Raw genomic sequence first — 115,343 nt, 5'->3', positions numbered from 1 at the left:
AATGATCACTTGATATTGCCCCCCACTAAATTGACTGCCGATCACTCCTGCTAATTCATTGATCTCATTCTTTTCTACTTTCGAATCATCTATCAAATTAAATCGTAAACGGGTAATGCAATGCCAGCTTTGGGATATGTTACTTTTTCCACCAACTAAGGCAATGATTTTTTTCGCTAATTCTTTATTTTCCATTGTTGCTCCTCCTTTACTAAAGAAAAAGCCCAAGTGAAAAAAACTTCCACTTAGGCTTATGCTCTTTTCTAGATAACACACCTTATCTTTATTTAGTTGTAATTCGTTCAATATGAATGACTAAATATACCAATTCATCCTCAGAGATTTTCCAATGGTACTCTCTATCCAGCATATCTTTAATGAGCAGACCACAGGCATAACTTTTCATATATCGTTCCTGAATCAGTTCACGTATTTGCTCGTCCATCTTCAACGACGTTTTTTTGTTTTTTTGGCGCATAATGAAATAACGAATATGAGTAATAAATCGTGAATAATCTGCTGTTGTTTTATCTAAGACTGTTCCATAAAGGATTTGGACGATTTTAACAATTTTTTTGATCACTTCTGTTATTTGCAATGTATCTGCCATATTCGACTGATCAATCTGTCCATTCACAAAATGAAGCGCAATAAATGCTGCTTCCTCTGGCAATAATTGCACAGCTAACTCTTGTTGAATAAGTGCCAACGCTTGCTTACCGATTTGATATTCTTTGTAATATAGATGAGGAATCTCCCATTTGATGGGATTTTCATTTTCTACCGAATTGTTCAACGAAAAAGTTAAATGGTCTGCTAAAGAAAACAACAATCCGGTACCAAACTTTTGATTTAATTCTGCTTCCCCAAGATCAATAATTTTTGCTGCAATACTTAATACTTCCGGCGTATAATTCTCTATCTTATGGCTATGCTTCTCCTCTTCATTGGGAGTAAAAATTTTACTGATCAATGCTTCATCAACCATGTCTCCACGTTTCTTTTTAAACCCAATTCCTGTCCCAAATAAAACTTTCTCAGTCCCTTGATCATCTCGTACCAAAACAATATTGTTATTCAGTGTTTTTACTATAGTCATCATTTCCACCTCCTTAAAGACAAAAAAACACCAAACCTAAAACGAAGCTTCCTGCGCTGTTACGCGAAGAATAACTTTGCTTTTGGACTTGGTGGTGCCTGACTTGTTTATCAGTAACACTCCTGCATCTTTGACAACATCGTACTATCTACAAAAGAAAATGTCAACCCTTACATTTTCCTTAAAATCGATGACTATACAAATCGATAAGGGCACCAAGTCGCAGTATTAGTTATAAAAACCAACGATTTTTTATAGCTACTTTTTCGTAATGTTTACTCATTTATTTAGGATTGTTTTCCAGAAAATCTAATTTAATAAGGAGGTTTTTTAAATTTTCATAACCGAATAATTTGTTATTTCATTCTTGCTTCACCTGTTGTTTAAGAATTTCTGATCTTTTTCTCAAAGCAGACCACACTTACCTTCTGATCACTGACTGTTGTCACGGCTTTTCGTGTCTCTTTAAATCCTTGACTCTCCCAGAAAGATCTACCGGCTGTGTTTTCTTCAATAACAGCGAGAGAAACGAGAGAAATCCCTTTTAAGCGCCAGTCTTGTTCTACTTGCTGATAAATAGCTTGCCCGTGTCCCTTACGCCTTTCGCCAACCAGCAGCAAGCCAATATACGCAGTGCCCTCTTGCGGATAATCAACAAGATAATCCATGATAGCAATAGGTTTTTGATCATAATAAATAATAGAAAATACCTTTTGCTCTTGAGCCACAGATGGCGGTAGAACAGTCATGTCCCGCATGAGTTGTTCGATGGAAGGTGTCTCTTTCGTTAAAGCAAAATAGGCCTGGTTTTTCTGATAAATACTATAGGCAGCTTGTTGGTTTTCTGACGTGACGGAATGAAACGTATACACGTTCATGAATGCTCCTTTATTGTAGGTTTATTGAACCTTATTTCGACCAAAAGTGAAGCAAGTGGATTTGATGGCTTTTACTGCTAGTTTATCCTATTCAATTCCCCTTGTAAATTACTCTCTAAACCTCTTCCTGTTTACGTTTCATTCCTACGATGATAACCGAACTTGTCAAGGTATAAAAAAGACACCCTAGAGCCTTAAGTCAGAAGCCTGCACTTCTTCTCAAAAGCCCTTAAGATGTCTGATCATTGGCCATTTCTCTTGTCAAACAGCGAAAAAACTATTCTTCGACCGTAACTTTGTCCCACCAAGAAGTAGCGGTCTTTTGGATCACTTCATTCAAGTCTTCGATGTGCTGTTTTCCGGTACTTGCTAGCCATTCTTTGGCTGCTTCTGTTCCTTGTTTTACAAAGGGTTCAACGCCATCTTTCCACGTTGCCCGGCCGCACAAGACGCCATTGAAGGTGGAACCGGCTTCTTTGGCAAAAACCAGTGTTTCTTGGAATAAGCTGGCTGATACGCCTGCACTGAGAAAAATAAACGGCAGATGCGTTGCATCGCTTTGCGCTTTGAAATACGCGGCGGCTTCTTCCTTGGTATGCACGGCTTCTTCCTTGGCAAAATCTGCCACATAATTCATGTTGACTGGTACTTCCACCTTTAACACATCGACTTTGTACTGTGGTTTTGAAAATTCCTTCATCAATCCGATGACTTTTTCTGGTTTGCGTTGCGCATATGCTTTTGAGTCGACTTCAGGCAACTTAGCATCATAGGAAAGAACTTCTAAAAAGAAGGGCAGATCAGCGGCTTGGCATTCGCTGCCGAGTCGTTCCACAAAGACGTGTTTCAACTGATTGATCTGGGCATCTTCATCTACATCATAATAAAGCAAAAATTTGATGGCATCGGCGCCTGCTGCTTTTAATCGCTCAACTGACCATTCCCCTAATAAATCAGGCAAACGTCCCGGCGTAGTCGCATCATAGCCGGTTTTTTCATATGCCAGCAAAAGCCCCGCCTCTGGATCACGGCTTTGCGCAGCTGCTAACCCATATTCTGGATCTAATAAAATAGAAGATGCGTAAGGGGTCAATTCTTGTGAGACTAGCTTTTTAAACTGGCTGATTTTTTCTGCGTCAGCCTCCACGCCAAGTGCTGCCATCATTTTTTTCAAGGCACCACGTTGGTCGATCGCTAAAGCCGCGATTACTCCTTCTTTCGTTGACAGGCGATCCATCGCTGCTTTTTTGGCTTTCGTTACGGTTGCTTTCATTAAAATTCCTCCTTTTTTGTCCATGCCAAAGAATCAACCGCTTTCACTTTTTTCAGTGTTGGCGAAACGGTTGTCAGCATGTATAAAAATGTCTATTGATGAAGCCGTTCGACTGATTGACCACCGCACGTATCGACTTCGTACACGAAAAGATACGTGCTCGTGATGGTCTTTCTCAGTCATCGTTAGTTGTTATACGGATGAATCGTCACGCCTTTGACCACCCGATTGACGGTACGCGTTGGCGAAGGGGTATCCGGTGTATTCCCGACTTTGATCGATGCCAACAGTGCGATCGTTTGCGCAAAAACAATGTCTGCTAAGGCAAGATAGCCATCTGGCAGTGAAGTGTCATCTGGAAAGAAAAAGTTTGTTCCTGAAAAATTCACAGCTGCCGGCTGTCCGATGGCGGTCACTGCGACGGCGATGCCGTCACTCTTTAATTCTTCCAACATATCAAGATCATACTGCCGCGTGTAGGGCGTATTGCTGACAAAGACAAAGACGAGGGTTTGATCATCTACGAATGATTTTGGTCCATGACGGAAGCCCATCGAAGAATCGAACACGGTGGCGATTTTTCCCGCAGTCAGTTCCAATACTTTTAGCTGTGCTTCCCTGGTCAACCCCGACAACGTGCCTGAACCAAGGTAAACGATTCGCTTAAAGGAACGGTCCGTCAGTACTTGGAGTTCTGTTTCTCTGTCGATCACTTCTTGCCCCAACCGGCTAAGGGTTTCAACATAATGCCCTTTTTCCGCCAGAGGCGTCTGGTCAAAAATCAGCAGTGCCGAAAGGGCCATGCAAGAAAAGCTTCCCGTCATCGCAAATCCAGCATCATTTGACCTCTCAGGCATCAATAACAGATAACTCGCTTCATCAGCGGCAGCTTGTTGTGCCAAAGATCCGTCGGCTGCACAAGTGATCGTCAAATGATAGCTGTCGGCAACAAATTGATCGACGATTTTGACCGCTGCTAAACTTTCTGGTGAATTGCCGCTTCTAGCAAAAGAAACGAGCAGTGTTGGTTCATCCGCAAATAAAACTTGTTCTGGAGCTGCGACAATATCCGTCGTAGCAATACTTTCAAAAAGATAATCCGCAGTTGCGCCGGTCTTATTCAAGTAAGGAACGATCGTATCTCCAACATATTGCGACGTCCCCGCTCCCGTGAAGACCACTCGGATTCGTTTGTCCGTCTTTTGCTTGATGGTACGTAAGAAAGTCGCGATCGCCTCTTGCTTTTCTTGATAGATCGTCAAGGTTTCTTGCCAAAGTTCTGGCTGTTGTTTGATTTCTCTTGTTGTAATATCCGCACCTAATTCTGCTAATTCCTTTGTTGACAGTTGAAACATCTTTCTTCCTCCTAGCTACTGTTTTTCCAGTATGTATTCCCAGTGACGGTGCGAGGAGCGCTTGTCTTGGATGAATGCTTAGCGATCACCCAAAGGGCAAACTTCCTCGACCTCACTGGTTTTGAATACATGCCTTTTCTTTGCTCGAGTGGATCATTTCAGACTGTCTAGGAAATGCGCTACTCGTCGTTACGCAAGTGGCGGACTTTGTATCTAAATTGGTCTGCTCGAGCAACACTCAAGGTGTATTCGATCACTTCATTTTCAATATTGAACGTGCTGCGTACCAGGTTCAACACCGGCGCACCTTCGTGGATTTTTAGCAATGCCGCATCTTTCGCACTGGCAATGCTGGCAAAAAATTCTTCGTCCGCGAGGCGGATCACTTGATGAAAGTCTTCATGAAATATATCGTACAATGGTTTTTGCTCGATCATCTCACTCGTTAAATGCATGAAGCGTTTGACGGGCAGATAAGAACGCTCGATCATCATCGGTTGGCCATCAGCAAGACGCAATCGTTTTAACTTGTAGATCGGCTCGCCAATGGAAACTTGCAACTGAGTGGCAAAATATTTTGTCGCTTCCATTTTTTTGAATGCCAATACTCTAGTTTCTGGTTGTTTCCCTAGTGCTTTCATCTGTTCGGTAAAACTATACGAACCTGATAAATTGGTTGCCTGCTTGCGGATATCCGAGACAAAGGTGCCTTTGCCATGTTGGCGATAAATATAGCCTAATTTTTCTAACTCCTGTAGAGCCAAGCGAACGGTGGTCCGACTTAACCCGTAGCGCTTTGACAGTTCTCTTTCTGAGGGAAGCATCGTGTCTGCTTCCATTTCATTTTCGATTTTTTCAATCAGTAAATTTAACAATTGATCGTATAATGGTTGTCGATTTTTATTGATATTCATAAGCCCCTCCAAACTGGTTACTACCACATAACGAGTGTACTATTTCCCGATAGGCGTGTCAAACAATCGTCTACAGGGGCTCTGTTTCCTGAGCTTGCATCTCTTCACGTAGGAAAATGAACCAATTGCCAGCACGAGCTAAGCTAAAAAGTCAGCTTTTGCTTGCTTAGCAAAACTCCTCCTACGGTTTGCGCCGTTTCTTCTGCTAGCTTGCTTATTGCGGCCAAATGGATGGATACAGACCAAAGCCAGAACCGATCAAGCCGATCACTAGCAGCAAAGCGATACATTTCAATGGCGTCCAGCCGCGTTTTGATAAGAAGAAATACAGCATCAGTGTGATGGTCAATGGAATCACTTGCGGCAAGATCCCATCGAGGATTTTTTGAATATCGATCGTCACGGGCACTTCGTTGACTTTGTTAAACGTCAATTCATATTTGCCGTTAGCCAATTCGTTGACCGCCGCATTTTCTTGCAGTGTGTCGGTCAATTGTCCATTCTCATCCGTGGTATACAGCATGTCTTCGTAAGCGGCAATGGCTGCTTGATCATCCACGATCGTCGTCGCTTGTGTCACTTCATTGGTAGTACCGTTAGGGATCTGAATATCCAAAGACGTCGCCCCATACACGCAGGTCAAGGAACCGACAACAAAAATTCCTAAAATACTCGCTGCTCGAGTGAACTCTTTGGCATTTTCCGTTAAGATCCCAATCGCATCTGTCCCTAAACGATAGGACCAATGCATCAAGAAGAACCGTAAACCAAATTGGGCCGCATTGAATACCAGTAAGAAAATAAACGGTGCAGCGATGTTGCCGTTGATCGCCATATTGGCTGTGATACCAGCTGTTATCGGTACCAGAGTGAACCAGAATAACGCGTCACCGATCCCGCCTAGCGGTCCCATCGCGGCGACTCGCACTGCCCGAATCATGGGAATATCGGCTTTGTTTTGTTCCATCGATAGAATGATCCCCATCACAAAGTTCACGAGGAATGGATGAGTATTGAAAAACTCTAGGTTATGGCTCATTGAAGCAGCCAAGTCCTTTTCATTTTTGTGGATCTTTTTCAATCCCGGTAAAATACTGAATAACCAGCCTCCTGCTTGCATTCGCTCATAGTTGAAAGAGGCTTGTAGAAATAAGGAACGCCAGACCATATTGTTCAAGGTCTTTTTATCCAGTTGTTCTGCGGGCGCTTGTTCGCTATAAGAATCGGGAATATTATATGCCATCTTCATCGCCTCCGAAATCATAGGTATTGGCTGTTGCTACTTTAAATTTGGACTGGATTTGATAATCCCAAAAGGCTAATGCAAAACCGATAAAGGCTAGAATGATCAAGGCTGGTCCTTGCAAGGAAGGTGCCGCCATTACGATCGTGGCTAAACCAAACCCCATAAAGAAGAAGCCCCACATTTCTTTGGAAACCATCACTTTTAGTAAAATCGCAAAACCGACATACCGCATCATGCCCCCAGCTGCGCCGAGCCCACCCATCAACCATTGAGGGATCGCTGCGACCGCCTGATTCCCGAAGGCAGCACCGCCGATAAAGAATAAGACCACAATCAAGCCGAAGATCGTTCCAAGACCCACCATCGCTAAATAATTGATCCGGTCAATGCCCTTCGTATTGGCATCATGGGCGTAGCTGTCAGCTTTTGACATCACTGGCGACATTAGTGAGAAGATAATCGTCACCCCATATTGCCCCAGCAAAGAAAACGGAATCGCCGTAGCGACGGCCACTGTCGGTTCCAGCTGCAGCGTGATCGCTAAGATTGCTGCCATAATTCCGCCAATCACCGCATTTGGCGGTTGCGCGCCGCCCACCGGCATATTGCCGATCGTCATTAACTGATAGGTTCCGCCAACGATCAAGCCGGTTTGAAGATCTCCAAGAATAAGTCCGATAACCATCCCGGTAACAATGGGCTGGTACAATGATTCTAAAAAACTAAATTGATCGATTGCGGCAATGAATGTAACTATGAAGACTAAAATGATTTGAAAAATCGTGTAATCCATTTTCTTTCTCCTTCCTTATCTCTGCATCACTGAAATAATTTCTTTTCATCTTCAACAGGTGTCGTTGGAACCCGCTGAATCACTAATTGCACCCCCATTTCCTTCAGTTTTTTAAAGGCATCGACATCTGCTTCATCGACGGCAACTGTCGTAGCAACCTGTCTTTTCCCTTCTGACATATGCATATTCCCAATGTTGAGTTTCTTGATTGGCACCCCACCTTCAGCTAATTTCAACGCATCTTGAGGATTTTCAACCACCATGAAAATCTTTTGTTTTGGCGATGCTTTATGAATGATCTCGATGGTTTTTTGAATCGAGAAATACCTCGTTTGGACGCCAGCTGGCGCCGCCATATCCATCAACCCTTGTCTGACTTTGTCTTTGGCGACCTTATCATTTGCCACTAAAATTAGATTTGCTCCCAACGTACCGTTCCATTGGGTGGCAACTTGCCCATGAATCAATCGATTGTCGATTCGCGTCAATAAAATATTTGGTTCTCCCATAAATATGTCCTCCTTCTATTTACTGCATGATTTCTGCAACCGCACTACGTTCTACTTCGATCACCGTTCCCGATTTCACCCTTAGATCCACTGTCTCTTTCCCAAGTGCTTGAATCTCCCCAATAATGCCGCCGTACAATTTGATTTTCTGTCCCTTTTTCAAGGACTGCTGCAATTCAGCGAAATAGCCTTTTTGCTTTTTCAGATTTTTCCCATTCAAGAAAGAAGAGACCGCCAAAAAGAGAAAGAGAAAAACAAGCACCACGATTGAGGCTGCTAAGATCATTTCCCACATCGTTAAATCCCTTCTTCCTCATTGATTTCCTCATGGCCTTTGATCTTTCCGTGAAAAATACCGCTCTTGCCAATCTCTGCTAGTTCTTGACAAAAACGCTCTGGATCAGTTGCCGTATATCTAGTCAACGAACCTTCTACTAGCATCAGTAGATTGCTGCCACCGATGACTTCGACTTGCGGGTCGTCATTGGCAGCGGTCATCGCAACATTAAAAGGAGTCCCGCCCACAAGGTCTGCACAAATCACGACCCCATCACAGGTTTCCTTTAATTGATCGATTGCTCCTTGCAACTCTTTTTCAAAGTCAGCTAACGGATTTTCCTCTAAAAATGACACTGCTAGAAACTGTTCTTGCGGCCCTGCAATCATCGCAAGCGCATTTTCCATCCCTTGCGCAAATCCTCCATGACCTGTTAAAACCAAACCAAGCATCTTATGTCCTCCCCTTACTCTCAACTGGTAGTAACCACATATCCAATATAAACGCTTTCATTTTGTCTGTCAACAATTTTTTGTTTTTATATAAAAATGTCTTTGTTATCTTTAAATACGAAAAATGGCGCCAAAACAATGATTATCAATTAATAACCCAATTGATAAAGGTATTGAAATCCATCAAGGGAACGACCTTAATGTTATTTTTAACAAGTACGTTCACTGGTTTTTGAGTCTTGGTATCTAAAGAACCACAAGTCACTCCGCCATTCATCGATACAACAATCAACGTTGTTAAATAAAGGAACTTTCAACAAATCTGCTTCCATAATAAAAAAACCAGCTAGGTATAATCCCTAACTGGTTTTGATCATCACCAAACTCATTTTCCATTATGCGTTTTATTAAATTGTATCTCCAACATTGCCAATACCACTCAGATGCCATCCTGTTTTTAGTTCGGATAGATGATTTGCGTCAGTTCTCCAATCTTATCGTTATAAGCATCAGAAATAATGACAACGTCTTCTGTACTAAAAGCTTTTACCGCGGCGACTTGTCCATATTTCGAACTGTCACACAATAAATAGGCGGTTTTGGCATTATTTAGAATTTCACGCTTTTTGTTCGCCTCTACCAAGTTGGGCGTGCTTACACCTTTTTCAGCATCAATACCATTAGCACCTAAAAAAGCCGTTTGAAAGTTAAACGTTTGTAAATTTGCATCCGTCAATGGACCATTCAAGGATGAAATAACGGGATTGTATCGGCCACCAAGAAGTAAAATCTCGGCAGGAGTTTCTTGTTGAATTGTAAAGACACTCGTATTGGTAGTAATAATCGTGATTTTTTTATTAATGATTTTATGCAGTAACGCTGTACAAGTCGAACCAGAATCTAGGTAGATCACATCACCATCGTGAACCAACTCAGCAGCCAAAGTAGCGATCGCTTCTTTCTCTTGGGAATACAAAGCAGCCTTAGCTGCAATCGGCATTTCGGAAGCCGTTGAACAAATCTTCACTGCGCCACCAGCCAACAATTCAACTCTTCCTGATTTTTCTAATTCTTTTAAATCCCGCCTCAATGTTGAGATAGAAACAGTAGGCAAAATGCTTTGCAATTGCTCTATTTTTAACAGTTCATCTTGAGCCAAAGCTTCTAAAATTTTTTCTTGTCTTTCATATGGAATCATAGCAACCTCCATTAATTGGTCAACTTCACTTTTTTTCAAATTATACCATACTTTTTCTCTCGGTATGAGCAAGGACTTTCATTGTTCGTCAATTTGATCTCGATTATGGGATAAATTTCTCGTTAACAAAAAAAGACGAGGATTCGCTAATGCGAATCCTCTAACCTTTGATCATTCTACTTCTAACTGACCAATCATTGCTACCCGTTTTTGGTGACGACCACCTTCAAACTCAGCAGCCAGCCATTCCTTAGTAATCATTTTCGCTAGTTCGACGCCCACGACGCGCGAACCAAACGCCAATACGTTGGTATTGTTATGCTCTTTTGAGAGCTTAGCACTATAGGGTTCGCTGCACACCACGGCTCGGATGCCCTTGATTTTGTTGGCAGCAATTGAGATACCAACGCCTGTGCCACAAATCAAGATTCCCAAATCACACTTTTGGGTTACCACCGCTTCTGCAACAGTCGCCGCATAATTGGGATAGTCAACGCGTTTATCACTTTCTGTCCCAAAATCCTGTACCGTGTGCCCTAACGACTCCAAATAGGTGATGATATCAGTTTTTAATTCAAACCCAACATGATCACAACCGATTGCTAGTTTCATGCTTGATCCTCCTCTTTATATATTGAGATCAGTTCTTGATACGATTCTTCTTTTCCAAAAAGAGCGGAGGTCCCTAAAACAAACCCATCAACACCTAAGGCGCTTAAGCGAGTCATTACGGCAGGCGAAATCGCTCCATCTGCCATTAATTGGTAGAAATAACGTTCCTTAACTGCAGCAAGCTGCTTTATTTTTCCTTCCACATGTGTCAAATACGCTTGACCTGAAAAACCGGGATCAACAGTCATTACCATCACGTAATCGATCAATGGCAGCAGTTCTTCAATCATTGCAACACTTGTTCCAGGATTGATGACGATTCCGGCTTGTTTTCCCTTTTGCTTAATTTTGTTGATAGTTCTTGTAGGATGGCGATCTGCTTCCGGATGAAAATAAATGATATCTACACCTATATCCGCAAATTTCTCTACATACGCTCCCGGATCTTCAATCATCAAGTGGACATCAACTAAGGTTTCTGACCATTTGCAAATAGCTTCGATATCTTGAAGTCCCATACCAAAATTTGGAACAAATCGTCCGTCCATAACATCAAGATGAAAAATATCGATTTTCGCCGCTTGTAAAGCGGCAACCTCGTCCTTTAGCATTGAAAAATCAGCACACATCATAGATGGACACAAGATTTTTTTCTTCAAAACACTACCTCCTGTCAGCAAATGCTCTCACTCATTAATAACGCCAATCGCTTGTCCACAACGCCCTTGCTTCTCTGTAATCACTAAGGTTCGCTGTGCGGAATTAGTGAAAACAACGATTACATCCGTTTCTTTGCCCTGTGATGCCAGAAACGGAAAATCAACGTTTGCCAGCACACTCTCGGCAGTAACTTTGTCACCTTCAGAAACTCTGGTATCGAACCCTGCGCCATTTAGCTCCACAGTATCGATCCCAATATGGACTAGAACTTCTAAGCCATTTTTGGCTTTTAACGAAATCGCATGTTTTGTAGGAAACACAGAGACCACTGTTCCTTCAATCGGTGCTGTAACAAGATCATCTGTTGGTACCACAGCAAACCCATCGCCTAATAGTTTGGTTGAAAACATCTCGTCCTTCACTTGTTCAATACTTTTCACCACGCCATTAGCTGGTGCATAAATAATATTTTTCTTCTTAAATAACCCCATATTCCCCCTGCTTTCTACGCCAATGTCTCGTCTCGATTGGTAAATACAAATGCTAAGACTGCTGAAACCACCATTGAAATCAGTAAGCCGATCATCGCTTGTATGAAATTCGAGGAAGTTGAGCCTACAAAGGCGGGAAAAGTGGTGACACTACCAAAGACAAAGGCATTCGTTACAACTTGCATCAATCCTAAATAGGCACCACCCACAGCACCACCAATAATTTGCGCTAAGAAAAGTTTTTTATTTTTTACAAGTAAGCCGAACAAAGTAGCTTCGATAATCGCTGATAATGCGATCGTGACTAAGCCAGTTAAAGCAAAGCTTCGCAGTTTTTTATCTTTCGCTTTAAAGTAAACGCCAATCGTTGTACCTATCACGGCGAAGTTACATGCAAAAGTAAAAGGAACGATGTAATCAAAGCCATAGGTTGAAACGTTATTAATCATGATTGGATTGACTGCCCAGTGAATGCCCAAACTTACGAGAACACTCCAACCACCACCAACTAAGATTCCAGTTAGCACACTACTACGCTCGATCAACCAATTCACCACATTAGCGACTGCTTCGCCACTATAGACCCCGATTGGTCCAATAACGATCACTGTCAATGGAACCATAATCGCTAGTGAGACTAAAGGAACGACCACCAATTTTAAAGTCTCCGGTATGTGTTTGTCTAAGAATTTGTAGAGATATGAAAAAGCCCAAATCGAAAGGATGATTGGTACGACAGTCGAATTGTAGTTCATCAAAACGACTGGAATCCCAAAGAACTCCGTCGTTGCACCGTTGCCTGCTCCTCCCATCAATGCAATAAAATCAGGATTGATTAACGCAGCCCCGATCAATGCAGAGATATACGGACTGGCACCAAACCGCCGCGCTGAAGTAAACGCTAACAATACGGGCAAGAAATAAAATACACTCATAGAAGCAACAAATAAAATCGAATAAGTGCCGCTGTCTTCACTGATCAACCCGAGCTGAACAAACAAAATCAGTAGTCCTCTTAAAATACCTGAGCCCGCCAAAACTGGGAGTAGTGGCGCAAAAATAGCAGATACGGCAGAAAAAACATTGCTGATAATACTGCCAGAAGCTTGTTCTTCTGTGGTAGGGCTACCAGCACTTTCGTTACCTTTAACTAACGGCTCAAACTCATCGTAGAGCTTCCCGACTTCTGTCCCAATCAAAAGCTGGTATTGGCCCGCCTTATTAATGACATTGATCACTCCGTCGATATTCTCGACGGCTTGATCATCCGCTTTTGCGGTGTCATGTAACGTTAGACGCAACCGGGTGGCACAATGTGTCATATTGCGAACATTATCCGCTCCGCCTATTTTTTCTAAAATATTTTTTGCCATCACTTTGTAATCCATCTTCCCCACTCCTTTTATTTTGATTGATTTGTTGGTGACAAAAATTCAAGCAGCAACTGATTGGCTGCGACTGCATCGTTTTGATCGATCACAGCTTGAATCGCAGCCAAGCCTAAGTTATCGATCATTTGATCCATTTGTTTGATCATTTTCATGTTTTGTTCGCACTCTTTTGAGGCATGTTCAATTACAGGGAACGTATCAAAATAAATCACACCGTCATAGTTATGCTTTTTGACATAATACAAGAATTCTAATGTTTTGAAGGGTGTTGCTGAACCGATCATCAATCCATCGTCGTTTAACCCATACCCATCATTCAGATGCACCCCGTATAATAACCCTTTTCCAGCGAACAGTTCCGCAGCAAAAGCAGGGTTTTCGTGTTTCATTAGCATGTGGCAATAATCAAGGGTCACACCTACATTTTTGCGGTTGATCTCATTAAGCATCATTCCAGTGACACCCATACTATCAATGAACGCATAGGCTCTTGGTTGAAATGGTTTATACTCGATACTGATTTTCAAATCTGGTGCGTAGTCAGCAATTTCAATAAAGGCATCCCGAATCTGATTCCAAACCTTTTGGTAATTGATTTGAAAACTATAGTCAAAGCCATCAAAACCGAGCCAAATGGTTACGACTTCTCCACCTGCTGCACGACAATAATCAGCAGCTTCTTTGCATAATGTCAAGGCATGCTGCGCAACCTGTGGGTCAGCATTGCCTAATTCACCGTTGATAAACTCTTCTCTGAATCGCAATGCAACACCATTCAATTTCAAATCAGCTTGTCCCAATCTCTCTTTCATTTCAGAGGCAGTCGTCCCACCGACGTGCTCCGGATAATTTAAATCTACGTAATCAAGCCCCAATTCTTTGAATGCGCCAAATACATTGTCTAAATCATTTTCGTAAATCGATAAAAATGAATTGATTCTCGTTGCTAATTTCATCTTCATTCTCCTTAGCCATTTATTATAGACTCAGAATAGCACAAAATTTTTCCATTAACAACCACTTTATTTCATATTATTTCAAATTAATTCATAAAGAAGCATTGTTTCTATTAGAAGAAATACTTCAAAAAATTGATTTATAAGCATTTATTTTGTTAAAACTTCATTTTAGAACTACTTGAAATAAATTGATTTTTTATGGATCGTTTTAAAAAAGTTGTCTTGATTCACTGATTATGCTGATTTGACTCTATTTGTTTCAGAAAAAGGATCATTTGGCAAATCCTTAGTGGGCTGCTATTGAACTAGGCGTCCCTAGTGATATATCTCCTTTCACTCCTTCGAATTGTTTTCACGTGAAACAAAAAAACCTAACCAACCAGCAGGATCGCTGTTTGATTAGGAAATGGGTACTCCTTTATTGTTCGGTCAACCACGTGCGCGAGTGTTCAACTTCTTCATACGTTAACTGATGACTCGGGGTCCAAACGGTTGAAAGGACTGCACCCCGTGAGGTGAAGATCTCTTGGACGTAAGCACTGTCAGCTAGGGAAACGATCGGGTCGTTTCTGCCAAAACTCAGAAACACATGAGTGTCAGGCAAGGAATTCGTTGGTAAATTCTCGACTGGATACATGGCGTGGTAGAGGATCGCTTTTTTAAAGTGGTCACTATCATTTAGTAATAAGCGAATGGCAATGTTGGCGCCATTGGAATAACCCACCAGTACCACTTGCGCTAACGAAAAGTGGTGTTCTTTGGCGGCTTGCCGAATGAAATCGGCTAATTCGTCGCCGCGAAGTGCTAAGTCGGCTTCATCATACACTCCTTCAGCCAGGCGTTTGAAGTAACGGGGCATGCCGTTTTCTAAAACGTTCCCGCGAATACCTAATAGTGATGCTTGGGGATCAAGGGCTTTGCCTACTTCCAGCAACGACTGTTCGTCGCCACCAGTGCCGTGGAGCAGCACCAAAACTGGTGCGTCGGCTGCTCCTTGTTGGTAGATTGCTTTCATCGAAGTTCCTCCTTTAACTTGGTCGTTTGATATCGAAAATCTCCCCAATCGTTGCGTAAGAATTTCCCGCTAGCCGGCTGACTGCTTGTAAGGCACGGGGATCGATCTTGCCATCTTGATAGACATCCTCTGCAATCTGGTAGCCGACGACTTCCAACAATAAGAGATCGGCAGTGGTCTGCTGGTCTTTTTTGATGGGTACGTGTTGATGCAGAATCGTTTCTAAGCGTACATTGGCTTCTTTCAAGCCAGGAACGACAATTGTTTTCGATGTCGTTGTGGTAAATCCAGAAACCGTCAACTCGCTTTGGTCTGCGGGCAATAATGCCGCGGTTTTATTGGCCTCTTGGACATTTGTTTGATCCAAAATATGCACGACGGCTTCTTTTGTCGCCAACAGATTGCGGGCGGTGTCTTTCAGTTCCCCCTCTTTACGCTGGATAGCCAACGAGAGGATCACGGGTTCTGAGCTGACGATGTTAAAAAAACTGAATGGGGCGATGTTGACGATACCATCGGCTGATTGCGTACTGACCACTGCCACTGGCCGTGGAATGATGGAGCCGATCAGTAGTTTATAATTTTCTCGTTGGGTCAAATTCTTGGGATCTAAATAGTGCATACAGCGTCTCCTTTTTTCTAAACCGATAAGTCTGGCAAGCGATCCTCGATCTCTGCACGACGGCTTTCAAATTGGGCTGGCAACATCAACTGCTGTCCTAACGTTTCCAACGGTTCATCAACGAAAAAGCCCGGGGTTTCTGTTGCGATCTCAAAGACGATGTTGCCCCTTTCTTGGAAATAGACGGCTTTGAAATAGTTGCGGTCTTTGATTTCAGTGACTCCGTATCTTTGATCGTACAAGTATTCTTGCCACTCTTTTTGCACTGCTTCCGTTGGCACGGACCACGCGATGTGATGGACGGTGCCGACACCCCAGCGCCCTGCTGGCATTGCTGCATGGGGCACGACGATCTCATGAGCGAGGGTGCCTGCGGTATGAAGATGGGTGCTTTTCTCTGTTTTGTTAAAAATGTTCAGACCTAGATCATCTGCCAGCGTTTGAATGGTCGCTTCTGGTTGTGCCGAAAGCAAGACGGCCCCATGAAAGCCTACAATCGCTGGTGTTTCCGCCGATTCTTCGGCTTCGACTAACGCCAAAGACAGGTCATGCTGATCATGAAGTTCTAACGTTGGCCGATCAAACAATGTACTTTCTTGGACAGTTACTTGATGTTTCGCCAAATGTTCTTGCCAATAGGCACTGCTGCCTTTAGGAATACGAAAGGCGATCGTGCCGACTTGTCCGCTTCCTACTCGTCCAGGATGGGCATTTGCCCAAGGGAAGAAAGTGATGATGGTCCCATTTTCTAACGCTTGATTGCTGTAATAAAGATGATACGTGTAGGGATCATCAAAATTGACGGTTTGTTTGACGAGGCGCAACCCCAACACGTCGCGGTAAAAGGCAACGTTCGTTTGCGGATCGCCTACGATAGCTGAAATATGGTGGATCTGTTGAATGGGTTGCATACTATGTGCCTCCTTAGGCGCGTTTTGTATTGAAGGGTTTGATGACTCCTTCGATGTATTCACGGCGATTTTCTAAAAATGGTGCCAATGATAAGGACTCACCCAATGTTTCGTATGGCTCATCCCCCATGAACCCTGGTTCATCTGTTGCTAGTTCAAAAAGAATATGGCCGATGCGCACATACAAGGATTCAAAATAGTAGCGATCCACATAGCCGGAGTTGGCCAATCCCAAGTTATCAAAGATTTCTTGCCAAACTGCTAATGAGTCGTGGTGAGCTAAACGAAAAGCGACATGATGCACTTCGCCATCGCCTTGTTGTGCTTGCGGGCTCGTGGTATCTTCCACTAAAACGACTTGAGCGCCATTGCCGCCTTCACCGACTTCTAGCAAATAGCGATTGTCTACTTGATCAATGGTTTTGAAATCAAAAACGGATTCCAGCAGCCCTTTGAAATCTGCCAAGTAAGAAACAGACATTTCGACAGGACCTAAGCCATAAATCGCAAATTCAGTAGGAACCGGTCCTTTTTTCCAAGGGGTACCAGCTTTCACGCCAGTATTGTGTTCATCAGAGATCAATTGATAGGCTTGCGTATCAAAATCCCAAAAGCGCAACACTTTTTTCCCAAATTCGGTGGTGATTGCTTCGTGTTTTACCTCAAATTCATCAAAGCGTGCGGCATAATAATCAAGGGCAGCATCACTGGGTACTCGGAAACTGGTGCGGGTGATCGAGTTGGTTCCTTTGCTGCCGCGAGCGGTATTGGGAAAATCAAAGAACGTCATGGTCGTTCCCGGTGTCCCTAAATCATCCGCAAAGTAGGTATGGTACGTATAAATGTCATCTTGATTGACGGTTTTTTTCACTAAACGCATCCCTAACACATCCGTAAAGAAATGGTAATTCCGTTCCACATCACTTGTCATGGCCGTCACATGGTGTACCCCTAATAATTGATCTTGTTTTCTCATTTTCTTTTCCTCATTTCTGATCGTAAGTTATTTTTCGTAAAATTGTTTTTAATTGTTGCAATTCTTCACTGCTGAGTTCGGAAAAACTCGCCGCAATCTTTTGTGCATGACTGGGAAAAATTTTCTCCATCAACGCCCTGCCTGCTTCCGTAATACTGACGTAAGTTACCCGTTGATCTTCTTGGCTAGGTTCCCGGCGCACGCAGCCTTTTTTGACTAATTGATCGACTACATAGGTTGTCGAGCTGCTGGCGATCAAAATTTTTTCCTTGATGGCTTGCGTCGTATGGGTGCCTTTATGGTAAAGCAATTCCAGTACAGAAAACTCTGTAATATTTAAGCCATAACAACGAACATCTTTTTTTGCCACTTGTTCCAAACGACTCGCCGTACGCAGCAAACCGATGTACGCTTTGAGCGCTTCTTCTTGATGCGCCATTTTCCTCACCTCTTTATTTCGAATTCGAGATAATCATAACTTACTTTTTGTAAGTTGTAAAAAGATATGCTTTGGTTGTTTAAGAAAATCATTCAATGCTTATTTTTATAGAGGTTAAGAACGGTTAGACACTAACGAAGGTCCCACCTTTTCTCTATGCCCCCTTCAAATCTAATAAAAAAGCAGAACTCATGAAAGATTCCATAAGTTCCGCTAAATATATATTTTACTGAAGAGGATTCGATCCATTCCATGTACTGATCGATGAAGCGCTGATTCCTACGCATAGTTATCTCTTTTTCAAATCTTTACAGTCGGCTGGGCCTGCTTTTCCAAAGCCAGCAACCACTTTTTGCGTTCGACACCGCCGCCATAGCCGCCGATACTACCATCACTATTGATGACACGGTGACATGGAACGATCAACGCCAATTGATTTTTTCCGTTGGCGTTGGCAACATCTCGGGTGGCTTTTTCATTGCCGATTCGCTGTGCCAATTGTTTGTAGGAGTATGTTTCTCCAATCTTCATCGCCAACAGCTGCTGCCAGACGGCTTTCTGAAAATCGGAGCCGATCAATGCAATTGGAATCGTGAAAACAGTTCGATTTCCTGCAAAATATTCCGTCAGTTCTTGCTTGAGTTGCTGAATGATTGCCGTTTGCTGCGGAATAATCACTGCATTCAAGCGGCTTCTCAAAACAGCGATTTCCGTTTCTAGCCCTCTGCGATCCACGAATTCTAACAAGTAAAGCTGCTGCTGGTCGCTGATTGCCAGCATCGATCCCAGCTTGGTCTCAAGCCAAGCAGAAGAAAGAATCGTTTTTTCGCGGCTGTTGGAAGGCAATTCCCCCATAATCCGGGAAAACGCATCTCGAAAGCCGTTGCCAGAATCGAAGCCGGCTTCTAATTGTGCTTGGATCAGCGGTTCTCCTTCACGAATCTGCTTAAACGCTAACCCTAAACGACGTGCACGGGAATATTCGATAAAGGTCATGCCAAAATATTTTTTAAATTGTCGGCGTGCGGTATTGGGATGGATCGCTAGTGCTTCAAAATCTTTGTCGGTCCACTTTTTCTCTGGGTTACTCTCCACGGCTTCCACCAGGCTTTTCACGTCAGGGGATAAGTGGCTAGGTGAGCTGAGCGGGCGACATCGTTTACAGGGACGATACGCCGCCAGCAACGCTTCTTGTGCCGTCTGAAAAAACTCGCAATTTTTTTTGAGCGGTTTTTTCGCTGGGCAGGTGGGACGGCAAAAGACGCCGGTGGTTTTTACCCCAACGTAAAAAATCCCTTCATATTGGGAATTTTTTTCAATCAGCATGTCGTAATAGTGGTCCCGTTGTCGGCTATCTTCAATCATCTTGCGCATCCCTCCTTCTTTTCTACACTTACAAAAATACTTTGTACCTGTCCTAACACACGACCAACCAATGCAGCAGCCTGCAAAGGCAGGTCGAAAATTTGCCCATATCCTTCTGATGACATACGATCACCCTTTCCTCTGAATGACCTTAGTGTACAAAGAATGGTCTTGACGCATCCCATAAAAATTAACACCAATTTTTTAAAAAGGATCGAAGGCAGTTATCCTCCGATCCTTTTGATTTCCCGTTTGCCTATTTTTCGGCGAATCTTAAAAGCAACGCCTACATGAACCTAGACCGTCGCCTTCTGCTTGACTTGCAGGGCACTTTTTTTCCGCAAGACTCGCTCCAAACGGGGGCGATTATAGCGTTGGATCATGATGAATGGGCAGTTGGCCAATAACGCATAGGCGATCATCACCCAGCCCGCCCACGTAGGATTCCAGAGGAAAAAGAACGGTGCTGGAACAATCAGCAGCCAATGGGTCAGCTCTGCTCGGCGTGTTTCGATGACGAATTTTTCCAGATAGTCCTTTTGTTGCTGAGCCAAGCGAGATTTGTCAAAGCCTTTTTTGGCAATCACAGTGCCGTCGGGCAATTTGTCTTTCCACTGACGAATACGAAATACCTCCGCCCAGATCCTACCGCCTTTTTCAAAGGCAAAAGAATGGAACCAGTTGGTATGACGTTCAAAAAAAGCATCACTGACTTTGCGCAAGCCAAACGAGATGCCTAGATGAAACAGCAGCCAAGCCAAGCTGTCTGTAAAGAGCAAGAGCAGTGGAGATAAGGTGATCAGCGGCATGTGCATCGCCTCCTATAAATTGATTTTTCGTCCTTTCCAGGTCACGGATTTCAACAAATGGGTTTGGATCCATGACCAACCAAATAAGCCTAGGAAAAAAAGAAAGTAACATGGGAAAAAAAGCAGCAAGACTCGGTTGAAGTTGCCGACACGGCGGGCAAAGCACAGAGTTTGTCCAAAATAAGCAGCATAAAAAAGCAGTCCTAGCCAAAGCGGTTCCATCAGAAATGGTGCCGCCAGTACCCCAATGCCGCCGCTGATCCACAAGATGACACCCGCCATGATCAAAGGGTGAGTGAATTGCGAAGCAGTGGCAAAGTCCTTCGTCCAGCCTTGAACAAGTTGACGAACACCAGCTGGATACATCCGAAAGGCCAACAGGTCTTTTCCACCATACAAGGTGATCGGCAAGCGTTTTTTCTTAAAGCGTCTCGCTAATGCTAGATCATCTAAGATTCCTTGTGGCATGTCCTGATGCCCATTGGCTTGAAGGTACGCTGTTTTGCTGCACAAGATACACGGACCAAAGGCGCCGCCGGCTGAGAGTTTTTCGCCTACGATAGAGAAACGGTTCAACCCGACAGGTAAGATGACATTAAAGACGGCAGATAGTTGTTCATACAGGCGCTTCGTTTGATGATAGGGCTGCACCGAGAGCAGGCCTTGTCCCGATCGCTCCTCATACGCAGCGAAAAGGCGCTCTAAGCCATCTTCTGCTAGAAAGAAGGTATCGGCATCCAAAAATAATAGATACTTGCCCACCGCTTGTGAGGCGCCTAACCAGCAAGCCGCCGCTTTCCCAGCAGAATCAGCAGCGGTTTGCAAGACCGTCGCACCGAAGCGCTTGGCGCAGGCGATCGTCTCGTCTTCCGATCCGTCATCAACCACCAAAATCTCCACAGGATAAAGGGTTTGCTGCTGCAAGGATGCCAACAATTGCGGCAAATTTTCTGCTTCATTGCGGGCGGGGATGATGATCGACAATTCTGCCCTCTCCTTCAAGTCTTTGGATGCGGCTGTCTCCTTGCGGGTGGGTATCGTCGGCAGGCGGAAAAAAATCAGCCAGCCTGCCAGCCAAGCAGCGTAAATACCAGCGAGCAGCAGGTACACAGTCATCATCCTTTCTTATCTTAGTGTTCTCTTTTGGTGATCATCTCACTGACTTGCTGGCCACTAAGGGTCACCATCGGCATACCGGCACCGGGATTGACCGTACCGCCAACGAAGTAAAGATTGTCGTAGCGTTCGCTGTGTTTCGGGTGTTTAAAGCCATGATTTTTTTTACGATTAGAGACCGTGCCGTAGATGGCGCCGCGATGTGACAAATAATTCTTTTGGATGTCTTCGGGTGTCCAGCGGTCTTCATACACGATGTGCTTGCGTAGATCCGTTAAGCCCATGTTTTCCAGCTTGATCAAGATCCGTTCACGAAAGGCATCGTATTCCGCTTCCGTAAAGGGTTTATCCTGCAAATAAGGGATATGAGGCAAGATTTTGATGTTCTCATGCCCTGCCACTGTTTGCGAAGGATCGGTTTTGTTGGCATTGACCAAATAGATCGTTGGGTCTTCCGGCAGCTGATGCTGATGGAAATTTTGATCAAAGTTTTCTTTTGAGGCATTTGAAAAGAAAAAGTTGTGGTGCGCCAGTTGCGGATAGGAGGTTTTGACCCCTAAGTGCAAGACAAAGCCAGAACTTGCTGGTTCAAATTTTTCTTCCAGTTTTTGAGTAAAGGCCGGCGCTTCTTCTAACAGCTCTTCATATGCCGGGATCACTTCCATATTGGAAACAAAATAGTCCGCTTCGATCAACGTACCATCATCCAAACGAGCGGCACGGATTTGTTCTTGTTCAACGATCAATTTTTCCACTTTATGTCCCGTATGGAAGGTCACACCGATCTCTTTTGCTAAGCGAACGATGCCTTCGGCTAACCGATGCATCCCGCCTGGCACGTACCAGACACCTTGGGCATGCTGCATGTAGATCATCATGTTCAAGACGGCTGGGGCGTCATAAGGAGACGAGCCGACATACTTGATAAAATAGCTCAGCATGTCTTGCAGCTGCGGATTGCTGATACGTTTTTGAATGGCATCATGCATGGAAGAGAAATAATCAAAGCCTTTCAGCGCTTTGATCACGCCGTGATACTTCAAGATTTCTTTCGTGGTATCTAAGCCTTTCTCGAAATAGCCTTTTTCCGTGATATCATAAATCTTTTGCGCATAGTCCAAAAAGTCTTGGTACTCTGCCATGTCTTTTTCCGACAAGTGGGGGTTTTCCTTTGCCATACGTGCAAGATCGCCATAGAGATCGATCTTGGTGCCGTCAGGAAAAAAGGAGCGCCATTCCAATGGCAATCGGCGAATCGCAACATAATCCGCCATATCGCGATTGCTGCCAGTAAATAATTTTTCAAAAATCTGCGGCATCGTCAAAATCGAAGGACCTAAGTCAAAGCCGAAGCCGTTTGTTTCCAGTCGGTTCAATTTGCCACCTAAATGGTGATTTTTTTCATATAATGATACATCAAAGCCATTTTGGGCTAATGAGACCGCCGCTGATAGACCACCAAGTCCGCCGCCGATCACTACAACTGTTTTTTTCTCATTCATTGAGTTGCTCCTCATTTGCTTTAATAAACGTCCCTATTTAGCCAATTCTTTTCACCGAAACAGACGGTTGCGTCTCACTGCAACTGCGTGTCTTCGCACTATTTTGGCATTGGCCACTTGAATCAAAGGATCGTTTTTCTAGATAATTCTATAGTATCACACCTTTGAAAAAATGACGGGGATGAGCCTACCGGTCAACTGATGCTGTTTTTTCTCAACCATGATTTCAGCGAATGAAAAAACAACCTGCTGGAAAAGAAAGGAAACCCAGTCATTTCGTCCATTCCGAAAATATTCTTTTTATAACAACAATTATCAGAATAGTTGAACATTTTTGACGTTAATACCAGCGAAAACAAATCTTCGTATGGTTACGAAAAAACGCGTTTGAGCCAATTTGGAATATCCTGTACATTGAATGTAGCGAAAGTCCTTCCCCCAATCATTAAAAAAACAAAAGGGCCTTCTCAGTAAGACATTGCTTAACAGTGACTCTTTTTGATAATGACACGTATTGTCACCTTTTCCTAACACTTATAAGGAGTATTGATATGAACTTAAAAACGATCCAATCAGCCGAAGAATATGTAAACTTTTTTGACGTAGAATTTATCCACTCTCCCTGTTCTTATACACACCCAAAAATCTTTAATTTTTATCTCTCTTTGCGCCAACGATTCTTGGCGATCTATGAACAAGACGAGGGTACTTTTTTCGAAAAAATGTCGTTGCTCTTAGATATCGACGCACAGCTGCAAATACTAAAAGAACTTTATGTTTTAAAAATTTCTTCTCTAAACGAGTATACGGAAGAAGAGATCATTCAGCTGACGGTCAAAGACAAAACCTGTTTCTATCGGGAATTGACCGGTCTTCAGCTAAACCAAAAGGCGCCTTGGAGTTTGATTTACTTAAGTGAAGCCCAATGATTTCGCCCACATTGATCGATTGAATTGAAAACCGCTGGTTCCAAAGGCTTGCATCCGTACCTGATGCATTCCCCACTTCCCCTTCCCACACTCCTGCACAGCTGCGGAGAGTCAAGCCATTAAAAAAGAAAGCATCTTTCCTTCTCACTGTCTAAGCAGTGAAGGAAAAATGCTTTCTTTTCATGTAAAAGGCCCTTTCTAGCAACTCTTTAGGTCAAAACAGAATGGGAAACTAGAAGAGGTCTTTTAGGGCAAATTGGCGGGTGACGTTAGGATTGATCCGTTCAAGCAGCCGATTCCAGTCAGAAGAAGAAGGGATCGTTTTGAAGACGATACATTCAACGATATCTCGAAATTCGGTCGCATGCTCGGCATAGTTCGTCACTAGCAGATCAATGGTATTTTGTTCTAAATACTGAGCATTGACTTCCCCTGAGTCAGGATAAAAAACTTGATGGGATCGGCTAAAATAGCGGTTGGACCAGCCCTCAATGTACTGAACGATATTGTTATTTCCTTCGAAGATAAAGGCGATATTTTTTCGGGGAAACCAATGACGTTCTCGAACAGATTCAATAAAAATCACTAAGTTTGCACAAAAATCCGTCAGATACTCCACAGAATAAAGGGTGTGGTACTCGCAACTACTTTCTAAAAACTCTCGGTAAGCAGCAAACTCCTTAGAAAAAGTTTTCTTAATAAACGCATTCACATCATAAATATTACGATTGGCCGAAGTGGATAAGCACTCCTTCAATTTGGCAGAAGTAAAAAAGGATTCGATCAGAATCTGATCTTCTTTAGGCTTTTTCGACGATACATTCAACATCTGATAAAACTCGTTGGTCAACGTGCGAATCTCGGTCCAATGATTATAAGAAAGACAAAACTTTTGTTCGACGATCACATTTTGCAGTTTTTTCTTTGTGATAATACTAACAAACAAAAAGATAAGTTCATCGTTCGTCAATCGACATTGAAAGTACTTTTCAATAACGCCATTGATTCGCTGAAAGTGCATCAGCTGAATACTGTGTCGCAAGGCGTGGTACAATTCGTCGTTGATTTGCACAGTTTTGCCTTGCATAAATCGCTCAAGCGAAATATAGAGTAGATACGTATATTGTGAAAACGAAACGGTGTGATAACTATTTTTGTTAAACATCCTGCCGATTTCCGTTACTGCCTGTTGGACCGCAGCTGGCGGAAAGACAGTATGGGGTGTGCTATCCGTTTCATAGAAAAAGGTACAGAAGAAATTGCGGATATCTGCTTCTTGTCCAACGATATTCAGGGGATCTAGTGCTAGTTGGAGATCAAAACGTGCCAGTTGTTCATGAATGCGCTGCAAGTATTTTGATAAGGTACTCTTGGATAAAAACAAGCAGTCCGCCCACTCATCGATCGTCTTTAACTCTCCAATAAAAATATTTTCCAATAAAATAAAGAGCGGTTCATTCGCTAAAAGCGAGGCTTTTTTCTTTTCATACTGTGAATAATCAAATAGTTCAAACGAATAGCCTTGATTGGTGGAAGTGATCAGGATCAACCCACAGAAATAATCATTAATCTGACTGATGTCTTTGCCAATCGTCCTTGTGGTACTACTTGTTACTTCAGCCAAATGGCTGGCACTGCAAATTTCATTTTTTTCAAATTCACTTAGAATCTGCAGCCATCGGACGGTCGATTTGCTTGTGACAAAACTCAATTGAAAATTTTTCAAACATAAGCTCCTTACTAAGAATTTCTTTTTTGCGGCTAATTTACGCATGAAAGGCGCCTAAGCAGTCTCATTATATCGGTTTTCATCCTACATAAAAAATCGGTTTTTTCATAGACTGATGAAAAAAAGCGTTGTGTCCAGACTACTGTCTTATAACAATTATTTTATCGGCTATTAAAAATAGTGCAAGGATTTCGCTTTTACTTTCATCAGATTCTGCTTAAGGAATAAGAAAATTCTTTGTATTATTTGCTTCATTTTGGAAAAAAACTGCTATGTTGAAAATCACCTATGTTTTCTTTATTTGTCTAAATGTGTCTGTCATGATGTTTAAAAGCTGTTCATATTGCGTTTCTTGACTTACTTTTTTCATCTGCACATTAAAGTCCTGTTCAATAAATTGTTTGGGTATCAACTGATCCATTTCTATTTTTGAAAGCCTCTCGGTACATTCCGCTAACAGTTGGTAATCCTTTACGAGTGTTTGCGGCAGCTTGTATGTTTGTGTAAAAAAGGAATAGCTCGCATTCTTTTGAATCGTTAGTGCCACCTGCTTTTGAATCAAATAGTGTAATTTTTCTAATTGCTTATCTGTGACGGATCGTTCACCGTTTTGTTCAAATAATTGACAGTAATAGTCTAAAAATTCGCTATTGGCCATCACTGTCTCAAAATCCGTTTTATTTATTCTCATAAAATGTTCCCCTCTTTTTTTATTTTATGCATCACTGTGTAAAACATTCTTTTCGTTTAACAGAAAAAAAGAGCAGCTCATTTATCTCTTCTACTTTTTTATGGTTAATCATTTCTTGTTAGTTCTTTTCAACGATCAATACTGATTAGAAAAAAAGGAGTAGACTTATAATTGATGCACTTCCTGATTATTCGCTCCCCTACTTCGTTAGCAAGTTTTTATTCGTAGGGGTAACAACTGTAACGATTTTGCTTCTCCGCTCATCATCAATAGCATTCGAACCTACCATTTGTGCTGCTGGCTGACCGATCTGTTCACGCCAGTTTATGGGTTAGCAACTGTTACGGTTATGTGAAAATTATAAAGAATCTATGCACGATTTTTTTAAACATTTTTTCGGTTTTCATGAAAAAAAAATTAAAATCGTTGCTCCCAAAAAATTGCTGGAAAAAGACAAAAAAAGAAAGTATCCACGATACTCTCTTTTCGGCAATCCTTATTTTGTTAAAAAAGCGATTGGATCGACCAATTTCGCTTGGCTCAAACTAGGCGATGCACTGACTTCAAAGTGCAGGTGTGCGCCTGTGCTATTGCCCGTACTACCCATGAGCGCAATCGTTTCTCCTTGTTCCACTTGTTGACCAACCTTCACAAGGTTCTGTTGATTGTGAGCATAGAGTGTCGTCATCCCGTCCTCATGGAGAATCGCTACATAATTCCCCCAAGAAGGATGAACCTCTGAACGGATGACCGTTCCAGATTGACTCGCCATGATGGGTGTCCCAAACGCTGCGGCAAAGTCAACACCTCGATGAAAACTTCCCCAACGTGGACCAAAGGTAGAAGTGACAACGGCTTTTTCAACAGGAAAAAGATACGTCTCACTTGCGGTCACATCAGGTTTTTTCTGATCATAACGAGTCAACGCATAGGCTTCGATCAAAGCTGTCAGCTTTTGATCATACGTCGTATCTGTGGCATACCGACCAGTCAAATAACGGGCAGCCTCTTGATAAGAAGTCGCTTCTGATTTCCATACGCCTTTATAAAAATCAGACTGCTGCCCGACCCCTTCTTTCAACAAACGAGCATAGTCCATCAATGACTCTTTGTAGCCAGTATATTGGCGGAACGTTGCCGTGATTGTGTAGTGATTTCCCGAACCATCATCTTCTTGTGTCCGAAAGGCAACACCCTGTCCGTGATAGGTTCCTTTGATACCAAAGAGATTGAAATACGGCGCCTGACTCAGTCTGCTTTGCCCGCCACCTGATTCTAAAATAGCCTGTGCAATCATGACAGAAGCGTACAAATCATTTTTCAAGCCAATTTCCCGAGCATCTTCGCCGATTTCTTGGATAAAATCCCACACTTCTTTTACTGGTGTGACCGTCAAGCTCGTTTCGCTACCTTGCTGCGTTATAGGATCGGATTGACTTGGCCCGCTTGGTGCTTGGGTACTTGGTGGTATGATCGGAGACACAGCCGCCGGTGTTTCTTGACTTGCTCCCCTATTTTCTTCTGGTGTCGGTTGCGTTTCTACAGGTTTTGACGGTTGGGGCTTCTCTGGCTGCGTCTCAGGTTTGGGCGCTTCAGGCTGTGTTGGTTTTTCTGGTTTCGGTGCTGGGGTTGGTTCTTCTGGCTGAGAAGGCTCTGGCTTACTCGGTAGTTCTGGCTCTGGTTTCGGCTCTGGTTTCGGTTCTGGCGTCGGTTGGGGATCTGGGGTTGGTTCTTCGGTTTGCTCTGTTCCCTCCGGCGCTGTCTCAGATCCTTCTGGTACACTTTCTACAGGTGCCGATCCTTGCTCCGAATCGGACACTTGTCCTTCCCCTGCTGGAGCAGTTTCTTCAACCGTCCCTGCTGTGCTGCTACTGTCACTTTCTTGTGCAGCTGTTTCTGATGTTTGGGCAACGATCGTACCTTCCGATGCAACAACCGCAGCTGAAACTGGCACACCAGCTAAAAGTTGTCCGCAAACCAAAAGAAGCGCTACCCCTTTTTGCGAATGCTTCATAGGCGATTTCCTTTCTCTCCTTTTTTCACTTAACAACCTCTATCAAAAAAACATGTTGTCATCCAAATAGTAAATAAATATCAATTCTCTTTTATTATACTACGCTTCGTTTTTTCGACTCAAGCAAATGACTCCCGTGCTTGTCAAAGAGAACGAGTTGTTGGAAGAATGGGTCTACTGGTAAAGGATCACGTTTTGCATCCAATTCGTTATCGAGTCTGGGTTGCAGCTTTTTCTTTCTGTTGCCTAAGATCCTCTGGCGTCATCAGAAAAAAACACAGTTTTTCAAATGGGCAACTGCCAGTTGAAAAACTGTGTTTTTATCGTCTTTTCTTGCTTCATTAGCTTTTTATCTAGCGTTTGGAGCCTTTCTATTAGCGCTTCGTTTTCTCAAGTTTATGTATGATTTTTGGCAATTGGTTTCTCAGGTCCTTGCTATACTTACCGTGAACGATTGATATTCCCGGAAATGTTCTGCTGGTAGTCAGAGTCTTCAAGGCACTGTGGCAAGAACGCCTAACAGTTGAACGTTTCATTCTCTGTGTAAATGATTATGCTATAATTATTTAAACTTATTTTTCGGAGGCTGACATGAAAACATTTCAATTAAAATTCATGCGAAATCGTACGTTGATTCGCTGGCTGCAATTGTTGAATGAATTTGAGAAAAGTCCCTCCCGTACACTGGGAGAACTCGCTGAAGTGACCGAGAGCAGTACGCGTACGTTGATTACTGACATTGCTAGCTTGCGAGAGTATTTTAAAGGGGCTATGGCGATCCATACAGCAAAAATCGGGTATCTTTTTGAAGAAATCGATCATGATAGGTATCGAAAGCAAAAGCAAGAATTGATAAAAGATGAACCGATTTTCCAGATTTTAGAAAGTATTTTTTATGATGAGCAGCAAACCCTCTTTGATTGGAGCTTAACGCTTAATATTTCTGAACAAGCGCTGATCAGCTACTTCCGGAAAATACAGCCATTTTTATCCCCTTTCTGTTTAAAAATCAAAACGGATCCCGTCTCTTTGGCAGGTTCGGAGATCGATATACGAAAATTTTTCTGTCTTTTTTACTACGAGTCTGACATTAATGTCCACACGTTATTTCCCTCGATCCATGTACAAGATGCGGTGATGGAAATCACTGACCTTTTGGAAACGAAGGCCTTACAGAGCTCTTCGTTTTCTTATTTTGCTTATATCCTTTATATTAGCGTGGAGCGCAGCAAACGCGGTTTACTTGCTGCCCCCTCTCCAGAACTAAGCGAGTTAGTTAAAAAAAATGGTTTACTTTCAAATTATGAGGACCTTAAAAAGATTATCCAGCGTTATTTTACCTTTGAGTTTCCTCAAGAAGAAGCAATCTATCTTTTGACTTGCATCATTTGTCGTCGCAAACTCAACACCGATCTAGAAACAAGCAAAGTGTTTTGTCTTAACTATAACCACTGGCCCGCGATCAAACAAATCACTGCTGATTTCTATACCCAAAATCGCGGCAACAGCTTTGATGAACAAAAAGATTTGCTTTGGTTAGAGTCATTCTTCACTATTTTTAAGCTTCGTGAGTTGTTATCGCCAACGATGAACGTCAACATCGATGATTTGAATGCTTTCGTCAAAGAAAAATTTGCGGCTGAATATAAAAAAAATCGCCAGTTTTTGCTCTCACATCCTCTTGTGAAAACACTCTATTCTTTCGACCATTTGGATGATTTTTGTGCAAGTCTCACCTTCCACATGGAAGCCATCATTGAAGAGAATTGGGGCACACGGAGAACTATAGCTGTTATTTTTGAAGGTAACGAGTATGTTTGTGAGTACGCCGAAAGTATTATCCGAAAATATCTTGGCGTTTATCATGAAATGTACTACCCTGATTCAAACGAACTCTCCCACGAGTATTTAAAAGAAAAAAACATTAATTTTCTCATTACTAACTACTCCGAATACGCCACTGAATACTTACTGGATGTTGAAAGTGTCTTATTAAAATCAATACCCGACGCTGCCGATTGGAATTATCTTTTGAATCGAATCAATCCGAGAATTTTGCGGTTGGTCGTTCTTGATAATACGTAGTAATTCCAATCATTCACGCCGCTTCTCCAAAGAAAGAGAATTGATATTTCCTTGTCGCCTTTAAACGAACGCCTGACTAATCCTCCCATATAAAGCTGTTCTTTTTTAGTGGAAGCAGCTTTATATGGGACTTTTCCAATGAATCAAGTACGCTTTTTCCTTCTACGCCGCTACTATCAGCAATCATTGCTCTTTGGATTGATCTGCACTTAAAAATGTCCGTTTCGTAAAAGCCAGTGCGCCTACGAGGGTCATGAGTACGATGATTGGATGAGAAGATGCAGACAAGATCCCCAAAATCGCCGTCAACAGCGTGCCCGTATAACTCAAACCGACTGCCCATTGCTGAAGCCTTGAAAGCTCTCGCAGCTGCCCTTTAAAGGCCACCCCCAGCATCATTGCTCCGACAAAAGATAAAAGACCAAAAACTACATGTAAAAGTAACATTCTTTTTCCTCCTTTCTTAAATGTTCACATCGATCGCTTCAGCGATTCGTCTGCCGTATTCTGGGTCCGCACGGTAAAAATGCATGACCTGCCGTTCTTTGATCTGTTGATTTTGAACCTGTCCCAAACTTCCCGCAATCGTTTGAATTAAACGTGTTCGTTCTTCTTCTGAGAGCAAACGATAAAAATCACCTGCTTGGCTATAATAGTCTTCATCGTAATCAAAGGAACCGATCTCTCCTTCTAACGAATAGTGGATGCCCTTGGCATGCGGGTTTTCTTTGATGCCATCGAAACTGTTCGGTTCATAATTGATCCCTGAAGAATTCGTTTTGGTATTCATGAAACCGTCCTGTTGGTGATTATGGACAGGCGCTTTTGGCGTATTGATCGGCAACTGGCTGCTGTTGGGTCCAACTCGATAACGATGCGCATCACCGTAAGCAAACAGCCGACCTTGCAATAGTTTGTCCGGAGAAAAATCAATCCCTGGAACGATATTGCCCGGTGAAAAAGTGACTTGCTCGACTTCGTTGAAATAGTTCTCTGGATTGCGATTCAAAGTCATTCGTCCCACTTCAATCAGCGGATAGTCTTTTTGTGAGACTGTTTTGGTCACATCAAAAAGATTGACGGCAGCTGACCAACCTTCTTCAAAGGGAATGATTTGAACATAGAGTGTCCAAGAAGGATACTCCTTTGCCTCAATCGCTTTATATAGATCTTCAATATGATAATCAGGATTGCTTCCCGCAAGTTCTGCTGCGAGTGCCGCACTCATGTTCATAATGCCTTGATCCGTCCGAAAATGATATTTCACCCAAAAGCGTTCTCCCTCTGCGTTGAGCCAAGCGAATGTATGGCTCCCATACCCATGCATATGACGAAAGGTTGCCGGTAAGCCCCGATCCCCCATCAACAGGCTGACTTGATGGAGGGATTCCGGTGAATGGGACCAAAAATCCCATACCGCCTCTGGATTTTTCAAGTGCGTTCGCGGGTCTCTTTTTTGGGTATGGATAAAATCAGGAAACTTCAACGGATCACGAATAAAGAAAATCGGGGTATTATTGCCCACGAGATCATAATTCCCCGCTTCCGTGTAAAATTTAACCGCAAACCCCCGAGGATCGCGCAACGTATCCGCAGACCCTAGTTCTCCGGCAACCGTTGAAAAGCGAATAAACATCTCCGTTTCTTTCCCGATGGCTGAAAGAAACGCCGCTTTCGTGTACATCGTTACGTCGTTTGTTACTCGGAAGACCCCATGAGCCCCCGCACCTTTCGCATGAACGACCCGTTCGGGAATCCGCTCACGATTAAAATGTGCCAGTTTTTCTAGCAAATGGACATCTTGAATCAACACTGGGCCACGGCGCCCCGCTGTCAAAGAATTCTGGTTATCCGCTACACTGGCTCCTTGCGCAGTCGTCAACTTTTTTTTCATATCTTTCCTCTTTTCTCTATAAAATCAGTCAAGTGCAATTACTCTCAACAAAATACTTCTAATTAGTACAAAAATTATCATTATTCTTAAAATATATCAATTTATTTGCTCGTAAATAAGAATTAATTCAGATTTTTGACCATTCCCCAACTTTTCTATCGAAGTATCCAGGTTTTGCAGCAAGCCTCATGAATAAAAGGAAGCACAAAAAAGCAGTGAAGCGTTGGCTTCACTGCTGCTTTGCGTTCAATTCGATCCGAGACCACTCTACTGGCGATCAATTATTTTTTGCTGCCTGCTACTTATTCGGCAGCTTCAATATCCTTGGCGATTTTTGCGACATCGATCTCCCGCTGCAAGTAGTCTTGGTTGTCGATAGGAAAATGCTGACGAAATTCGGCTAGTTCCATCAATTCGACTTCGCCAGCTGCCACTTCAAAGTCTAAGACATGACCAGCAAATGTGCGATCATCACTAATAAAATGCAAATGGAAACCGGCGGCCGCAGCACCGTGGAACAGCAACGGGGTAAAGAACCCGACGATCGTGCCGCTGATATCTTCTGCTTGAAATTCCGGCTGATGCTGGATGATCTCAATGAATTTTGGGTACGGTTTTTCTTGCTTTGGGGCAACGCGGACGTGCATCTTGGTAAATACCCCATGAATCTTGACAGCGGAAAACAAATTCGGGCTGACTTCTGTCAGGACGTGGTTTTTCACTTCTTCATCGGTCATTTCTTGGCTGACCTGCAGGTGCTTCGCCGCAGAAAAATCAACGACTGCCGCATAGGGGGTTCCTTCATTTCCTTGGAGCACTTGTACCTTGCCCGACTCGTCTACATGGTAGATTTCACCATCTAAAATAATCACTTCACCATTGGAACCAGCCAAAGTACCAATCCCAAAATTGCCATATTCAAGCATTTTTCCGATTTGCTCCGTGCCATCCATTAAATCCTGCATCAACCCACCTAGGGTGCCATGCTGATATAAATAACTTTTGTTTTTCACTTTCATCTTGATGCTCCTTTGGTCTTAATAAAATTGATCAGGTAGGATCGTTTTGCCAAGATCGGCATTGTCTGAATAATCCACAGGGATATCAATGATCACTGGACCATCCGTTGCAAAGCCTTCTTCGATGGCTGCCATCAATTCTTGTTTGGTGGTTGCCCGTAAGCCTTTGGCACCAAACGCTTCGGCATATTTCACGAAATCAACTGGTCCAAAATCAACCCCAGAAGCACGATCATATTTCATTTCTTCTTGGAATTTCACCATATTGTAGGTACCGTCATTCCAAATCAAGTGAATGATGTTTTGTTTCAAACGGACGGCTGTTTCTAACTCTTGGGCAGAAAACAAGAAGCCACCATCGCCAGATACAGAGATCACTTGAGTATTTGGTCGCACGAGCGCTGCCGCGATCGCCCATGGCAAAGCTACCCCTAAAGTCTGCATGCCATTACTAAAGAGCAGATGCCGTGGCTCATAACTGCGGAAATGACGGGCCATCCAAATGTAGTGGCTGCCGACATCCACCGTCACCGTCATGTCATCGGTCACTTCTTGTTGCAAAGCATCAATGATTTCCAGGGGATGCAAGGTATTGTTGCTGCCTTCGACATCCGCTGGTTTTTCATTGAGTTTGGTTTGCAGCGTCGTTAAATAGTTTTGAGCGTCTTCGGTCAAGTGATACTGATCGATGGCTTTTGATAGTTGTTCAATAATTTTCGCGATACTGCCCATCAGTTCAACTTCTGGCTGCATAAATGGATCGATCTCCATCGGTACTTCATCGATGACGATCACGCGGGCATCTTTTTCCGCATTCCAGTTGCGAGCTTCGTATTCGATCGGGTCGTACCCCACAGCGATCACTAAGTCGCTGCGTTTCAACAGCATATCACCAGGCTGATTGCGGAACAAGCCGACGCGGCCAAAGAAATGCTCTTCTAATTCACGAGAAATGATCCCAGCGCCTTGGAAGGTCTCTACGACAGGCAACCCAGTTTTTGCAACTAAATGACGAATCGCTTGTGTTTCTTTCACGCCTGAAGCCCGCATTCCTAAGAGTAGGACAGGCAGCTTGGCTTCTTTGATCCGATCGACGAGTGCCTGGATATCTTCTGCATCGGCACTGCCTAATTTAGGCGAAGATAGTGGTTTGATCGCTGCCCCTTGAACGGTTCCGTCCGTCACATCTTGAGGAATGGATAAAAAGCTCGCCCCTTTTTTCGCTGTTTTTGCGATGCGAAAGGCGTTGGCAATACTTTCAGAAAGGGTTTCAGGATCTTGGACTTCACTGCTGAATTTCGTGATCGGCGCAAACAATGCCGCATTATTCATGCTTTGGTGGGTCAATTTTGAAAGGTCAGAACGCTTCACTTGGCCTGCTAGTGCCAGGACGGGATCACCTTCGGCAGTTGCCGTGACCAACCCAGTCGCTAAATTACTGGCTCCTGGTCCACTTGTCGCAATGACGACTCCTGGCTCTCCTGTCAGGCGACCGATTGCTTGTGCCATAAATGCCGCGTTTTGTTCATGTCGTGCCAAAATCAACTCTGGTCCCCGATCACTCAACACGTCAAATACGCCATCGATTTTTGCACCGGGAATCCCAAAGATATAAGGCACCCGATGATTTTCTAAACTTTCAACAATGATTTCTGATCCTTTTGCACTCACTGTATTACCTCTTTTCAAAAACTGTATTAATCACAATACATATAATAGCACTTTCTATTTATTTATCAACGAAAAACACTTATTAATATCTGTACTATAAAAACGTAGTTTTTTAGAGAGCGTTTGCATCTGCTTCAGACCGCAGGTGTATGTCTTTCCATTTTTCCGACAAAAAAAGGAGTGGATCGCTCCACCCCATAAATCCTTTACTGTATCAGAACACCTCTAAAAAGAAGCTTCTTTTGTCGGTTTTTTATTCTGCTGGGACATTTTTTTCCGTCAGCCAACCGACAGCCAGTGTCATGGCAGCTCGTGCAGCTTGGGTCTGATCCATCGCATTGACCATCACAAAATCATGGATGATTCCTTGCAGACGTGCTTGGGTAACTTCCACGCCAGCTGCTCGTAAATGCTGCGCATAGGCTTCCCCTTCATCCCGCAAGACATCTGCTTCCCCCGTAATGATCAACGCTGGTGGCAGATCGGCTAACTCCTCTTTGGTCGCTCGTAAAGGAGAAGCGGTAATTTGATTCCGCTGTGTTTCATCCGTCGTGTATTGATCCCAGAACCATTGCATCCCTTCTTTGGTCAGAAAATAGTTTTCGCCAAATGCTTCATACGAAGGCGTATCAAAGCGGGCATCTGTCACAGGATAGAACAATAATTGCTGTGCGATCGGAATGCCACCACGGGCTTTCGTTAACAAGGTCATAACAGTCGCCATGTTCCCACCTACGGAATCGCCAGCCACGGTCAAACGGGTAAGGTCTAAGCCTTTGACATCGACAAATCCCGGTAATTGCTGCAAGACCGCATAATTTTGTTCGATCGCCGTTGGGTATTTTGCTTCTGGCGAACGACTGTATTCAGGAAAAATGACGATCGAGTTGGTTCGTACCGCCAATTCACGGATCAATTTATCATGAGTTGCGGCACTGCCGAAGACCCAGCCCGCGCCATGGAGATAATAAATGACAGGGAGAATCGCATGATTTCCTTCAGGACGAACAAAACGAACATTGATGGTCCCCCATTCGCCTGTATCTACGGTCTGATCTTCTATCTCAACCGCCAATTTATTGACGGGTGACTCTTGGACTTGTTCCAATAGTGCGCGCCCTTCTTCTGGCGGTAATTCATAGATCCGTGGGTGCGGTGCATTTGCCTCACTAAATTCAACGGCTGCTTTTTCCAACGAAATTCTATCTGTCATACGATTCTCTCCTTTTGTTTGAAATCGTTCGTGTTGACCTTAAGGGTACCACCAAGTCATTCTGATGCAAAGAATCTTGCTTCCTTCTGCTTCCAGGCATTTTGTTCGACAAAAAAGGTGGTTTTTGCACTCTTAACTGCCTTGCCTTCATGACCGATAACTGTAAGACACTCGCTGTGTAAACTTCCCAAAAAACTGAAAGGCGTAGGTAAGTACGTATGAAATTCACATTAGATGAAACACAAAATAACCGTCTGCTCGCTGCTATTTTTCAAGAACTCGCTGTCATAGTCTTTGATCCGCAAAAAGAAGTTGTTTTCGCCAATGCCAACATGACTGATATCCTAGGGTACAGCCAAGAAGAAATCATTGGCTTGCCGCATCGGACCTTTTGTTTTGACCATTATGCTGCCAGTACGGATTACCAAGCTTTTTGGAATCAACTGCTGTACTCAAAGCAACGGTTTCAAGACAAAATCATCCGAAAAAACAAACAAGGAGAAAAACTGATTTTAGAAGGAATCTACTTCCCCGTCCTCGATGAGCAGCAAGAAGTCGTCAACGTCGTCAAAATCGCTTTTGACATTACCCAAAGAGAACAAGCCTTAGCGGTCACTATCAAAAAAGTGCAAGAAAGTGCTGCTTCCCTGACACGACTTTCTGCCAACGGGCATCAGCAAGTCGATCATTTGTCAGAGAACTTGGCGCAAGTCAAACGGCTGTCTGATCAAAATCAAGCAACGACCCATGCCTTAGAAATGGATAGCCAACAGGTGACAGCGGTGCTGCATGACATCGACCGCATTGCACAACAAACCAAACTGCTATCCTTCAACGCTTCCATCGAAACAGCACGGATCGGCGAACAAGCAGCTGGCTTTCGGGTAGTTGCCGATGAAATGCAAAAATTAGCCGAACAGACCAAGCAGTTGACCCAAACCATTGCCGCAACCATGCAAGCCATCAACCAACAAGCCTTAGTCGTGTTAGATAGTGCCGATTCGACGACCATGAAAATCAGTGATTCGCAAAAAAGTCTCGCTGCCGTTTTGCATTCTTACGACACGCTGCGAACGACGGCCAGTCTTTTAAACGATGAAGCCGAGTATTTAACAGAGACCAACGATGCTGAGTTGGAAACCACATGAAGTGAAAGAGAGCGCCGCTGTTTGCGACGCTCTCTTTGTTTTTTTGACCAATAAATTGATTCCCTATTTGATTTCATCGATACTCAGCACTAGCCAGTCTCCCACTCTTGCAACAACTGCTGTAATTCTTGCAAAAATGATTGGGTCGCAAAGCCCAATGCTTGAAGAGGAACACGATATTCCTGTTGAATCACCAAAAAGCTACCAAACATTTTATGCTGGACCTCAAAACCGAGGTTTTTCCAAACAATCCAGGAAAAACTGACTATTCGTTTTTCTTTCTTTTCGTACGTGCACAAATACACTCGTTCAACGCCAAAAAGCAGTCCCGCATTCGCTTTCTTGCCAGTCATCTTTGACGTTAGCAACGCAAGAGGGGTCTCCGTTTCAGGCACTTGAAAACTAGCGAGGACTTGTCTTTGCCATTGCCTTGGTAGCACTTGTCTTTCTCCAGAAAAATAGAACAAAAAATTTTGTTTTTGAAAAAAGGCAGTCAAACGATTTTGTCGCTGGTTGCGCTGATGGATGGGCGCCCTTTGAATCGGAGACACCTGGTTTCTTGACGTTGGTTTTGGCTGCTCTTGTCCAACGAAAACGCCGGCTGATGGTGCGTCTTCCCTAAGAGCAGCAGACGACAAACTGATTTTCTTCAAGAGAGCCGTCAGCTGGGTCAGCGCAAGCTGTTTGTCCGTCAGGGGACTGGACTGGGCAATTTTGGCGTGGTCAAAGTGCAATTTGATGACCATTTTGCCGCGGCAATACAGACAGACTGCCGTGCCGACACCCCAGTTTACTTCTAGTTCCCCTAAACAATGGGGACATTGAATGGGAATGATATCCACGAGATCATCCTTTCGTTTTGATGCATCGATCAGAGCTATTCGTTGTAAAAATACGGATCGTATTCCAGCTGACAAACGCCAGCAGCACTAGAAGAGATAAGCCATAAAAATCGAAATACCAAACCAATATTGCTAAGAAGAGAATCAAGGCAAATTCATACGCCATGTTTTCCAGACTGCTGTAAAATACTGTTTTTCGGACGAGTTTCTTTCTTCGGGCTTCAAATGTCTGCAAAATAGCTATTTGATCTGCCTGTGGCTGACTGAGTGCTTGATTCAGATCCTTTTTAAACTTTTTATGTTCTGTAAAGAAGTTGATTTTTTGTGTAATCAAAAAAAATGAAACTACTAGCCAAATGACAAAAAGCACGATCGATGTGCCAATCAAACTAAAGGAAACGGCAGGCATTAAAAATCCACCAAAAATAAAATTTAAAAGGGTCCCGGAAATTATTCCGAATGAAAAGAAGGTATAGCAGAATTGCCAAAGGACACTACTGGTCTTCGAAAAACTTTTCTTCACTTGCACCAGCTGTTCACATTCAGGAAGCTGGGTTGGAAAGAGACGTTCAGCATCGGTGCCATCAGCCACGAAAGAATAGGTTTGGTTTCCGTATTTGAATTCGCCAATGTAATAAGGAAAATACAGTTTTTCCGTATCACATTGTTTCGGAAAAAGAGTCAGTTGAACCTCATTGGCAACATCTGCTCCCACCAAATGGTCTTTGGCTTTTGCTTCAAAGACTTCCATTAGATGGGTATCAGAGAGTGCCGCTTCTCTGGAAATATCAAAGGGCAGCACCTGAGCGCCTTGGCTAAGTGCCGAAAACTGCTGCATATCCGTGCAATAGGCGGCTCCTTTTTGAAGATGCAGCGGCAGCTTACCATTGATACTGTAATCCGCTTCTTTTTGGATATCTGTAGGGAAATGTTCATTGAAAATTGTTGTGTTCCCGCTGTTATGTAAAGAAATGTCGGCAGTAATGCGCCCACTCCCCCTCTGCTGTTCCTCGTGGACATAGCTCCCTCTCACTTGAGCATCATAAGCAATTTGAAAATAATACATCGGGATAAATACACGTTTTAGATGAACCATCTCTAGCTCAAAAAAGATACTTTCCGAGATGGTGTCTTGCCATGCTAGTCTATTTTTCAACGCCGCTTCACATGCCTTTTCATCATAGGCAAACGGATAAAATCCTTCTTTGACGGTCCCTTGAATGCGTGACAACTCTTTAAGCGAGACGACTTGTTTTGTTTGTTCCTGGTTTTTTTGTTCCGGTTTGATCAACAGCTCATTTAAACAATACTGACAGACTGCTTTTCCTGAGTCCCAATCAACTTCTAGACGTCCCAGACAGCTGGGACATTGGATTTGGGTGATTTTCATTTTTTCTCCTTTTTTATGAATCGTTTTTTCTTTTCAACAAGATGGTTTATCAAAGAAACCGAAGAATGTTCCAAATAAGGGTAACGACCACGACCACATAAGCGAGCGTATCGAGCCATTCATAAAATTTCCTCATTCTTGCAAGATGCTTTCCACGCTTCTCGTAGTTTGCTAAAAAAGCTGTCCCAGTTTTCTTACCTAATAATTCTCTTTGGCACTCATCTCTAAATTTTTGGACTGTTTTGAGGTACTGTTCTTTTAGAAAGTGCAACACTATCCCCGATACTACCCAATAAACTGCAGTTGGCAGGGAACTCATGACAATCCCCCCTATGACAGCCCTAAATACTCTTCCGAGAGGGATCCATTCAGAAATGAATAGAGCCAAGATCATCAGGATCACACCTAACGTAAAAAAGAGTACGGAGGACCAGCCAAAAACCTTACGAGCTTTTGAAAAATTCGCAACCGTTTGTAAGGTTTCTTGGCACTGTGGGATAATCGGCAGCTTCATTCGGTCAGGATCTTTGCCGTCGATCGCAAATTCAAAGGATTGCTCTTGGTACTTGAAGGTGCCCATATACAGGGGAAAGTAGAGCTTTTCTGTAGCACAGCTGATCAGGGAAAGATCTAGGTGCAGCTCTTTTAGATGATCGGCAGATTCTTTCTTCTGGATCACCGCATTCGCATGAGCTCTCAATTCCGCTTGTTTTTCAGAACCAAAGAGCGCCTGCTCTTGCTCAATATCAAAGGGAAAAACATGAATAGCATGTGCTGAGACTAGCTGTTGAAATTCCTTTTGATCGGTACTAAAGTGCGGTTTTCTTTTCATTTCATCATTGACCTCAAAGCTCTGAGGAATTTCTTGTTCGATCACCTCCGAACTGCCGCATTGATAGAATATAACCGTCTCACCTGAATGGTCGCCTCGCTTCTTTTCCCACGTGGTCGTATGCGATCCTTCCCATGCAATGGAATGGGTATCGTAGCCAAAGGCCCCCTCCCACTGCATCGTATAGGTCACCTGAAATTCATAAATCGGAATAAAATATCGTTTTACCTCGCTGACTTCAAGATGAACGATAATGTCCTCAGGAACTGATTCCTGTTGGATCAGCCATTTTTTCAAGGCATTTGCTACCTCGTCTTCATTAAAGGCAAACGAATAAAACCCTTCTTTGACTTTTTGAAAAACTACGGGAGCCTGTTCATTCGAAGCTTCTTGCGTTTGTTTTGGCGGCGACTGTAGGACTGATTTAGTTAAGCAATATTGGCAGACTGCTTTTCCTGTCTCCCAGTCAACGGTTAACTGACCCAAGCAGCTGGGACATTGGATTTGTGTGATTTTCATTGCTACTCCTTTTGCACATACTGATTTTCTTATCAATGAAGTGGCTTAGTTGCACATGAGGGGGAATGTCTTTTTTATGGTGTTATTTGGGGGAAGCAGCGAAGGAAAGCCGCTTGTTTGCAGGTATTTGCTCGATTTCATCCGTTTGTTCAAAGCGTCTTTTTCCAGTAATGAAGTAAATACGTGTATTAGGACCAAAAGCTGTTTAGCAAAAAAAGCAAATACAAACGAAAAACAACTCTTTCTATATCATTTTATAATAAAAATTTCTGTAAATCTATTTATTATTGATAAAAATCTATCGGTTTGCTAGTTGAACTCCCTCCATACGTTCAGCAACCCTTGCTAGCCGGTTATTAATGGCGGATAAGTTAGGAAAAATGTTATAATTAAAATATTCACAAGAAAGGAAATGGAAAAAGTTATGGGGATATTTATTTTTGGTGTTGTTTTTTTGACAATGGTTGTAAGCGGAATCTTTTTTATTCTTAGTTTGATCAAGAAAAAGCCGCTTCGCAACAAAATCGTTATTTTTATGGGTGGTTTTCTCTTATTGATCGGCGGGGTATTATTGACTCCTGCAACAACACCGGAGCTTCACGTAGATGAAGCAGAACTGGTTACGAATGAGCAAGGTGAAGTAGCGATCACTGGGCAAACCAATCCAGAAGCGCAACTGACGATCAACGGGGTGGAGGTTTCGCTGGCGGACGAAACATTTTCTTACACCGTGCAACTTGAAGATGAAGAGGAACAGGAATTTACCCTCCAAGCCTCAATGGGTGGAAGCACCAAAGAAGAAGTCGTCACCGTCAAACCTTCTCGCGCATTTCTAGCGAGTTTGCAAGCTGAAAAACAAGAACAAGCAGCACTGGAAAAAGCCGAGACGGCACTGGCGCTTGCCGAAACCCAGCCAAACCAAAAGAATTACGACGAAGCCGTGACGCTGATTCATGCTTTGAGTAAAACCTACGAAGATTTCGCTACCCGGCTAACCGTGGTGGAAGAACATCTTGCCATCGGCAAAGCCCTCGATACTGCTGAAGCTTCTCTTGAGCGCAAGGATTTCGATCAGGCAAAAGAATTGGTCGCACAAGCGGTGTTGAACAAGGAAACGTTTGAAAGTCGGTTATCCACTGTAGAAACCAAGATTTCTGAGAAAGAAGCAGAAGCCCTCGTTGCAGAAGCTGTCCAAGCGGTGGAAGCGGCAGAGGCGGAGCCGACAAAAGATGCCCTTGCTCGTGCAGAAGATGCTGTCGCTCGTCTCAAGACCCCCGATGAGGAATTAGCTGCTCGAACGAAAACAGTGGCGCAAACGATCACTGCCAACGAACAAGCAGTCGCACAAGCTAAGGCGGAGGAAGAACGGCAGGCAGCCGCCGCTGTGCCAGAACAAAGCCAGCCAGCCGCTGCTAGCAATCAAGCCCAAACGTCGGTCCTCGTTACACCAACAGGTTCGAAATATCATACGAGAAAATGCGGTAACGGTACCTACACGCCTGCCACTTTAGCAGAAGCGCAAAGTCGCGGACTTACTCCTTGCGCAAAATGTTTTCCGTAATAGCCACTAAATTTTACAACAAAAAAAGACAAACCTCATTTTTGTCTAAGGTTTGTCTGCAGTCTAAAGCGGTTGTCTCGTCGGAGGCAGCTGCTTTTTTGTCACTTGCTATTTCTCATCGTAAGAAAACTCGTACTCGTTTTGTTCATCATCGATCAGACGCTTGTCATTGTTGTCCACCATTTTGAATACTTTCTCAAAATCATCGCCAGTCATGCGCACTTCCTTTTTCTCTTGATCAATGATCACTTGGGCATTTGTCACTTCAAAGGTGTGCATAGTGCCGATGTCTGCCGCAGTCAGTGCTTTGCTTTTGGGAAACTCTGCTTGCAGTGTTTCGTTGATCTGCACTAATTGCGCCTCTTGTTCTTCTACCAAGTCCGCAGGTTCCTGATTCGGATCGACCAAAAAACTCAGCGTTTTATTGACGGTGAGCTTTCCATCTTCCAAAACGTACAAGGCATTTTGTTGATGACTGTTGCTATTGGTCAATACTTGATTTGCAGCTGCAGAGTCAACCCCTGAGCGGCTGCAGCTTGCCAAAAAAAATAGCACCGCCAAACAAACGGTAGCAAACATTCTTCTACCTAACTTGCTTTTCGTTTTCATTTTTCCCCTCCTCGTTGTCCCTAAGTTTCCTTCTTTCATGATTTTTCGAAAACCCGTGGGTTTGTGTTTCCTGTCAAATTGAGTTATTTTCAGTATAGCATAAACAATTTGCTTTTATAGCTTTTTTTTATAGTGAGATTAATTTCACGCACAAAAAAACCAACCTTGTCGAGACAAGATCGGCTTTCTTTAGGATTGATTCGTTGAGATCTTTGAACGTTCTCGCTGGGATATGATCGCTGCCTATTGTCCAATTAGTCCGACAACAAGCCCTAAAACGATCACTCCTAGAAACCCATTCACAAGGTGCAGCCCAACTAATTTACGGGACTGTCCCGAGTAAACAGCCATCACGAAGGTGGCGACCCCATACACCCCTAGCCACAATAAGCAAGCGACTTGCAAGGAGGTCATCAGCCAACCATCATGATCGAATGTGGCAAACCAATAGACGACTTGATAGGTCGCTGCCGATAAGAGAATCCCACCAACAATCGTGCCGCCAAAGGTAAAGAGCATGTCACCGGTCGTCATCTGCTGACCGTCCATCTTCTCTGCCATTCCTGATTCTTTCGCCCAAAACTTGCCCCACTTATGCATCGGGTTGTAAAGCAGACTTTCCACCACAACCCAGCTGAGGGTGCCGAAAATCAATGTCCAAAAATTAACCATTTTCGTATTCTCCTTTACTTTATTTTTAGCCATGTTCCTGAGAAGCGAAAAAATAGCCAAGCGGGCTGTTCCTTCTCCATCAGTTTATGCCTTAAGGGAGGGTTCTTCAACTTTTTCCACTGGTGTCCCCTATTTTTCGATGGTTCCAATAAAAACTAAGAAAAATGATCGTATACAGCAATGCGGTGAAACCTGTAACCGCTAATGGGTTAGTGATCAAGATTCCGGCAAACAGCAAAAGCAACGCAAGGATCGCCCCACCCAAAAAAATCGTATAGCCCATTTTCTTCTGCTTGCGTACCAAAACAAACGCCGCCACACTGATCAACAACCAAATCAGTAATACAGTATACGACAGGGAGCCTGCCAGATAATTGAAGAGTTTGTCGCCTAAAAAGTAAGAAAGAACGACTCCAAGATATAAAGTACCGCTGCAAAACATGATCGCTCGTTGGGGCACGCTGTTTTTATTCAGCATCGTGAAGCGGCTTTTTTTCTGGCCATTGTTGCTTAACCGGAAAAACAACGTTCTTGAAGAAGCATAGACCCCAGAATTGATGGAGGAAAACAAGGCCAAAATGATCACTAAATTAACGATGTCGGAAGCAAAAGGCACATGGATTTTTTGAAACACCATTACAAAGGGACTGACATTTGGATCTGCTAATTGATTCCACGGATAAATGATCAGTAAAAGAAACATGGGAATGATGTAAAAAGCGGCAATCCGAGTCATTACTCCTTTGATTGCTTGAGGGATCGCTTTTTTTGGATTTTCTGCTTCACTAATCGTGATGGCTACTAACTCAGAACCGCCATACGAATAGATTACGACCAATAAAGAATTGATAAATCCTTTGAGACCGTGAGGGGCAAAACCACCATAGTCTGTCATTTGTCTCATCGTCGGTAAAAAGCCCAGATCAAAGACTTGCGTGGCAACCAGATAGAGACCCACCAAGATCAGCACAATCACCACACTGATTTTGGCCCACGAAAGCCAGTATTCCGTTTCTGCAAACAAGCGGACCGAAAACAAATTGATGATGGTCGTGAGTAGTGCCAAAATCAAAACAAAGATCCAAGCTGGAATATTGGGAAACCACAGCTGCAAAAAGCTTGCGGCAGCAACTGCTTCGGCGATGATGTTGATCATCCACATTGACCAGTAGATCCAATCAATGAAATCAGCTGTATGCAAGCCAAGATACGGCTGGACTAAGCCCGAAAGGCCATGTTGTTTTTGGTCAGATAAAACCAACTGTCCCAGTCCTGTCATGACGACAAATAAGATCAGCCCACAAAAAATAAACGCTAGCAAGACCGCAGGCCCCGCTAACTGGATCGCTTCCCCACTGCCTTTGAATAGGCCGGCACCGATTGCGCCACCTAGTGCCAACATAGTGATGTGTCTGGTTTTCATCTGTTTTTTTAATTGATTTTTTTCTGTCATACGTTCCTCCTCGAAAACCGTTGATCCTTCATACACAGTGATTCTCTCACTGTTGCTATTTTTAATTATATGAATGATTTTTTTTAACTACCTCATAGAGAATACCAGACGTTTCTGCTATTGCAACTAAGAATTGAAAAAATTATCTATTTTTTCTGAAAATTCTATCATCCTCTAATCTTTTTCACCCAAATCAAATCTTGGCGAACTTTTCTTTAGGTGAAGGTACTAAAAAAAGCCATCTCCCAACTTGTGGGAAATGACTTTCTGTCCGTTTCTTCAAGCAGGCTCGATGATCAATGGGTCGTAACCAACTCGTCTTTGATAGCGTCAGGGAGATCCTGCTCGGTCACCTCTTGATACGACTCCACATGTTTGCCCTTTGCATCAAGCTCTAGGTAGGCATTTTCTTTTAATTTTTGTGGTGCCCAAAACGTGATTTTTATTTTTTGTCCATCTTCATTGATTCCTTCTTGCGTATATTCATAGGCATCATGTTCTTGCGGCACGCCATACTCATTGGATGTTTTGACATAAACCTTTTTCTCCGGTACGAAAGGATTGAAACGATCCACCAGCTGAACCAGTTCGCTGGAATCATCTTTCGTAAAATAAGACCATGTAACCAATGTGACGGTCCCGATCGTTAACACGAGCAGGATCATACTAATTGCTTTTTTCAAGTGATTGTCCTCCGTTTTTTCTATCTACCTTCAGTATAAAAAAACAAGCGATAAATATAATCAAACTTAAGACGTATTTTTCCGTCGGTCATTGTGACTAAGGTATCAATAGAATATTTTCTGCTTTTTCCACCTAAATGTATAGACAAACAACTAAGTTACTCCTACAAAAACGTCCCTTCTCACAGGAAGACCAGACTGTTTAATAAGTATCGTGATTTTTCATTCTTTGTAGTAAACTAAACTGCAACAACTTACTTTTAAATACTCATGATTGAAAACTATAGAAAACCGAGGTGTCCCATGCTAGAAATCAAACTGATCGATCAAGAACACCAAGCTGATATCCGCTTGAAAAACGAACCCTTCTCCTTATGGGGGAAAATGCTGCCGTCTTATAATGAGGGCAACTGGCAGTACACGATCTGTAAATTTGCACCTGAAGACATTCAGACGATGCGTTTCCCAGATGAAAATTATTGCTATGATGAAATGAGCCGAAACAGTCTGTTTATCGGTGCTTATGATGATGGAAAATGCATTGGCTTAGCGATCGTTCAAGACGCTTTTTTCAAGTATCTGTACCTCTATGACTTAAAGGTCAACACAGACTACCGCAAGCAAGGAATCGGTCAACTGTTGATCCAACAGGCACTGAAAGCGGCCCTTGCCAAAGACTATCGCGGCATCTATACACAAGCGCAGGACAACAATCCTTCTGCCTGTCTGTTTTACTTGCGAGCAGGCTTTCGTATCGGAGGCCTGGATACGGAGGTGTACAAAGGAACCAATCAGGAAGGCAAAAGTGACATTTTGTTTTATTTGGATGCAGCGGAAACGGCTGTCAAAAAATAGCTGAAAAAAGAAAAAAATTCCTCCTGCCAGATGGTACACTTAAGGCAACAATGTTTTGAAAGGTGAGGAAGAAGAATGTACGTAGGATTTGATATTGGCGGAACAAGTATTAAATATGGGGTTTTAGATGAAACCGGAGTGATCCTTGAAAAATCAGCGATCCCCACTAGCTATGAGCCAGCCCAGTTTTATCAGGATCTACTCACGATCATCGAAGATGCCCAGAGCCGCCACACGATTGATGGCATTGGGATCAGTGCCCCAGGGATCGTTCAAAAAGACGGGTTTATGTTAACGGCTGGAGCCATCAAATCGTTATATGGTGAAAATTTTAAAGCAGTCTTGGAAGCGCGTACAGAATTGCCGGTGGCGGTGGAAAATGATGCCAATGCAGCAGCGATTGCTGAAAAATGGATCGGGAATGCGCAAGAGGTAGCCAACTATTTGTGTCTTGTCCTAGGCACTGGTGTAGGCGGTGGGATCGTGATCAATAATCAAGTCTACCGAGGTGCTCATGGCATGGCTGGTGAATTTGGCTGGATGGTGATTGATCAGCTGCCAGAAGAAGGCAATATCGAGGAAAGTTCCATCAATAAAAAAACTGCCGTCGTGGGCGGCTTGATTCGCCTCTACAATTTATCTGGCGCAGCAGTTCCTGGCTTTGAACCCACCCAAGACGCCAAAGAGATTTTTGACCGCGCGCAGCAAGGCGAAGCGTTGGCGCTGAAGCTGACGGACCAATTTCTAACGGATTTATCTGTAGGACTGATCAATTTGATTAGCTGTTTTGACCCAGAATTGGTATTGATCGGCGGCGGCATCAGTGCCAATCCTTATTTCTGGGAACGCCTGCAGGCTCGCTTGACGATCACGGAAACACGGCATGAAGCGATTAATTATTTGCGCGGACAAACCATCGCGCCTGTTCGTCCAGCGAAACTAAAAAACGATGCCGGCTTGATCGGCGCAGTCTATCAGATCCACCAACAGCTGCACCGTTAAAAGTTCGGATATGCTATACTGGTGTAAATTGATTATCTAGGACAGCGAGGAACCAGCATGGCGCTTTTTGAACAATTAAACTTGAACAAGCTCTCTGCGGTAGAACAAGAAATCTACCGTTTTATCGTCAATCACTTAGAAAAGATCCCGTATATGCGTGTGCGCGACATTGCCGATGATGCTCATGTCTCTTCGACTTCGGTCTTTCGTTTTATTCAAAAAGTCGGCTTTCAGTCGTTTCCAGAATTTCGCTTCTATATCAAAAATCATTTAGAAAAAGCCCATTTTGACGCGCATCCTGAACACTTAGGTTTAGAAGCGCGCATCAAAGGCTTGAATATGCAGATCTTCCACCCTGATGCGGAATACCAAATACGAAAACTTGCCGAAGCGATGCGGGATGCCGATTTGATCTTATTTATGGGGATGGGGGCATCCGGTGCGATCGCGCAATACGTTGCCCGCAAGCTAGCCAGTCTCGGTTACTTTAGTATCAGCATTGATGAGCTGACCTACCCAATCAAAAGCTTTTTGCGAAAAGATCAAAAAAATGTTTTGGTTTTTCTGAGTGTCTCTGGTGAAACCAAAGAACTGATCGAAGTCATTACCGGTTTAGACAATCAAGCGATCGTGCAGAAATACTGCATTACCCCTAATCGGGAAAGTACGTTGGCACGCCTGTGCGATTATTCGATCGAGTATGCGATCAAAGAGGAACGCAAAGACATCTTTCTTGATTTGACTAGTCAATTGCCTTCAGTAGCGATTTTAGAAACACTGATCGGCTATTTACAAGATTATCGTTCCAACCCTTGATGGTTCAGTTTACTGAACCATCTTTTTTTGTAACACTGTGTTCCGGATGCGGAATTTTTTTCATTTCTTGAGAGATATGTACGGAATCCGTATCCGCTTACTTTTAGCCGCTTTCATTCGCTATAATGATGGCATCAATTAAGGAAAGGTGTTATTATTATGCAAAAATTCAATGACCTGTTAGACCGCTCGTTGGTACCAATCGCAACAAAGTTGAACAATCAACGCCACGTAGCAGCGATCCGGGATGCATTCATGCTGATTTTCCCACTGACCATCGCTTCTTCTCTCGTTATTTTGGTCAACAATATTTTATTTTCCAATGAAAGTTTCATCGTGCAATTATTTCAACTGAATCGGCTTTTTCCTAATCTGGAAAGCGCCCAGCAAGTTCTAGCTTCCGTGGCGAACGGGACCATCAACATCATGAGTTTATTCATTGCGTTTCTTGTTGCCCAACTTTTAGCCAAGCATTTCCAAGCAGATGCTACGCTAGTTGGTTTGACAAGTGTCGCTGCCTTTATGATCTTGTACCCGACCTCCTTTGCAGTAGATGATGTCAATGTGATCTCCACACAATATTTAGGCGCCCAAGGGTTGTTTGTAGCTATGATCGTGGCTTGTTTGGTCGGTGAATTCTTACCGAAGCTTTTCAAGGTCAAACGATTGCAGATCAAAATGCCTGAAATGGTACCACCAGCTGTTTCCCGTTCCTTTTCTGGCATGATTCCGATCGTGATCATCGTGGCAGTCACTGCTTTGATCAATTTCTTAGTTTTAATGATTGCACCGGAAGGCATCAATGAACTTATTTACAACGGGATCCAAAGTCCATTGCGGGATCTGGGGGGCAATGTCGTCGGTGTCTTGATCTTGGCATTTTTGCAAACCACGTTGTTTGCGATTGGGATCCATGGACCAAACACATTGAATGCGGTTCGTTCAGCGATTTTTACCGAACAAGATCTAGCTAACCTAGACTTTATCAACCAGGGCGGCTCCTTGTGGGACGTTCCTTACAAAGAAACCTGGGGCGTTTTAAATGATATGTTCGCAAATATGGGCGGAACTGGTATGACATTGGGCTTGATCATTGCGATCTTCATCGCTTCAAAACGTCCAGAACAACGTGAGATCGCTAAGATGTCCTTAGTTCCAGGAATTTTCCAAATCAATGAACCGATGATCTTCGGTCTACCGATCGTCTTGAATCCAATCATGATCATTCCGTTTATTTTGACACCAATGGTCAATATTTTGGTGGGTTATTTTGTCACTGTTGTCTGGCCGATCATGCCGACCCCAGCGATTGGGGTACCATGGACGACCCCAGGAATCATTAATCTCTTTTTAGGAACTGGAGGAAATGCGATCGCTGCGGTTGTCGGTGTCGTTTGTCTTGCGATTTCGGTCTTGATCTATTTGCCTTTCGTGATCGCCTCTAACCGTTCCCAGAAAGTAGAATTATAAGCAAACGAATGAGTCGAGGAGGAATGAAATTTATGTCCGCAAAAATGCCGAAAGATTTTTTATGGGGCGGCGCGATCGCTGCCCATCAAGCGGAAGGCGCTTGGAATGTTGCTGGCCGTGGAATGAGTACCGCCGATGTCATGACGGCCGGTGGCAACGGTATTCCCCGTAAAATCACCAAAGGAGTCATTGAAGGGGAATATTACCCGAACCATGAAGCCATTGACTTTTATCACCGTTACAAAGAAGATATCCAGTTATTCAAAGAACTGGGCTTGAAATGTCTACGGACATCGATTTCTTGGAGCCGGATCTATCCAACTGGAACAGAAGAAGAACCAAATGAAGCCGGTCTCCAATACTACGATGATCTTTTCGACGAATTGCAGGCAAATGGCATCGAACCCGTCATCACTTTGTCTCACTTTGAAATGCCTTATGCCCTCTATGAAGAATTTGGTGGGTTTGCTAACAAAGAAGTGATTCCCCTCTTTGTCAAATTCGCTAAGACTGTTTTTCAACGGTATCATGACAAAGTGACGTATTGGATGACTTTCAATGAGATCAATAATCAAGCAGATGGGCAAGAGCCGCTGCACGTTTGGACCAATTCTGCCATGATCATCGAGGATGACAGTCAAAAAGAAGCACTCGTCTTTCAAGCGGGCGTCAATGAGTTGATTGCCAGTGCGGCAGCCGTGATCGAAGGCAAAAAAATCAATCCAGAGTTTCAGATTGGTTGTATGATGGCCTATGTCCCGGTCTACCCCTACTCTTGTGCGCCAGCTGATTTGATGGCATCCGTCAAAGCCAATGAACGGCGCTATTTTTACAGCGACGTCCACGTACGAGGCAAGATCCCAACCTATGTGCAAAAATATTGGGCAAAAAAAGGCATCACGATTGAGATCACGCCCGAGGAACAAGCGCTATTAAAAGCGGGAACCGTTGATTATATTGGGTTCAGCTATTACATGTCAGGAACGATCTCAACCCTTGATGAAGTGGCTGGCACACCAACTGAGGATATCCCGGGAGCAAAAATCGTGAGTAATCCTTATATCAGTGCTTCTGATTGGGGCTGGCCTATCGATCCAGTCGGGTTGCGCTATGTGTTAAATACGATCTATCAACGCTATGACTTGCCGCTATTTATCGTAGAAAATGGCTTTGGTGCTTACGATCAATTAACCAATGAACAGCAAGTCCATGATGACTACCGCATCACTTACCTGAAAGAGCATATCGAACAGATGGAAAAAGCGGTGGTTGAAGATGGTGTACCGCTATTAGGTTATACGCCTTGGGGGATCATTGATATCGTCAGCTTCGGCAGCGGCGAAATGGAGAAACGCTATGGCATGATCTATGTCGACAAAGACAATACCGGCAAAGGAACCTTGAATCGTTTGAAAAAAGATTCCTTTGCGTGGTACCAGCAAGTAATCGCCTCTAATGGTGAAACGCTCTAATTACTGCTTCCATGACTAACACAAAAACCGCCCCCTCGTTTCGCCATCCTCCTTTTTACATTAGGAGCCTGGCAACGAGGGGCGGTTTTCTTATTAAAGAGGTGCGCCATTGCGAGGATGGCTTTTCTTATCATCACTAAACACTACCTCGATGCTTGTGGTACACTATAGCTATTCATTTACTTTTACGTTAAGGAGGAACTGCATGAAGCCGATATTTCGTCCAATCCAATCTCAAGATGATGCGCCATTAGCTGCTATCATTCGCAAAAGCTTGACCAACCACCAGTTGGCGGTTCCAGGAACTGCCTATTTTGATCCCGAGTTAGACCACTTAAGTGAATTTTATGCAGCAGATCCTGCTAGCCGCCATTATTTTGTCGTCACCGATGAATCGGGTACCCTTTTAGGCGGCGGTGGTCTTGCCGCTTATGATTCAGAAGGGCAAATCGCCGAGCTGCAAAAATTTTATCTTAGTGATGCCGCCAAAGGGCAGCGTCTCAGCTATCCCCTGCTGGCGAAGATCGAGGCCAAAGCTTTTGAACTAGGCTATCGGCAACTCTATTTAGAATCCCATCATTCTTTAGAAGCTGCCTTGCATGTCTATCAAAAAGCCGGCTATCGCGCATTGTCCCAGCCACTATTGGCGGCACAGCATACCACGATGGATCGCTTTTATGTGAAAACACTCGTTGAAGAAAACGAATAGAACAGCAGCCATTCCTTGATCGCTAGGAATGGCTGCTTTTACGTTATCCTTGTCCATAATAAGCATGTTCGCCATGCTTGCGGAAATAATGTTTATCCAGCAAATAATCAGCGATCGGTGTTCGCTCTAAGGTCAAAGCTTCGGTACCTAGTGCCATTTCTGCAACCTCTTCTAAAACAATACTATTGCTGACCGCTTGTTCCGCAGATTGCCCCCAAGTAAAGGGACCGTGTCCCGCTGTGAGGACAGCTGGGCATGCAAGCGGATCTAATCCCCGCTTTTCAAACGTCTCGACAATGACTTTGCCGGTTTCTTTTTCATAGTCTGCCGTTACCTCAGAGGCCCGTAATGGTCGTGTACAAGGGACACTACCATAAAAAGTATCCGCATGCGTCGTTCCATATGCAGGAATGTCTCGCTGTGCTTGCGCCCATTTTACCGCATTTGTCGAATGCGTATGGACGATCGCCTTGACGCCTTCGAAGTGCTTATACAATAGCGCATGGGTTTTGATATCCGAGGAAGGCTTCAACGTCTTCGCCTCTTTCGGTGTTCCCGTTAAGTCGCAAACCACCATTGAATCAACCGTCATCTTCTTATAATCAACACCACTTGGTTTAATGACGATGATCCCTAAATCTCGATCAATCTCACTAACATTTCCCCAAGTCAGCTTTACTAGCCCTTCCTCAGGTAGTCTCTTATTGGCTTGATAAACTCGCTCTTTCATCAATTGAAGCTGATTGATCAAGGTAACCGACCTCCTTTAGTTTTGGTAATAAATATGCTTTGGCTTGTTCAATCTCCCCAATCGGGTCAGCGCTCGTCTCACTCCACATCTCGATGACAAAAGAACCGTTATAATTCAACCGCTTCAGCGTGCGTAAGCAGCCATCAAAATCAACACACCCAGTGCCAAACGGTACTTCTTTAAACTTTCCTCGAAACTTATCTGAGACCGCCAATGTATCTTTCAAATGAATCTGGGTAATCTCGCAAATGCCTTTTTCTAATTCATAACCGACATCATTTTCTGGCCAGGCCGACAGGTTCCCGACATCTGGATAGACTTGTAGATAGGGTGAAGGGATCTGCTCCTTGATCCGTAAATACTTTGAGATAGAATTCAGAAACGGATCATCCATGATCTCTAGTGACAAAACGACCCCCTTTTCAGACGCCCTGGCGACGGCTTCTTTTAGATTGGCAATGAACCATTCGCGGCTACAAAGACTTTTTTCCTCATAATACACATCGTATCCGGCTAATTGGATGCAGCGAATACCCAAATCTGAAGCCAAGTCGATGGCTTTTTCCATCAGATGCATCGCGTGCTTGCGCTTTTTTTCATCGATCGAACCAAAGGGAAACCGCCGATGTCCACTGAGACATAAAGACAAGATTTTGATCCCCGAGTCATAGATTGCCTCGACGATCTCTTTGCGCTGTGCTTGGTTCCACTCTAGGCGTGCCAAGCGTTCATCGGATTCATCGATGGACATTTCAATGAAGTCGAAACCTCGGTCTTTGACAAACTGCAATCGTTTCGGCCAAGAAAGGGCTTTGGGTGTTGCTTTTTCATATAGACCGATCAAACTCATAGAAAACTACCCCCAAATCCGTAAAATCTCTTGCTTGAAATCAACTGCTGCTTGTTGCGGATCGTCAGCGGCAGTGATGCCTCGTCCTGTGATAAAGGTATACACATCAATGCCAGCAAACAGAGCCAACGTCTCGACGCTCAATCCTCCCGTGACGGACACTCGAAACCCCATATCGATCAATTTACGGACTTTCGTTAAATCTTTTTCTCCCCATGTTTCACCAGCTAACAATGCGTCACGACTTTGATGATAGATGGCTTGTGAGATGCCGGCATCTAGCCACTGCTGTGCTTGCTGGTAGGTCCAGTCACCATATAATTCTACTTGGATCTCAGCAATTTCTTTTGCCGCTGCCTTCATTGTTGGGATCGTTGCTGCACAAATCACGGTCATATAATCCGCGCCAGCTTGCTGGCAGTTTTTGGCGACCGTCCCACCGGCATCGGCACATTTTGTGTCTGCTACGATCAACTTCTCCGGATACATTGCTCGGAAACAGCGTAATACCTGTTCTCCTTCTTGCAACAATAAAATAGTCCCTGCTTCAATAATATCAACCACATCGCCGACTTTTTTGATATCTGCCAGTGCACTAGCTAAATCGGAGTGATCGCAAGCAATCTGTAGTTTTGGTCTGCTCATGAAATTCCCCTCTCTTTTGTTTGACCAACCTTTTTGTTTTGCCACATCCTGTTACGCTGACTACTCCTTTGAAAGACCCGCTTCTCTGACCCGCTCAATGATTTCTTTTGGAGACATCACATTTCTGACCCCGATTACTGTTACGCCCTTTTCTTTTGCTTTATCGAACATATTGACAAAGTTCATTGGCGTAAAGACCACATCGTAATTCTTGGCGGTGCTTTTGCCTTCAGAAATCGCGCAGTGGTGGATAGAGGTGATTGTGATCCCTTCAGACTTCAAAGCTTTTTCAACACTCCGCATCATCATCAAACTTGTTCCTGATCCATTTGCACAAGATACTAATACTCTCATCGTTTTTTCCTCCTAAGAATTCATTATTTTTGTTTTTCTACATACGCATCGTAATCATCTACGATCAAGAAATATCCTTCTGGATCTCTGCGGTACTGCAATTGCGGAATCACTAATAAGATCACCACCACAAGAACCACACCAATGATGCCTAAGAATTTCATCAATACTGTAAAGAATGGCCAGACGGTCGCCCAGTCGAACATACCAAGATAGCCGCCATATTGGGACAATCCTACCCAAGTAGCGATCAAGGCCGAACCACCGATCTGAATGATGCCTGATAAGAATGGGAAAAGACAAGCCGCCTTGATACCTCCACGGTTGTTGGCAAAAACGGCAATCGCTGCATTATCAAAGAACAGTGGGATAAACCCGGCAATCACGATCGTTGGTGACCGGAACAAAATCAGTAAAGCAATCATTAAAAATTGTCCTAATGCACCGAATAAAAAGCCCACCGTCACAGCATTTGGTGAACCAAAGGCAAAGGTTGCCGCGATATCGATCCCCGGAACAGCACCTGGTAAAATCGTATTTGAGATTCCTTGAAATGACTCGGTCAATTCGGAAACGAAGGTGCGCACACCTAATTGAAGAATTGCTAAGTAGACGGCAAACATCAGTGATGTTTGTAAAATATAAAATAAGAAACTTTGTCCTTCTGCCATAAATCCTGCTGTTATTAAATAATCTTGTCCAAGTGTCACTAAAATGATACCGAAGAAAAAGAGCATCAGGATCGAAGTCGATACCATATTTTCATTGAAGACCGATAAAAAACCCGGTAGTTCGACATCTTCTAATTTCCGATTGGATTTGTTCTTTTTGAACCGTTCCGCAAGTCTCGCAAAGAAATAAACACCAAACATCTGTTGATGGGCAATCGCAAAACCAGCACCTTCCGTCAAATCTTGACAGATGCCCACGGTCAAATTGGAACCAACCGCCCAATAGCAGCCTAAGATCAAGCCCATGACAAGTAAGACTTCGATCCGACCCAAGTCTGGAAAACAAAATAGCAGTAACCAAAAGGCCGTTGCGGCTTGCTGTACTTGCACATTTCCAGTAGTAAAGACGGCCCGCAGCTTCGTATATTTTTTAAAGCGAACGAGTAAGATATTAAAAACAAAGGCAATCAATAATAAGAGCATCGTGTCACCAAAGGTGCGTCCGAATCGTTCTTCAATGCCGGCGGTGATCGCATTTTGACCAAAATACGGGTCAGTGACCATCGCATCTAATTCAAAACGCTCCTTAAGCCCCACCAAGATCGGACGGAAATTATTGACCAATCCACCAGAGCCAATCGTCAAAATCAAGTAACCAACGGTGGCTTTTAAGAAACCTGCGACACATTCAACAAACGGCCGTTTCAATAGTAAGTAACCGATCAGTACAATAAAACCGATCAAAAAAGCTGGCTGCATCAAAATATTCTGAGCAAAGTAATCCCAGCATCTCAATAAGAAATCTCCTACCACTTCCATCTAATCCCTGCTTTCTTTTTGGTCATATTTCTCCATCACCATTTCAAAATCTGCCATCGTTTTTACACCTAATAGATCTTCTACCAGCCCCTCTTCCATCAACATCTCTGATAAACCAGCGATATTGTTCATATGTGCTTCAGCGTTTTTGGCAGCGAGCATAAAGAACAACTGCGCCTCCTTGTCCGGATTATCTTCCTGAAACGAGACGGGCGCTGGAAAAATCGTCAGCCCGATCCCTGTTCCTAAGACGCCTTTGCTTTCTGCTGAAGAATGGGGCATGGCTACTTTGGGAATGATCACAATATAAGGACCGTATTGATGGACATCCCGAATGACATCTTCAATGTACTGATCCGTAATCAACGCCTTTTGCTTTAATCCTTCGCCACTCGCCCAGATAGCAGCTTCCCAGTCTTCGGGCTGTTCATGGTTGATTGCAACCAACTCATTTTCATAAAAATAACGCAGCATTACGTTTGCTCCTTTCAAATTTGGCTTTTGCAGCATCCCCCCTTCTTTTATAAGAAAGAAGGGAATGGCGTATCATTGTCGACCGAAAAAACATCTTTGAAGCCACGATAGAAATTAAATTCAAGATCATCTTTATTCGTTGGGTAGGTGAATTTGCCGCCAACTTGCCAAATATACGGTTTAAACTCATAGTTCAAACGATCTTTTTTAAACTTCCAAATCTCGGTGATCTCTTTTGGATCAGCCATAAAATTGGACCAGATATCATAATGTACGGGAATCACCACTTTGGCATTGAGGGATTCGGCCATCCGCAACATATCGACTGATGTAACTTTGTCGGTGATGCCCCGCGGGTTTTCGCCATATGCACCTAAGCAAACATCGATCTTGTACTGATTCCCATGTTTAGCAAATACATTCGAATAATGAGAATCTCCTGCATGATAAATCGCCCCACCGGAAGTCTCAAACAAGTAATTGACTGCGATACGATCCATGTCCTGTGGCATTTTTCCTTTCAAGCTGGTATCCGGATCTTCACAAGTAATCAGAGCGGTTCGATCGAATGCTTCTAAAGCGACGATTTTCACCTGCCCAATAGTCACTTCATCCCCCGGTTTGACCACGATGGTTTTTTCTTCTGGTATTCCCCATTTCAACCAAGTTGCAACGACTTCATGGGGACCGACGAATTTTGCTTCTGGACAATTTTGATGGACTGCGGCTGCGGTATTGATGTCTAAATGATCGGAATGGATGTGGGTCACCACTAACGCACCCACTCCTTTGATTGCAAATGGATCGATCACAAAGGGCTGAGTCCGTAGGTTAGGCTGCATTTCTTGTACACCACTCATTCGCATCATTTGATGGCCTTTTTTCATTTGCCCATTCCCATGACTGCGCTTGCCAGTGCCACACCAAAGGTCGCATAAAATATTGGTTCCTTCCGCACTCTTCAGCCAAATACCCGTACAGCCTAGCCACCACATGGAAACTGTGCCTTCTTTCACAAGCTCATTTTCAATCTCTTCGTTCAAATAGGTCCCCCATTCTGGAAACGTATTTAAAAGCCAACTCTCTTTCGAAACATCATTTACATGTGCCATTCTTATTCCTCCCTTGCTTATTTACACTTTGATTCTAACATATAGAAAAACGCTTTCAATCTAGTTTTATGTTAATTTAGCTTATTATATGTTAATTAACCCATAAATAAATGTGATTATTTAATATATATGGTAATGTATAGGGGATATGTTAAAATGAGTTCGAAAGAAGAAACAACAAACACATCGTTGCTTCTCAACAAGTGGTGTGGGATCATCACTTGAACTTGCGAGAATGAGGCGAGAAGGTTTTTGCTATGCAAAGGCAATCGCAATCTGGATAAACGATGAAAGACAAGAATAGAATAAAGCGCATGTAAGGAGGAAGTATCGTGAAACGTTCCAATGAAGAAGTGAGGCAAAGGAGAAAACAATTGATCGATCTGATAAAAACATCTGGTTTTTCTGATGTGAAGACCCTCAGTCATCAGTTGGGAGTATCAGAGATGACGATCCGCAGAGACTGTACCGTACTGAGTGAGATGGGTCAGATCAAACAAACCCACGGAAAAATCGAATACTGTGAAGCTTATGAAGATGAAGCGCATCCCACCGACTCGATCGAGTACATCAAAGATCGACTAGCCAAAGAAGCGGCTCGCCAAGTAAAAGATGGCGATACCCTTTTCGTCAATACGAGTACTAGCGCCGCTCAAACGTTGCGCCATCTCACAGACAAACGAATCAGTTTGTTGACGAACAATACAAGTGTGATCCAAATGGAACACCATCCAAAATCAACGATCGTTTTAAGTGGCGGCGAAATACGCTATCCTAAAGCGGCCTTGTCAGGGGATATCGCCGTGGAGTCGTTTTCTCATGTTCGTTCTGATGTTACGATCATTGGTTGTAGTGGGTTAGATTTACAGACCGGCATTTCCACTTCAGTGATCCACGAAGCCAAAGTCAATGCGAAAATCATCGAAAATTCTGGCAAGTTGATCGTTATCGCGGATTATCGAAAAATCGGTAAGCAATCCAATTTTACGATTGGCGCAATTGCGGCTATCGATCTGCTGATCACCGACCATTATTCTGATCCCAAAGTCATCGACTTGATTGAGCAACAAGGTGTTCAAGTCATCCAAGTTCCCGTCTAACCATCTTTGTCGCTAAAAAAAGCCCGACAGTTGATCTGAAAAGCCACGCCTTGCTGCCTCTTCCAACAGAAACAGCAAAGCGTGCCCTTCGATCAACCGTCGTGGCTTTTTTCGTTAAACAATCGTACGCTTCAAACGTGCTTTATGGGATGTGCCTCGTGTGAATTAGAGCCGCAGCAACCAAATCAACGCAACAGCACCCACGGTTTGGACGGCTCCAACGGAAAGACCATAGAATAAAAAGCGCGGTCCTTCTTTTAAAAACTTGCGGAAATCCAGGCGCAAACCGATGGCTGCCAACGCCGTTGTTTCAAACCACGTACTGATAAAATGAGCACCCTCATTCAACCAGCTAGGCAGCGGCAAGAAGCTGTTCAAGATACAGATGGTCAAGAAGCCCAACACATACCAAGGGATTGGCAGCCGTAGCTTACCTTTGCCTTTGGTTTTGGTGGGGGTCTTTGTCGTCATTCGTTCAAAAACAATGACGACGACTGCCAACATGATGATGCGCGCGATTTTAAAGAGCATCGCGTATTTGACGGTGTCGGCATCAATCAAACTAGCCCCCGCCACGACTTGCCCGACGGATTGCAGTGTGCCGCCAAGTAAGGCGCTTTTTTGCAATAGATCATCGCCGTATAAGGCCAAGCCTAAAAACGGCAGCGTCAGCATCATCACCGTTCCTAAAAGATTGACCAAGGTGATGATCTGCCCTTTTTCTTCATCATCGGCATCAATGGCTGGTGCGATCGCCGCAATCGCAGAGGACCCACAGACAGCATTGCCGCCTGCCATCATCAGGCTCATCTTTTGATTAAAGCCCATTTTTTTCCCTATCAAATAAGCAGCGGTAATGACCAAGCTCATCATCAGCAAAATAAAGAGAAAGCCCCGAAGACCCATTTCACTGATAGTCTGGAAAGTGACGGTAAAGCCCAGCAAAACCACCGAATATTCTAGGAGACGACTTTCCGCAACCTTCGTCCCGACTTGATAGCGTTCTTGCTTGAACAGTGTATTTCCTAAAATGATTCCTAATAAAATAGCAAGGGTTGCTCCCCCTAATTTTGGCACAGCCAAAGCCATGATTCGGGCGATGACGGCTACCGAAAAGGACAGGAACAAACCGGGAAGTATCAAAGCTGTTTGTCGTTGCTTCATTGCTTTCATCCTTTCATATAACATCCATTATACACAGATTGACCGATCAGTAGGATTTATTGGTATAATAGTTATGATTGAATTTTCTAATGGAAGGGATTGCAATGTTAAAATTATTGGAGACTTTTAAGATGGTCTATGAAACGAAAAATTTTTCGAAAGCTGCCGAATTGCTATTTATTTCGCAGCCCACGGTTTCTGCTCAAATCAAGCAGTTGGAACAAGACCTGGATACACCGCTCTTTTTACGCAATGGTCGCAAAAACGTGATCGCCACACCCCAAGCAGAGTACCTTTACGAAAAGGCACTGAATTTATTGGATGAGTGGTCGACGATCACCAGCGAGATCCATACCAACACGCAGCACCAAAGCCACTGTGCCCTAGGCATCTCTCATACCTATGCGATGGCCTTGATGCCTAACTTGATGATTGCTTTATACAACGCCTTTCCCACGGTACGTTTTCGGGTATCGATGATGAACTCCGCTGAAGTCTTAACAGCGCTTGAACAACATCAACTGGATTTAGGGATCATTGAAAAACCCTTATCCGCACCGAGTATTTTGCGTTTTCCGATTTTGAAAGATCAGCTCGTCTTAGCTGGCGATCCCCAAACCGGTCCTTGGCTCGTCCGAGAAGCGAGTTCTGGTGTCTACTATTACACTAAGCGCTATCTGGAGGAACAGAACATTCAAGGACCGATCATCGAGATCGCCAGCAATGAATTGATTGTCGCTTTGCTGAAACAAGGCTTCGGCTGTTCGATCCTTTCCAAGCGAGCCTCCCACGGCATTGGCTATCAACTGCTGGATAAAAACTTTGAGCGCCAATTTTACTTAATCCAGCGCAAAGTAGTCACAGAACCAGCCATCGAGGGATTGCGGACCTTCATTCAGGAGTGGTCGCAAAACGATCCCTCACAGGTGGCAAGCGTATAATAACAAACTGATTTTTTGGGGGAACCACCGCCTCGTGGGATTTCTTAACCTTTTCTTACGATTACGCTTCCTCGCTGCTGATCTGGTCCGATTGATTGTTTCTTAAGAAATTTGTGCTAAAATGAGGAGTACTGGCTATGGGCTCTAACGTTCCCCTTTTTGAGGGAAACTTAGACCGCCCTTTGACTACTTATGCAGTTCGTGAAGCAAACCAGTAAGAAAGGATCTTGAAATGAACGAACAAATCAAGAACAAATTAGCGCTGCTTCCTGATCAACCTGGTTGTTATTTAATGAAAGATAAAAATAACAAAATCATCTATGTTGGGAAAGCCAAAATTTTAAAAAATCGTGTCCGTTCGTATTTTACCGGCAGCCACGATACGAAAACCGAACGGCTCGTTCAAGAAATCAATGATTTTGAGTACGTCGTTACCGAATCAAATACGGAAGCTTTATTGCTGGAAATCAATTTGATTCAAAAAAACAAACCAAAATACAATATCATGTTAAAGGACGACAAGTCGTATCCTTTTATTAAAGTGACCAAAGAGCGCTATCCGCGTTTGATCATCACTCGTAAAGTTTTAAAAGACGGGGCTTTATACTTCGGCCCTTATCCTGATGCACGAGCAGCCAATGAAACCAAACGGGTGCTAGATCGCCTCTTTCCTTTACGAAAATGCGGTCCTTCTCAAAAGCGGCCTTGTCTTTATTATCATTTGGGTCAATGCGTCTGTCCTTATGTCAATAATGTAGACCCCAAGGATTATCAAAAGATCGTGGATCAAGTCAAACACTTTTTCCACGGCGGTCACGTCGATATTTTGAAAGATCTGAAAGAGAAGATGGGCGAAGCCATTGAAACATTAGAGTTTGAGCGAGCGGCTGAGCTGCGGGATCAGATCCAAGCGATCGATACCGTCATGACGCGACAAAAAATGACCTTGACCGATCTGATGGACCGTGATGTCTTTGGCTACAGTGTCGACAAAGGCTGGATGTGTGTCCAAGTATTCTTTATCCGTCAAGGAAAGCTGATCGAACGAGAAGTCTCTTTGTTTCCTTTCTACAATGAAGCGGATGAAGATTTCTTGACCTTCGTCGGCCAGTTTTACCAAAAGAATGAACACTTCATTCCCAAAGAAGTCTTTGTTCCGCAAAATGTCGATGCTGCCCCATTAGAAGCGCTGTTGGAAACCAAAGTCCTGCAGCCCCAACGAGGCGACAAAAAGAAATTGGTCGATTTGGCCAATAAAAATGCCCGCATTGCCTTGGCCCAAAAATTTGCGTTGATCGAGCGTACTGAAGAACGGACGATCGGTGCTGTGGATCGTCTAGGCGATGCCATGGGGATCCCGACACCTTATCGGATTGAAGCCTTCGATAACTCCCACATCATGGGAACCGATCCGGTTTCTGCAATGGTGGTTTTTGTCGACGGGAAGCCGTTTAAAGATGATTATCGGAAATATAAGATTCGTACCGCACAAGGCGGCGATGATTATGGCTCTATGCAAGAAGTCATCTACCGCCGATACTCTCGTGTCCTAAAAGAAAACCTGCCTTTTCCTGATCTGATCATCATCGATGGTGGGAAAGCCCAAGTCGGTGCCGCCCAAGAAGTGCTGCATAACCAGCTAGGTTTAGATATTCCCGTTGCCGGATTAGTGAAGAACAACAAACACAAAACCAGCGAGTTGATTTTCGGAGAATTTTTAGATCCGATCCAGCTGGAACGCAATTCTGTCGAATTCTTTTTGCTGCAACGGATCCAAGATGAGGTCCATCGTTTTGCGATCACCTTCCATCGCCAACTGCGCAGTAAAAACAGCTTTTCTTCCAAACTAGATGAAATTCCTGGCTTAGGACCAAAACGCAAGCAACAGCTCATGAAAACCTTCAAGTCGTTAAAAAACATCCAAGCAGCTTCCGTGGAAGAGATCCAGCAAGCTGGTATTCCCAAAGCCGTTGCGGAAACTATCTTAGCCAAACTAGGCGATCAAAACCAACCCACTTCTTAAGTCAAAACAAAAACGCTCCATAGCCAACAGTAGCTATGAAGCGTTTTTTCGTTGAAGAACCATTTTGTAAGCCGTTACTTTTTGCGGTGCTGTAACAGATCAGGCTTCATGTCTAACATGGAATAGCCACGAACATCATACCGATTGCGGCTGCAGGAATAGTCCACTGGACGTCCCGATTCTAAATAGATGATCTGTTCTAATTCCAATACTGGATCATCTGCTTGGCACGCTAAATAGGTTTGATCGTATTCATCACTTTTGGCAGCCTGAAAAGTCCGATAAGCACCAGCAAATTTGTAGCCTAAATCTTGCAACAGATAGTCATAGACGGATTCTTCCAAGATCTCTTTCGTCAAACCGCTGACCAGATCCAACGGCATATAGGAATGCTCGAGTATGTATGGATTGCCTTCTAAGATCCGCAAACGGATCACATGGTAGATTGGTTGTTCGGCAGTGATCTGAAGCATCTCTTGAATTCTTGTTGTAGGAAAACAGACTTCAAAGGTGATGACTTGGCTAGTCAACGTCCGTTTTTCTTGTTTCATCTGATAGCTCAGGCCTTTGTATTCTGTCACCGATGAGGTATCTTTGCCCCAAAAGGAATGATTCAAAACTTTGGTCCCTAAGCCGCGCTTTGTCAGCAGCAAGCCTTCCATAATCAGGATATTCACCGCATTTTTAATCGTCATTCGGCTGACGCCAAACTCTTCCACTAACTCTGTTTGATAAGGTAAAAGACTGTCTTTCGGATAAGTTCCGTCCTTGATTCTTTTACGCAGAACATCTGCGATCTCCATATATTTGGGCATTTTGCCACCTCCAAAACGTGTGTTGTATTGATTGAAAAACGAGAAAAGAACCGGCCAAACGAAAAGAGTGTCATCACACCACTGCACCTTCCAATGAAGCAGTGTGATAAGGGGTATTGCACTCTGATCGCGGCCGGATAAGGTCTATTACGTTTGGCGCTTGTTTCTAATCGACTCGATCAGACATTACGCATTTTTTAAACGGCGTGTTTCTTGAATTTGCGCCATTTTCACGAACGGCAAGTAAATAACGATCGACAAGATCAAGTTAACAGCTGCCAAGATTCCGCCAGCAATACTTTGTGTCGACAAAATACCGCCGATGATTGGTGGCGTCGTCCATGGTGCGATGACGGTACTTGCAGGAACTAAGCCAGTTGCAGTTGCAAAATAAGCAGTCGTGACTAAAACAAGTGGTGTCAACACATATGGGATGAACAAGATTGGGTTCAAGACAACGGGTAACCCAAACATCACTGGTTCATTGATCATGAACACACCTGGTGCAACGGATAGTTTTGCGACAGTCATATACGCTTTATGATGACGAGCAACTAAAAAGATCGCAATCAGAAGACCTAGTGTCGCGCCTGTTCCGCCGATGTTCACGAAAGAATCAAAGAATGGTTTGTTGACGATATAAGGCAAATCTGTTCCTGCTTCTAATGCTCGTGCGTTTGCTTCGATCGCTGGCACATTGATCGTTTGCATGAACGGGTCGATGATGTTGGCACCATGCAAACCAAAGAACCATAAGAATGCAGAGATAAAACCTAATAGCAAAGCAGCTGGGTAAGAGTTTGCCAAGCCCATGAATGGTTGTTGCACCAATTCATAGAAGGACAATACGATACTTGTCACACCAAATGCTTGGAAAATTGCTGTAAACAAAGCAAAGATCGATACGGTGATCATTGCTGGGAATAACGCAGCAAATGAACGTGAGACTGCTGGTGGTACGCCATCAGGCATGTTGATGACTAAGCGTGGGTTGCCAGCTAGACGACGGAAGATCTCAGTAGAAATGATCGATACGATTAATGCTAAAAATAATCCTTGAGAACCAAGTCCGGCAGCTGTTAACAAACCATCTGGGCCTGTCGCCATTGCACCTAATGCGAAGAAACTTGCAACTGAGATCGCCCCAGCACCTAATGCGTCTTGATTGTAGCTTTTAGCTAAATTATACGCGACTGTGAAAGCGATTAACAGACCAAGTATTGAAAAAGTACCTGCTGACAAGTTGTTCCCAAAGGCTTGCCATGTCCCTTCACCAAAAATGCCATTCATAAAATCAATATAGGCAGGAATTGGTAAGTTGTTGATCAATACCCCAAAAGAGCCTAAGATCATCAACGGCATCGTTACGATAAATCCGTCACGAATGGCCACTAGATGTCTTTGAGAGCCTATTTTAGAAGCGATCGGAATAAAGTGCTTCTCCATAAATCCAATAAATTTATCCATTGTTTTTTCTCCTTTCAAACCCTAAACAAAATAATGAAACCGATTTCTACTAAAGAATACCACGAGAACGTTTCCATGTCTAGTCTTTTCTTTATCAAAACTGCGCTTTTGTTTAACCCAGCTTATCATTTGCAAAAACAGGTGGTTTTTTAATAGAGAATTCCCTTCGGAACAAGACAGAAAAATCCGCGATTTTACACAAAAAAAGCAATGCTGGCCCCTACAGCATTGCTTTTTTCATTGTTATTAAAAGCCGTTATTATCTGAAACTTCTTTAAACCAACGACCTGATTTTTTCACTGTTCGTTTAGCATCATTTGCTAAGTCAACGGAGATAAATCCGTAACGGTTCTTGTAAGCATTGGTCCATGACCAGTTGTCCATGCAGGTCCACATATGGTAGCCAACACAATTGGTTCCTTCTTGGATCGCTTGGTGGACATACTTCAAGTGGTCAGAGACAAACTCGATGCGGTAATCATCTTCGATCACGCCATTAGCATTGACGAAACGTTCTTCTCCTTCGACACCCATGCCATTTTCAGAAATGTAGCACTTGATATTGCCATAGTTTTCTCGCGTGTTTGTCAAAATATCATAGATCCCTTTTTCATAGATTTCCCATCCACGATACGGGTTCATTTTCTTGTTCGGCATATCATAGTTATCAAAGTAATCATCTGGCATTGGACTTTTCGCTTGATCGATCGGTGATTCTTTCTTCATGATACGACGAGGTTGGTAATAATTGATCCCCAACAAGTCGATCGTATTTTCGCGAATTGTTTGTAAATCATCAGCTTCCATCGCTGGTACCATATCTAATTCCTTGACGATGGTCACTAATTCTTCTGGGAACGTGCCTTTGACCGCAGGGTCTAAGAAAGAGCGATTAAAGAAGGCATCTGCGATTTGCGCTGCTTTGACATCCTCTGGATCGTTCTCATCTCTTGGATAGCTTGGCGTCAAGTTCAAGATGATGCCGATCTCCCCACCAAGGTTCATCTCATGGTAGACTTTGATGGCTTTAGCACTCGCCAACGTTTCGTGGAACCCAACTTGGACTGCATGTTTCATGTTGATCTCATTCGGATAATGGAATTGGTAAAGATAGCCGCCTTCAACAGGGACGATCGGTTCATTATGAGTGAACCATTTCTTGACACGATCACCAAATAACGTAAAGCAGGTTTGCGCAAACGCGACATAGGCATCCACGGTCTCTCGGTTCAACCAGCCGCCTTTTTCTTGCAGCGCCATTGGCATATCGAAGTGGTATAAATTCATGAAAGGTTCGATCCCGTTGGCGATCAACTCATCAATGTAGGCATTGTAAAAATCAACGGCTTTTTGATTGACTTCTCCTTTGCCCTGCGGGAAAAGACGACTCCATTGGATCGACGTCCGAAACGTCGTATGGCCGGTTTCTTTCATGAGTTGAATATCTTCTTGATAGCGTGTGTAGACTTGCGAGGTTTTTTCAGGACCTACCCTATTGAAAAATTTCTCTGGTTCTTGCTGATACCAGTAATCCCAGATGCTTGCCCCTTTGCCATCACCTTCAAATACACCTTCTGTTTGTGGGCCACTAGCGGCTGACCCCCACCAAAAGCCTGCTGGAAATTGATAATCCATCTTCATTCACTCCTCATTTTTTCTTTGCTGCCCTAATCATAAAGGAAGCAGTTACAAAAATCAATCTTTTTTAAAATAAATGTATAGACATTTAAAATAAAACATGATACATTATCAATGTAATCGATTGCAAAAAGAAATTTAAGGAGTGAACTAATAATGAATGGTTTTATGGATAAGTTATCTGAAAAGATTTTGCCCTTGGCGAATGCCTTAGGACAAAATCGCTACCTGACCGTCTTGCGGGACGCGTTTATGCTTTCGTTCCCAATCACTATGTTTGGATCGATCGTGGTCGTTTTAAACAACCTGCCCTTCTTCAGTGATGCCACTAAAGGAACATTAGGAACGCTGTTTGGCAATGGGCAAAATGCAACAATGAGTATCATGACTGTTTTCGTTACTTTCGGTATCGGCTATTATTTATCAAAATCATATGATGTGGAAGGGATTTTTGGCGGCGCCGTTTCTTTTGCCAGCTTTTTGATCTTAACTCCTTTCTTTATGACTACTGAATCTGGCGAAACGATCTCCGGCGTGCTATCTCTTGATCGTCTTGGCGCAAAAGGGATGTTTATCGGGATGATCGCAGCATTTTTGGCAGCTGAAATCTATTGCCGCATCACAAAACGCGGCTGGCAGATCAAAATGCCTGATGGGGTACCACCAGCAGTTTCTAAATCTTTTGCCGCTTTGATTCCAGCAATTATCACCTTAACGGTATTCTTAGTGATCAATGCCATCATGACGGGTGTCTTCAATGCCAACTTGCATGACCTGGTTTATGAATTGATCCAAAAACCATTGACTGGACTAGGCAGCAGCTTGCCAGCAACTCTATTGGCTTTGTTCTTTGTTCAATTCCTTTGGTTCTTCGGTCTACATGGTCAAATCATCGTCAACTCTGTGATGGACCCGATTTGGAATACATTGATGTTAGACAACTTAGAAGCGTATCAAAATGGGGATGCACTGCCGCATATCGTCACAAAACCATTTATGGAAACCTTTACTGTTGGATTAGGCGGTTCTGGTATGACGTTAGCCGTTGTTATCTTGATGGCTTTCGTATTGAAGAAAAAACAATACCGCGATGTGGGTCGCTTGGCTTTAGCACCAGGGATCTTTAACGTCAACGAACCAGCAATCTTCGGTATGCCGATCGTCTTGAATGCGACAATCCTGATTCCTTGGGTCGTGGCACCTCTTGTGGTAACGACCTTCAACTACTTAGTGATGGCGGCTGGACTTGTTCCTGCACCAACTGGTGTTTCTGTTCCTTGGACCGTTCCAGTGGTCTTCAGTGGTGTCTTAGCAACCAACTCTTGGTTAGGTGGTTTGCTGCAAGTCATTGACGTGGTGATCGTCGGCTTAATCTGGTATCCATTCTTACGTGTTTTAGATCGCCAAGCAGAACCATCGATCGATTAAGCGCAACGGCTGGCTGAATTTTTTCAGTCAGCCGTTCTTTTTATAAAAAAACCAAGGTTTGATTGTCGAAACCGCTTTTTTCAGCTATACTTCTTGCGAGGTGATCAGATGCCAAAATACCAAGAAATTGCCAATATTTTACGCACACGTATCAAAAACAAAACGTATCCGCCTGACAGCTTACTGCCGAATCAAACTGATTTAGTCGAAGAATTCGGAGTCAGCCGGATGACCGTCAAAAAAGCCATCGGTATTTTAGCCATGGAAGGACTGGTTTATTCTCAGCGGGGCGCTGGAACAAAAATATTGAACCACCCATTCTTAAAAAAAGACACCACTGCTTTAACGGTCTATGAAGGCTTGTCAACAGAAATGGGCAAAGCTGGCCGCAAGCTAGTCAGTCAGGTCATCGATTTTCAAGTCGAATTTCCTGACCAAACGATCCAAGAAAAGTTGATGTTGACGGAAGAACAGCCGATCTATAGTATTGTCCGCTTGCGGATTCTTGAAGACCAGCCGTTTATTTTAGAATATACCTATATGCCGGTCCATTTGGTGCCCAATTTAACTCGTGGCCATTTAGAAAGTTCTATCTATCGTTATGTCAAAGAGGAACTAGGGGTCCAGTTTGCTGGGGCCTACCGCACCATCGCCGCTGATAAAAGTACCGCGTACGATCAACAGTATTTGGACTGTAAAGCCGATGATCCGGTCTTAGAGATTGAACAGATCGTCTATCAGAAAAATGGCTCACCCATCGAATTTTCCCGTAGTCGCAACCGTTATGACGTGCGGGCCTACTCTTATTTAGATGTCCAGCACTAAAAAGACCTATCCACGGTTTTCTTCCATCAGAAACCGTGGGCAGGTCTTTTTGTTGTTGCATTCGTTGCTTCGTTTATTTTTTTGCTGAGGGTTGGAATCGTTTCAGCCGCAAGGCATTTAATAAAACGGATACCGAGCTGAAGCTCATGGCCGCCCCGGCGATCATTGGATTGAGCAAGGGGCCGCCGAAAAGATGCAACACACCCATTGCGACAGGAATGCCTAAGACGTTATAAGCAAAAGCCCAGAAAAGATTTTCTTTGATGTTTTTGATGGTTGCCCGACTTAACTCGATCGCTGATGGGACGTCCATCAGATCGCTGCGCATCAGTACGATGTCTGCCGATTCGATGGCGACATCGGTACCAGAGCCAATCGCGATCCCTACATCGGCTTGGGCTAACGCCGGCGCATCATTGATCCCGTCACCTACCATCGCAACCTTTTGGCCTTTGGCTTGCAGGCCGGCTACTTTGGCGGCTTTATCTTCTGGCAAGACGTCACTGATTACTTCATCGATACCGACTTGTTTGGCGATGGCTTGGGCTGTCCGAGCATTGTCGCCAGTGATCATTGCTACGTACAAGCCCATTTGATGCAGACGTTCAATGGCTTTTCGACTGCTTTCTTTGATAGTATCTGCCACAGCGATGATCCCGATCGCTTCGCCGTCTTTGGCAACATACATCGGTGTTTTCCCTTCGTGAGCCAATTGTTGGGCTTGCTCGATCAGGCCATCGATGGCAACGTTTTGTTTTTCCAGCCATTTCTGGTTGCCTAATAGGACTGGACTGCCAGCAATCGTGCCTTGAATCCCATGCCCCGGAATCGCTTCAAACCCGTCAACTTCTTGCAGGGCGAGGGCTTGCGTGCGGGCTTCGATCACAATGGCTTCGCCTAATGGATGTTCTGAGCCTTTTTCAACAGAAGCCGCCAGCTGCAGCAATTCCGTCGGCGTGTGGTTGCCGGCAGGCAGGAGATCGGTTACGACTGGTTTGCCTTCTGTGATCGTGCCGGTTTTATCAAAGACGATCGTCGTCACGTTTCTAGCTGTTTCTAACGCATCGCCGCTTTTGATCAAGACGCCATTTTCTGCCCCTTTGCCCGCACCCACCATGATGGCGGTCGGTGTCGCTAATCCTAAGGCACACGGACAAGCAATCACTAATACAGAGATCGTAATGGTCAATGAGAAGATCCAGGTTTCTTGTCCTAAGAAAAACCAGGCAAGTCCTGCAAAAACCGCCAAGACCATGACAATCGGGACAAACACACCCGAAACTTTATCTGCCATGCGGGCAATCGGCGCTTTGGAGCCTTGGGCATTTTCTACTAACTGAATGATTTGCGCTAACGTTGAATCTTCTCCCACATTGGTGGCTTCGTATTGAAACGAGCCATTTTTGTTGATACTAGCGCCGATCACCCGATCACCGACTTGTTTTTCGATAGGTAAGCTTTCTCCGGTGATCATTGATTCATCGATGGCAGAGCGTCCTTGGGTAACGATCCCATCCACAGGAATCTTTTCACCAGGTCGTACGACTAAGATATCGCCGGCTGCGACTTCTTCAATACCCACTTCGACTTCTTCGGCTTGATTCCCGCTGCCGCGAAGCACGCGGGCTTTTTTCGGTGCGAGATCCAACAACTTCTTGATGGCTTCGGAGGTTTTGCCCTTTGAGACCGACTCAAGGTATTTTCCTAAGGTCACTAATGCCAAAATAACGGCGGCCGTTTCATAGTACAAGTGCATCGCATAGTGGGTCGTGCCCAGGTAGACCATCACGGTCCCATAAATACTATAAAAGAAGGCAGCACTGGTTCCCAATGCGACGAGGGAATCCATGTTAGGATGGCCTTTCCAAAGCGCTTTGAAACCAGCAATGTAAAAGGCGCGACCGAGGACCATCACCGGTAAGACTAAAATCAATTGAGTGGTAACGAAATTGACTGGATAGGCCATTGGATCTAAAAAGCCAGGGATCGGCAAACCGATCATTTCCCCCATCGTCAAATAGAACAAGGGGATCGTAAAGAGCGCCGAAAGCCAAAACCGTTGCCATAAAGCACGAATCTCTGCCTGTTTTGAATCCGCCTTGTCGGCAGAAGCGGTCGGCAGCTGTGCGTCATAGCCCGCCTCTTTCACGGCAGCTGCGATCTTCGCGGCGGACACTTGGTCTTGTTGATAGCTGACCGTCAGTTTTTCTGTCGCCAGATTGACGGAGGCTTGCTCCACACCCGCTAATTTTTGGACAGCTTTTTCTACTGTTTGGGCACAAGACGCACAGGTCATGCCCGAGATGGCAAAGGTCTCTTGTCTTTGAGAGCCGATCAGTTGATAGCCCGCTGCTTTGATGGCCTCAGCGAGTGTTTCTTCGGTGAGCTGCTGCTCATCATAACGAATATGTAATTTTTCAGTAGCCAAATTGACAGCTGCTTGGTCGACCCCCGCCAGCTTGCTGACTGTTTTTTCGACTGTCTGGGAACAAGACGCACAGGTCATCCCTTTTACCCCATAATTCTTTTCGATCATTGTTTCCTTCCTCCTTGCTTGCTATGCAAACCCATTCACCTTTTGTGTTTACAGTTGTAATCTTCTTCTACTTTACAATTATCGTTTACACTTGTCAACGATAATACTCAAAAAAAGGACGTTCTCCTTTGAAGCGGCCCAAAAAGCGAGACTTTTGGTCTACCTTTGGGCAGTCGCTACAGGTGGAACGTACTTTTTTCTAAGAAACGATCACTGCCGTTGCAGGGGTCGTTTCGCTTATTCAGGTATTGGCTTTAGGAGGCTAGCACTCTTGCCCGTTGGTTTTGATCAGCTCTTGATACCAGTAGAAGCTGTCTTTCTTGTAGCGTGCCAGTGACCCTTCTTGGGTTTCATCTTGGTCGACATAGACAAAGCCATAGCGTTTTTGGTAGCCGTTCAACCAGCTTAGCAAATCAGTGAAGGACCAGGTGCAATAGCCAAGAACTTCCGCGCCGTCGCTGATCGCTTCTTTGATGGCATGGACATGCCCTGCTAAATAATCGATGCGGTATTGGTCATGGATTTGGTGATCGTCTGTTAGTTTATCGTATTCACCAAGTCCGTTTTCCGTAATGATCACAGGCACCCGATAACGGCTAGTGATTCGGCGTAAAGCGATCCGCAGCCCTTGAGGATCGATCTCCCAATCCCAATTCGTCCGTTCCACAAATGGATTTTCAGCTTTTTTGAACATTCCTGGTGTCCCGGTTTCTTCGGAGCTACCTTTTTTCCCAGTGGTGTTCATTTTACCGGCACCGACACCATCTAATGGATTGTAGGCATTCGTTGCTGTTTGGTAATAGTTGATCCCTAAGAAATCTGGTTTTGCTGAACGCAGCAAGTCCATATCTCCTGGTTCAATCGTTGGTGCGATCCCTTGCTCTTTCAAGTAATTCATTGCGGCAATCGGGTATTCGCCCCATAGATAGACGTCTAACCAATAATGCGCCATCAAGTCTTCGGCATTTTCAGCTGCCAAAATATTTTTCGGGTCGCTGTTGATTGGGTAGTTTGGTGAGTAGGCGAAACTTGGTCCGATTTTCCCTGGGATTTTCATCTCATGGAACTTGTTGATCACCGACGCATTTGCCAAGTTAGCGATATGATTGACTTCATACATCCGTTTAGGATCGGTCACTCCTGGTGGATGGGCAGCTAAAAGATAGCCTAAAGAAGTAAAGATATTTTGTTCATTCAAGCTGACCCAATAGTGAACTTTGCCGCGAAAGGCTTCAAATAATACGGCCGCATAGTTGGTGAAATCTTCAATGATTTTGCGAGATTCCCAGCCGCCATATTCTTCTTGCAACGTACGTGGCAGATCCCAATGGTACAAGGTCACCATTGGTTCGATCCCTGCTTTAATCAGCTCATCGATCAATGCTAAATAAAAGTCTAACCCTGCTTGATTGACTTCTCCTCGTCCTTCTGGAAAAATCCGTGTCCATGCAATGGAAAAACGATAGGTTTTCAATCCTTGTTCTTTCATCAAGGCAACATCTTCTTTGAAGCGGTGGTAATGGTCGACCGCGACATCTCCGTTCGTTGCTTTAAAGGTTTTGCCTGGAATGCGGACAAAATCGTCCCAAACTGAAGCGCCTTTGCCGTCTTCTTGCCATGCGCCCTCTACTTGATAGGCTGCTGATGCTGAACCCCATAAGAAATCGTTGGGGAATTCTTTTAGTTGTTTATGATCCAATTGTTTCCCTTCTTTCTGTTTGATGATACCCCTTTCTTAAGTATACCGATAATTGCCTGATTTGTCATAAGAAGATTTTTTACCTGTGCCAAGAAAGCCGATGGCACGCAAAAAACATCCGTGCAAGCAGTGGGTTACTCCTTGTACGGATGCGGACTAGCTATGGATCATGCGTCAAATTGTGCCTGATAGAGTGAGGCATAACGCCCCTCTTTGGCTACTAACTCTTCGTGGGTCCCTTGCTCTACGATATTGCCCTGTTCCACCACGAGGATCGTGTCGGCATGTCGAATCGTGGACAAGCGATGGGCGATCACAAAGGAGGTTTTGCCTTTCATCAATTTGGTCATCGCTGCTTGGATCAGCAGCTCCGTTTGCGTGTCGACATTTGATGTGGCTTCATCAAGAATCAGCAGATCGGCATCTAACAGCATTGCTCGCGCAATCGTCAATAGTTGTTTTTGCCCTTGTGAAATACCGGTCCCGTCTTCAGAAATCAAAGTATCATAGCCTTTTGGCAGGCTCATAATAAAGTCATGGATATGGGCGGCTTGTGCAGCAGCTTGGACTTCTGCCATCGTCGCATTCGCCTTGCCGTAGGCCAAATTTTCAAAAATCGTTCCCGTGAACAGCCACGTGTCTTGCAGCACCATCGCATAGCTTTGCCGTAAGCTGCGGCGTGTCGCTTGGCGGATATTTTTGCCGTCTAACCGAATCGCTCCTTGGTCAGGGTCATAAAACCGCATCAAGAGGTTCACGATGGTGGTTTTCCCGGCTCCGGTTGGTCCGACGATCGCGACCAAGCTGCCAGCTGGTACTTGCAGCGAAAGGTCTTTGATGATGGGCTGCTGTGCTTGATAGCCGAAGGTCACATGGTCAAAGGCGACCTCACCAGACACCTCGTGGTATTCGTAGGCTCCAGGAACATCAGAAACTTCCGGTTCTTCATCCAGCAAACGGAAGATCCGTTCTGCCGCCGCCAATGCCGATTGCAAATCACTGAAGATGTTGGCTAACTCATTGATTGGTCCTGAGAATTTTCTGGAGTAAAGAACAAAGGAAGAAACATTCCCTAATGTCAGATGACCGAACAAAAACAGCAAGGCGCCAAACATACTGATCAAGGACAACGACAGATTGTTGATAAAGTTGATGGAAGGACCAGTCATACTACCGTAGTACTCGGCATTGTAATAGGCATCCACCGCTTCTTGGTTTTTTTCGTCAAAACGGCTGATGATCGCTTCTTCTTGGTTATACAGCTTGATCGTTTGCTGACCAGAAATAATCTCTTCCACAAAGCCGTTCAGCTCACCTAATTTGCGGGAACGACGGCGAAACAATGGTTGAAATTTGCTCATCAAAAAGCGGGTCAAAAAGATCGAAGCGGGAACCGTTACGACAAAAATCAGCACCAGCAGCGGCGAAATCAAAACCATCATCACAAACGAACCAATGATCGTCACAAGACTGCTGAGGACTTGAATGGCATCGCTGGCCAATGACGTATTGATGGTATCGACGTCATAACTGATGCGGCTGATGATATCCCCAGTGGCGACCCGGTCAAAATACCCCACTGGCAATTCGGTGATTTTATCAAAAATCGCCTTGCGCATCGCTGCCACCACCCGCTGACTCAAGCGGATCATCATGAGCGAAATCAGATAACTAAGAAGGGAAGACGCAAGATAAAACAGGAGCATCAGCCCACAATAAAAGAAGACTCGTTCAAAAATGACCTTGCCGGGACCCGGTTGAATAGCATCAATGGCGTACCCGGAAAGCAACGGGCCCACCAAGGCGAAGATGTTGCTGACCATCATTAAAATAGCGGCTGCCAACAGGAGTCCTTTGTACTCGTAGAGATAGCCCCACAAACGCCGGAGTGTTTTCTTGCTATCCTTGGGTTTTTCCGTTTTTTTCTTCGGCATCGTCGGCACCTCCTGTCTGACCTTGATAAATGGCTTGGTAGATCGCATTTTCTGCTAGTAATTCTTGGTGACTGCCAAAACCGTTCATTTGACCATTTTCCAGTACCAAAATTTTGTCGGCATGCTGGATCGAGCTGATCCGCTGCGCGATCAAGACCGTCGTCGTCTGTTGAAACTGCTGTTTCAGGACCTTGCGCAACTGAGCGTCGGTCCGATAATCCAGCGCACTGGCAGAATCATCCAAAATCAAAATTTCCTGATCCCCCGCCAATGCCCGCGATAACAAGACCCGCTGCTTTTGACCGCCGCTTAAATTGCTGCCTTTGGCATGCAGTGGATGAGCTAAGCGCATGGGTAGTTGATTGATAAACTCCTTGGCTTGGGCGCGAGCCGCCGCTTCTTCGATCTGCTCTTTGGAAAACCGCCGGCCAAAAGCGATATTTTCTTCGATCGTTTCCGCAAAAAGCACGTCTTTTTGTAAGACGACACCGAATAACTGATGCAGCTCCGTCGGATCGATGGAGCGAATGTCGCGACCAGCGATGCGAATCATGCCCTTCGTTGGGTCATAGAGCCGCAGCAGTAGTTTGACGATCGTTGATTTTCCACTACCAGTCGCACCGATGATCCCTAAGGTTTCTCCCGGCTGCAAGGAAAAATCGATGTCTTTCAGCACCCGAGTGCCATTAGGATAAGTGAAGGAAACTTTTTCAAAAACGATATGCGCCGACTCTTCTTTGACAGGCGCCTCAATGACTTGCATATTTTGCGGCAGGCGCAAGACGGATTGGATCCGATCGGCAGAAGCCAGCCCCTTCGACACGATTACAAAGATGCGAGTGATACTGAGCATGGCATTCAAAATGATCGTAAAATAGGTCAAAAAGGCAATGATGACCCCTGGTTGGGTCAACCCTTGATTGACGCGAAAGGCACTGACGACGATCACTAGCGTCAGTCCGATATTCAAAAATAGGTCCATCAGGGGTGGTGTCGCAGCCATGGTTCGATTAGCAGTGGTTTCCGCAGCTACTACGTCTTGATTGACGTGGTCAAAGCGCTTTTTCTCGTAATCTGCTTTAGACAAGGCCTTGATCACCCGAGCCCCAGTTACATTTTCTCGGACAGTCCGCACCAACACATCCACTTGCTTTTGCAATGAGGCAAACAAGGGGATCCCCCGTTTTGAGATGGTGACTGCTGCCACTAAAGTGAAGGGCAAGACGCCTACTAAGACCAGTGTCAAAACGGGATCTAATGTAGCAGTGATCATGATTCCCCCTAATAACAGAATCGGGGCACGAATCCCCATCCGTTGGATCATCCCTATCGTTTGATGGATGTTGTAAGTGTCTGTCGTCAAGCGAGACACCAAGGAAGGGATCCCGACTTCTTCGACTTGCGGAATCGACAGATAGGAAACTTTTTCAAATAAGTCATGGCGTATACTACCAGTGGTATCGCGAGCAACACTGGAGGCCATCCGATTGGCGATGATATTGGTGACAACTGCGATGATGGAGCAGACCACCATCGCCCCGCCCCAAGCAAAAATCGCTGATACTTGCTTCGTGGGAATCACAGAATCGATGATATACGCCAAAATCCAAGGCAATAGCAAGTCCATCAATGACCCGAAGAATTTGATGCTGACGCCAAGGGAAATGCGGCCGATATAGGGTTTTAAATATTGAGTCAAAAGATTCATTCCATCGCCTCAACTTTCGCTAAAAGCCGTTGGGAATTTTCTTTGACGATTTCCAGATCAGCGATCAACTGCTGCTGTTGGGCAGCAGAAAAACCTGCTACGACTTGTTCATTCCAGCTTTGAAGCAGCTGTTGGATCTTTGGTTGGACAACAAGTGCTTTTTCGGTTGGATAAACCAGTAATTGTCGTTTGTCGGTGGGACTGCTGGTTCTAGTGACAAATCCTCGTTCTTCTAAGATCGCTAGTTGACGGGCAACATTGCTTTTATTAACAAAAATCTTCTTGGCTAAGGCTTCTTGACTGATCCCCGGTTGACGGCAAATGTTTAAGATATAGGTATGATGCATCCCACCTAAACCAAATTTTTTCAGTTCTTTTTCCCGATAAAGGATGGCGAGACGGGCAATATGATTGATTGAGCGGATAATGGCTTCCATGAGCACTCCTGCCTTTCTTGGTTCTTCAAAGTGTCTTATCTATTATAAGGAATAATCGTTGCGCACGCAACGATTATTGTTTCTCTCGGAAAAAAATAGGTACACTGTTGCTGATCAACAAAAAAAGAACTTCAGCCCTCTCGCTGAAGTTCTTTTCTGATTCATTTTATTCAGATTCTTTCAATAAAGCTTGTACGACCTTACGACGACGATACAGCTGTCTTGTTTTCCAGCTGATAAAGCCGATGAGTAAAGCGATCCAAGAAATGATCGTCAGCCATAAAGCTCCGTCGAAAAACCAAGGTGCGTCATAGTCAACGACTAAGACATTCTCCCCTGCTTGCTGTTGGACAGAAACGGCACCAATGGCACTCAAAGAGACATCTTTCTCAGTTAGTGGCTGCTGATTGAGGGTCAATTCAGTATAGCGGTAATTGATGATCGGTAACGCCTTCCACGCCTCTTGATCACCTTGCCAACGTAAAGTAAGTTTCCCGTTTTCTACGGTTTTTGCCACGGTATCATTTTTTTCAATGATTTCTTCCCCGTACAAATTGTACTTGTTCTTCTTGGTCTCTTGATAGAGGGGCAGATAATCTGGGGTAGAACGTTGATACAGCGCTAATGCTAAGGACTTGTCTTTACTAAAATAGGCTTCCTTCAATTGCGCTTCAGATTCCGCCGAGAGATAGGTGTGGTTTCGCAGTGAAACTGCCGCTTCATCGGAGTGCCAGTCCTGCATTTTGACCGTGTTTTGGATCAGGATTTGACCAACACTCAAAACTAAAACGAGGACGAACCAACGCGGATTTGCCAATGGCTTGCCCCGATAATAAGGAACCAGCAGGCACAAACCGACTAAGATCAAAATCGTGGCAGGAACAAAGAACCGAAAAGGGAATTGTAGTAAATTGATCACACCATTGTCCAGACTGCCTAGCCATTGCCAAGGAATAGCGTTCGATGATAAAACGAAAAAGACCGCTGCAGCTGCTGTCATTAATTTGAAGCCGCCGGATAGACGAGGCCATACACGAATCGCACCGCAAAAGAACAAGGCACATAAGATTGGCAGCAGGTACGGAGTCGTCCACCAATAGCTGCTGGTTCCAGTAATGGTATTGTTCTGCATGTTGCGATTCACAAAAGGCGCGATCAACGTGTTACTCGTATAGAGATCCAACATCCCTAACCAAATATTGGCGGTCAGCAGCAAGAAAATCCCGATCGCTCCTGCTAAGCGCAGCACCAATTGTCGTTTTTCTTCGCCGGAAGTTCCAACAAAAAAGGCGCGTAAGAAAAAGGGCACATATAAGAGCACTAACAAGATGCTTGAAAACACATGGATTTGAAATAAGACTGCCACGGAAACCCCTACCGCAAAAGGCCGCAACCGTTTATGTTCCCCTAGTGCAATCAGTGGAATCAGACACAGCGGTAACACGGCTGCTCCCCAAGCAGAAAAGCCCTGCCGCTCAATCCAATACTGGACAGAATAGGTCGCCATAAACAGGATGCTCATCCCCACTGACAGCCAGCCATTGACTCGTAGTTTCTTTAATAAGCCAAACATCGAAAACCCTGCTAGCAGATAGAGCAGCCCATTGGCGAGCAGTTGGTAGGAAAACCACGAAGGACTCAGCAAGACCAGCAGACCTTGGAAATAGGCAAAAAAGGGACCGTATAATGCATTGACGATACGAGCAGATTGCTGAAACCCGTAGATAGAAAGAAAATATTGAAAATTGCCCTCTTTGATCTGCTGGCTGGTCTCATAAAAACGATTGAAGTGAAAGACCACATCAGAGCCCAAAATCATGCCTTGGCCTAAGATCTGCGGTAATAAAAAAACACCACTCATTGCAATCAGAATCACCACTTGCCAGAAAAGCGGCTTTTGTACTATTTTTTGTTTCAAAAAAAAACCTCCTTGCACCTTTTCGGTACGCTCATAAAAAGAGTACCAGATAGGGACGAGGAGGGGAAAAAGAAAGCTTAGTGAAAAGGGATACATGGTAAAAATTTAACCAATTACTAAACTTTTCTAGGTTTTAGGTGGTCGTTTCTTTGCTTTTTCTCAAATTTATTGGGTGATCGTTTGCCAGCTTTCCAGTAGTTCGCTTAAAAGCGGGACGACCGTTTCTGCAGGGGCTGCCTCTTTTTGGACATTGGCACTGACTAGCTGATCGTACATATAGCCATACAGCTGATCGAGATCTTCAGCAATAGCGCCGCCTTGCTCACGGTCTAAAGAGACCCGTAATTCCAATAAAATATTCTGCGCCTTGACAAATTGCTGATGGGCTTGGCTCAACTCTTCTTTTTCCAATGCGATCACTGCTAATTTGATGTTTTTGATGGCTGCTTGCAACAGCATTTCAATCAGTTTGTTGGGGGAGGCACTCATTACTTGGTTCTGCAGGTAGTTGTTTTGCATTTTTTGATAATTCATCTTTTTTTCCTCACTATAAATCAAATTCGACGAAGGCGGCACTGTCTTCTTGCTGCAAATACGTTTTGACAAGATTGTTTTTGCGGTTCAAACGCCCCAATTCTTGTTTGATCTCTTGCTGCTGGGCTTTGACCTGGTCTAGGAACGCTTGATACGCTTGGATCACTTGTTGCGCCAATGCACTGGTTTGTGGACTATGGCTCTGTTCTTCTGCTTGCATGGCTGCTATGACCGCTGCATTGGCTGCCATCAAACGACCGGCATCTTCGCTGTCGCCGCGCCATTTTGCAAACCCAGTTAAAATCTGATTCAAACGTTCATCTAATGATACGTGTGGCTCCATAGGTTGTTTCCTTTCTTGTTGACGAGGGTTTCTTATGCGAATGAAAAAATGACTGCTTTAATCGGCTATCCTGCCTAGTTTGACGTATTGGCAAACTGATTGCTTAGGTAACTCAGCTGATTTTCAGCCTCCATCATCACGGAGTCTAATTTGGTAAACATTGTGATGTAACGCTCTTTTTTCATTGCTAAAATATCATCAAACCGTGTAATCTGTTTGTTCAAATCCTTGATGGTACTGTCATAGGTCGCAGATTTGGTGGCAATGATCCCTTTATTGGCTGAAGTATTGACGACATAGCTGTTGGCTAATTCTTTTAGCGCTAATGTATAGCCGGTCTCTTTCGTACTCGCAGTGCCATCGGCTTCTTTGGTTTTCGTACTTGCATAAAAGAAGGACTTCACAGCAGCGGGATCTTCCGCTAGGGCTTCTTTTAACTTGGTCGTATCCAGTCCCAATGTACCATCATTATCGACGGTGGAGATGCCTAGCTTATTAGCAGTCAGCTTTGAGCCGCTGACGGCTGGAATGGTGATCAAATTTCGCAATTGAGTCTGTAGACGGGTCAACGCACTGTCTCCCACCAAGGTCCCCGTCTTGTTGTTTTCACTACTAGGATCTCCCACGGTCAAATTATCGCCGATAAAACTCATCAAGCTATTGTATTGATCCACTAATCCTTGTACTGCATCAACGACTTTCGAAGTATCATTGGCTAAAGAAAGCGTCACATGCTCCTCGCTTTTTTTCGCTAACGTCAGAGTGACACCATCGATAACATCCGTCACACTATTGCTGTCGCGGGTGATCTCCATGCCGTCTAGTTCAAAAATAGCCGGTTGGCCTTGCGTCGTAGCCGCAGTTGAACCGATCCCTAATCCTTCGGCGGCATTGCCGTCGATCAAGAAGTTTTTGTCGCCCATTTTCGTATTCGTTAAAATCAAACGGTTATCCACGATGCTCGCTGCAACGAAGGTCGTCTTGCTTTGGCCATTGATCTTAGCTGCCGCATCTTTTAAGCTGTCTTCGGCAGTGATCTCGATCGAAGCGGTGATCGGTTTGCCATCTTCATCGACTTCCGAACTGGTCAATGACAGCTGACCACTGACATTTAGGGCCGTTTTGCTGCTTTGAGCTACTTGACTCCCCGTCACCTTCGTGGCTGTTGCTAGTTGGTTGACTTTTAGATCATAGGTGCCTTCTGGGGCTTCCGTTGTTCCTGCAATTGAAGCGATACTACTATTGGTGGTCGTCGCTTTTTTTGTTTGATAAGCATCATCTTTTTGTAACGCATCGACTTTTGACAAAAAGTTAGTCAAGCGAGTGCTGATATCACTCCATGCCGTTTTTTGTGCTTTAAGCGACGTGATTTTATTCTCAGCACGGGTCTTATTGATCGCATCTGCCGCCAATAATTTTTCAATATCTTCTGAAGTCACGCCAGAATAACTCCCTAGCGTTGTACTGATTCCTGAACTGCTGGTTACACTTGCCATAGTTTCATCCCTTTCGATCGACCGCAATGCCCATGTCATCCCATATTTTTCCAATCACATCTAGCATGTTGGCTGGTGGGATCTCTTTGATCACTTCGTTGGTCTGCATATCCACTAAACGCACCATCGTACGCCCTGTGCGCTCATGTACTTCATAAGCCAATTTCATATCTTTGCCAAGTAGTCGCTGATTCACTTCCTCCACGGAGGCTGCGATCTTGTGCTGATCGGCTACTGAAAAATAGTGGATCGGCGGTTCAGTGACCACTGTCCGTTCCTTTTTCTCCGCCATTTTCCCCTCTTGGTGTTGCGGCTGAAGGTTGGCGGTCTCTGGATCTAGGGATTCGATCGGACGTGCTTTAGCGACCGACGCAACGGCTTCGATCGGGTGTATTCCTGACATTGGCTGAATATCCATCAGAGCTTCCTCATTTCTAAGCGTTTTTGTGCTGCTATGTAAAACACAAGAACTGCGCTTCCCCTAGGCAGTCCTTGTGTCAGTGGTTCACTTGATCAAAAATTATCCTTGTAACAAGCTCAATACGCTGTTAGGCATTGAGTTTGCTTGTGCCAACATTGAAGTTGCTGCTTGAGAAAGGATGTTGCTCTTCGTAAAGCTCATCATTTCTTGGGCCATATCAACGTCACGGATACGTGAGTTTGCTTCAGATAGGTTTTCTTGTGTTGTACCTAAGTTGTTGATTGTGTGTTCTAGACGGTTTTGCGCCGCACCAAGATCCGCACGTTGTGCAGAAACTGCTTTGATCGCTTCATCGATTTTCGTGATTGGGTTGTTTTCAACGCTGACAGTTGCCGCTGCTGCTTTGCCTTCATCAGAAGCGGTAAATGTTGCTAAAGCATCATCGTATGTTTTTTGAGCTGTTGCTTTTGCTGTATCATCCGCAGCTGTGTCGATGGCTGTTTGTAATTCAGCAACTGTTTTACCAGCTGCCGCATCAACTGTGCCGTCCGCTGCATATTTTGTTGTAGCATCTGCTTTGAAGGCAGTCGCTACTGCTTTATCTTTTGCTGCAGCAACAGCTTTGGCATCGCTTGTGTCAATGGCTTGTGTTAAATCTAAGCCTTTTACTTTCAAGGCAGATGAGCTCATGTTGTTGATTGAAACGCCCATTGTTTGGTTTGCGTTGGCACCGATTTGGAAAGTGAATGATTTCGCATCATCGCCTTCACCAGTTAACAAGCTTTTTGTATTGAATTCAGTGGTATTGCTGATACGGTCGATTTCATCAGACAATGCAGTGTATTCTTTGTTGATCGCACTGCGGTCGTCATCACTTAACGTACCGTTTGAACTTTGAACCGCAAGGTCACGCATACGGCCTAAGATGCTGTGGGTTTCATTTAATGCACCTTCTGCTGTTTGGATCAATGAGATACCATCTTGTGCATTGCTTTTTGCTTGTGACAAACCGCCGATTTGGCCTTTCATTTTTTCAGAAATTGCTAAGCCAGCTGCGTCGTCCCCAGCTTTGTTGATGCGTAAGCCTGAAGATAATTTAGACAAAGAATTGCTTTTAGAAGCATTTGCTGCCGTTAGGCGTGAGTAAGTATTCAATGCTGAAACGTTTGTATTGATTCTCATGTGTAGTTCCTCCTAATTTTTATTCGCTAAGGTTTCCCTCTGCTACTATTTATCGGAAGAAACCGTTCAGGGTTAAGCCTTTTTTCTAAAAAAAATAAAAAACTTTTGCTCCCGTCAAAGAACAAAAGTTTTTTGGGTTAATTTAAATAATCTAGAATGGACATCTGCATGATCTTTGTTCCCATTGCTAATGTTGAGCGGTAGGCAGTCATTTGATTTTGATATTCCATATACTTTTCCGCAATATCGACGTCTTGTTTGTTGGACAGTGTTTCGGTCAAGTTCAGCTTTTCCGTCTCATTTCGATCAGCAGCCGCCTCCAAGCGATTGTAGAGGGTGCCGATCTGCGCCCGTACATTCACTACATTGGTGGCATGCTGGTCATGAGCGGTTAAAAGCTCGCCCCCTAAGGCATCTTTATCATCACTGCGCAACGCAGACAATAAATCATTGAAGTAGGTGCTTAAATTTTGGGGATCCGTAGCGGTGCCCGTCTCGTTCATCAGTCGATCACCGCTGGCTAACAGATCCACCGAGACCCCGTTTGCGATTTCTCGGGGCAAGTCTTCACTGGTGCCATTGTATTTGATACCGACGATGGCGTCATTTTCTTTGACGATCTCAAAAGGCGCCGTCGTCGTATTCGTTCCGCTAAATAAATAGCGGCCATCAAAGTTGGTATTTAATGATTCAACGATACCTGCGATCTCTTGCTCGATCTCTGAACGATTTGCGCCTAATTCCTCACTGCCGGCTGTCGCATTGGCAGAAGATTGAACCAATGAGCGAATCCGCAGCATCGAGGTACTGACGCTTTCTAAAGCAGAATCTTGGGCTTTTGTCCAAGAAATACTGTCTTTGATCGTATTATTGTAGGTTTTGTTTTGATTTAACGACACATTGAGATCCATGATTTTTGAAACCAGCAGTGGATTATCCGAGGACTTGCTGACTTCTTTCAAGCTCGATAGCTGATTCAACGTGGATTGGACTTTGGAGGCGTTGGTTCCTAGATTTCGTAGAAAATCATTGTAGGTGATTGAATTGGAAATACGCATGTTCTACACTCCTGTTCGATTGATCAATGTGTCTAACATTTCAGAAACGACCGATAATATGCGGGCATTGGCCTGAAATCCTTGTTGGAAACGAATCACATCTGACATTTCTTCATTTAATGAAACACCGGACACCGATTGATTTTTGTATTCTAGTTGATTCAGCAGCGACAATTGGGCACTGACCGTATTGTCGGCTTGCTGTTTTGAGATCCCGTTTTTGGTGACGATGCTGTTAAAATAACTGCTGACACTCATGCCGGATGCTGCATTAGCAAACGTCAATGTCTCAGAATCAAAAGAAGCGATCGTCTTTTCTGACAACGGGAAATCCAATTTGGCACTGCTGAGTTTCGCCATTGCAGCAGCTCTTGAACCATCTCCTGCTGCATTGCTCGTTCCGCCGGTCACCAGACTTGGGTTATCTAACAGTGCTTGGCTGACCCGAATCGTCGTCGCTGTGCCGGTATCATCTTGGCCGATCTCAAATAGTCCGCTTGTACGAGAAGCGCCGCCGGTAAAGACCATGTTCATGGCTTGCGCGATCGTCGTCGTAAAGTTGTTCAATTCCGTCAAGCGGCTGCCGATTTCACTAGATGATGCTTGCAGGCCACCGATCGCCCCTTCTTTGATCGGCAATTCTGTATAGGCGGTGTCGCCATTGTCGGTGGTTTTCGTCAACAAGACGGTTCCAGCTGGATAAGACCCTGTGATGGTTTCGGCAGGATTCAAGGCGTTGCCGTCTTTGGAAACCAAGGCGCCTGTCTCGCTTTGTCCCACCACCACACTAAGGGTATTGCGTTCCTCCGCACTTAAGATCGTCTGTCCGCTCATGGATACAAACCCACGGCCATACTGATCGGTCTTGGTTTCGATCCCTGCTAGACCCGAGAGATCTTTCAACAGACTGTCTCGACGATCTAAAAGATCATTGGGTGTCTCACCACTCGTCGTCAACCCATAGATCTGTTCATTCAAGGATTGCAGCTGCTTGACCTTCTCATTGAAGTCCAGCGCGGATTTTTCGATGGTATCCAGCGTGTCGCTTTGCAGCTGCGTCATTTGTTTGCCCATTTGGTTGATGGTATCGGCAAATGTACTGCTGTTTTCCAGCACAAGGGTCTTAGACGTATCCAGTTCAGGATTGTTGGCTAATGCGGTCCAAGAATCAAACATCGTTGCCAGCTGTTTGGACAGTCCGTTGTCAGAAGGCTCATTCATTAAACTTTCCAGCTGTCCTAATATGTCTGCTTTTTGTTCATAATATGTATAGGTAGAATTGGCATTGCGTACTTGTCCAATGACAAAATCATCGACGATCCGTTCGACACTGCCGACTTTCACACCCATACCGATGCTGCCGACACCCGCTAGATGGTAAGACGCTTCGGCTTGCAAGTTGACTCGTTGTCTTGAGTAGCCGTCTGTATTGGTATTTGCAATGTTATGGCTGCTGGTTTGCAACGCTGCTTGATTGGCGGTCATGCCCCGGGTTGCGGTGCCTAATGAACCAAATAGTCCTGTCATAGAAGTACTCCTTACATTTTTTGATCGATGATCGCTGTTGAGACAGCTTGTTTTTCTTGGTATTTCGAATACGTATTTGCCGGTGTCTTGATATTTTCTTTGACTGCATCCATCAAAACGGTTTGGAAACTAATGGCTTGTTCCGTCAGCAGGAGATTCTCGGCTTGCTGCACTTGGATCTGGCGGATGAGTTCTTTGATCGCCCCTGAAAGAGTTCCTTCATACGTGGAAAAAACGGGTACGAAGGCGGTTTTTTTCTCGACGAGTTCTGGTAATTTTTCTGCTTGATTTTTGATCAAGCAGGTCTTTTCTTTTTGCAGCAACCGCAAGAACTGCTGTAGCTGACGCTCAAATTCCCGTTCTGTCATCTAGTCGACCTGCTTTTCATCTTGTTGCAGCATTTTATCGGCGATCGTTTCGGCAGATACTTGGTAGGTGCCTTCTTTGATCGCTCGTTTCAATTCTGCCACTCGTTCACTGCGACTGGCTGTTTGATTGGCACTCTTTTGAATGGCTTGAGCTGTTTCGGACAATTGAACATCGACGGTTTTTTCTGTCTGAGCAGCAGTTGGCTTTTCTTGTTTGACCGCTTCACGTTTGATGGCCTTGTCGCTGTATTCTGCGTAACCTCTTTCGATTTTCATAGGTTCTCCTCCGTTCTCATTCTTCTACCCTCTACTATCGGTCAAATCACAAAAAAGTTAAACCCATATGTTTAACTTTTTGCGATTTCTTCAAATTAATGCAAATTGTGGATGCGTTGTTTTTGCGAAAGAATGTTGGTGATCCGTACGCCGAAGTTTTCATTGATGACCACGACTTCCCCAGTAGCGATCAGTTTGCCGTTCAACAAAATCTCTAGCGGTTCATCCGTCAGTTTTTCCAGCTCGATGACGGACCCCGTATTGAAAGATAAAATGTCCTTAATGGTTTTTTTGCTGCGGCCTAACACGACACTTAGATCCAGTGGCACATCAAGAATCAAGTCCAAATTATCCCCATCGCTCACCCCGCTAGAGGCCAATGTTTGAAACGCCGGTTTGCTGACTTCCACGGGTTTTGATGTAGCCGCCGGTTCAGGGGTAGGCGCAGCAACGGGTGCCGTTGGCTGCGGTGGTGGTGTTTCTCGAGTAACGACAGTCGCTTCATCGGACAGCATCGCACTGGCGATATCGTTAACCACCGGATCCGTAAAGATCTGCATGATTTTGCTTTCGATCAGACCTTCGACGCGCAAAGAAAATGAGATACAATAAATCTCTTCCTCTGCCTCGATCCCGCTATACTCAATGTTTTCTGGTGTCTCCCATAGTTTGACGATCGGCGGTAAGATATCCACTTTACGGCTGATCATCGTCGCCATCGAAGTCGAGGCAGTCCCAATCATTTGGTTCATGGCTTCTGCCACAGCACTTAGCTCTAATTCCGTGAATTGGGTGTTGCTGGTTTCACCGGTTCCCCCCATCATCAAATCAGCGATCACGATGGCATCTTTGACTTCTAACAGCATCAAATTACTGCCTAAAAGGCCTTCTTTAAATTCAACTGTCGTTGCTACTTTTGGTGCAACGAGGTCGTTTAAGATCTCACCAAATTTGATTTTAGACACCCGGGGAGTCGTGATGCTGACCCGACGATCAAGAATGGAAGACAACGTCGTCGCCGCTTGCGACATGGAGATATTGCCAACTTCGCCGATAATGTCGACTTTGACTTGCTCTTCTAATCCTTGCGGCTGGGTTGGGGCACTTTGATTCAACAATGCATCGATTTCTGCTTGGGATAAACGTTCACTCATAGTTCTTGCTCCTCTTCTAACTTGTCTAATAATTCAATGGCTAAATGGTCCTCTTGCTTCCCAGGTTTTGCTCGGAAGTAAGGTTTTCCATCGATGAAGGTCTCTAATGGTTCAGTAATTTTTTTGTCTAGTTTGATGACATCGCCTTCTTCTAAGTGGAGAAACTCAGAAAGACTCATTTGAGCATGGCCCAGCAGAACTTCTAGATTCAATCCGACCCCATTCAAACTTTTTTGCAACTCGCGGCTATCGTCTTGGTTGACTGGCTGATTGCTATCAAACCAATTGCGGAAACTTAATTTATCAATGATCCCTTCAAAGAAGACATAGGGGATACATAGATTGATAAAATGTTTCACTTCAAAAATTTTGATAGTAAAGGTCACTAACACGACGGGTTCGTTGGGCGACATGTTTTGCATCAATTGCGGATTCGTATCGATTCCATCCAAAACCGAATCCAAGGCAGCGATGTCCTTCCAAACATTTTGGTAGACCCGTACAAATTGTGCCACCACTTCTTCCAAGATCGCTGTTTCAATATCAGTAAAACTTTTTTTCTCGCTAAAATCCATTTCAATCGGCTTGTTTTGATAAACATCCAAGCCGCCGCACAACAACTCCACTAACATCATACACAGTTGTGGGTTCATCTCGATCATTTGGATCCCGCTCAAAGGCTGCGAATGAAAGAGCCCCAACAAAGTAAATTTTGGTATCGAATGGATAAATTCGTCATAACTGACTTGTTCGATAGCTGCCAACTGCAAAGAAACATTGGTCCGCAGTTGGGTAGAAAGCATGCTGCTGCTCATCTTCGAGAAATCCTCGAAGATCATGTGCAGGGTATTGACGTATTCTTTCGACAGCTTTGTTGGTCGGCGAAAATCGTAGGCTTTCACTTTGGCTTGTTTGTCTTCTATCTCAATAATTTCTTGATCGATCTCTCCGCTGCTCATCGCATTCAACAATAAATCAATCTCTTGCTGCGTCAATACCTGATCCACACTAATCCCCCATTTTTTTAAAAAATCATGTGATCGATTTGAATCACACTGGCTACTTTTTCACCGATCGTCACGACCCCAACGGCATGTTCTGTCTCTTGATTGCCCAGTTGGATATCGTCTTCAGTGATATCAAGTACTTCAATTACTTCTTCTACGAGGACCCCTTTGGTCTCCTCTTGCTTCTTCATGATCAATATGTTTTTTTCGTAGGCTGGTTCCATGATGGGAATCAATTTTGCCAAACGAATCACCGTTACGACAGACCCCCGCAGATTGATCAACCCTTCCACCCACTCTGGTGCTAGGGGCACCTTCGTAAAAGAAGGGGCATCAATGACCTCGTCCACCGAGTCCGCCGAGATCAAATAGTACTGCTGAGCCATTTTGAAAAGAATCATCTGCATGTCGCTATCCTCCTAGGCATTAGGCAAAGGCTTTGTCGATGGCAGTGATTACGCGGTCCGTGTCAAAGGGCTTCACGATAAAGTCCACCGCACCGGCGCGAATCGCATCCATCACCATTCCTTGTTGTCCCATGGCACTGCACATTACGACTTTGGCCTGCGCATCAAACGTGCGGATCATTTTTAATGCCTCTAAGCCATCCACTTCTGGCATCGTGATATCCATAGTCACTAAGTCTGGTGTCGTTGCTTGGTATTTTTCAAAAGCCTCTTGGCCATTTTGGGCTTCCCCCACGACTTCATAGCCGTTTTTTTCTAAAATATCCTTTAATTTCATGCGCATAAATACCGCATCATCCACGATCAATACTTTTTTTGACATTGTATTTGCCCCTTTCAAATTCCTAATGAATCAAATATGTTTTCTAGTACACCGATTTCTGGAATCAAAAATAACGATGCCTCTAATGTTTCTTTGGCGTAGACGAACTCATTACGAATCACCATCACCTGCTCATCATACTGGGCCATCGCCAGATAGATGGAGCTGATCGCTGCGCCAAAGAAATCATAGCTGGCGCTTGGTAAAGACGCACTCAGCTGAGTTTCCAATAGTTGGCCGATCGCGATCAAAAAAGAATTGGTAAGAATGTTAGTCAACTCGTTGATGACCGATTGCTTCAATTCTTCAGACGGATCGATTTCTTGGATCATCAACTGACGCAATTTTGCGGCGGATTCATCCGTTAAGACAAACAAGAAGATCCCTCGAAACGCCCCTTCGATCTGGCTCATCACCACATGAACTTCTTTGTCTTCCGCCATGATCTGCTGATACAGGTCCTCATACGCTAGAATCTCGACTTCCGGTACCCGCATATCGATCGGTTGTTGGACGAGCTTTGATAAACTCGTCGCAGCGTGACCACCGCCGATATTGATTAGTTCTTTTAGGCCATCGATTTGCAGCGCTGTATAACTCATAGGCGGTCATCCTTTTTTTCCTGACAGATGGCATGAATGTCTAGGATCAATGCGATCGAGCCGTTGCCCATAATCGTTGCCCCTTGATAGCGATTCAGCTTTTGCAGCAATGGATCGATTTTCTTGATGACGATTTCTTGCTGGCCGATCAGCTCATCTGCCAAAATGCCGTGAAATTGCTGGTCATTGTTGACGATGATGGCGAATTTTTTCTCAGATGGATCGCCTTCGATCGCTAAGAGTTGATCGGTCCGAACCAAGGGAATCAACTCCTCTTGAAAACGATAGACCTCATCCGAGACCGTCTGGATGATCTCTTCTTCTTTGACCATCACCACGCGTTCGACGAGATTTAGTGGAATCGCAAAGGTTTCTGCTCCGACGCGAACCATCAACGCTTGAATGATCGACAGAGTCAATGGCAATTTGATCACAAACTGCGTGCCTTTATTTGGCTGGCTCTTCATTTCGATCGTGCCCCCTAGTTGGGTGATCTTCGATTGCACGGCATCCATCCCGACACCGCGCCCAGAAATGTTAGTCACTTCTTGCGCCGTTGAAAAACCAGGATGGAAAATCAGCTGCTGCAACGCTTCATCGGAAAGACCTTCCGTTGCTAAGCCTTTCTTTTCAGCACTTGCTTTGATTACTTGCGGATCAAGGCCTTTGCCATCATCCTCTAAAGTAATGATCACGCGATTGCCTTCTTGGTAGGCCGCCAAGCGAATCGTGCCCTTGCGCGGTTTGCCCAGTTTTTCCCGAACATCGGGTGCTTCGATGCCGTGATCGACAGAATTACGCAATAGATGGACCAGAGGTTCACTCAACTCAGAAACCACTGTTTTATCCAATTCCGTTTCTTCCCCAAAAATGACAAGTTCCATTTCCTTTTGCAGTTCATTGGATAAGTCCCGAACCATTCGCGGAAAGCGACTAAAGACGACATTGACTTGCTGCATGCGGATCCGTAAGACCAAATCTTGCAGCTCAGAGGTCAATCGTGAAACTTGCTCTAAGGGGTCTTTGACTGCTTCGATGTTTTCCCGCTCACTGACATCTTCTAATTGATTGCGATAGACCACCAATTCGGACACGAGATCCAAGAATGAATCTAAGCGATTCAAGTCGACTCGGATCGATTGATTTTGGGCGGACGCATGATGCGCGGGCGCCGGCGATTTTTCTTTCGTTTCTGTTGTCGCTTGCTGAAGAGCAGAAGTCTCTGACTCTGGGGTCGGCACTGGTTGAAGCAGCTCTTCTGTCTCCTCCAACACAGCAGCTGAAGGATCAAACGGTGCCACCACGAAGGCTTCGATCTCACTATTGCTGGCGATGTTTTGCTCGACATCAGCCAGTGTTTGCTGCGTCAAATACAGCAGTGAAAAATCTGATTCAAAGGTGCCTTCTTCGAGTGTTTGGGCATCTGGTTCTGTATAGAGAACATCCCCTGCTTGGCCAAGCTTTTCCATGATCAAGAAGGCACGAGCACCTTTTAACATGGATTGGGCATCTAAGCGAACAGCAATTTGGACCGCTTGATAGCCATCTCCAGCCGCTTGCTCGATCACATACAGATCAGAAGGATCGATCTGTTGAAGCTGTGGGGTTAACGCGCCCACTGCGGTGGGTTTTTGGTTTGCTTCTGTCTCGGTTGATATACCGCCAGAATGTTCCGTTTGGTCAAGTTCGGCCAATAAATCGGCAATTTGAGCTGGCTGCAGGTCGCGTTCTTCCCGCAAGTCCTCCACAAGTTCTGACAGGCGATCCAGACATTTGAAAATCAATGAGATCGATTGCTGGGTCACTTGCAAGGTCCCTGTTTTAAATAACTCAAAAATATTTTCCATTTTATGGGTCAGCTGCGTCATGACGTCATAGCCCATCGTTGCCGCCATCCCTTTAAGGGTATGGGCAGAACGGAAAATATCATTCAGCAAGGCGCTATCTTTTGGATCGTTTTCCAATTGCAAGACATGATCATTCAACTGTGCTAAATGATCGTCTGTTTCTTCAAAGAAAAGGGTACGATAGACACTATTGTCATCCAAATGGGTCCCTCCTTTACAAAATTATACTTTTTGATAGATAAACGAATCGATTTTCTTGAGACCGAATTGTTCCGCAAAATTGATCGTTTCTGTCGCTCCCGTAAACAAAATGCCCCCTGGGACCAATGCATCGCTGAATTTTTGATAGACGGCATCCCGAGCATCACTTTTGAAATAAATCGTCACATTGCGGCAAACGATCACATCAAAAGGCCCATTATACGGGTCTTTCAAAAGGTCGTGTTGCTTAAAATGAACTCGCCGTTTGATTTCTGGTTTGATTTGAAACTGGTTCTTTTCTTTTGCATCAAAAAAACGGGTACGTTCTGCCGCTGAGACATTCCGCAATTCGTGGTCTCGATAGAGTCCTTGCTTGGCTTTTGCCAAAATTTGCGTATCGATATCGGTGGCCAAGACATTGGCTGCGGCAATTTGATTTTTTTCTAGCAGCATGGCGATCGTATAGGGTTCTGCCCCAATCGAACATGCGGCACTCCAAATTTTTGGCAGCGTGGTTTTCGGGAGAACAATGGTTTTCAAGACGCGTTCAAAGGCGTCAAACAGTTCTTTGTTGCGATAAAATTCCGTTACGTTAATGGTGATATGGGCTAAAAAAGCCGCCCGCACCCCGTCATCTCCTTCGATCAACTGCTGGTATTCCCTCAACGTTTTTGCCCCGCTGTTTTCCATGATCGTAAGGATGCGGCGCTGCATTTGATTTTCTTTGTATGCGGCTAATGGAATCCCTAATCGGCGATCCACCCACGCATTAAATAAGGCAAATTCTTCTTCCATCTTCTTCACCTGACCATCTGTGCAATTTTTGCTTCAATGCCCTGCAACGGCAGGACTTCATCCACGACTCCTTGTTCAATGGCATACCGCGGCATCCCAAAGACTGTACACGTTTCTTTGTCTTGAACGATCGTATAGCCCCCAGCCGCTTGGATCTGTCGTAAGCCAGCGGTGCCGTCTTTTCCCATCCCCGTCAAAACCACCGCCGCTAGTTGCGGGCCATAGTAGTCAGCTGCTGAGGAAAAAAGATAATCGACGGTTGGCCGCGTCCCATGTCGTTTTTCTCGCTGGTCCAGTTGCAAGTGCCCTTGTTTGACCGTCATGTGGTAATCCCCTGGACAAAGATACACTTGATTTTCGATCCGCATGCCATCGACTGCTTCTTGTACTCGGACGGTTGTCTCTGTGTCTAAGCGCTTTGCAAAGGAAGCCGTAAATCCCGCAGGCATATGCTGAACAATCAAAATGGGACAACACAAACGCGCAGGCAAACGGCGGATTATCCCCAGCAAGGCACGCGGTCCGCCTGTTGAAGCACCAATGACTAGCGCATCAAGTAATACCGGCAAGCTGTTTTGCGTCAGCTTAGTGGGTTGGGCAATCGTTGGCATCAGGGTTTGAACCGTGCCGGCTTCATGATCCATCGCCAAAATTTTTTGATGAAATTCAGCGATCCATTCTTTTTCAATCATCGATAGACTGACCGGTTTTTCGACAAAATCTCGGGCGCCTAGCGCCAATGCCTCAATCGTGGTTTCTTGATTGGTTAATGAACTAAGCATGATGACGGGAATGGCTGATTGCTGTTTCATCCTCCGCAAGGTCTCTAATCCGTTCATCACAGGCATCTCCACATCCATTACTACCAAATCGATCGCTTCTTTGGTCAGATAGTCCAATGCTTGTTTGCCATTGCGGGCAGCGACGGTCACTTCGATATCAGGCAGCTGATTCAATAAATCTGTCACTACTTTCCGCATGAATGCCGAATCATCGACGATCATTACTTTTTTCATATCCCTGTACTCCTTTTACAAATAAACGATTTCTTGTTTGACTTGCCGAACCATGGTCTTGAAATCCTGAAGATCTACGATCATCGTTCGACCAGCGCTGCCGCCAACATGTTTGGCTACGATCGGAATGTTTAGCCGAGCCAAGACTTCCTCGACGGCTTCAATATTGCGCTGACCAATGTTGCTGGCAGCGTTAAGCGTCTGGAACTGAAACATATTGGCGCCCCCAACGATTTTCGCTTGAAAGCGAGGCCGACGGATCTTTTGTTCCAGCTCAGCCACCATCGCTGGCAATGCCAAATCCGCAAACTTCTCGGGCTTGATTTCCCGCTTGTGCAAAAAAGGCTGACTATCTGGCAGCATAATATGACTCAAGCCGCCGATATGACTGGCTTCATCGTAAATGATCGTGCCGATGCAAGAACCTAAACCCACCGTGATCAAGCGCGTTGGCGCTTGGGCGATCTTATACTCCGAGATCCCCACATGCAGTTCCTCATTCACGGTCATCATTGTCATCGTCATTGGCGGCTGCCAATTCCTCTGTCTGATAGGCGTCTAACTCAGCCGTCATCTCAGCGGCTTGTTCATAGCTGAAGAGAAATGGCAGTTCCAATGCCAGCACAAGTTCATCGTCTTTTTCCAAAAAGGCTTCGATATAGTTTTGCTTGAGTCCTGACGTATTTAATTCCGCATTGCTGGGACTTTCAACTAGCGGCAAAATGCCGACGATCTCTTCCACGTAAAGGCCGATCGCTTGCTCTTGCCAGTGACACAACAAGACCACATTTTGCCCAGTTTCCGGCGTAAATTCATCAAACAGCTTTTTGCGGATGTCAATGATCGGAACCATTGCCTCTTCAAAAGGCTGGATCCCCAACACGAAATCCGCCACTTCCGGCAGCTGTGTAAAAGAAGCAGCCTCAATGACCCGTACCACATAGTCGATACGCAAGGCAAAGAGTTGTTGATGACTTTTAAATACAACGTATTGTTCCATTGGCGTCACTGCTCCTTTTTAGAATTTGAAACTATCCACTTGGAATTTAAGGATAGTGGCGATCGTTTCGATCTCTTGTACATTCCGCTCAAAGTCTTCGATGACTAAGTAGAAGTCCTCTAAGTTTGCCGTTACTTCTTGGGTGCCGGCAGAGGTTTCCGAAACAGCAGCCGAAATGTTGCTGACGGAAACTTGAACCATGTCTTTTTTCTCAACGATCCCGGTAATATGGGCTTCCACGGCTTGAATACTTGAAACCAATTTTTCGACAATATCAGAGATCTCATTGGCTGACTCGATCGCTTTGTTGATATTGTTGGTTTGTTTTTCGCCGCTTTCAAAGGAATCCGTCACTGCAGAGACCACTTTTTCCGATTTTTTGCGGATCGTTTCAATGATCGAACGAATGCTTTTCGTTGATTGACTGCTTTGTTCCGCCAAGCTGCGGACTTCCTCCGCAACGATGGCAAACCCTCGGCCCGCTTCTCCAGCTCGAGCTGCTTCGATGGATGCATTCAATGCCAGTAAGTTGGTCTGATCAGAAATATCATTGATCAGCTGAACGATCTTACCGATGCTTTGGACATCTTCGTTCATGTCGTTCATGCTTTCCACTAATTCCGCTTGGTTTTGCCGTTCGATCTCCCAGCTTTCAAATACATGGAACATCATTTCTGAATTGTGGACATTGCTGCTTTGGGATTGACCCACATAGCCGTTCATCAATTCGATCTCTTTGTGGATCTCTTCGATACTTAAGGCTAGCTCGTCCATATCAAAGGAGGTTTGTTCCGCTTCGGAGGCTTGTGAACTAGTGGCATCTGCGATGGCATTCATCGTCTGACGCACATTTTCAATTGAATTTTTGGCATTTTTTGAGGTTGTCGTTAGGCCGCCTACCATTTTTTCCATCCGGCTGCTTTCTTCGTGCATGCCAACGATCACCGCTTTGAAGGTGTTTAAAACCCCTTGAAAACGATTTTGAACTTGCCCAAATAGGGAAGTTTGGTCGCTGCTGCCGATCTCATCGATATGCGACAGATCACCAGAACCAACTGCTTCTAGTTCTGTCAACAACGTATCCATGCCCGAGTGGGTCTCTTTTTTTACCAAATAGGTCATTCCTACTAACACTGCGATTTCTAGCAGCAATACGATCACTGAAAAAATAAAGAAACTTTTTGCTGCTTGTCCGTCTCCGTGGGTGCGGATCACGAAGAAATAGCATCCTAATAATACGATCAGGGTAAACCCTAGCGGAATCAACGCCGCCAAGCGAATTTTTTTGATGATAGCTTGTACCTTCTTCTTCATAACAGTATCCTTTCCTATGCAAAATGATCAGTCGTGCTGTTTATCAAGATTCGCTCTTCACTTGATAATCGTTGGGTCACTCCTTCTTTATCCGATTATGAAAACAATCTTCTAGTTCTTTAATCGGATCTTTTGCTAGAAAAGTTAAGCATCTTCACCAGACATATGTATCTTTTGGATCAGCAAAGCGCGTATAGCCGCCTTGGTATTCATCACGAACCAAGCGACCGTTTTGCAGCTCGACCACCCGATTACGGACCGTATTGACCATCGTACTGTCGTGGGTCGCCAAGAGGATCGTGGCACCGACTTGATTGATCCGCAAGAGTAGTTTCATGACTTCAACGGCTGATTTCGCATCCAGATTGGCGGTGGGCTCATCGGCGATCAAGACTGCTGGCTCTGTGACGATCGCCCGCGCGATCGCTACTTTTTTGCGCTGTCCCACGGAAAGCTCTTCAGGATAGTGATCCTTTTGAGGAAACATACCCACCAGTTGCAGTGCTTTGGCGGTTTTTTCCTGACGCAGCTTACGGGGAGTGCCTAGTACTTGCAGCGCATAGTCAACGTTTTTGGCAACCGTCAGATAAGGAAGCAAAAGGTCTTCTTGTCCGACGATACCGACTTGTCGTCGAATCATATAGAGATGACGGTCTTTGAGTTGTTCCAACAAGACATTGCCGACTTGGATAGAACCGGCCGAAAGCTCTTCTTCTTTCAAGAGCAATTTGAATAAGGTCGATTTGCCGGCACCACTGGGACCCACCACATAGATAAATTCTCCTTGAGGGATCGCAACAGAAATATCGGCCAATGCCAACGTACCATTGCTGAATTTTTTACTGACCTTGGTTAAGCGAATCATGTTCTTTCTCCTCTAATCTGTAAAACGATTGATCACGGACCACATCTCGTCAGCTGTCTGCATGGCTTTCGTATTCAATCCATACGCACGCTGGGTCGTTAACAAGTCTGTCATGGACGTCGCTAGATCCACTGTCGACTGTTCTAACTGTCCTTGCAACACGCTGCCAAAGGCTGCCGGATTGGTTTGCGAAGTAAGCAACGCTTGATCACCGGCACTGTACAGTTGGTTGCCCATTGGCGTGATGTTTTCTGTATTCGTCGGCTGATAAAGGGTCAGCTGTCCCAACACGCGAGTCTGACCATTTTCTTCCGTCGTCAACTGACCGCTGGCATCTATTGCGATTTGCTGCGCATCTGGCCACTGCGCGGTCGGTACGTTTGTGGTCATTGCCACAGGGTACCCTTCACTATTGACTAATTGCTTGTTCTCACTTAAATGAAAATTGCCTGCTCGACTTAGCAGCAATTGACCGGTTTGGTCCCGAACCCCGAAAAAGCCATTGCCTTGGATCGCGAGATCTAATGGCTGAGCAGTGCCCGCCAGATTGCCTTGGGCAAAACTGGTGGTCGTGGTTGCCTTCGCCCCCATTGACGCACCATATTGGGCGGCGTTGCCATTAAACAGCGTTTCTTCTGCACCGATGGCATTTTCCATCAATGCTTGAAAGTGCGTCGTTTGTGCTTGGTAGCCATTGGTATTGACGTTGGCAATATTGTTGGCTGTCGTGTCTAAGTTTGTCTGCAAATGATTCAACCCAGAACGGCTGATCCCTAATAATCCACTGATATTCATTGACTCATCCTCAAATCTTTCCTAATTCGTTGACCGCTTTTTGCAATGTCTGATTCGTTGAACTCAAGACTTTCTGATTGGCTTCAAATTCCCGAGAAGTCTGGATCATCGCCACCATTTCATCGGCAACCGCTACATTGGCTTGTTCTAAGGCACCTTGCTGGATCACGGGTGCATTCACAGTGGTTCCTGCTGCGTTGCTAGTCACGTAGTTTTGACCATCTGTAGTCAATGCTTCTTGGGGGAATGTTTGGATCTGAAAGTTCGCTGGTCCTAAGGCGCTGACTGCTTGTCCATTGGCACCCAAGACAAGATAGCCTTCTTGTGTCACGTATTGATTCTGCTGATTGACAGTAAAGTCGCCATTTCTCGTATACAACCGCTGACCCGCATTGTTTTGAACGACAAAGTAGCCTTCGGAAAGCAGTGCAAAATCACTGGCTTGTCCCGTCTGTTTGACAGCACCTTGGTCTTGACTGATCGTACTGCCTGCTAATTGCGTCCCTAAAGACAATCCACCGATGTCACGGCGGGTATCCGCATTGGGCCCGCTTTGGTAATTATGCAATGCCACTTCGTCTAGCGTCGACTGGAATAAGGTTTTTGCTTGATACCCTGTTGTATTGACATTGGCAATATTGCCGCTCGTCGTCTCTTGTCGCTTTTGTAATAATGAAATGTTCCGTGATAAGACATCCAGTCCTCGAATCATGCCAGTTCCTCCTCAATCAATGTGCGCAATTTGGCAATCGTTTTGCCATGAATTTGTGAAACTCGCGGAATCGAGACTTCTAAGATTTCAGCGATTTCTTTTAACGTCAGTTCTTCGGTATAGTACAAACTTAAAATCAATTGTTCCCGTTCCCCTAATTTTTTGATGCACGCAACCAAGGCGGTGCGTTTTTCTTCAGCGACCAAGGTCTCTTCGACATTTTCGGCTGGATCCCGAACCATATCTTTTAACGTCATGCCTTCTTCTTGGTAAGCAAACAAGGTATCTTCCAAAGAGACGCTGGCTAAGTAGTGCAGACTCTCATAAATATCCGCTAGTTGACTTTGGTTGATTCCCAGCTGTTTGCAGATCTCGGTGTCGGTCGCTTCTCTTTTGAGGCTTTGCTCCAACTCTTGCCGTGCTTGATAAAACTGATTGACTGCCGCCATTTTGTAACGGGAGATTTTGGCGTGCTTGCGTACTTCATCAATGATTGCCCCTTTGATACGAATCGCTGCATAGCTTTCAAAAGGAACTTTTTTTGAGGGATCGAATTTCCGCAAGGCATCCATCAGCCCAATCACCCCAATATTGTAGAGATCGCCTGATTCATAATCGGCGGTTTTGATAGACAGGCGCTGAACCACCCGTTCCACTAGCGGCAGATACTTGATGATCTCCGCTTCTCGATCGACTTCATACATCGGCGATGCCCCTTCCTAAGAAAATTCTGCTTAAATGTCAATACTGCCCACCGTTTCGATCGCAATTTCATTGGGAATCTCATTTAGAGAAAGAACGGCGATATCTGGAAAATTAAAAACGATCATTTTTTTGAATGCTAACCGGATCTTAGGCGATGCTAAAATGACGAAATTGATATTTTGAGCGATCGCTGCATGTTGGATCCCACTGATGGAATCCAACAGCTTGGTCACGGTATCTGGTTTTAAGACCGGGTACGAGCCAGTTGCGGTTTTTTGGATACTTTGAGCGATGATTTCTTCTAGTTTCGGCTGGATCACCGCCACTTGCAGCTCGTGGTTCTCATTGGCATACTTGGCAGCGATCGTCCGTTTCAATGCTTGGCGGACATATTCTGTCAAAACTTCTACGTCTTTCGTGACAACGCCGTAATCGGCTAAGGTTTCTAAGATCGTTGCTAAGTCATTGATGGGAATTTGCTCATCCAATAAATTTTGTAAAACTTTTTGGACCTCGCCGAGCCGCAAAATATCGGGGATCAATTCATCGATCACGACATTGTACTGTTCTTTGATGCCCTCCAATAATTTCTTGACTTCTTGGCGACCTAACAGCTCTGGTGCATGGGCATAGATGATTTCTTTTAAGTGTGTTGCGATCACGGTCAACGGCTCGATAATCGTAAACCCTTGCAGATCCGCCATCTCCTTATCGGATTCATCGATCCACATAGCATCCAGATGAAAGGCTGGTTCTTTTGTTGCGATTCCTTGAAAAGGAAACGGCTCTTCATTCGGACTGATCACCATGACTTTATTCGGGTAAATATCGCCGCGGCCGACTTCGTTGCCGCGGATCTTGATCACGTAATCATTGGCATCCAAGTAGAGGTTGTCGCGAATACGAACGGGACTGACTAAGATCCCTAATTCTCTAGCACTCTGTTTACGGATCGCCACGATGCGGTTCATCAAGCTGTTGTCGATCGAACTATCCACGATAGGGATCAGACCATAACCGATTTCCACTGAGATTGGTTCCACTTGGAAGGAAGCCACGGAATCGTCTTCTTCCTGTGCTTCTTTTTTGCGTTCCAGTGCCAATTTTTGTTCCCATTGTTTTTGTTCCACTCGCTGCTTTTCTTCTTTTTGCGTCACCAGAAAGCTGGCTGCGAAAAGGCCTAAACCAATCAACACAAAAGGCACAAACGGAAACCCAGGAACTAAGGCTAAGACGAAGAGAATCGCCCCCACGATCCGAAAAAGTTGGGGATTACGCATCACATCTGCCGCAATATCCAAACCAAAGGAACTATCGTTATCGGAACGAGTCACGATCACCCCAGAAGCAATCGAAATCAATAAAGAGGGAATCGAGCTGACCAAGCCATCCCCGATCGCCAGTTTCCCGAATTGGGCGAAGGCTTCCATGACGGTCATTTGTCCCCCCATGGAGAAAATGATCGCCCCGCCGACTAAATTGATGACAGTGATCAAGATCCCTGCGATCGCATCCCCTTTGACAAACTTGCTGGCACCATCCATCGAACCAAAGAAATCAGCTTCTCGCTGCAGATCTTTTCGTCGTTTGCGGGCATCCGCTTCCGTGATCAAACCGGCATTTAGGTCGGAATCGATCGCCATTTGCTTGCCGGGCATCGCATCCAATGTGAAGCGAGCAGTCACCTCGGAGACACGCCCTGCACCATTGGTCACGACGACTAGCTGAACCACCATGATGATCACGAACAAAATGATCCCCACGATGTAATTGCTGCCGGCAACGACATTGGCGAAGGCATCGATCACGTGTCCGCCATTTCCTTGGGTCAAGATCAAACGAGTGGAAGATAGGTTCAAACCTAAACGAAACATCGTTGTGATCAGCAACAAGGTTGGAAACGTAGTGAATTCCAACACTGATTTGGTAAACAGGGTGATCAGTAAAATGTTGATCGCGATCGTCAAATTGATAATGATCAAAATATCTAATAATGCACTCGGTAATGGAATAATAATCAAACCAATAATAGCTAGGACGATCACCGAGATTAAGATATCCGCCAGACCAATGCCTTTTTTCGGTTTTGAGGCAGCCTCATTCATTTTTGTTCCTCCTGTTTCCTTAAATCTTGCCGCGTTGGCTTTCTTCTAACTGATAGACCAAAGCGATGATTTCGGCAATGGCTTCATACATTTCAACAGGGATCAGATCCCCGGGTTCTACTTGACGATAAAGGGCTCGTGCCACTTCACGGTTTTCGATCTGTGGGATATTTTCTTTCAGGGCTTCTGCTTTCATCCGCTGCGCCAGCTGATCTGCCCCTTTGGCCAAGACCCGCGGCACCCCTTCACTGCTGGCATCGTAACGAATCGCAATGGCGAAATGGGTCGGATTGGTGATCAAAACCGTCGCTTCTTTGACGTTGGCGATGGCATTTTGGGTCATCGCACGGTATTTCGCTTTGCGCTGTGCTTTGACTTGCGGATCACCTTCCATTTGCTTGAACTCTTCTTTGACTTCCTGCTTGCTCATCATCAAGTTCTTACGATGGCTATAGCGTTGGTAGCCGTAGTCGACTACGGCCAAAATGATCAAGAAAATCGAAATCTGTAAAAACAATTCTTTGGCACGCAGTAGCATGAACAGGATCGTTTTTTCCAACCCCACTTCACTCAAACCAAGTAAAACAGGGACGGCGGCTAAAAATTGTTGATAGCACAAGTAGACGATCACGCCGAATTTCGCCAATGTTTTGCCTAAATTCATCAACGAGCGCAAACTGAATTGCTGCTTGATCCCGCTGATGGGGTTCAGCTTTTTAAAATCTGGTTTGATGGCCTTGCCGGAAAACAACAGACCGACTTGGGCATAATTCGTGATAAGCCCGACTCCGAGCGCGACCAGAAAGACGGGCGCACACAACAAAAGCAGCAGCAAGATACTCTGCACCCCCAGTTTCGGCAGATCCGCCAAACTGGTTTGATAATCAGCCAGCTGCGCCAAACTTCGGGAAAAATAAGGCAAAAAAGAAGCGGCGAAAAACTGCCATAAAGACAGGATCAAAAACGAGAAGACCAATAGCGAAACAGCTGCTGCTAATTCCTGGGTCTTAGGGACCTCCCCGCGTTTGCGGGCATCCCGCAGCCGCTTGGCACTAGGTAGTTCGGTTTTGCCATCTTTTTCTGCCATCTTCTCACCTCCTGCTGGCTACCTGTTACTTTATTGAAAGGACTCGATAAACTCCTGCAAATAGCGGACCGTATCTGGCAAGTGTTTGCCTAAGTACGAAAGGACATTGGGTAGTAGCAAGAGAAACACCACAAAACTGATGGCGGTTTTCATCGAAAGACTCATCATCAAAATATTGATCTGGGGAATCGACCGAGAAATCACACCTAGCACCAGGTCCACCAACAGCAGCGCAATGATCATTGGTGCCGCAAGATTAACTGCCATCACCATCATTTGGCTGAAAAGTTTGACGATGCCTTCAACCGTCGTTCCTTGGATCACCACAGAGCCTAAGGGCACGATCCGAAAAGACAACAGCAATGCTGTGATCAGTCGATGATGCAGATCAAGTCCAAAAAACACAGCGATCGTCAGCCAATAGTACGTTTTGCCATACTGGGAAGAGGCGATTTGCAACGTCGGATCATAGGCTTGCGCCATCGAAAAGCCTACTTGAAAGTCGATCAGTTGACCCGCAATTTCCACACCAGTAAAGACCAGCTGACTCAAATAGCCCATCGCCATCCCAAACAGTACTTCCTTGATGACGAAAACCGTCAGCATAAAGAGGGAAAGCTCGGGAATCGCAGGTGCCGTCGGCAGACATAGGACCGTCAACGCCATGCCGATCACGATTTTTGCCAGTGACGGAAAATTTTGCTGTGAGAAGATCGGACAAAGGACGACAAACGCCAATATTCGACAAAAAATCAACACCGTCGCTTGAATCGGCGCCATCAGGTTTCCTCCTTACATTGCCGCAATCATCTTGAAGATCATTTTGGTAAAATTCAACAAGAGATTCAGCATAAAATTCCCCGCCAAGATCAAGGTCAAAAAAATCGCTAATAGTTTCGGCACAAAGCTCAACGTTTGTTCTTGGATTTGGGTAGTGGCTTGAAAAATACTGATCACCAATCCAACGAGCATGCCGACCAATAAGGCAGGGCCAGATATCGCTAAAATTCGAAGAAAGGCTTCCCTTAGCACATCAAGTACCATTTCTACTGTCATTTCCTCTTGGCTCCTTTCTTAGCGGCTATTGAAAGCTCTTGATCAGCGACTCCACGATCAGATACCAGCCATCCACTAAAACAAATAGTAAGATCTTGAAGGGCAGTGAGATCATGATCGGCGACAGCATCATCATCCCCATCGACATCAAGATACTGGAGACGACCAGATCAATGATCAAAAAGGGGATAAAAATCAAAAAGCCGATACTGAAAGCCGTTCGTAACTCACTGATAATAAACGCCGGTACCATAACGGTCAGAGGAACATCGTCAGAAGAATGATACTTTTCGGTCTCCCCATCAGCTTCCGCAAACAAGGCAATGTCTTTTTCCCGTGTCTGTACCATCATAAAGGCCTTGATCCGTTTTTCTGAGCGGTCAAAGGCTTCGGCTTGGCTGATCTCTTGTCGATCAAACGGTTCAATCGCTTGCTGGTAGACGTCGGTATACACAGGTTTCATAATAAAAAATGTCAAGAATAAGGCCAACCCGATCAACACTTGATTGGGCGGGTTTTGCTGTGTACCTAACGAACTACGCACAAAGGACAAAACCATGATGATACGAGTAAAAGAAGTCATCATGATCAGCAAGACTGGTAAAAGGGAAAGCAGCGTCAGCAACAAGAAAGTATTGATCGTATCACTTGAGCCATTCCCATTCGACAATAAATTGTTGATGGTGGAACTGACGTCTTCCGTGTCTAGCGCAAATGCCGTCTGCGGAAGCATCAGACTGCTGAAAAGGACCGCAGCCATGATCTTGATATCTCTGCCTTTGATCTTCATTTTTGCTTGCCTCGTTTTCCAGCAATTTCCGCCTTGGCTTTGTTTAGCCATTCAGAAAAATCTTTGCCAGCTTGCACTTGGGTGCTTTCTAGGCTTTGCTGTAAAAAAGCGGCCGTTTCTTCTTGCGTCAACTCTTTGATGATCTGATTTTGCTGTTCAGAAAAGCTCATGACGTAACATTTGTCCATGATTTGGACGATCCCGATCGAAGACGACTTGCTGACGGCGATTTTTTGCAAAATACGCAACTGGTGATTGTGCTGGTTCGTGTAACGATTCAAATATTTCAAACTAATGTTGATCAAATAAAGAATAAGCAGCAAAAACCCAATCATTTTGACCAGCGATAAAAATGTTTCCATCAACATGCCTCTTTCTATTGGATCACTAAATCCGTCACATAAACATCCTTGGCGATTTCTGATCCGTATTCCTGATTAATTGTTTCTTTCAATGCTTTTTTTAAATTCGGTACACTTTCGGCGGAGCTCAAAATACCGCTGGCCTTTTGTTGGCGCAATAAGTTTACGACGCTGTCACGAATGACAGCCACATTTTTCGTGGCTTCCGCGCTTTTTTCCTCATCCGCCACTAAAATCGATAAATTGACCTTCATGTATTGCTGCTCTTGGTTGTCTTCTTTTGCCAGATTGACTAAAAATTCATCCAATGCCACGATCGCTTCGTCTGAGGAGATTTTGCTGCTGTCTTTTGCTGTTTCAGCAGCTGCTGTTTTTTCCCCCGTCAAAAAGTGATTCGTCACTAAGGTTCCGCCGATACTGCCGCCGACTACCACGATCAAGAGGATCGGCAGTAAAACAACCATGTTCAAGCCTTTTTTCTCTTTTTCTGCTTTTGGTACTTTTTCTTCTTTTGCCATCTTTCCCACCCTTACGTTTTCACTTGGTTCGAATGGATCACCGTATGATACTCGATCACCCGCTGCGCAACTTCTTGCGCAGCTTCCGTCACCACTAAGGTTTTGCCGTCTGTCAGTGTGATCAATGTATCCGGCATTTCTTCGATCCGATAAATCAATGTTGGATTTAAATAGAATGGCTTGCCATTCAATGCGGTCACTAGAATCATGGTCAAACTCCTCTCAACGATGAAGCGTCACGTTCTTAACGTTTTAGATTCAATAATTCTTGCAGCATTTCATCAGAAGTCGTAATACTTCTTGAATTTGCTTGATAGGCACGGCTCGCAATGATCATTTCGGTAAATTCTGTCGAAAGATCGACATTCGACATTTCCAAGGCACCTGCTTGCAGCGTTCCCGCTCCATTATTGCCGGGGCCTGCAACGATCGCATTTCCTGAGTTGCTGGTTTGGATATAGTTGTTGCCGCCGACTTTTTCTAAGCCTTCTGGGTTATTGAAGGTTGCGACACCGACTTTTCCCATCACAAAGGTTTGATTGCCGTATTTTGCCAACACTAAGCCATTGGCATCGATTGCCATGGAGTTATAGGTCAAGGTTTCCCCATTGACGGTCAGTGTGCTTGGAATCGACAAGGGAGATACCGCACCTTGTCTGCTCAATGCCGTGTTTTCATCAAAGTTGTCATCATAGACAACTGGTTGACCGCCATTGACTGAACGACCTAAGACTTGCATCCCATCACTATTGGTCAAGGTTCCGTTGCTGTCGCGAACAAATGCGCCATCTCGTGTGTAATAGGTTTCGCCATTTGCTCCTGGTCCTTGTACCATAAAGTAGCCTTGTCCGCTGATATAAAAATCCATGCTGCGACCAGTCGATTGCGGGGCACCGACTGTATTGATGGTATCGATGGAGCCCGTCTGAACCCCTAAACCGATCTGCGTTGCATTGATCCCGCCTAAGCCGTTGCCTGGTGCAGTTGCGTTAGACATCGTTTGGCTCATCATGTCTTGGAAAAGGACTCGACTTGATTTGAACCCGACCGTATTGACGTTGGCGATATTATTTGAAACCACGTCCATTTTCGTTTGAAGATTTTTCATTCCACTGACACCTGAATATAATGATCGTAACATGCTTATTTTCCTCCTTATGGTTGGCGTATTTTCCTCTGTCATTCAGAAAATACTTGCAGCCCCTTTTCAGTCCAGCTGCTATTTGATAAATGTGGCGCTGTCAATATTGGTGACGGTGTGAAGCTCATTCATCCCCATCGCCGTAATGATGGTTCGTGAATGGACATCGGCGATCAAGCCCATATCTTTGTAAACAAGCAGTGATTCTTTGCTGCCTTTTTCCGCTAGCTCGCTAAGCGCCGTTGAAAGGGATTGGTAATCATCGTCTTGTAAGGTCAATTCCCTTGCGGTCAAACGCTTTTGCGCATGGTGCGAGACTTTGATGTCGTTTTGTTTTTGTTCAAGCATTGAAGAGAAGGCTTGTTTGTCCACGGCTTTGCGGGGATTTTGATAAGGCTCCCCGGCAACTTTTTGCAGCCCCTGTTGAATCGTCAAACTCATTTTGCTTCGCCGCCAATCTCTTGGATCGCACTCATACTGTATTCTTTGCCATTTACGACGATCGTGGCGTAGCCATTGGCAAAGCGGACCTTTTCGATGGTTCCTGACAATGTTTCTGTGCCGTCCATCAGAGTGACTTGTTTATTGATCAAGCTAAAAGCTTGCTGCTGTTGCTGTAAAATCACCGAGGTCGTCAACGTTTCGCTCAATTCATTCAAGCTCTCTAAGGTCGTAAATTGAACCAGTTGCGAGATATAGTCGGTGCTACCACCAGAAGAATCGCTGCCTCCCATCGATGGGTTGCTCATAGATGCTGCTAAGATCTTCAAAAAATCATCCATGGAGATATCTGAAGATTTTTTTGTTTGCGTTAATGCCGATGTATTGGCAATACCTGCCGCAGCTGCTGTAATTTCATCTGCCATAGGTCTCCTCCTTTACACTAAAATACTGATCGCATGATCGATCGGTGCTAATTGCTGCTCTTCTTCAACCGTATTGCTTTGATGAAATGGCTTTTTGCTTTGTCCTTTTTGAGCCTGTAAAAAACGCTGTTGGTTTAACTGACTGTCACTTGCCATCATACTGCCGGCAAAGGATTGATTTGACAGCGGACCAGCCTGCTGGACAGAAGCTAACGTAGGTTCTTTGATTGCTAGGATCGGCTGCTCTTGCTTTTGCAAAACTTGCTCTAGCTCATGCTTGATGGACAGCAATAATTCTTTGGCTTGCGGCTGCTGAACGGTCAGTTCTAAGCGGCTGCCTTGGGCATTCGTTTCTAGAGAAAGCTGGATCGTGCCTAATTTCTCGGGAACGAATTGCAACGTGATTTTTTTCTCGCTTGACGTGCTGCTCGTTTGGACGAGTTGGGCAGTCGCTTTTGCTAAGGGCAGAGCCGCTTGCTCCATACTCGCTTTTGTTGGTGCTAGTCCTTGCTTGCTCAAAAGGGGAGAAACATCAAGCAGTTGCAGTGCTGGTGTCGCCATTTCGTTGTCGGTTACTGCCGAAAAAGCAATGGCTTGTGCAGAAACAGCTTCCGTATTTTTGGCGACTGTTTCCTTCGTGCTTTGCAAGGTGCTAGTCGTATCCGTCGCTTGGTGGGTCACTGGCGACACTTGATCCAATGGTCCCGTTTGGCCCAATTGAGCGGTCCCTTCGGTGGACTGTTTCAGCTGTGCTTCTGTCGTCTGCGCAATCGCGGCTTTTGTTACTGAATCGATTTCCTTGAAAGTCGCGATCCCTTTTGCCGTGGACTGCTCTTCGCCTACTAAGTCTTCTGGCAAAGGCGTTTCAAGCGTTGGTGCTGCGGCTTCACTTCTGTCATTTGTCATCAAATCCAGACCTTCAAGCGTAGACTCGGAGGGGTCGATGACTGTGTTGGCTACGTCTATTGGTGCTAAAGCTGCTGTGGCGCTTGTTTGGTTCTGCTCCGTCGTTACCATTGATGCCTGTGCCGCTTCCTGAACCAAGCCTGCAAAAGGTGTCTGGCTGATCTGGCTCATTTCTGGCGCTTGCGTCGTTGCAGATTGTTCAGCTGCTGAAGTGATTTCTGACTCCTGCGGCAGATGTTCCATACTGCTGGCCGTACCCATTTCTGGTGCGGCGGCGATTTGCTCCGTCATCCCTGATGTTTCGATAGGGGCTGGCAGGTTGCTGCCTGCTTGAACTGTCAGCTGTCGCATCATCAAACTGAAGACCTCTGGTGACGCCTCCATCTTTTTTGATTTGCTACCGACAGGTACAGCGGTTGCGGCACTTGTTGTGATCTCTTTCATTGTTCACCTCCTCTCAGCTGATGCTTTAAAACCAAGGTCATCTCATCACTAAAACATTAGTTCTTTAAGAAAATAAGGCGCGATTGCCGAACTCATCCAATTGTTTTTGCTCTTCCAATTGCTGTTCATAGGTGTATTCAGCAAATTGTTTTTCTCGCAGTTTTTCCACGATCTTGCGTTCCTGCTGCGCTTCTACCACTACCGATAAAGACTCTGCCAATTCTTGCTTCACGTGAAACATTTTGTTCTGAACCTCATCGATGGTGGCATTCAAAGCAAGCAAATAGCGTTGCTGCACTTGCATCCGCCCAATGGTAATTTCATTGACATCAAAAAGCTGGGCTTTTTCCTGTGCCAGCGTGTTCAGGTGCTGTTCTTGCTGAATCAACAATTGCTGTTTTTGGGCGTACGCTCGTTTGGCTTCTTGCTCAATGGTTTTTCGGTGATCCAATACTTTTTCTAAGGAAAAGTGAAATGCTTGCATGGTTGCTCCTTTATAATCTGTTTTACATGGTCGAACGCTGGCGCTCGATCAGCGCTTCTTCACTGAACAAATGCGCCAATTCAAAAATCGTTTGTTCGAATGGGATCCGCTCATCCACTTTTTGCTGTAAAAACCGTAGGATGGGGTGATGCAACGCGATCGCTTGGTCGGTCAACGCATTACTGCCGCTTTTGTAAGCACCGATATCGATCAAATCCTTGGCCTCTGCATAAACCGCCATGTTTTCTTTTAGTTCCCCCGCATGTTCATGCTGTTCCTCAGAAACGAGGGTCTTCATCAAACGGCTGAGGCTGTTTTGAATATCGATGGCAGGATAATGATTTTGAGCGGCGATTTTCCGTGACAACAGAATATGACCGTCAAGAATCCCCCGCACCGCATCAGCGATCGGTTCATTCATGTCATCCCCTTCTACCAAGACGGTATAAAAGGCAGTGATCGAGCCTTTGTCAGACATCCCACTGCGCTCTAACAACTTCGGTAAAGCTGTAAACACAGAAGGGGTATAGCCTTTGGTCGTCGGTGGTTCACCTGTTGATAAACCGATCTCCCGCTGCGCCATCGCAAAACGGGTCACCGAATCCATCATCAATACGACTTTATTGCCTTGATCGCGGTAATACTCAGCGATCGCCGTTGCCACATGAGCCCCTTTTAGTCGTACAAGGGGTGGCATATCGGAGGTAGCACAGACAACGACCGACTTGCGGTAGCCTTCTGGGCCTAGATCATTTTCAATAAATTCTTTGACTTCTCGTCCTCGCTCGCCGATCAAGCCGATCACGATGACATCTGCTTCGCAATAACGAGCCAGCATCCCCAATAAGGTACTCTTACCGACCCCGCTGCCAGCAAAAATGCCGATCCGTTGGCCAAGGCCGACGGTCAAGAGACCATCGATCGCCCGGACACCTGTCGGCATGATCTCAGCGATTTTTTGACGACGAAAGGGGTCAGGAGAATCTTGACTAACTGGATATTCTGACGCAGTTTCCAGATCCAGCGCCATATCTAACGGTCGCCCTAGTCCATCTAAGGTGTGCCCTAGTAGCGTATCATCGATTTTTACCGTCAACGATTTGCCAGTTGGCCGCACTAAACAGCCCGGTCCGATGCCTTCTAGCTGATCAAGGGGCATCAGGAGCACGGTTTTTTTCACAAAGCCCACGACTTCGGCTAAAGCTGTATGTGTCTTGTTTTGCAGTGCGACTTCACAGATTTCTCCTATGAAAACTGACAGCCCTTCGACTTTGATCAGCAGACCTACGACTTCGCTGACTTTGCCGTAAGTGGTAAAGAACGGCTGTGCTTGCGCTGTTTTGCGCAGCGCTGTGATCGGTAATTCAAACGTCATTCCTTCACACTGCTTTCTAAAAATTGGCTCAAAAAGCGAGCGATTTCTTCCCTCAGTTCAAAAACCACCAAGGCATTTTCAGATTCGATACAAAAATCGTGTTCCGCCAAGCCGTCATCTGCCATGAGTAAATAGCGAAACCCGCTGATCGTCTGTTTTTTGGTTTCCAACAATTCTCGCAACCCTGCAAGATGCTGCTCTTGGCTGCGAATAGTCACAAATTGATCGGGTTGTTCAAATTGCCATAGCACAGACTCCACAAAAGGCAGGAAGCCTGCTTGCTCGTCTGTAAAACGTTGATTGATCAAGGCTTCGGCGATTGCCGTGCCGTAAGCGATCATTTCTTGCTTTTTCTCTGAGCGAAAGGTGTTGATTTCAGAAACGGCTTCAGCGACATTGGCTTGGGCTTGTGTCATCAATGCTTGCGCGGCTTCTTTGCTGGCATTGAGTCCTTCTTGATAGCCTTGTTGAAAGCCGTCTGCTTGTCCTGCTTGAAAGCCTTCCGTTCTCGCTTCTGCTAGAATTTGCGCCGCTTGCGCTTGTGCATCGGTCAAGATTTGCTGTTTCAAGGCTTCCATTTGCTGCAGATGCCGTTCCTGCTCCAACTGGCGTGCACGTCTAGCCGCTTGCAGTTCTGGGTCTAAGCTCGGTTTCTCAATCGGCGCTTTGATGGTCGTATCCGTCAAAATACTGCGAGCAGCTTCAGTCGTTTTGACCGCCTGCTGCTTCAATAAACTGCTATTTGACCACTGCATCTTGGTCGCCCCTTCCGATGTAGATCTCACCGGTTTCATCTAGCCGTCGAATCACAGCCACCACACTTTGTTGGGCTTCTTCTACAGCAGACAAGCGGGTAGGACCCATAAATTGAATTTCTTCTTGCAGATTTTCCACCGCCCGTGATGAGAGGTTGGAGAAAATAAAGTTCTTGATGTCGTCGGTCGTGCCTTTAAGCGCTAAGACTAAGACATCGTTTTGAACATCTCGCAAGACTTTTTGAACATCCAAGCGATCGAGGGTCACGATATCCTCGAAAGTAAACAAGCTTGATTTCACTTCGTTGGATAGTTCCGGTTGCCGCTTTTCCAAGTCGTTCAAAATGTTCTTTTCAGTACTGCGGCTGACTGAGTTCAAGATTTCTACCAGTGTATGCACACCACCGACATTTTCCGTATCGTTCTCAATGTAATTCGAGAATTTGTTCTCGATCACTTTTTCAATCCGTTCGATCACCAAAGGCGACGTACTGGAGATCGTCCCGATCCGTTCAGCGATCTCCACTTGCAAATGATCGGGAAACTGTGACAAGACGCTGGCCGCTTTGTCCGGCTGCATGTAGCACAAAATCAACGCTACCGTTTGTGGATGTTCGCCGATCAACAGATTGGTCAACTGTTGAACATCGGCTTTGCGAGCGATATTAAAGGGCCGTTCCCGCAGCTGAATCTGAGTCAATACGTCAATGACTTCTTTGGCTTTTTGAGGGCCTAATGCTTGGTTCAGCAAATTTTTGGCATAATCGATCCCGCCGTCTAAGACATATTTGCGGGCCGTTGCGGTATGAGAAAATTCCTCCAACACTTGATCCCGCTCTTCGGGACTGACAAAGTCGATGTTGGCGATCTCATAGCTCACTTTTTGTATAAATGATTCTGGCAGCAGCTTCATGATCTTTGCAGAGGTATCTGATCCTAGAGAAATCAGAAGAATCGCTGCTTTTTTTACCCCGTCTATTGTATCCATGGCTGCCCCCTTATTTTTCTTTCATCCAAGCTTTGATCAATTCCGCCGCTACTTCAGGATTGCTTTCGGCATAATTTCTAGCCGTTTGATCCAATGTTGGTTCTCCTGTATGTTCTGCTGTGGCTTCTTGTGTGGATGCTTCTGGCACCGCTGGTTTCGTTTCAGCAGACCGGTTACCGACACCGCCAAAAACGACTTCTTGTGCAACCGGGTTACTCGCTCCGATGCTAGCAGCGGATGGTTGTGCAAAAGTGACCATTTCATCCGTCACATCCACTTCCAACTCGTCTTCTTTGCGTCGGCGTCGGATCACGCCAACGATCATTAAGATCACCAAGAACAAGGTCAACACGATACCGCCGATGATGGCATACTTGACATAACCTTTGGCAGCTGCAATCTGTTCATTCCCTTGAGGATCAGCGGCTGGATCAACCTCTGCTTGGGCAAAGTCAAACCCTTGGATCGCAATTTGATCGCCACGATCATTGTCATAGCCGACGGCGCTAGCAATCAACTGCTGCAATTCTGCTTGATCAGCTTGCGAAAGGTTCGCATTGATCACGATTGAGCTGGTCATTCGTTCGATCATGCCAGGAGCCGTAATGGTCGTAGTGGTCTCGGTATCCAATTCATTTTCAACGGAACGACTGTAGGAATTGTTCCCCTCTCCATCCGTGCCCGTCACATTGGAGACATTGTCATCCACAGTCCCTGTTTGGGCTTCTTGGACAGTCTCTTGCGAACCAGCAGCCTGCACTGTTTCACTCTTGATCTCTGGGTCATCATAAGTGACTTTCTTCCGCTCGATCGAATCAAAATTCAAGTCTAAGTTGATCGACACTTGGAATTTGTCTGCACCATAGATCGGTGTCAGCAACTTCGCTACTTTTTCTTCTAGCGTTTTTTCATAGGAATCTTTGATGGCAATGTATTTATTGTTTAAGCCACTTAATTGACTGGCTTCATCTTCGGTTCTAGTCAACGTATTGCCCGCGCTATCAACGACTTTTACATTTTCAGGCTTCAGCTTTTCCACTGCGCCGGAAGTCAAGGTAACGATCCCTTGCACGGACTCGTCTGAGATTTGCTGATTTTTCAAGGACAACACGATAGAGGCCGTCGGCGCACTTTCCTCCGAAGAAAAGACACTTTCTTCTGGCATCACGAGTAAAACTTTGGCGGATTTGACCGCATCGATCGACTCGATTGCTCGCTGTAGTTCGCCCGTTACTGCCCGCTGATACATGATTTTGCGGTCTTCATCCGTTGTCATCATGTTGGCATCATCAAATAATTCAAAGCCTGTACTGGTATTTGGTAACTTATTGTCCACGGCAAGATTGATGCGGTATTCATCGACTTGGTCCTTATCGATCAAAATAGTCGTCCCATTGTCGGCTAATTTGTAGGCGATCTGCTGTTCATCCAAATCCTTGCTGATCGTTCCCGCATCGGCATCGCTTAGATCCGTAAACAAGATACCGTATTCAATTCGCGTATTTAAATAATAAACAGCTGCTGTGATTCCGAGAACGCTGATAACGGAAAGAACAACGATCATTTTCTTTAAAGAGCTTTGCATTTGCCAACGGTCTTTGAGTTGTTCTGTCCATTCTTTCACTTTATCCATCATTTATTCTTATTCCCTCACCCACTGCTAAAACTGCATATTTTTCACGTCATTGTAAGCTTCTAAACACTTGTTTCGTACTTGAACGGCTGTTTGTAGCGCCAATTGCGCCTCCGTCATGCGAATCATCACATTGCCTAGATCGCTTTCATCGCCGGTGATCAAATTAACAGTATCTTGATCCATGACCGCCGTTTTTTGATTCAACTGATCGACCGCATTGGTCAAGTAGGAAGAAAACTGGTTTTCCTTGGTGCCCACAACACTAGTCTCTTTTGAAGCAGCCCCCGTGCCTAGTGTCCGCAAAACGTTTTGGTAGTCTGTTAATCCTGTCGTTAAAAGTCCATCCATTTTCTCGTTACCCCTTTGATATTTCTAATGCTTTTTTCAAGATTGTTTTATTCATTTCTGAAGCAGAAACATTGGCTTCGTACGTTCGAACCGCTTGCAACATTGCCACCATTTCATCGGCAATATCCACATTTGATTGACCGACATATCCCTCAGCGTTGGCAGCGGGATTGGTAGGATCATAGGTCAGTTTTTCCGTCTCATCGGCAGCGATCCCCGTCACTTTGACACCGTATGTAGCCGGTGTTCCTTCACGACTATTTTTTAAATTTTCTGAAAAAAGAATACTCTTTTTTTGATAAGCCGCGGTTGTTTGTGTTTGATTTGTATTTACATTTGCGATATTGCTGGAGATCGTATCTAGTTTTAACCGTTCCAATGCTAGACCGCTCGCGTTGATCGTTAGTCCGTTAAATATACCCATTTGTTTTTCCTGCGCTTTCTATCAATTACTCAAGACAAGGTTCATCATTTGCAAGCGTCCGTTGACTTGTGCGGTCAATGCACTGTAATACAACCCATTGGCTGCTTGATCCAACATCTCTACCTCAAGATCCACGTTATTGCCGTTGTCTTTGATACTGGTAGTTGCATTTTCAGTGATTTTCGGTTTTACTTGAGAAACTGACGCTTCTGTTACAGCGTCGGTCCCTGACGAAGCGAGTGCCTGCTTTAATTCGCTTTCAAACACGATGCGTTTTGCTTTGTACCCATCCGTGTTGACATTAGCGATATTAGACGAAATCAATTCTGCGCGTTGTGCAGAAACGTTCATAGCTGTTTTTAATAAATCATAGGTATCCAACAATAATTACTCCTTCCACCTTCTGTACCAAACGTTTTTTTCATCGATGGAACAGAAACAAATATATTTATTTATTTTTTTGTTATAGATTAAAAAAACAAGAAGACGTGATGTCATTATAGTAGAATTATTTTTATTTTACAATTTGATTTTTGCAACTTTACGGATATGACATTTAAGTTACAGACGTGTTATGTTATTTGTTAAACACTGTTTCATCG

117 protein-coding genes (1 of these 117 cut by a window edge) are annotated in these 115,343 nt (G+C 44.7%); 15 read left to right on the top strand and 102 right to left on the bottom strand.

The window, feature by feature from the left end:
- From IGK63_RS01090 to IGK63_RS00965, 26 genes are all read right to left on the bottom strand, one after another.
- Positions 1-195, bottom strand: partial view of a beta-glucoside-specific PTS transporter subunit IIABC gene (locus IGK63_RS01090; RefSeq protein ID WP_034872083.1) — the beginning only. 1,662 nt of this gene lie to the left of the window's left edge; 195 of the gene's 1,857 nt are visible here — the first part of the coding sequence; its start codon is at positions 193-195; its stop codon lies beyond the left edge, outside the window.
- Positions 196-283: 88 nt separating this feature from the next.
- The gene (locus IGK63_RS01085; RefSeq protein WP_223347153.1) at positions 284-1,099 is read right to left on the bottom strand and encodes a PRD domain-containing protein; all 816 of its coding nucleotides are present in this window, start codon (positions 1,097-1,099) and stop codon (positions 284-286) included.
- 383 nt (positions 1,100-1,482) lie between these two features.
- Positions 1,483-1,977 (bottom strand): GNAT family N-acetyltransferase, encoded by a 495-nt coding sequence (locus IGK63_RS01080; protein WP_016611527.1) that lies wholly within the window; start codon positions 1,975-1,977, stop codon positions 1,483-1,485.
- Positions 1,978-2,254: 277 nt separating this feature from the next.
- Positions 2,255-3,250: a tagatose-bisphosphate aldolase gene (gene lacD / locus IGK63_RS01075; protein WP_308810316.1), complete on the bottom strand. Its 996-nt coding sequence runs from the start codon at positions 3,248-3,250 to the stop codon at positions 2,255-2,257.
- A gap of 185 nt (positions 3,251-3,435) precedes the next feature.
- On the bottom strand, positions 3,436-4,605 hold the full coding sequence (locus IGK63_RS01070) for an SIS domain-containing protein (RefSeq protein ID WP_016611531.1): 1,170 nt from the start codon (positions 4,603-4,605) through the stop codon (positions 3,436-3,438).
- A gap of 179 nt (positions 4,606-4,784) precedes the next feature.
- Complete coding sequence (locus IGK63_RS01065; protein ID WP_005226773.1) at positions 4,785-5,519, bottom strand: GntR family transcriptional regulator; 735 nt, start codon at positions 5,517-5,519, stop codon at positions 4,785-4,787.
- A gap of 214 nt (positions 5,520-5,733) precedes the next feature.
- Complete coding sequence (locus IGK63_RS01060) at positions 5,734-6,762, bottom strand: PTS system mannose/fructose/sorbose family transporter subunit IID (protein WP_008376454.1); 1,029 nt, start codon at positions 6,760-6,762, stop codon at positions 5,734-5,736.
- Positions 6,752-7,558 (bottom strand): PTS mannose/fructose/sorbose/N-acetylgalactosamine transporter subunit IIC, encoded by an 807-nt coding sequence (locus IGK63_RS01055; RefSeq protein ID WP_005232623.1) that lies wholly within the window; start codon positions 7,556-7,558, stop codon positions 6,752-6,754. The genes IGK63_RS01060 and IGK63_RS01055 overlap by 11 nt, the downstream gene beginning before the upstream one ends.
- 26 nt (positions 7,559-7,584) lie before the next feature.
- On the bottom strand, positions 7,585-8,067 hold the full coding sequence (gene agaV, locus IGK63_RS01050) for a PTS N-acetylgalactosamine transporter subunit IIB (protein ID WP_005232625.1): 483 nt from the start codon (positions 8,065-8,067) through the stop codon (positions 7,585-7,587).
- A 19-nt stretch (positions 8,068-8,086) separates the two neighbouring features.
- Positions 8,087-8,362, bottom strand: coding sequence for a preprotein translocase subunit YajC (yajC, locus tag IGK63_RS01045; protein ID WP_016611533.1), 276 nt, complete (start codon positions 8,360-8,362; stop codon positions 8,087-8,089).
- Positions 8,363-8,364: 2 nt separating this feature from the next.
- Entirely contained in the window at positions 8,365-8,796 is a 432-nt protein-coding gene (locus tag IGK63_RS01040; protein ID WP_016611534.1) for a PTS sugar transporter subunit IIA, read from the bottom strand.
- A 457-nt stretch (positions 8,797-9,253) separates the two neighbouring features.
- Complete coding sequence (locus tag IGK63_RS01035; protein WP_005226765.1) at positions 9,254-10,006, bottom strand: DeoR/GlpR family DNA-binding transcription regulator; 753 nt, start codon at positions 10,004-10,006, stop codon at positions 9,254-9,256.
- A gap of 159 nt (positions 10,007-10,165) precedes the next feature.
- Positions 10,166-10,606: a ribose 5-phosphate isomerase B gene (gene rpiB, locus IGK63_RS01030; RefSeq protein WP_016611535.1), complete on the bottom strand. Its 441-nt coding sequence runs from the start codon at positions 10,604-10,606 to the stop codon at positions 10,166-10,168.
- A complete protein-coding gene (locus IGK63_RS01025; protein ID WP_194187827.1) occupies positions 10,603-11,265 on the bottom strand; it encodes a ribulose-phosphate 3-epimerase in 663 nt (220 codons plus the stop codon). Before IGK63_RS01025 ends, rpiB begins: the two co-directional genes overlap by 4 nt.
- A 27-nt stretch (positions 11,266-11,292) precedes the next feature.
- Complete coding sequence (locus IGK63_RS01020) at positions 11,293-11,757, bottom strand: PTS sugar transporter subunit IIA (protein WP_194187826.1); 465 nt, start codon at positions 11,755-11,757, stop codon at positions 11,293-11,295.
- Between the two features lie 14 nt (positions 11,758-11,771).
- Positions 11,772-13,145: a PTS transporter subunit EIIC gene (locus IGK63_RS01015; RefSeq protein ID WP_016611538.1), complete on the bottom strand. Its 1,374-nt coding sequence runs from the start codon at positions 13,143-13,145 to the stop codon at positions 11,772-11,774.
- 14 nt (positions 13,146-13,159) lie between these two features.
- On the bottom strand, positions 13,160-14,104 hold the full coding sequence (locus IGK63_RS01010) for a sugar phosphate isomerase/epimerase family protein (protein ID WP_034872084.1): 945 nt from the start codon (positions 14,102-14,104) through the stop codon (positions 13,160-13,162).
- A gap of 421 nt (positions 14,105-14,525) precedes the next feature.
- On the bottom strand, positions 14,526-15,122 hold the full coding sequence (locus IGK63_RS01005; RefSeq protein ID WP_016611540.1) for an alpha/beta hydrolase: 597 nt from the start codon (positions 15,120-15,122) through the stop codon (positions 14,526-14,528).
- Between the two features lie 13 nt (positions 15,123-15,135).
- Entirely contained in the window at positions 15,136-15,744 is a 609-nt protein-coding gene (locus tag IGK63_RS01000; protein WP_016611541.1) for a flavin reductase family protein, read from the bottom strand.
- Between the two features lie 17 nt (positions 15,745-15,761).
- A complete protein-coding gene (locus IGK63_RS00995) occupies positions 15,762-16,655 on the bottom strand; it encodes a VOC family protein (protein WP_016611542.1) in 894 nt (297 codons plus the stop codon).
- Positions 16,656-16,668: 13 nt separating this feature from the next.
- Positions 16,669-17,631, bottom strand: a complete 963-nt coding sequence (locus tag IGK63_RS00990) for a ring-cleaving dioxygenase (protein ID WP_016611543.1) — start codon at positions 17,629-17,631, stop codon at positions 16,669-16,671.
- Positions 17,632-17,641: 10 nt separating this feature from the next.
- Positions 17,642-18,070, bottom strand: a complete 429-nt coding sequence (locus IGK63_RS00985; protein WP_016611544.1) for a MarR family winged helix-turn-helix transcriptional regulator — start codon at positions 18,068-18,070, stop codon at positions 17,642-17,644.
- A gap of 300 nt (positions 18,071-18,370) precedes the next feature.
- On the bottom strand, positions 18,371-19,435 hold the full coding sequence (locus IGK63_RS00980; protein ID WP_429972420.1) for a bifunctional transcriptional activator/DNA repair enzyme AdaA: 1,065 nt from the start codon (positions 19,433-19,435) through the stop codon (positions 18,371-18,373).
- Positions 19,436-19,731: 296 nt separating this feature from the next.
- Entirely contained in the window at positions 19,732-20,250 is a 519-nt protein-coding gene (locus IGK63_RS00975; RefSeq protein ID WP_016611549.1) for a hypothetical protein, read from the bottom strand.
- A 6-nt stretch (positions 20,251-20,256) separates the two neighbouring features.
- The gene (locus IGK63_RS00970) at positions 20,257-21,363 is read right to left on the bottom strand and encodes a glycosyltransferase (RefSeq protein ID WP_016611550.1); all 1,107 of its coding nucleotides are present in this window, start codon (positions 21,361-21,363) and stop codon (positions 20,257-20,259) included.
- An 11-nt stretch (positions 21,364-21,374) separates the two neighbouring features.
- The gene (locus tag IGK63_RS00965; protein WP_016611551.1) at positions 21,375-22,862 is read right to left on the bottom strand and encodes a phytoene desaturase family protein; all 1,488 of its coding nucleotides are present in this window, start codon (positions 22,860-22,862) and stop codon (positions 21,375-21,377) included.
- 551 nt (positions 22,863-23,413) lie between these two features.
- On the opposite strand from IGK63_RS00965, the gene IGK63_RS00960 reads away from it, so the two are divergent.
- Entirely contained in the window at positions 23,414-23,791 is a 378-nt protein-coding gene (locus IGK63_RS00960) for a DUF7006 family protein (protein ID WP_005232663.1), read from the top strand.
- A gap of 232 nt (positions 23,792-24,023) precedes the next feature.
- On the opposite strand, the gene IGK63_RS00955 is transcribed toward IGK63_RS00960, so the two are convergent.
- The 3 genes from IGK63_RS00955 to IGK63_RS00945 all read right to left on the bottom strand — a co-directional run bounded on the left by IGK63_RS00955 (position 24,024) and on the right by IGK63_RS00945 (position 28,225).
- Positions 24,024-25,517, bottom strand: a complete 1,494-nt coding sequence (locus IGK63_RS00955; RefSeq protein ID WP_275626442.1) for a helix-turn-helix domain-containing protein — start codon at positions 25,515-25,517, stop codon at positions 24,024-24,026.
- A 289-nt stretch (positions 25,518-25,806) separates the two neighbouring features.
- Positions 25,807-26,211 (bottom strand): hypothetical protein, encoded by a 405-nt coding sequence (locus IGK63_RS00950; protein ID WP_016611554.1) that lies wholly within the window; start codon positions 26,209-26,211, stop codon positions 25,807-25,809.
- Positions 26,212-26,707: 496 nt separating this feature from the next.
- Entirely contained in the window at positions 26,708-28,225 is a 1,518-nt protein-coding gene (locus IGK63_RS00945; protein ID WP_016611555.1) for a peptidoglycan DD-metalloendopeptidase family protein, read from the bottom strand.
- Between the two features lie 591 nt (positions 28,226-28,816).
- Between IGK63_RS00945 and IGK63_RS00940 the strand changes: the two genes are divergently transcribed.
- Positions 28,817-30,310: a helix-turn-helix domain-containing protein gene (locus tag IGK63_RS00940; RefSeq protein WP_016611557.1), complete on the top strand. Its 1,494-nt coding sequence runs from the start codon at positions 28,817-28,819 to the stop codon at positions 30,308-30,310.
- A gap of 183 nt (positions 30,311-30,493) precedes the next feature.
- Here the strand turns inward: IGK63_RS00940 and IGK63_RS00935 are convergent, their stop codons facing one another.
- From IGK63_RS00935 to IGK63_RS00915, 5 genes are all read right to left on the bottom strand, one after another.
- Positions 30,494-30,757: a hypothetical protein gene (locus IGK63_RS00935; protein ID WP_005232670.1), complete on the bottom strand. Its 264-nt coding sequence runs from the start codon at positions 30,755-30,757 to the stop codon at positions 30,494-30,496.
- A 16-nt stretch (positions 30,758-30,773) separates the two neighbouring features.
- Positions 30,774-32,204, bottom strand: a complete 1,431-nt coding sequence (locus tag IGK63_RS00930) for a catalase (RefSeq protein ID WP_016611558.1) — start codon at positions 32,202-32,204, stop codon at positions 30,774-30,776.
- 302 nt (positions 32,205-32,506) lie between these two features.
- Positions 32,507-33,223, bottom strand: a complete 717-nt coding sequence (gene budA, locus IGK63_RS00925; RefSeq protein ID WP_005232672.1) for an acetolactate decarboxylase — start codon at positions 33,221-33,223, stop codon at positions 32,507-32,509.
- 18 nt (positions 33,224-33,241) lie between these two features.
- Positions 33,242-34,894, bottom strand: a complete 1,653-nt coding sequence (alsS, locus tag IGK63_RS00920) for an acetolactate synthase AlsS (RefSeq protein ID WP_005232673.1) — start codon at positions 34,892-34,894, stop codon at positions 33,242-33,244.
- A 253-nt stretch (positions 34,895-35,147) separates the two neighbouring features.
- Positions 35,148-36,107: an alpha/beta hydrolase gene (locus tag IGK63_RS00915; protein WP_016611560.1), complete on the bottom strand. Its 960-nt coding sequence runs from the start codon at positions 36,105-36,107 to the stop codon at positions 35,148-35,150.
- Between the two features lie 218 nt (positions 36,108-36,325).
- On the opposite strand from IGK63_RS00915, the gene IGK63_RS00910 reads away from it, so the two are divergent.
- Positions 36,326-37,255 carry a methyl-accepting chemotaxis protein gene (locus tag IGK63_RS00910; protein WP_016611563.1) on the top strand — a complete coding sequence of 310 codons (930 nt, stop codon included), beginning with the start codon at positions 36,326-36,328 and terminating at the stop codon, positions 37,253-37,255.
- A gap of 89 nt (positions 37,256-37,344) precedes the next feature.
- On the opposite strand, the gene IGK63_RS00905 is transcribed toward IGK63_RS00910, so the two are convergent.
- From IGK63_RS00905 to IGK63_RS00895, 3 genes are read right to left on the bottom strand one after another with little or no spacing between them, the layout of a single operon-like run.
- Positions 37,345-38,097 carry a hypothetical protein gene (locus IGK63_RS00905; protein ID WP_034872085.1) on the bottom strand — a complete coding sequence of 251 codons (753 nt, stop codon included), beginning with the start codon at positions 38,095-38,097 and terminating at the stop codon, positions 37,345-37,347.
- 4 nt (positions 38,098-38,101) lie between these two features.
- Positions 38,102-39,487 (bottom strand): hypothetical protein, encoded by a 1,386-nt coding sequence (locus IGK63_RS00900; RefSeq protein ID WP_016611565.1) that lies wholly within the window; start codon positions 39,485-39,487, stop codon positions 38,102-38,104.
- Positions 39,488-39,536: 49 nt separating this feature from the next.
- Positions 39,537-40,838, bottom strand: coding sequence for a hypothetical protein (locus tag IGK63_RS00895; RefSeq protein WP_016611566.1), 1,302 nt, complete (start codon positions 40,836-40,838; stop codon positions 39,537-39,539).
- 424 nt (positions 40,839-41,262) lie between these two features.
- On the opposite strand from IGK63_RS00895, the gene IGK63_RS00890 reads away from it, so the two are divergent.
- Complete coding sequence (locus tag IGK63_RS00890; protein WP_034872087.1) at positions 41,263-42,399, top strand: serine protease; 1,137 nt, start codon at positions 41,263-41,265, stop codon at positions 42,397-42,399.
- Between the two features lie 108 nt (positions 42,400-42,507).
- Here IGK63_RS00890 and IGK63_RS00885 read toward each other — a convergent pair whose 3' ends face one another.
- From IGK63_RS00885 to IGK63_RS00870, 4 genes are all read right to left on the bottom strand, one after another.
- On the bottom strand, positions 42,508-43,008 hold the full coding sequence (locus tag IGK63_RS00885) for a hypothetical protein (protein ID WP_086316758.1): 501 nt from the start codon (positions 43,006-43,008) through the stop codon (positions 42,508-42,510).
- A gap of 243 nt (positions 43,009-43,251) precedes the next feature.
- Positions 43,252-43,680, bottom strand: a complete 429-nt coding sequence (locus tag IGK63_RS00880; protein WP_008376507.1) for a DUF1761 domain-containing protein — start codon at positions 43,678-43,680, stop codon at positions 43,252-43,254.
- Positions 43,681-43,786: 106 nt separating this feature from the next.
- Entirely contained in the window at positions 43,787-45,133 is a 1,347-nt protein-coding gene (locus IGK63_RS00875; protein ID WP_008376509.1) for an amino acid permease, read from the bottom strand.
- 296 nt (positions 45,134-45,429) lie between these two features.
- Positions 45,430-45,798: a YxeA family protein gene (locus tag IGK63_RS00870; protein ID WP_016611572.1), complete on the bottom strand. Its 369-nt coding sequence runs from the start codon at positions 45,796-45,798 to the stop codon at positions 45,430-45,432.
- A 321-nt stretch (positions 45,799-46,119) separates the two neighbouring features.
- Here IGK63_RS00870 and IGK63_RS00865 point away from each other — a divergent pair, with 321 nt between their 5' ends.
- The 6 genes from IGK63_RS00865 to IGK63_RS00840 all read left to right on the top strand — a co-directional run bounded on the left by IGK63_RS00865 (position 46,120) and on the right by IGK63_RS00840 (position 52,140).
- Complete coding sequence (locus IGK63_RS00865) at positions 46,120-46,671, top strand: GNAT family N-acetyltransferase (protein WP_005232691.1); 552 nt, start codon at positions 46,120-46,122, stop codon at positions 46,669-46,671.
- Positions 46,672-46,746: 75 nt separating this feature from the next.
- Positions 46,747-47,673, top strand: a complete 927-nt coding sequence (locus IGK63_RS00860; RefSeq protein ID WP_016611574.1) for an ROK family protein — start codon at positions 46,747-46,749, stop codon at positions 47,671-47,673.
- 57 nt (positions 47,674-47,730) lie between these two features.
- The gene (locus tag IGK63_RS00855; RefSeq protein ID WP_005232695.1) at positions 47,731-48,489 is read left to right on the top strand and encodes a MurR/RpiR family transcriptional regulator; all 759 of its coding nucleotides are present in this window, start codon (positions 47,731-47,733) and stop codon (positions 48,487-48,489) included.
- Between the two features lie 159 nt (positions 48,490-48,648).
- On the top strand, positions 48,649-49,959 hold the full coding sequence (locus IGK63_RS00850; protein ID WP_008376519.1) for a PTS sugar transporter subunit IIC: 1,311 nt from the start codon (positions 48,649-48,651) through the stop codon (positions 49,957-49,959).
- Positions 49,960-49,991: 32 nt separating this feature from the next.
- On the top strand, positions 49,992-51,431 hold the full coding sequence (locus tag IGK63_RS00845; protein WP_034872089.1) for a 6-phospho-beta-glucosidase: 1,440 nt from the start codon (positions 49,992-49,994) through the stop codon (positions 51,429-51,431).
- A 205-nt stretch (positions 51,432-51,636) separates the two neighbouring features.
- Entirely contained in the window at positions 51,637-52,140 is a 504-nt protein-coding gene (locus IGK63_RS00840) for a GNAT family N-acetyltransferase (protein ID WP_005232701.1), read from the top strand.
- Positions 52,141-52,183: 43 nt separating this feature from the next.
- Here the strand turns inward: IGK63_RS00840 and araD are convergent, their stop codons facing one another.
- The 7 genes from araD to ulaG are packed head-to-tail and all read right to left on the bottom strand — an operon-like array spanning position 52,184 to position 57,816.
- Complete coding sequence (gene araD / locus IGK63_RS00835; protein WP_016611578.1) at positions 52,184-52,870, bottom strand: L-ribulose-5-phosphate 4-epimerase AraD; 687 nt, start codon at positions 52,868-52,870, stop codon at positions 52,184-52,186.
- Positions 52,842-53,741: an L-ribulose-5-phosphate 3-epimerase gene (locus IGK63_RS00830; RefSeq protein WP_016611579.1), complete on the bottom strand. Its 900-nt coding sequence runs from the start codon at positions 53,739-53,741 to the stop codon at positions 52,842-52,844. Before IGK63_RS00830 ends, araD begins: the two co-directional genes overlap by 29 nt.
- A gap of 6 nt (positions 53,742-53,747) precedes the next feature.
- Entirely contained in the window at positions 53,748-54,386 is a 639-nt protein-coding gene (locus IGK63_RS00825) for a 3-keto-L-gulonate-6-phosphate decarboxylase UlaD (protein WP_034872090.1), read from the bottom strand.
- A gap of 60 nt (positions 54,387-54,446) precedes the next feature.
- Positions 54,447-54,740 (bottom strand): PTS sugar transporter subunit IIB, encoded by a 294-nt coding sequence (locus IGK63_RS00820; protein WP_008376531.1) that lies wholly within the window; start codon positions 54,738-54,740, stop codon positions 54,447-54,449.
- 23 nt (positions 54,741-54,763) lie between these two features.
- Positions 54,764-56,230, bottom strand: coding sequence for a PTS ascorbate transporter subunit IIC (locus tag IGK63_RS00815; protein WP_016611581.1), 1,467 nt, complete (start codon positions 56,228-56,230; stop codon positions 54,764-54,766).
- Positions 56,231-56,704, bottom strand: coding sequence for a PTS sugar transporter subunit IIA (locus IGK63_RS00810; protein ID WP_005232715.1), 474 nt, complete (start codon positions 56,702-56,704; stop codon positions 56,231-56,233). It abuts the gene before it with no gap.
- Between the two features lie 47 nt (positions 56,705-56,751).
- Complete coding sequence (gene ulaG, locus IGK63_RS00805) at positions 56,752-57,816, bottom strand: L-ascorbate 6-phosphate lactonase (RefSeq protein ID WP_016611583.1); 1,065 nt, start codon at positions 57,814-57,816, stop codon at positions 56,752-56,754.
- A 332-nt stretch (positions 57,817-58,148) separates the two neighbouring features.
- On the opposite strand from ulaG, the gene IGK63_RS00800 reads away from it, so the two are divergent.
- The gene (locus IGK63_RS00800; RefSeq protein WP_005232717.1) at positions 58,149-58,916 is read left to right on the top strand and encodes a DeoR/GlpR family DNA-binding transcription regulator; all 768 of its coding nucleotides are present in this window, start codon (positions 58,149-58,151) and stop codon (positions 58,914-58,916) included.
- Between the two features lie 165 nt (positions 58,917-59,081).
- Here IGK63_RS00800 and IGK63_RS00795 read toward each other — a convergent pair whose 3' ends face one another.
- Positions 59,082-60,104 carry a YeiH family protein gene (locus tag IGK63_RS00795; protein ID WP_016619553.1) on the bottom strand — a complete coding sequence of 341 codons (1,023 nt, stop codon included), beginning with the start codon at positions 60,102-60,104 and terminating at the stop codon, positions 59,082-59,084.
- Positions 60,105-60,169: 65 nt separating this feature from the next.
- Here IGK63_RS00795 and IGK63_RS00790 point away from each other — a divergent pair, with 65 nt between their 5' ends.
- Together IGK63_RS00790 and uvrC are read left to right on the top strand one after the other, a co-directional pair.
- Positions 60,170-61,021 (top strand): LysR family transcriptional regulator, encoded by an 852-nt coding sequence (locus IGK63_RS00790; RefSeq protein ID WP_016611586.1) that lies wholly within the window; start codon positions 60,170-60,172, stop codon positions 61,019-61,021.
- 232 nt (positions 61,022-61,253) lie between these two features.
- A complete protein-coding gene (gene uvrC, locus IGK63_RS00785) occupies positions 61,254-63,044 on the top strand; it encodes an excinuclease ABC subunit UvrC (protein WP_005232721.1) in 1,791 nt (596 codons plus the stop codon).
- A 74-nt stretch (positions 63,045-63,118) separates the two neighbouring features.
- Here uvrC and IGK63_RS00780 read toward each other — a convergent pair whose 3' ends face one another.
- The 3 genes from IGK63_RS00780 to IGK63_RS00770 all read right to left on the bottom strand — a co-directional run bounded on the left by IGK63_RS00780 (position 63,119) and on the right by IGK63_RS00770 (position 66,961).
- Positions 63,119-63,859 carry a GntR family transcriptional regulator gene (locus IGK63_RS00780; protein WP_008376546.1) on the bottom strand — a complete coding sequence of 247 codons (741 nt, stop codon included), beginning with the start codon at positions 63,857-63,859 and terminating at the stop codon, positions 63,119-63,121.
- A gap of 186 nt (positions 63,860-64,045) precedes the next feature.
- Positions 64,046-65,326, bottom strand: a complete 1,281-nt coding sequence (locus IGK63_RS00775) for a PTS sugar transporter subunit IIC (protein ID WP_005232725.1) — start codon at positions 65,324-65,326, stop codon at positions 64,046-64,048.
- Positions 65,327-65,572: 246 nt separating this feature from the next.
- Positions 65,573-66,961, bottom strand: coding sequence for a glycoside hydrolase family 1 protein (locus tag IGK63_RS00770; protein ID WP_008376549.1), 1,389 nt, complete (start codon positions 66,959-66,961; stop codon positions 65,573-65,575).
- Between the two features lie 159 nt (positions 66,962-67,120).
- On the opposite strand from IGK63_RS00770, the gene celB reads away from it, so the two are divergent.
- The gene (celB, locus tag IGK63_RS00765) at positions 67,121-68,392 is read left to right on the top strand and encodes a PTS cellobiose transporter subunit IIC (protein ID WP_005226670.1); all 1,272 of its coding nucleotides are present in this window, start codon (positions 67,121-67,123) and stop codon (positions 68,390-68,392) included.
- A gap of 108 nt (positions 68,393-68,500) precedes the next feature.
- Positions 68,501-69,217, top strand: a complete 717-nt coding sequence (locus tag IGK63_RS00760; protein ID WP_005226669.1) for a GntR family transcriptional regulator — start codon at positions 68,501-68,503, stop codon at positions 69,215-69,217.
- 73 nt (positions 69,218-69,290) lie between these two features.
- Here the strand turns inward: IGK63_RS00760 and IGK63_RS00755 are convergent, their stop codons facing one another.
- From IGK63_RS00755 to flgB, 50 genes are all read right to left on the bottom strand, one after another.
- Complete coding sequence (locus tag IGK63_RS00755; RefSeq protein WP_016619548.1) at positions 69,291-71,753, bottom strand: heavy metal translocating P-type ATPase; 2,463 nt, start codon at positions 71,751-71,753, stop codon at positions 69,291-69,293.
- A 262-nt stretch (positions 71,754-72,015) separates the two neighbouring features.
- Positions 72,016-73,452 (bottom strand): glycoside hydrolase family 1 protein, encoded by a 1,437-nt coding sequence (locus IGK63_RS00750; protein ID WP_008376556.1) that lies wholly within the window; start codon positions 73,450-73,452, stop codon positions 72,016-72,018.
- A gap of 167 nt (positions 73,453-73,619) precedes the next feature.
- A complete protein-coding gene (locus tag IGK63_RS00745) occupies positions 73,620-75,386 on the bottom strand; it encodes an ABC transporter ATP-binding protein (RefSeq protein WP_016611591.1) in 1,767 nt (588 codons plus the stop codon).
- Complete coding sequence (locus IGK63_RS00740; RefSeq protein WP_429972419.1) at positions 75,352-77,094, bottom strand: ABC transporter ATP-binding protein; 1,743 nt, start codon at positions 77,092-77,094, stop codon at positions 75,352-75,354. Before IGK63_RS00740 ends, IGK63_RS00745 begins: the two co-directional genes overlap by 35 nt.
- On the bottom strand, positions 77,091-77,531 hold the full coding sequence (locus tag IGK63_RS00735) for a MarR family winged helix-turn-helix transcriptional regulator (RefSeq protein ID WP_429972418.1): 441 nt from the start codon (positions 77,529-77,531) through the stop codon (positions 77,091-77,093). Before IGK63_RS00735 ends, IGK63_RS00740 begins: the two co-directional genes overlap by 4 nt.
- Positions 77,532-77,697: 166 nt before the next feature.
- Entirely contained in the window at positions 77,698-79,449 is a 1,752-nt protein-coding gene (locus IGK63_RS00730; protein WP_008376564.1) for a hypothetical protein, read from the bottom strand.
- A gap of 165 nt (positions 79,450-79,614) precedes the next feature.
- On the bottom strand, positions 79,615-79,983 hold the full coding sequence (fliS, locus tag IGK63_RS00725) for a flagellar export chaperone FliS (RefSeq protein ID WP_008376567.1): 369 nt from the start codon (positions 79,981-79,983) through the stop codon (positions 79,615-79,617).
- 13 nt (positions 79,984-79,996) lie between these two features.
- On the bottom strand, positions 79,997-80,326 hold the full coding sequence (locus IGK63_RS00720; RefSeq protein ID WP_016611597.1) for a hypothetical protein: 330 nt from the start codon (positions 80,324-80,326) through the stop codon (positions 79,997-79,999).
- A gap of 74 nt (positions 80,327-80,400) precedes the next feature.
- A complete protein-coding gene (gene fliD, locus IGK63_RS00715; RefSeq protein ID WP_429972547.1) occupies positions 80,401-81,822 on the bottom strand; it encodes a flagellar filament capping protein FliD in 1,422 nt (473 codons plus the stop codon).
- 4 nt (positions 81,823-81,826) lie between these two features.
- A complete protein-coding gene (locus IGK63_RS00710) occupies positions 81,827-82,240 on the bottom strand; it encodes a flagellar protein FlaG (protein WP_016611599.1) in 414 nt (137 codons plus the stop codon).
- 102 nt (positions 82,241-82,342) lie between these two features.
- Positions 82,343-83,425: a flagellin gene (locus IGK63_RS00705; RefSeq protein WP_008376575.1), complete on the bottom strand. Its 1,083-nt coding sequence runs from the start codon at positions 83,423-83,425 to the stop codon at positions 82,343-82,345.
- A 137-nt stretch (positions 83,426-83,562) separates the two neighbouring features.
- On the bottom strand, positions 83,563-84,483 hold the full coding sequence (gene flgL, locus IGK63_RS00700; protein ID WP_008376577.1) for a flagellar hook-associated protein FlgL: 921 nt from the start codon (positions 84,481-84,483) through the stop codon (positions 83,563-83,565).
- A 3-nt stretch (positions 84,484-84,486) separates the two neighbouring features.
- Positions 84,487-86,010, bottom strand: coding sequence for a flagellar hook-associated protein FlgK (gene flgK, locus IGK63_RS00695; RefSeq protein WP_008376579.1), 1,524 nt, complete (start codon positions 86,008-86,010; stop codon positions 84,487-84,489).
- Between the two features lie 11 nt (positions 86,011-86,021).
- Positions 86,022-86,378 (bottom strand): hypothetical protein, encoded by a 357-nt coding sequence (locus IGK63_RS00690; RefSeq protein WP_008376582.1) that lies wholly within the window; start codon positions 86,376-86,378, stop codon positions 86,022-86,024.
- Positions 86,379-86,654 carry a flagellar biosynthesis anti-sigma factor FlgM gene (gene flgM, locus IGK63_RS00685; protein WP_005232754.1) on the bottom strand — a complete coding sequence of 92 codons (276 nt, stop codon included), beginning with the start codon at positions 86,652-86,654 and terminating at the stop codon, positions 86,379-86,381.
- Between the two features lie 95 nt (positions 86,655-86,749).
- A complete protein-coding gene (fliY, locus tag IGK63_RS00680; RefSeq protein ID WP_087664765.1) occupies positions 86,750-87,808 on the bottom strand; it encodes a flagellar motor switch phosphatase FliY in 1,059 nt (352 codons plus the stop codon).
- The gene (gene fliM, locus IGK63_RS00675) at positions 87,805-88,815 is read right to left on the bottom strand and encodes a flagellar motor switch protein FliM (protein ID WP_016611601.1); all 1,011 of its coding nucleotides are present in this window, start codon (positions 88,813-88,815) and stop codon (positions 87,805-87,807) included. Before fliM ends, fliY begins: the two co-directional genes overlap by 4 nt.
- 17 nt (positions 88,816-88,832) lie before the next feature.
- Positions 88,833-89,222 (bottom strand): chemotaxis protein CheW, encoded by a 390-nt coding sequence (locus tag IGK63_RS00670; protein WP_005232757.1) that lies wholly within the window; start codon positions 89,220-89,222, stop codon positions 88,833-88,835.
- Positions 89,223-89,241: 19 nt separating this feature from the next.
- Entirely contained in the window at positions 89,242-89,604 is a 363-nt protein-coding gene (locus tag IGK63_RS00665; RefSeq protein ID WP_003129084.1) for a response regulator, read from the bottom strand.
- Positions 89,605-89,618: 14 nt separating this feature from the next.
- Positions 89,619-90,206 carry a chemotaxis protein CheC gene (locus IGK63_RS00660; protein WP_008376598.1) on the bottom strand — a complete coding sequence of 196 codons (588 nt, stop codon included), beginning with the start codon at positions 90,204-90,206 and terminating at the stop codon, positions 89,619-89,621.
- Positions 90,203-92,254, bottom strand: coding sequence for a chemotaxis protein CheA (locus IGK63_RS00655; RefSeq protein ID WP_016611602.1), 2,052 nt, complete (start codon positions 92,252-92,254; stop codon positions 90,203-90,205). The genes IGK63_RS00660 and IGK63_RS00655 overlap by 4 nt, the downstream gene beginning before the upstream one ends.
- 21 nt (positions 92,255-92,275) lie before the next feature.
- The gene (locus IGK63_RS00650) at positions 92,276-93,049 is read right to left on the bottom strand and encodes a CheR family methyltransferase (protein WP_005226631.1); all 774 of its coding nucleotides are present in this window, start codon (positions 93,047-93,049) and stop codon (positions 92,276-92,278) included.
- A 5-nt stretch (positions 93,050-93,054) separates the two neighbouring features.
- On the bottom strand, positions 93,055-94,065 hold the full coding sequence (gene cheB / locus IGK63_RS00645) for a chemotaxis-specific protein-glutamate methyltransferase CheB (RefSeq protein ID WP_016611603.1): 1,011 nt from the start codon (positions 94,063-94,065) through the stop codon (positions 93,055-93,057).
- 15 nt (positions 94,066-94,080) lie between these two features.
- Entirely contained in the window at positions 94,081-94,590 is a 510-nt protein-coding gene (locus IGK63_RS00640; RefSeq protein ID WP_005226629.1) for a chemotaxis protein CheD, read from the bottom strand.
- Positions 94,562-95,065 (bottom strand): chemotaxis protein CheW, encoded by a 504-nt coding sequence (locus IGK63_RS00635; RefSeq protein WP_005232772.1) that lies wholly within the window; start codon positions 95,063-95,065, stop codon positions 94,562-94,564. Before IGK63_RS00635 ends, IGK63_RS00640 begins: the two co-directional genes overlap by 29 nt.
- Before the next feature lie 18 nt (positions 95,066-95,083).
- Positions 95,084-96,379, bottom strand: a complete 1,296-nt coding sequence (locus IGK63_RS00630) for a methyl-accepting chemotaxis protein (protein WP_005226627.1) — start codon at positions 96,377-96,379, stop codon at positions 95,084-95,086.
- A 154-nt stretch (positions 96,380-96,533) separates the two neighbouring features.
- The gene (locus IGK63_RS00625; protein WP_005232774.1) at positions 96,534-97,244 is read right to left on the bottom strand and encodes a cell division ATP-binding protein FtsE; all 711 of its coding nucleotides are present in this window, start codon (positions 97,242-97,244) and stop codon (positions 96,534-96,536) included.
- A 12-nt stretch (positions 97,245-97,256) separates the two neighbouring features.
- Complete coding sequence (locus IGK63_RS00620) at positions 97,257-98,039, bottom strand: flagellar hook-basal body protein (RefSeq protein ID WP_139959983.1); 783 nt, start codon at positions 98,037-98,039, stop codon at positions 97,257-97,259.
- 10 nt (positions 98,040-98,049) lie between these two features.
- A complete protein-coding gene (locus tag IGK63_RS00615) occupies positions 98,050-98,751 on the bottom strand; it encodes a flagellar hook-basal body protein (protein ID WP_016611606.1) in 702 nt (233 codons plus the stop codon).
- The gene (locus tag IGK63_RS00610; RefSeq protein WP_005226623.1) at positions 98,748-99,455 is read right to left on the bottom strand and encodes a sigma-70 family RNA polymerase sigma factor; all 708 of its coding nucleotides are present in this window, start codon (positions 99,453-99,455) and stop codon (positions 98,748-98,750) included. Before IGK63_RS00610 ends, IGK63_RS00615 begins: the two co-directional genes overlap by 4 nt.
- Before the next feature lie 30 nt (positions 99,456-99,485).
- On the bottom strand, positions 99,486-101,561 hold the full coding sequence (gene flhA, locus IGK63_RS00605) for a flagellar biosynthesis protein FlhA (protein ID WP_005232779.1): 2,076 nt from the start codon (positions 101,559-101,561) through the stop codon (positions 99,486-99,488).
- A gap of 19 nt (positions 101,562-101,580) precedes the next feature.
- Complete coding sequence (locus IGK63_RS00600; RefSeq protein WP_016611607.1) at positions 101,581-102,648, bottom strand: EscU/YscU/HrcU family type III secretion system export apparatus switch protein; 1,068 nt, start codon at positions 102,646-102,648, stop codon at positions 101,581-101,583.
- Between the two features lie 30 nt (positions 102,649-102,678).
- The gene (gene fliR / locus IGK63_RS00595) at positions 102,679-103,428 is read right to left on the bottom strand and encodes a flagellar biosynthetic protein FliR (RefSeq protein WP_005232781.1); all 750 of its coding nucleotides are present in this window, start codon (positions 103,426-103,428) and stop codon (positions 102,679-102,681) included.
- Between the two features lie 12 nt (positions 103,429-103,440).
- Positions 103,441-103,704: a flagellar biosynthesis protein FliQ gene (gene fliQ / locus IGK63_RS00590; RefSeq protein WP_005226613.1), complete on the bottom strand. Its 264-nt coding sequence runs from the start codon at positions 103,702-103,704 to the stop codon at positions 103,441-103,443.
- A 25-nt stretch (positions 103,705-103,729) separates the two neighbouring features.
- A complete protein-coding gene (gene fliP / locus IGK63_RS00585; RefSeq protein WP_005232783.1) occupies positions 103,730-104,494 on the bottom strand; it encodes a flagellar type III secretion system pore protein FliP in 765 nt (254 codons plus the stop codon).
- On the bottom strand, positions 104,491-104,856 hold the full coding sequence (locus tag IGK63_RS00580; RefSeq protein ID WP_008376622.1) for a flagellar biosynthetic protein FliO: 366 nt from the start codon (positions 104,854-104,856) through the stop codon (positions 104,491-104,493). Before IGK63_RS00580 ends, fliP begins: the two co-directional genes overlap by 4 nt.
- A gap of 14 nt (positions 104,857-104,870) precedes the next feature.
- Positions 104,871-105,374, bottom strand: a complete 504-nt coding sequence (locus IGK63_RS00575; protein WP_008376623.1) for a flagellar basal body-associated FliL family protein — start codon at positions 105,372-105,374, stop codon at positions 104,871-104,873.
- A gap of 11 nt (positions 105,375-105,385) precedes the next feature.
- Positions 105,386-105,583, bottom strand: coding sequence for a flagellar FlbD family protein (locus IGK63_RS00570; RefSeq protein WP_005226609.1), 198 nt, complete (start codon positions 105,581-105,583; stop codon positions 105,386-105,388).
- Between the two features lie 35 nt (positions 105,584-105,618).
- The gene (locus tag IGK63_RS00565) at positions 105,619-106,515 is read right to left on the bottom strand and encodes a flagellar hook-basal body complex protein (protein ID WP_034872091.1); all 897 of its coding nucleotides are present in this window, start codon (positions 106,513-106,515) and stop codon (positions 105,619-105,621) included.
- A 78-nt stretch (positions 106,516-106,593) separates the two neighbouring features.
- A complete protein-coding gene (locus IGK63_RS00560) occupies positions 106,594-106,956 on the bottom strand; it encodes a hypothetical protein (RefSeq protein WP_005232787.1) in 363 nt (120 codons plus the stop codon).
- Positions 106,953-107,381 (bottom strand): flagellar hook capping FlgD N-terminal domain-containing protein, encoded by a 429-nt coding sequence (locus IGK63_RS00555; RefSeq protein WP_016611609.1) that lies wholly within the window; start codon positions 107,379-107,381, stop codon positions 106,953-106,955. The genes IGK63_RS00560 and IGK63_RS00555 overlap by 4 nt, the downstream gene beginning before the upstream one ends.
- 12 nt (positions 107,382-107,393) lie before the next feature.
- Positions 107,394-108,731 carry a flagellar hook-length control protein FliK gene (locus IGK63_RS00550; protein ID WP_016611610.1) on the bottom strand — a complete coding sequence of 446 codons (1,338 nt, stop codon included), beginning with the start codon at positions 108,729-108,731 and terminating at the stop codon, positions 107,394-107,396.
- Positions 108,732-108,795: 64 nt separating this feature from the next.
- Complete coding sequence (gene fliJ, locus IGK63_RS00545; protein WP_016611611.1) at positions 108,796-109,215, bottom strand: flagellar export protein FliJ; 420 nt, start codon at positions 109,213-109,215, stop codon at positions 108,796-108,798.
- A gap of 22 nt (positions 109,216-109,237) precedes the next feature.
- Complete coding sequence (gene fliI, locus IGK63_RS00540) at positions 109,238-110,590, bottom strand: flagellar protein export ATPase FliI (protein WP_016611612.1); 1,353 nt, start codon at positions 110,588-110,590, stop codon at positions 109,238-109,240.
- Complete coding sequence (locus IGK63_RS00535; RefSeq protein ID WP_005232791.1) at positions 110,587-111,345, bottom strand: hypothetical protein; 759 nt, start codon at positions 111,343-111,345, stop codon at positions 110,587-110,589. The genes fliI and IGK63_RS00535 overlap by 4 nt, the downstream gene beginning before the upstream one ends.
- Positions 111,329-112,333, bottom strand: a complete 1,005-nt coding sequence (fliG, locus tag IGK63_RS00530; RefSeq protein ID WP_005226586.1) for a flagellar motor switch protein FliG — start codon at positions 112,331-112,333, stop codon at positions 111,329-111,331. The genes IGK63_RS00535 and fliG overlap by 17 nt, the downstream gene beginning before the upstream one ends.
- A gap of 10 nt (positions 112,334-112,343) precedes the next feature.
- Positions 112,344-113,966 carry a flagellar basal-body MS-ring/collar protein FliF gene (fliF, locus tag IGK63_RS00525; protein ID WP_051154592.1) on the bottom strand — a complete coding sequence of 541 codons (1,623 nt, stop codon included), beginning with the start codon at positions 113,964-113,966 and terminating at the stop codon, positions 112,344-112,346.
- Positions 113,967-113,993: 27 nt separating this feature from the next.
- Complete coding sequence (gene fliE, locus IGK63_RS00520; RefSeq protein ID WP_016611614.1) at positions 113,994-114,317, bottom strand: flagellar hook-basal body complex protein FliE; 324 nt, start codon at positions 114,315-114,317, stop codon at positions 113,994-113,996.
- Positions 114,318-114,324: 7 nt separating this feature from the next.
- Positions 114,325-114,741, bottom strand: a complete 417-nt coding sequence (gene flgC, locus IGK63_RS00515) for a flagellar basal body rod protein FlgC (RefSeq protein ID WP_005232807.1) — start codon at positions 114,739-114,741, stop codon at positions 114,325-114,327.
- A 21-nt stretch (positions 114,742-114,762) separates the two neighbouring features.
- Positions 114,763-115,122, bottom strand: a complete 360-nt coding sequence (gene flgB, locus IGK63_RS00510; protein ID WP_034872092.1) for a flagellar basal body rod protein FlgB — start codon at positions 115,120-115,122, stop codon at positions 114,763-114,765.
- Positions 115,123-115,343: the final 221 nt, after the last annotated feature.

Source organism: Enterococcus sp. AZ040 (assembly GCF_050499185.1).
GTDB classification, from domain to species: domain Bacteria; phylum Bacillota; class Bacilli; order Lactobacillales; family Enterococcaceae; genus Enterococcus_D; species Enterococcus_D entomosocium.
The sequence above is the reverse complement of the archived record's forward strand: the minus strand, read 5'-3'. Positions and strand labels throughout refer to the sequence as shown.

What these genes read in the sequence shown, in the direction of transcription:
- IGK63_RS01085 (WP_223347153.1), bottom strand. Translation starts at nt 1,099, where the DNA reads ATGACTATAGTAAAAACACTGAATAACAATATTGTTTTGGTACGAGAT.
- IGK63_RS01080 (WP_016611527.1), bottom strand. Translation starts at nt 1,977, where the DNA reads ATGAACGTGTATACGTTTCATTCCGTCACGTCAGAAAACCAACAAGCT.
- lacD (WP_308810316.1), bottom strand. Translation starts at nt 3,250, where the DNA reads ATGAAAGCAACCGTAACGAAAGCCAAAAAAGCAGCGATGGATCGCCTG.
- IGK63_RS01070 (WP_016611531.1), bottom strand. Translation starts at nt 4,605, where the DNA reads ATGTTTCAACTGTCAACAAAGGAATTAGCAGAATTAGGTGCGGATATT.
- IGK63_RS01065 (WP_005226773.1), bottom strand. Translation starts at nt 5,519, where the DNA reads ATGAATATCAATAAAAATCGACAACCATTATACGATCAATTGTTAAAT.
- IGK63_RS01060 (WP_008376454.1), bottom strand. Translation starts at nt 6,762, where the DNA reads ATGGCATATAATATTCCCGATTCTTATAGCGAACAAGCGCCCGCAGAA.
- IGK63_RS01055 (WP_005232623.1), bottom strand. Translation starts at nt 7,558, where the DNA reads ATGGATTACACGATTTTTCAAATCATTTTAGTCTTCATAGTTACATTC.
- agaV (WP_005232625.1), bottom strand. Translation starts at nt 8,067, where the DNA reads ATGGGAGAACCAAATATTTTATTGACGCGAATCGACAATCGATTGATT.
- yajC (WP_016611533.1), bottom strand. Translation starts at nt 8,362, where the DNA reads ATGTGGGAAATGATCTTAGCAGCCTCAATCGTGGTGCTTGTTTTTCTC.
- IGK63_RS01040 (WP_016611534.1), bottom strand. Translation starts at nt 8,796, where the DNA reads ATGCTTGGTTTGGTTTTAACAGGTCATGGAGGATTTGCGCAAGGGATG.
- IGK63_RS01035 (WP_005226765.1), bottom strand. Translation starts at nt 10,006, where the DNA reads ATGGAGGTTGCTATGATTCCATATGAAAGACAAGAAAAAATTTTAGAA.
- rpiB (WP_016611535.1), bottom strand. Translation starts at nt 10,606, where the DNA reads ATGAAACTAGCAATCGGTTGTGATCATGTTGGGTTTGAATTAAAAACT.
- IGK63_RS01020 (WP_194187826.1), bottom strand. Translation starts at nt 11,757, where the DNA reads ATGGGGTTATTTAAGAAGAAAAATATTATTTATGCACCAGCTAATGGC.
- IGK63_RS01015 (WP_016611538.1), bottom strand. Translation starts at nt 13,145, where the DNA reads ATGGATTACAAAGTGATGGCAAAAAATATTTTAGAAAAAATAGGCGGA.
- IGK63_RS01010 (WP_034872084.1), bottom strand. Translation starts at nt 14,104, where the DNA reads ATGAAATTAGCAACGAGAATCAATTCATTTTTATCGATTTACGAAAAT.
- IGK63_RS01005 (WP_016611540.1), bottom strand. Translation starts at nt 15,122, where the DNA reads ATGAAAGCAATCTACCAACAAGGAGCAGCCGACGCACCAGTTTTGGTG.
- IGK63_RS01000 (WP_016611541.1), bottom strand. Translation starts at nt 15,744, where the DNA reads ATGCACTATTTAGATCCCAAGAATTTGACCCAACGAGAAAATTATAAA.
- IGK63_RS00995 (WP_016611542.1), bottom strand. Translation starts at nt 16,655, where the DNA reads ATGCAACCCATTCAACAGATCCACCATATTTCAGCTATCGTAGGCGAT.
- IGK63_RS00990 (WP_016611543.1), bottom strand. Translation starts at nt 17,631, where the DNA reads ATGAGAAAACAAGATCAATTATTAGGGGTACACCATGTGACGGCCATG.
- IGK63_RS00985 (WP_016611544.1), bottom strand. Translation starts at nt 18,070, where the DNA reads ATGGCGCATCAAGAAGAAGCGCTCAAAGCGTACATCGGTTTGCTGCGT.
- IGK63_RS00980 (WP_429972420.1), bottom strand. Translation starts at nt 19,435, where the DNA reads ATGATTGAAGATAGCCGACAACGGGACCACTATTACGACATGCTGATT.
- IGK63_RS00975 (WP_016611549.1), bottom strand. Translation starts at nt 20,250, where the DNA reads ATGCACATGCCGCTGATCACCTTATCTCCACTGCTCTTGCTCTTTACA.
- IGK63_RS00970 (WP_016611550.1), bottom strand. Translation starts at nt 21,363, where the DNA reads ATGATGACTGTGTACCTGCTGCTCGCTGGTATTTACGCTGCTTGGCTG.
- IGK63_RS00965 (WP_016611551.1), bottom strand. Translation starts at nt 22,862, where the DNA reads ATGAATGAGAAAAAAACAGTTGTAGTGATCGGCGGCGGACTTGGTGGT.
- IGK63_RS00960 (WP_005232663.1), top strand. Translation starts at nt 23,414, where the DNA reads ATGAACTTAAAAACGATCCAATCAGCCGAAGAATATGTAAACTTTTTT.
- IGK63_RS00950 (WP_016611554.1), bottom strand. Translation starts at nt 26,211, where the DNA reads ATGAGAATAAATAAAACGGATTTTGAGACAGTGATGGCCAATAGCGAA.
- IGK63_RS00945 (WP_016611555.1), bottom strand. Translation starts at nt 28,225, where the DNA reads ATGAAGCATTCGCAAAAAGGGGTAGCGCTTCTTTTGGTTTGCGGACAA.
- IGK63_RS00940 (WP_016611557.1), top strand. Translation starts at nt 28,817, where the DNA reads ATGAAAACATTTCAATTAAAATTCATGCGAAATCGTACGTTGATTCGC.
- IGK63_RS00935 (WP_005232670.1), bottom strand. Translation starts at nt 30,757, where the DNA reads ATGTTACTTTTACATGTAGTTTTTGGTCTTTTATCTTTTGTCGGAGCA.
- IGK63_RS00930 (WP_016611558.1), bottom strand. Translation starts at nt 32,204, where the DNA reads ATGAAAAAAAAGTTGACGACTGCGCAAGGAGCCAGTGTAGCGGATAAC.
- budA (WP_005232672.1), bottom strand. Translation starts at nt 33,223, where the DNA reads ATGAAAGTGAAAAACAAAAGTTATTTATATCAGCATGGCACCCTAGGT.
- IGK63_RS00915 (WP_016611560.1), bottom strand. Translation starts at nt 36,107, where the DNA reads ATGACAGATAGAATTTCGTTGGAAAAAGCAGCCGTTGAATTTAGTGAG.
- IGK63_RS00910 (WP_016611563.1), top strand. Translation starts at nt 36,326, where the DNA reads ATGAAATTCACATTAGATGAAACACAAAATAACCGTCTGCTCGCTGCT.
- IGK63_RS00900 (WP_016611565.1), bottom strand. Translation starts at nt 39,487, where the DNA reads ATGAAAATCACCCAAATCCAATGTCCCAGCTGTCTGGGACGTCTAGAA.
- IGK63_RS00895 (WP_016611566.1), bottom strand. Translation starts at nt 40,838, where the DNA reads ATGAAAATCACACAAATCCAATGTCCCAGCTGCTTGGGTCAGTTAACC.
- IGK63_RS00890 (WP_034872087.1), top strand. Translation starts at nt 41,263, where the DNA reads ATGGGGATATTTATTTTTGGTGTTGTTTTTTTGACAATGGTTGTAAGC.
- IGK63_RS00885 (WP_086316758.1), bottom strand. Translation starts at nt 43,008, where the DNA reads ATGAAAACGAAAAGCAAGTTAGGTAGAAGAATGTTTGCTACCGTTTGT.
- IGK63_RS00880 (WP_008376507.1), bottom strand. Translation starts at nt 43,680, where the DNA reads ATGGTTAATTTTTGGACATTGATTTTCGGCACCCTCAGCTGGGTTGTG.
- IGK63_RS00875 (WP_008376509.1), bottom strand. Translation starts at nt 45,133, where the DNA reads ATGACAGAAAAAAATCAATTAAAAAAACAGATGAAAACCAGACACATC.
- IGK63_RS00870 (WP_016611572.1), bottom strand. Translation starts at nt 45,798, where the DNA reads ATGATCCTGCTCGTGTTAACGATCGGGACCGTCACATTGGTTACATGG.
- IGK63_RS00865 (WP_005232691.1), top strand. Translation starts at nt 46,120, where the DNA reads ATGCTAGAAATCAAACTGATCGATCAAGAACACCAAGCTGATATCCGC.
- IGK63_RS00860 (WP_016611574.1), top strand. Translation starts at nt 46,747, where the DNA reads ATGTACGTAGGATTTGATATTGGCGGAACAAGTATTAAATATGGGGTT.
- IGK63_RS00855 (WP_005232695.1), top strand. Translation starts at nt 47,731, where the DNA reads ATGGCGCTTTTTGAACAATTAAACTTGAACAAGCTCTCTGCGGTAGAA.
- IGK63_RS00850 (WP_008376519.1), top strand. Translation starts at nt 48,649, where the DNA reads ATGCAAAAATTCAATGACCTGTTAGACCGCTCGTTGGTACCAATCGCA.
- IGK63_RS00845 (WP_034872089.1), top strand. Translation starts at nt 49,992, where the DNA reads ATGTCCGCAAAAATGCCGAAAGATTTTTTATGGGGCGGCGCGATCGCT.
- IGK63_RS00840 (WP_005232701.1), top strand. Translation starts at nt 51,637, where the DNA reads ATGAAGCCGATATTTCGTCCAATCCAATCTCAAGATGATGCGCCATTA.
- araD (WP_016611578.1), bottom strand. Translation starts at nt 52,870, where the DNA reads ATGAAAGAGCGAGTTTATCAAGCCAATAAGAGACTACCTGAGGAAGGG.
- IGK63_RS00830 (WP_016611579.1), bottom strand. Translation starts at nt 53,741, where the DNA reads ATGAGTTTGATCGGTCTATATGAAAAAGCAACACCCAAAGCCCTTTCT.
- IGK63_RS00825 (WP_034872090.1), bottom strand. Translation starts at nt 54,386, where the DNA reads ATGAGCAGACCAAAACTACAGATTGCTTGCGATCACTCCGATTTAGCT.
- IGK63_RS00820 (WP_008376531.1), bottom strand. Translation starts at nt 54,740, where the DNA reads ATGAGAGTATTAGTATCTTGTGCAAATGGATCAGGAACAAGTTTGATG.
- IGK63_RS00815 (WP_016611581.1), bottom strand. Translation starts at nt 56,230, where the DNA reads ATGGAAGTGGTAGGAGATTTCTTATTGAGATGCTGGGATTACTTTGCT.
- IGK63_RS00810 (WP_005232715.1), bottom strand. Translation starts at nt 56,704, where the DNA reads ATGCTGCGTTATTTTTATGAAAATGAGTTGGTTGCAATCAACCATGAA.
- ulaG (WP_016611583.1), bottom strand. Translation starts at nt 57,816, where the DNA reads ATGGCACATGTAAATGATGTTTCGAAAGAGAGTTGGCTTTTAAATACG.
- IGK63_RS00795 (WP_016619553.1), bottom strand. Translation starts at nt 60,104, where the DNA reads ATGTTATATGAAAGGATGAAAGCAATGAAGCAACGACAAACAGCTTTG.
- IGK63_RS00790 (WP_016611586.1), top strand. Translation starts at nt 60,170, where the DNA reads ATGGAAGGGATTGCAATGTTAAAATTATTGGAGACTTTTAAGATGGTC.
- uvrC (WP_005232721.1), top strand. Translation starts at nt 61,254, where the DNA reads ATGAACGAACAAATCAAGAACAAATTAGCGCTGCTTCCTGATCAACCT.
- IGK63_RS00780 (WP_008376546.1), bottom strand. Translation starts at nt 63,859, where the DNA reads ATGCCCAAATATATGGAGATCGCAGATGTTCTGCGTAAAAGAATCAAG.
- IGK63_RS00775 (WP_005232725.1), bottom strand. Translation starts at nt 65,326, where the DNA reads ATGGATAAATTTATTGGATTTATGGAGAAGCACTTTATTCCGATCGCT.
- IGK63_RS00770 (WP_008376549.1), bottom strand. Translation starts at nt 66,961, where the DNA reads ATGGATTATCAATTTCCAGCAGGCTTTTGGTGGGGGTCAGCCGCTAGT.
- celB (WP_005226670.1), top strand. Translation starts at nt 67,121, where the DNA reads ATGAATGGTTTTATGGATAAGTTATCTGAAAAGATTTTGCCCTTGGCG.
- IGK63_RS00760 (WP_005226669.1), top strand. Translation starts at nt 68,501, where the DNA reads ATGCCAAAATACCAAGAAATTGCCAATATTTTACGCACACGTATCAAA.
- IGK63_RS00755 (WP_016619548.1), bottom strand. Translation starts at nt 71,753, where the DNA reads ATGATCGAAAAGAATTATGGGGTAAAAGGGATGACCTGTGCGTCTTGT.
- IGK63_RS00745 (WP_016611591.1), bottom strand. Translation starts at nt 75,386, where the DNA reads ATGCCGAAGAAAAAAACGGAAAAACCCAAGGATAGCAAGAAAACACTC.
- IGK63_RS00740 (WP_429972419.1), bottom strand. Translation starts at nt 77,094, where the DNA reads ATGAATCTTTTGACTCAATATTTAAAACCCTATATCGGCCGCATTTCC.
- IGK63_RS00735 (WP_429972418.1), bottom strand. Translation starts at nt 77,531, where the DNA reads ATGGAAGCCATTATCCGCTCAATCAATCATATTGCCCGTCTCGCCATC.
- fliS (WP_008376567.1), bottom strand. Translation starts at nt 79,983, where the DNA reads ATGAATTATCAAAAAATGCAAAACAACTACCTGCAGAACCAAGTAATG.
- IGK63_RS00720 (WP_016611597.1), bottom strand. Translation starts at nt 80,326, where the DNA reads ATGGAGCCACACGTATCATTAGATGAACGTTTGAATCAGATTTTAACT.
- fliD (WP_429972547.1), bottom strand. Translation starts at nt 81,822, where the DNA reads ATGGCAAGTGTAACCAGCAGTTCAGGAATCAGTACAACGCTAGGGAGT.
- IGK63_RS00710 (WP_016611599.1), bottom strand. Translation starts at nt 82,240, where the DNA reads ATGGATATTCAGCCAATGTCAGGAATACACCCGATCGAAGCCGTTGCG.
- IGK63_RS00705 (WP_008376575.1), bottom strand. Translation starts at nt 83,425, where the DNA reads ATGAGAATCAATACAAACGTTTCAGCATTGAATACTTACTCACGCCTA.
- flgL (WP_008376577.1), bottom strand. Translation starts at nt 84,483, where the DNA reads ATGCGTATTTCCAATTCAATCACCTACAATGATTTTCTACGAAATCTA.
- flgK (WP_008376579.1), bottom strand. Translation starts at nt 86,010, where the DNA reads ATGACAGGACTATTTGGTTCATTAGGCACCGCAACCCGGGGCATGACC.
- IGK63_RS00690 (WP_008376582.1), bottom strand. Translation starts at nt 86,378, where the DNA reads ATGACAGAACGGGAATTTGAGCGTCAGCTACAGCAGTTCTTGCGGTTG.
- flgM (WP_005232754.1), bottom strand. Translation starts at nt 86,654, where the DNA reads ATGAAAATCGAAAGAGGTTACGCAGAATACAGCGACAAGGCCATCAAA.
- fliY (WP_087664765.1), bottom strand. Translation starts at nt 87,808, where the DNA reads ATGAGTGAACGTTTATCCCAAGCAGAAATCGATGCATTGTTGAATCAA.
- IGK63_RS00670 (WP_005232757.1), bottom strand. Translation starts at nt 89,222, where the DNA reads ATGCAGATGATTCTTTTCAAAATGGCTCAGCAGTACTATTTGATCTCG.
- IGK63_RS00665 (WP_003129084.1), bottom strand. Translation starts at nt 89,604, where the DNA reads ATGTCAAAAAAAGTATTGATCGTGGATGATGCGGTATTTATGCGCATG.
- IGK63_RS00660 (WP_008376598.1), bottom strand. Translation starts at nt 90,206, where the DNA reads ATGAGTTATACAGCGCTGCAAATCGATGGCCTAAAAGAACTAATCAAT.
- IGK63_RS00650 (WP_005226631.1), bottom strand. Translation starts at nt 93,049, where the DNA reads ATGGAAGAAGAATTTGCCTTATTTAATGCGTGGGTGGATCGCCGATTA.
- cheB (WP_016611603.1), bottom strand. Translation starts at nt 94,065, where the DNA reads ATGAAAAAAGTAATGATCGTCGATGATTCGGCATTCATGCGGAAAGTA.
- IGK63_RS00640 (WP_005226629.1), bottom strand. Translation starts at nt 94,590, where the DNA reads ATGACGATGACAATGATGACCGTGAATGAGGAACTGCATGTGGGGATC.
- IGK63_RS00635 (WP_005232772.1), bottom strand. Translation starts at nt 95,065, where the DNA reads ATGGAACAATACGTTGTATTTAAAAGTCATCAACAACTCTTTGCCTTG.
- IGK63_RS00630 (WP_005226627.1), bottom strand. Translation starts at nt 96,379, where the DNA reads ATGAAGAAGAAGGTACAAGCTATCATCAAAAAAATTCGCTTGGCGGCG.
- IGK63_RS00625 (WP_005232774.1), bottom strand. Translation starts at nt 97,244, where the DNA reads ATGATTCGCTTAACCAAGGTCAGTAAAAAATTCAGCAATGGTACGTTG.
- IGK63_RS00620 (WP_139959983.1), bottom strand. Translation starts at nt 98,039, where the DNA reads ATGAATATCAGTGGATTATTAGGGATCAGCCGTTCTGGGTTGAATCAT.
- IGK63_RS00615 (WP_016611606.1), bottom strand. Translation starts at nt 98,751, where the DNA reads ATGATTCGAGGACTGGATGTCTTATCACGGAACATTTCATTATTACAA.
- IGK63_RS00610 (WP_005226623.1), bottom strand. Translation starts at nt 99,455, where the DNA reads ATGTATGAAGTCGATCGAGAAGCGGAGATCATCAAGTATCTGCCGCTA.
- flhA (WP_005232779.1), bottom strand. Translation starts at nt 101,561, where the DNA reads ATGAATGAGGCTGCCTCAAAACCGAAAAAAGGCATTGGTCTGGCGGAT.
- IGK63_RS00600 (WP_016611607.1), bottom strand. Translation starts at nt 102,648, where the DNA reads ATGGCAGAAAAAGATGGCAAAACCGAACTACCTAGTGCCAAGCGGCTG.
- fliR (WP_005232781.1), bottom strand. Translation starts at nt 103,428, where the DNA reads ATGGCGCCGATTCAAGCGACGGTGTTGATTTTTTGTCGAATATTGGCG.
- fliQ (WP_005226613.1), bottom strand. Translation starts at nt 103,704, where the DNA reads ATGACAGTAGAAATGGTACTTGATGTGCTAAGGGAAGCCTTTCTTCGA.
- fliP (WP_005232783.1), bottom strand. Translation starts at nt 104,494, where the DNA reads ATGAAGATCAAAGGCAGAGATATCAAGATCATGGCTGCGGTCCTTTTC.
- IGK63_RS00580 (WP_008376622.1), bottom strand. Translation starts at nt 104,856, where the DNA reads ATGGAAACATTTTTATCGCTGGTCAAAATGATTGGGTTTTTGCTGCTT.
- IGK63_RS00575 (WP_008376623.1), bottom strand. Translation starts at nt 105,374, where the DNA reads ATGGCAAAAGAAGAAAAAGTACCAAAAGCAGAAAAAGAGAAAAAAGGC.
- IGK63_RS00570 (WP_005226609.1), bottom strand. Translation starts at nt 105,583, where the DNA reads ATGATTCTAGTGACCGCATTGAATGGCAAGCCATTCTATTTAAATCCA.
- IGK63_RS00565 (WP_034872091.1), bottom strand. Translation starts at nt 106,515, where the DNA reads ATGTTACGATCATTATATTCAGGTGTCAGTGGAATGAAAAATCTTCAA.
- IGK63_RS00560 (WP_005232787.1), bottom strand. Translation starts at nt 106,956, where the DNA reads ATGAGTTTGACGATTCAACAGGGGCTGCAAAAAGTTGCCGGGGAGCCT.
- IGK63_RS00555 (WP_016611609.1), bottom strand. Translation starts at nt 107,381, where the DNA reads ATGGCAGATGAAATTACAGCAGCTGCGGCAGGTATTGCCAATACATCG.
- IGK63_RS00550 (WP_016611610.1), bottom strand. Translation starts at nt 108,731, where the DNA reads ATGAAAGAGATCACAACAAGTGCCGCAACCGCTGTACCTGTCGGTAGC.
- fliJ (WP_016611611.1), bottom strand. Translation starts at nt 109,215, where the DNA reads ATGCAAGCATTTCACTTTTCCTTAGAAAAAGTATTGGATCACCGAAAA.
- fliI (WP_016611612.1), bottom strand. Translation starts at nt 110,590, where the DNA reads ATGACGTTTGAATTACCGATCACAGCGCTGCGCAAAACAGCGCAAGCA.
- IGK63_RS00535 (WP_005232791.1), bottom strand. Translation starts at nt 111,345, where the DNA reads ATGCAGTGGTCAAATAGCAGTTTATTGAAGCAGCAGGCGGTCAAAACG.
- fliG (WP_005226586.1), bottom strand. Translation starts at nt 112,333, where the DNA reads ATGGATACAATAGACGGGGTAAAAAAAGCAGCGATTCTTCTGATTTCT.
- fliF (WP_051154592.1), bottom strand. Translation starts at nt 113,966, where the DNA reads ATGGATAAAGTGAAAGAATGGACAGAACAACTCAAAGACCGTTGGCAA.
- fliE (WP_016611614.1), bottom strand. Translation starts at nt 114,317, where the DNA reads ATGGATGGACTTTTAACGACAGGATTAACAGACTACCAAAACGTTTTG.
- flgC (WP_005232807.1), bottom strand. Translation starts at nt 114,741, where the DNA reads ATGGGTATATTTAACGGACTAACGATCAACGCGAGCGGTCTAGCATTG.